This window comes from Campylobacter sp. MIT 97-5078, assembly GCF_006864455.1.
GTDB lineage: Bacteria > Campylobacterota > Campylobacteria > Campylobacterales > Campylobacteraceae > Campylobacter_D.
The window spans coordinates 1-108,758 of the sequence record NZ_QHLK01000006.1 but is presented as its reverse complement, the minus strand read 5'-3'; the positions used below and the strand labels follow the sequence as shown (position 1 = coordinate 108,758).

Here is a 108,758-nt window from a genome sequence, read left to right as displayed (position 1 = left end):
TTCTAAAAAGCTATGGGGTAAGTGCGAAAAAGTTGCTGTCATTCCATCTTGTGCTTCTACTGCTCTCACGCAAATGGTATTATCATAGGTGCGATTATCGCCCATTACCCCCACACTCCGCACATTTAGCAACACGCAAAACGCCTGCCACACTTGATTACTCATTTCTGTTAAATCTCTCAAAATACTCATCAATTTCTTCTCGCATTTCTTGCCCAACCTCTTCAAAAGCTGACAAAATTAGTTCATAGCTTCCTGTTCCACCTAAAAAATCCCAGAATTCCTCCGCCACCTTTAATTCAAAATCTAAATCAAGCATTCCCGCCATTGTCCATCGTTCATAGGGTTTTGGCTCATAGGGGTTATAAGGTATAGCAATGAGTGAGTTAATCTTTGCGTTTGGATTATTAAGCCCAAAGCAACCTACCCAAGTCAAAAGTGTACGTTTAAATTCTTTAAATCCACCCTTGTTTGGTTTAGCGGTTTTAATGTCAATTAAATACACATCATTATTCTTTTGCAAAAACAAATCCACCTTTGTAGGCTTAACCTTGCTTAACTCCCCACCCTGTAAGTTTAATATTCTAGCAATTTCCATAGTTTTATTAGGCTTAGAATTTCCACTTTCCAAAGAATCCATAATCTCTTGAATTTGAATTTGTGCGTGTTTTCTAATGTATTCTCCCGCTGATTTCTGACGCTCAATCTTATCAAAATGTGCCTTAGCTAATTCCTCTGCCACAGGCTCGAAAATACTTGTGCCAAAGTTGGTATTGAGACTTTGAATAAAGCTATAAAGCGCCATTCTATCTTTACCCAAAAGTCTTGTATGAAAGGGCATTGAGGAAGTTTCGGGCTTATAATTTTCAAATTTATTGCGTAATGCTTGAAAGAGGCGATTTTTAATATTGTTTTTAAGATTTTGCATTTTCTTCACTCCTCCCTTAAATGAAAGATACTCTCGCTATATCTATTTTTATCTTTTTCGCTACGATTTAGAACAGGTCTATTATATTGATTGATAATTTGCATATTTGCTAATTCCGCAATTTTTGGATAAAGATTAAATTTATCATTTGCTACCAAAAATACATTGTAATCCTCTTTTAAAAATCTTTTAGCATTATTCAGAGCAGTTGCGATGCCTTGAATGTATTTTTCTTGTGCGTTTTTGCTTTGTCCATTACTTAGTTTGCCAATCTCTAAATTATCTTTGCGAGGTAATCCAAAAATATCATAAGCATAAGCGTGTTGTTCGTGATAATCAATCAATCCCACATAAGGTGGGGAGCTAAAGATTCCAGCGATTTTTTGGGATTTGATAAGTTGTGCAAAAGCCTTATCTTGTTTTTGCACGAAGTTGATAATATCCACATTTGTAGAATCTGCATTGAGACATATTTGTGTGGTATCGCTTCGCAAAGCTCCAAATTCTTCTAATCGCTTTAAAGTATCTTTAGCATAGCTTTTCCACCATTTTGCAATACTAAAAAGGGGTTTGCAGATTCTGCCGTGCTTTTTGCAATAATAAGTTGTTGTAATGGGTTCTAAAAGTGTAGCCAAATCTGAATGTGTCGTAGCACGGCAGCTTCTTGCTGTGCGGCTTAGAATAACACATAAAATATCTTGTAAGCACTTAGGTGCTTTTAAAATCTCATTTTTAAGCAATAAAATTTCTTGTTTTATGGAATCCATATACCATTTTTCAAAAAAATTCTCCTGTATGTTCGTGCTAGTATTTATGTGATAAAGCTTCACTAAATCATTATAAATCTTTATAAACTCCTTCTCTTTTGTATCTCCATAAGCTTTTTCGTCAATTTGTTTTAAAGCAACTTGACGCTTAAAGGTTTTATTGGGAAAATATATTTGATTAAATTCACTCAAAACATTATTTAAAGCTGATTCAAAAGAGCTAATTTGTAGATTTTTTGAATATTTTTCTAGGAGATTTGTAAGTTTTATAAGCTCTATTTCAAGAGTATTTAAATCATATTTTGCAATTTTAGCATTACAAAGCATTGTATTAAAATATGAAATATCAATTCCAATGGCGTTCATTTCTAGCTCATTTGCTACACACAAAGTCGTGCCACTGCCTGCAAAAATATCTAGCACAATATCATTTGGTTTAAAGTAAGTTTCTAGCTTGATAGAATCTGTATGAGAATCTAAAAAATATTCGACAAGTTGGGGGATAAACTTGCCTTTATAAGGGTGGATTCTATGAATATGCTTAGTTGTTTCTGTTTCTTTATATTGCGCAAAAGAAAGGGGTGATTCTAAATGTTTTTGTGATTTAACAGTGCTATCATAGTAATCTTTTAATTCATTTTTATCAATCAAATTTTCTTTTGGATTCTTGCTATGATTTGCAATTTTGCCATAGTTTAAAAGATACATTACATTATTACTTGTTACTCTTTTTCCTAAATATTCACTTGCCCAAATACTAGCCTGTTTGGGTGTGAGCAATGGCGAAGGTTGTTTATCGGAAAAATCAAATAAGCTTTGTATCATTCCCTACTCCCACTCAATCGTTCCTGGGGGTTTGCTAGTAATATCATACACCACGCGGTTAATGCCTTTATTTTATTTCTATCCATCTTTGATAACCTTTAAAATTTCTAATACATCATAATTATGATTCTTGCTTAAGATTCCAAAAATCTTAAAACATTCAAGCACAAATGCCTTGTGGCTAGCATTTAATGATAAAAGCCCGCATTCTTTAGTTCTAGCAACTCTTCCAAGAAAAGTTATATCATTTTTAGATTCTAATTCTGTGATAGGAAAGCACACATAAAGCATAGGTTGCGCTCCTATGGCTCTTTGCTTTTCTTTGATTATGATTTCGACCAACACATCAAAATTGCCAAATTTATGAACCAAGAGCGGATATTTTACTTCGCTTACATAAAATTCCATATCTAAAATTTGCTTTTGCTTTGGATAGCTTCTAAAAATTTGTAAATCCTCTCTGCTATCTATGAAATCATCGTTTTTAAGTTTTTGTAAAAATGTGCAAAGATTTTCAATTTCTGTCTTATTGATAATCCCCCATTGCACGAAATAATATAAATACTCACTTAATTCATAAAGTGCTTTATTTTTCTTATTTGCTCCTACAAAATGTGTATTTTGCAGAGTGCTTAAAGCAAGTTTTTCTTTGTCGCCCTTATCCACATCATAGCCAATTTGCCATTCAATATAATGCTTTTGAGAGAATGGAATCTGCCTTGTTGCAGTTGGAATTCCATATTCATAAAAGCTATTTCTTATCTTTACTCTAATCTTACCGCTTTGTGTGGTTAATGGAATCTCTACATAAATTTTATTATTTCCTAACCTTTCAATCCTCATAATGTTCACCTAGTAAATCTTTAAAATACTGCATTATATCTTCACTTAGAATCTTGTTTTCACTTGCTTTGATAAATGCAGCTTCTAAGCATTGAAATTTCTTAAAATCTATCAAAATATCGCAATTCCCAAAATAATAAGGAATATGTTGCAAATAAAGTTTAAATACATCAACATAGCAATACAAACTATATTTTTCTCGTGTAACATACACCGCATTTGCAGTATTGTTACTTATAAATGTTTTAGAACGGCGCAAGGCATTAATATCACGCATAGTATAAAACATTGCTACCTTTTGAGATTCACATACTCGCTTTTTATTGGGATATTTATCAATAAATTTTGCGATAAAATCAAAATCATTGAGCCTAAAAGATTTGCCTTCATAAGTTTTAAAAGAAAAATTACAAATAAAGTTATAATCCATTCCTTGATTGTCTCTTTTATATAATGCGATGACAATCGGAAAAAATCCTAAAGATTTGGGACAAAAAATTTGCGAACTAATGATGATAGAATCTTTTAAATGATAATGTTTGATAAAGTCTTTTAAGGATTTAAAGTTTGATTGCTTAATCAAATAAGAAAGCGGATGAAGCACACAGATATAATCAGCTTTTAATATATCAAATGATCGTAAAAAGCTAATACCTAAATCTCGTGTCCTAAGACAAGAATCCATAGGGTTGGAATCGGTGCTTTTAAGGTGATTTTGCACAATAGAAGTTGTGTCATTATAAGGCGGATTACCAATGATGATGAGTTTATCAGATTCTAAAATATTAAATTTTTCTCTTGAGACATTTTGCAAGGAATTTGTATGGATAAATAAGGGATTCATATAAGAATCTTTAAAATATGCTTTTGCTTTTGATAGGGCAATACTATCAATATCTGCACCAATATTTTGTTTAAACCCATCTAGTTGCAAAAAGTTTCCATAGCCGCAAGAGCTATCAAGCAAAATATAATCTTTTATATCAATTTTAGAATCTAAGAGCATTTGATAGACAAGTCGCACAATAGAATCTGGCGTATAAAAACTCCCTTGATTAATCATTTGGATTTTATTTAAATGTGCTTGTATCGTCATTCCCTACTCCCACTCAATGGTTCCTGGGGGTTTGCTCGTAATATCATACACCACGCGATTAATGCCCTCAACCTCATTAATAATGCGATTAGAGACAGATTCTAAAAAGCTATGGGGTAAGTGCGAAAAAGTTGCTGTCATTCCATCTTGTGCTTCTACTGCTCTCACGCAAATGGTATTATCATAGGTGCGATTATCGCCCATTACCCCAACACTCCGCACATTCAGCAACACGCAAAACGCCTGCCAAGTTTTATCATACCAACCACTTGCTCTAAGCTCATCTTGCAAGATCACATCAGCCTTTCTTAAAAGCTCTAAACTCGGCTCATTCACCTCGCCCATGATGCGTATAGCAAGTCCGGGTCCAGGAAAAGGATGGCGATATACTATATCCTTGCTTAGCCCTAGCTCAAGTCCTAAGGCACGCACTTCATCTTTAAAAATTTCTTTTAAAGGTTCAATGAGTTTTAAATTCATTTTCTCGGGCAAGCCACCTACATTATGGTGAGATTTTATGGTTTTTGACGCTCCTATGACAGAGCTTTCTATGATATCAGTATAAAGTGTGCCTTGAGCGAGGTATTTTACATCTTTGTGCTTTAAAACTTCTGCTTCAAAGACTTCTATAAAGGTATTGCCTATGATCTTTCTTTTGACTTCTGGATCAACTACGCCTTTTAAACGTTCTAAAAAAAGCTTGCTTGCATCTATGCTGATAAGATCGATTCCAAGCCTTGCAAATATAGCCTCAACTTGTTCTTTTTCTCCGCTTCTTAAAAGCCCATTATCTACAAAAACAACGATGAGTTGATCCCTAATCGCATTTGCAAGCAAAGTAGCCACCACAGAGCTATCCACACCCCCACTTACCGCACAAAGCACCTTATCATTTTTGACTTCTTCTTTGATCTTTTGAGTTTGTGCTTTTGCAAAGCTTCCCATATTCCAGATACTTTCGCATTCACAAGCATATTTGGCGAAATTTTTGAGTATGCTTTTACCAAATTCGCTGTGTTGCACTTCAGGGTGAAACTGCAAAGCATAAAATCTTCTTTTTTCATCACCAAAAACACAAAATGGGCTGTTTTCACTAATAGCAAGCACCTCAAAGCCAGCAGGTAAGTTTTCTACCTTATCAGAATGACTCATCCAAACGATTTGTTTTTTAGGTAAGTTTTTAAATAAAGCATTATCTTTAATGATATCAATATGAGCCTTTCCATACTCTTTGTGCCCAGCAGGAGCAACGCTTGAGTTAAAATGATGTGCCATAAGTTGCATACCATAACAAATTCCAAGCACAGGCAAACCTAACTCAAACACACCTTTATCACAAAAATACGCATCATTTGCATACACACTTGCTGGTCCTCCGCTTAAAATAATGCCCTTTGGCTCTTTGGCTTTAATATCTTCTAAACCCACATTAAAGGGCAAAATTTCAGCATACACGCCTTGTTCTCTTAGTCTTCTTGCGATGAGCTGTGTGTATTGTGAGCCAAAATCAAGCACCAAAATGTCTGCTTTTTTCATCATTTCTCCTTTGTATTTTCAAGCTTAAAAACAAGCTCATTTTTTTCTAAAGTGTTTTTGCCAATTTCTTGCATACCAAGCTTTTTTGCAAGTTTGATCGAGGCGGTATTATCAGGGCTAATTAGGGCATAAATTTGCTTGAGATTAAGTCTATTAAAGGCATATTCACAGCATGCTTTTGTGCTTTCAAAGCCATAATTTTGCCCCCAAAATTGTGTGCTAAAGACATAACCAAGCTCTATTATACGCTCTTTAAAGGTATGTTCTAAGCGGATAAACTCATAATTTAAGCCCACACAGCCCATTAAAACCTGATTTATTTTGTTAAAAATTCCAAATTTACAAAAACCATCAAGCTTAAAACACTGCATTTGAAACAAAAGCCATTCTTTGCTTTCAGCTTCGCTAAAGGCATATCCCCACGAATACATCACCTTTTCATCGCTTAAAATTTCATACAAAGCCTCAAAATCACCTTCTGTTAAAAGCCTTGCATAAGTGCGATCGCTTTCAAAGATCGTATTTACTTTATCAGTATTTAAGCGTATTTTTTCGCACATGAGCTTACCAACGATTGAGGTTTTTATAAGGCTTTATTTCTTTTACTGAACCATTTTCATCAAATACGCTATAACTTGGATCGCCTTTGTATCCACAAGCTACAAAAAAGATTAAGCAAAAAAATGCTATAATGAGCTTATGAAAAAACTCAAGCCGGTAAGCTCTATCATCGCTTCTCTTTGTCAAGAACGACATTTTGCCCCTTTGAAAAGGAATTTTTATTGTAAAGATTTTTTAAGTCTTTTAAGCCCAATGCACCAGAATTTAATCTCAAGAATTTTCATCAAAAAACAGCTCCTTGTCATACTCACAAAAAGCAATGTTGGCTATCAAGAATTAAATCATGATAATACCAAAAAAAGTATTAAAAAGCTCATAAAAATTTACGCAAATGCAAATTCTTTAAGCGATTTTGATCAGATTAATGAGCTAAAAATCCTTACAGATAGAAATTTCAAGCTTCCCAAAAAAAGCGTTAAAAAAAAGAAATTTTTTCTTGAGCTTTCAAAGGGCGAGTTTAAAAATACCTGCAAAAACAAACTTTTATATCAAGGTTTTGAGGACTTAAGAGCAGTGATAAAAGGCACAAAATATGCTAGAAGCTGAACTTAAAAATCTTGAGGAAAAAAGCGGGGTATATCAGTTTTTCTCAAGTGAAGGCAAACTTTTGTATGTGGGTAAGGCTAAAAACCTTAAAAATCGCATAAGAAGTTATTTTACTTTCACCCCACAACTTACACCAAATCCTAAAAATTCCTTACGCATTCAAAAGATGATTAGCCAAACAACTCATCTTGAGTATATCACTACCAGTTCAGAAGCTGACGCACTCATACTTGAAAATTCCTTTATCAAACAACTTCGCCCAAAATACAATATCTTGCTAAGAGATGATAAAACTTATCCTTATATCTATATAGATTTAAACGAAAGCTTTGCTATGCCAAAGATCACAAGAAAGATCATAAAAAAGCCAAAAATCAAATACTTTGGACCATTTTTCAAAGGCGCAAGAGAGCTTTTAAATGCTTTGTATCTTAGCTTTAAACTCAAGCAAAAAAGCTCGTGTAAAAAGGCGTGTATTTTTTATCAAATTTCACGTTGTTACGCACCTTGTGAAGGTAAAATCACCCAAGCAGAATACGAAAAAATCCTAAAATCAGCCATAAACGCTCTTTTAAACCCACACCTACTTGTTAAAAAGCTAGAGCAAAAAATGCTTCTTTATGCACAAAATGAAAACTACGAAGAGGCAGCAAAATTAAGAGATAGCATACAAACCATAAAGGATTTAGAAGTTAAAATCGAACTTGACGTAGCTAAACTTGAGGATTTTGATATCTTTGCTTTAGCCTTTGAAGGCTCTTTACTAGCAACGCAACGTTTTGTCGTGCAAAATGGCAAGATCATCGCTTCAAAAAATAAAATCATCGCCCTAAAAAGCGATGAGTTGCTAGATATTAACGAAATTTACAAACAATTCATACTTGAAAATTTTAACATAGATACACCTTTAAGCTCATCAAACATTTATGTGGCTGATGAATTCGAAGATATGGCTTTGCTTGAAAACTTACTAAACTCAAGATTTGCTAGGAAAATTCATATCAAACACCCAAAAATAGGCGAAAAAAAGCGAATTTGTGATCTGGCTGTTAAAAACGCCTTGATTAATCTAAAAAATTCTCAAAAACAAAACGAGTTTGGCTTGCAAAAAGAGCTGAAAGACTTTTTTGACTTAGAGCATTTACCGCAGAATATAGAAGTGTTTGATAACTCTCATATGCAAGGCAGTGCAAGCGTTGGGGCGATGATTGCTTTTTGTCAAAATAATTTTGAAAAAAGCCACTACCGCCATTTTCATCTTAAACACAGCAATGATTATGAACAAATGCGTGAAGTGCTTACTAGAAGGGCTTTGGACTTTGATAAATTAAGCCCGCCTGATCTTTGGCTTATCGACGGGGGAAAAGCTTTGCTTGATCTAGCCCTTGAGATTCTACAAAGTAGCGGGGCAAATGTTGATGTCTTAGCTATATCAAAAGAAAAAATTGACGCAAAAGCTTATAGAGCAAAGGGCGGTGCAAGGGATAAAATTTATAGCAAAAGGCAGATTTTTACCTTAAGCACTGAAGATAAGAAATTGCAATTTTTACAAAAACTTCGCGATGAAGCCCACCGCTTTGCGATCTTATTTCATCAAAATACAAAGAGAAAAAGGGATTTACAAAGCTCAAAGCTTGAAAATTTAGGTTTAAGTAAAGCTGAAATTCAAAAAGCCTTAAATCATTTTGGGGATTTTGAAAGCATACATAAGGCAAGCTTTGAAGAGCTTGAAGAGCTTTGTGGCTTTAAAATAGCTCAAAAGCTTAAACCAAAGCCGAATTTTTAAAACAAATCAAGCCTAATAAAGCACCTGTATCAAAAAACCTTGTATGCTTGCAATAGCCATACCAATACTAATAAGCAAAAACACCGACCAAAGAGAGGCAGGCTTTGGGATAAGTCTTGCTTGTCATTGCAAACAAAGTAAAGCAAATCCATTGTGCTAAAAATGCAAATTTTTTATCAACAAAGTATAAACTTTTTTTCAAAGCTAACGATATAGCCTGTAACAACGAAAGGAATTCGTTGATTTTACTTTAAAAGGATTTAAAATGTCATTTCGTATTAACACTAATGTGTCAGCACTTAACGCAACTGCGAGTGTTACAGCTAACTCAAGAAGTTTAAGTACTTCTTTAGAAAGACTTTCTACAGGTCTTCGAATAAACTCCGCAAAAGATGATGCTTCGGGTCTAGCTATCGCTGATCAACTTCGCACTCAAGCTTCTACTTTGGGACAAGCTATCAACAACGGCAACGATGCAAATTCACTTTTGCAAACTGCTGATAAAGCGATGGACGAACAAACAAAAATTCTTGATGCGATCAAAACTAAAGCTACTCAAGCGGCTCAAGATGGACAAAGCACTAAAACAAGAAATATGCTTCAAGCAGACATTAACCGTCTTATGGAAGAACTTGACAATATCGCTAACACCACTTCTTTCAATGGCAAACAATTGCTTTCTGGTGGTTTTACTAATCAAGAGTTTCAAATCGGTTCTCAATCAAATCAAACTATCAAAGCAAGCATAGGTTCAACTCAAAGCTCAAAGATAGGTGTAACTCGCTTTGAAACAGGAGCGAATATAACCGCTGCAGGTGCGGCTAACCTTACTATACTTAACTACAATGGTGTAGATGACTTTGACTTTGCTGAAATTCAAATTTCATATAGCGTTGGCACAGGTGTTGGAGCTTTGGCTGAAGAGATCAACAGAGTTTCTGATAGAACAGGTGTTCGTGCAAGCTTCAATGTAACTACAACAGGGCTTTATGCAATTCAAGGTGGCACTACAAGCACTGATTTTGCGATCAATGGCACAACTATAGGTGCTGTGAAATATGAAGCTAATGATAAAAATGGCTCTTTAGTCCAAGCGATCAATGCTGTAAAGGATACAACAGGCGTTGAAGCAAGCCTTGATGAATTTGGCAAACTTGTGCTTAAGTCAAATGATGGTAGAGGTATCGTGGTCACAAGTGGTAATATGGGTGCTGGTTCTGGTATCGTAGGTGGTGCTATGTATAATAACTATGGCCGTCTTAGCCTTGTGAAAAACAATGGACAAGATATCGCTATATCAGGAACAGGCTTTGGTTTTTCTGCTGGATTTATCTCTCAAGCTTCTGTTTCTTTAAGAGAAAGCAAAGGCACTATAAATGCTGAAAATGCTGATGCTATGGGCTTTTATGCTGAAGGCAAAGGTAAAAGAGTAATCACTCAAAACCTTGCTGCTTTCATGAGTGCTGCTGGTTCAGGTTTTTCTGCTGGTTCAGGTTTTTCTTTAGGTAGCGGACATAATTATTCAGTTATCCTTGCAGATGGAGCTATTTTTATCACAGCATTTTCAGCTGCATACAATGTCTCTGCTGGTTCAGGTTTTTCTGCTGGTTCAGGACTTTCACAAAATGCAACTATTAAAGCTAGTATCTTTAATGTCGCTGATCAAACCGCAGGTGTAACCACACTTAAAGGAGCAATGGCTGTAATGGATATAGCAGAAACTGCTATCGCAAACCTTGATACCATTAGAGCAGATATCGGTTCGGTTCAACAACAAATAGAAAAAACGATCAACAATATCACTACAACACAAGTGAATTTAAAAGCTGCTGAATCAACCATAAGAGATGTGGATTTTGCAAGTGAATCTGCAAACTACTCTAAAGCAAACATACTTGCTCAAAGTGGTAGCTACGCTCTTGCTCAAGCAAATGCAGCACAACAAAATGTTTTAAGATTGCTTCAATAGTTTTTCTTAAACACACTCCTTGCAACTTTGCAAGGAGTTTAAAACGTTCTCTTGTTTTAGATTTTTCATTCAAACTTTAGTTTCTTTTTCTCGTTAATTTCTTTTCTTTGTAGTTTTTTATAGTTTCTTTTTCTTTTAAAAACGTAGTTTTTATTTTTACTTATTTCTTGCTTATGGATTGCTTCGTCGTTTTACTCCTCGCAATGACAAAAGTTCTAGTCATTACGAACAAAGCAATCTATAAATTTACTTCAAGATAATGTTTTAAATATAAATTCTACTCATCCACAAGCTCAAGATTAGTGATTCTTGCTTGAGCATTAAACACTTTAAGGCTAACAAGGGCTTTTTGTTTTGTTAGCTTTTTCTCTAAATCTTCAGCTTCTTTTTTAGGTAAAAAATACCGCTCTATGCCAAATTTTGAAGCATATATATCATCTGTTGCGTATTTAGAAATGATAAAAAGTTCGTTGTTTGTGGGTTTTTTATCACTAAGTGTGAGTGTAAAAATACCATCTTGATCCTCATCTTTTAAAAGAGCGTAAAAATGCTTTTTATTAGAACTTAAAGAAAAATCTTTTGTGATATTTTCATCTTTTTTAAACTCATATTCAAGAAAAACATAATTTCCAGTGAGTAAATCCCTTGGATCAATTCCCCTTGCAAACACCTTTACTTCAGTGCCAAAAAATACTACCATATAGGCATTTATAAACATTACGGCAATGAGGGCAAATTGTAAAATAAAAACAAAGATGATAGATTTACTTTTCATAAGTTTCTGCCTTTATTTTGTTTGAGTTTTTTCAAGCCAATAAAGGTAAAAATAGCAAGAGCAAAAAGCAAGAAAATCCCACTTGCACTTAGATAATCTCCTATCAAATTAACATAGCGGATAAATGCTAAAGCCAAAATGCCAAAAAGTCCAAGCCACAAATGCCCTTTTGTAAGCAAATACACACCTAAAATCAAGCTTATAAAGGAAGCAAAAAGTGTTATAAACGCACCTGACACAAGAATCAAGATTAATATAGCAAGAGCTAAAAAAGCTAAAAAATACCGCTTTAAAAGCAAATTGAAGATCAACAAAAAGCTAAGAAGCCAACAAAATGAGTTTTCTTTAAAGATAAGTATAAAAGTATGAAGATTAAAATCAATGCTTACAAACTCAAAATTATCCATACTTAAAACCAAAAACGCAAGCATAAGCGTAAAAAAGGCAAGATTTTCATGACTTTTAAGGCTTAAAAATACCAAAGCAAAACAAGCAAAATAAAGACAAGATGAACTAAAATGAGCATTAAAAGCATCAAATAAAAAAGGCGAAAAATACACATACGCACACAAGCTAAAAAAGTTGAAAAAAGCAAGAAATTGAGAATTTTTGAAAGCATTTACAGCCAAACTTATCAGCACAAAAATGATAAAAAATGAAGAGAATTCAAACTCATCAAAGCCCAAGCAAAAATACACCAAAGCAAAAGCAAGGCTTTGAGCAAACACCAAAAAGCTTTTTAGCACCCAAGCTTGCAGCAAAGTAAGCAAAGCAACACTTAAAAAAGCCAAAGGAGTATTATCGCCTAGATGATAAATTTGAGAAAGCAAGGCAAGATTAGCAAGCAAAACAAAGTTACTTAAGAACGCAAAAGCATTTAAAAAAGCCTTAGTTTTACTCAAATACACACCGAGTTGAGAACACAAAAGCAAGACTAAAAGTAGGCTTGTTTTTATCAAATTTGAAAGTTCTTGCCAATTATACGCCACGAGCAAAAGTAAAGCTAGTGCCACAAAAACAAAGCCAAGCACCAAAAACAAAGCTGTATTTTTGTCTTTTTTATCCTCATAAGCACTCAACAAAAGCTCGCTTTGAGCTTTGCTTAAAAGCCCTTTTGCTTGAAGTTTTTCAAATTCACTTTTTAAAAATGTAAATTTATTTAACGCAAAAATCATCGCAAAAGCTTCTTCACACCAAAATATCCAAAAAGGCTCGCAAGCCCAAAGCTAAAGATCATCAAAGCGATCATAAAGCCTATGGTAATGCCACCTATGTTTGGATGGATGATAAAGATGAGTGAGATGATGATATTAAGCAGTGCAAGCACAAGCAAGCCCAGCCAGCCAAGTCCTCGTTTTTTAAGCTCAAAAACATAGCTCAAGCTTAAAATTCCTCTAAACATACTCATAAATGCCACGATCATTACTATAGTTATGCTTGTCAATTCCAAACCCAAGCCGATAAAGATAATGGCAAACAAAAAACTCATTAAAGCATCAAAAAGTATGAAATTTGCTCCTGAAAAATCCTTAAACGAAAGATAATAGAAAAGCTTAGAAATTCCGCTTAAAATCAGCAAAAACGGCAAAAATACCACAAAACTTGCAAATACCCCAAGAGGCATAAATAGCCCCGCAAAGCCCACCAAAGTGATAATGCTTGAAAAAATAATCCAGCAAATACTCATAAAAATTTGCATTGCTTACCTTTCATTTTTAGCTTAAATTTTTTGTCTATGATTATGTGGTGTCCCCTGTTGGGATCGAACCAACGACCACCTGATTAAGAGTCAGATGCTCTACCAGCTGAGCTAAGGAGACAAAGTGGCGCAGCGGACGGGGCTCGAACCCGCGACCTCCGCCGTGACAGGGCGGCATTCTAACCAGCTGAACTACCGCTGCATACCAGATAGCTAAAAATGGTGGTCGCTATAAGACTCGAACTTATGACATCCACCTTGTAAGGGTGGCGCTCTACCAACTGAGCTAAGCGACCAAAATTTTGGCGACCCCTAGAGGATTTGAACCCCTGTTACCAAACAGAGAATTTGGTGTCCTGGACCGCTAGACGAAAGGGTCAAAGCCCTAAAAAATGGTGTCCCGTGTTGGATTCGAACCAACGGCCCCCTCCTTAAAAGGGAGATGCTCTACCGACTGAGCTAACGAGACAAAGTGGCGCAGCGGACGGGGCTCGAACCCGCGACCTCCGCCGTGACAGGGCGGCATTCTAACCAGCTGAACTACCGCTGCATACCAGATAGCTAAAAATGGTGGTCGCTATAAGACTCGAACTTATGACATCCACCTTGTAAGGGTGGCGCTCTACCAACTGAGCTAAGCGACCAAAAATGGTGTCCCGTGTTGGATTCGAACCAACGGCCCCCTCCTTAAAAGGGAGATGCTCTACCGACTGAGCTAACGAGACAAGATTAAAAAATAAATTGTGATTATGCCAAAATTACTCTATTTTTGTCAAGGGGTAAAGCAAGTAATAAAGAAAATCTTTTGCTTAGTGTTTTTATTTTATTTAAGCTTTTTATAAGGAAAATGAAGCTAAGATTTTGCAATTTATCTTCAAAAGAAAGGACTTAGGACTCTATGCGAAATTTAGTGCAATTTTTCATAATGTGCCAAATGTGCGTGATGCGTAGCTAAATAAGTCTTTGGTGGCAACGCTTCCTTAGGCTTAGGTGGATAAGGAAGCAAGAGAAGCCATAGTTTTCTTTCTTTAATAAATTTAACTTCACTTTTCACACTTTCTTATCCTTTGTTTGAGTTTTTTGCCTTTTTTGGCATTTCATTTTTTTCATCACAATAAAGGAAAAGCACATGAAAACTATAGATTTACCCAAAATCTCTTTACAAAACTTCAATACAAACAATACTCAAGCCTTTGAAACACTTCGCAAGCTTTTAAGGGAGATTAGCACTTTTTATGGTATTGATCTTTACAAGCGAGTTTTTGAGTTTTCAAGGCGGTTTTTTGCCCTCACTCAAGAACAAAAAGAAAAGATTTCTTTAGCTATACCAAACAATCCAACCAATGAATCAAGAGCCTTAGAAATCCTTGCAAATAATGGTGCTGTAATACCAACTTTTTAGATCATATCAAAGGAATAATAATGAGCAAAAATAAAAGACAAATCCATTTTAACGCCTTTGAAATGAATTGTATCACTCATTTAAGTGCTGGACTTTGGAGGTATCCAAATGATGAGGCTTTAAGATATAAGGATATTGAATATTGGCAAAATATAGCTAAAATTGCTGAAAAAGGGCTATTTGATGCTATTTTCATAGCCGATGTTTTAGGCGTTTATGATATTTATAATAATTCAGCTGATGCAGCTTTAAGAGGAGCGGTGCAAACTCCGGTAAATGATCCTATTCAACTTGCTGCCATAGGTGCAGGCGTTACGCAAAATTTAGGCTTTGGCATTACCGCTGGAGTTGCCTTTGAACAGCCTTTTCCTTTTGCTAGAAGACTTTCGACTTTAGATCATCTTACCAAAGGACGCGTAGGTTGGAACATCGTAGCAGGCTATTTACCAAGTGCAAATGCAAATTTAGGCGAAAAAGAACTACCTCATGATGAAAGATATGCTTTGGCTGATGAGTATATGGAAGTGATTTATAAACTACTGGAAGGCTCTTGGGAAGATGATGCGGTGATTTTAGATGAAAAAAATGGCATTTTTGCTGATCCAAGTAAGATTCATGCTATAAAGCACAAGGGCAAGTATTTTGAAGTGCCCGGATTTCATATTTGTGAGCCAAGCCTTCAAAGAACACCTGTGCTTTTTCAAGCAGGCAATAGCCCAAGAGGGCTTGAATTTGCTGCAAAACACGCTGAAGCTATTTTCATCGCTCCTATAGCTAAAGAATATACCAAAACAGCCGTTAAACAAGTGCGTGAAGCTCTTGTAAAAGCAGGACGCGATCCTTATAGTGCAAAAATTTATGTGCTAGCTACTATCATCACTGACAAAACAGACGCCTTAGCTCAAGCAAAGTATAAAGACTTACTAAGCTATGTCAGCGAGGAAGGCTCTTTGGTGCTAAATTCTGGTTGGCTTGGAGAAAATCTTGGCAAATACGCCCTTGATGATAAACTAAGTAGCATACAATCAAACGCGATTTTAGGCAAGGTAGAAGAATTTGCAAAAAGTAGAACCGATGAGGGTAAGGACTGGACCTTAAGAGAACTCATAAAAGTAGCAGGCATTGGAGCCTTAGGACAAAAAATCATAGGTGGGGCTAAAGAAGTCGCGACTGAACTTGAAAGACTTGTAGAATACAGCGACGCAGATGGCTTTAACCTAGCTTATGCAACCACGCCGGGAACTTTTGAAGATGTGGTTGAGTTCATTGTGCCTGAACTTCAAAAAAGAGGTTCTTATAAATTAGAATACCAAAGTGGAAGCCTTAGGAATAAACTCTTTGGCAAGGGCGATAGGCTTGATGAAAAGCACATCGCAAACTCATATAGAATAAAGGATAATTAATGCTTTATAATGATTTAAAAGAAGGAATTTATATCCTGCATGAAAATGAAGAGTGGCTCATTCCTCTTAGAGAGGCATTTAAAAGAGCTGGTGTTGAATTTGGCGAAATTCCTCTCACGCAAGGTAGCATTGATCTTAACAAAAAGCCACCAAAAGGGGTATTTTTTTCTCGTTTTAGTGCTTCAAGTCACACAAGAGATCATTTTTTTGCAAAAGAGTATGCAAGAGCTATATTAAGCTGGCTTAAACGCTACAACGCAAGGATAATCAACCCTATTCATGTGCTTGAACTTGAAGTAAGCAAAGTTGCTCAATACCTCGCCTTAGAGAAATTTGGCTTTAAAACGCCAAAAACTCAAGCAGTATTTGGAAAAGAAGATTTGCTTGAAGTTGCAAAAAACTTTCAAACACCTTTTATCACAAAACACAATCAAGGCGGAAAAGGGCTTGGGGTAAGGCGTTTTGAGAGTTTGAAAGATTTTGAGGCATATATACACTCAAGCGAATTTGAACCTGCGGTTGATGGTATCACTTTGATTCAAGAATATATTCAAAGCAAAGATTTTTCAATCACAAGGCTTGAATTCATAGGCTCGAGTTTTCATTATGCTTTAAGGGTTGATACAAGTGGAGGCAGTTTTAAGCTTTGTCCAGCTCAATCTTGCGAACTTGAAAATCAAAAACAATTACCCGAATTTGCAAACGCAACATGCGAACTAGGCTCAAATGAAAAATTCAGCCTTAGAAAAGATATATACGCCAATACGCCTCTTATCAAGGAACTTGAAGCTTTTTTAAAGCTCCACAGCATAGAAGTAGCTGGAGTTGAATTCATAGAAACACCGCAAAATGAATGCGTGGTATATGATATCAACACAAACACCAATTACAATGAAAAAATAGAGCAAGACTTGCGTCAAAAAGGAGAAAAAGGCGCACTTGATACTCTAGTGCAGTTTTTGCACAATGAACTTAAAAAGGAGTTAAAATGAAATTTGGATACTGGAGTCCAGTTTTTGGCTCATGGCTTAGAAATGTTGATGATGATACAACGCAGTGTTCTTGGGAGTATATTAAGGATTTGACCCTAAAGGCTGAAAAGCTAGGATATAGCCTTACTTTGGTGCCAGAGCTTTATTTAAATGATATTAAAGGACACAAAGCCCCTTGTCTTGATGCTTGGGCTGTAGCTACAGCTCTAGCTAGCATTACACAAAAGATTGAAATTCTAGTTGCACTTCGTCCGCAATACCACCAAGTAGCTATTACAGCAAAAGAACTTGCTACTTTAGCTCAAATTTCAAATCATCGCTTTAGTATAAACCTTGTTTCAGCGTGGTGGGAAGAAGAAGCAAGGCAATTTGGCATTGATTTTAAAGCTCATGATGATAGATATACCTTTTTAAGTGAATATGCTCAAATTTTAAAAGGCTTTTGGAGTCAAAGTCCTTTTAGTTTTAAGGGCAAGTATTTTGAATTTAAAGATTCTTATAATGAGCCAAAACCAAGCACAAAGCCTCTCATTTATGCAGGTGGAGAAAGTGAAACAGGACGCAATGCCATTACGCAATTTGCAGACTTTTATCTCATGCATGGAGGCACACCAAGTGAGATAAAAGCAAAAATAAAAGATATGAAAGCAAGGCGTGCTAAAGCAGGTTTGGGCGAATTTAAAGGCTTTGGCATGGCTGCTTATATCATCATCAAAAACACTCAAGAGGAGGCTTTAGCAGAACTTAAAAGGATTACAACAATTAAAAATGAGGATGTATATGCGAATTCATATCAGGATTTTACTTCAAATTCAAACTTAAATGTAGAGCTTTCAAAGGCAGAATACAGCGTTTCAAATCGCGGCTTGCGTGCAAATTTAATCGGCACAGCACAACAAGTAAGAGCAAAAATCAAAGAATTTGAAGAAGCGGGCGTTGATCTTTTGATTATTCAGTGTGCAAATATGAAAGAAGAGCTTAAAAAAATCGCTCATGAACTATTTTAAAGGATTTTAAAATAGCTGTTGTTTTTTATTTATCAAATAAAATTTAATTTTTTAAAGCTTTTGATAAATTCAAGAACAAAAATATGTCTTTAAGGCTTAAATTTAAGCCTTAATAGTTTATAATTTTATTTTTTGAAAGGAAAAATATGCAAAATTCGGTTATTTCTTACCCAAGAATAGGTGCTTTAAGAGAGCTTAAATTTGGAGTAGAAAAATACTTCAAAAAACAAAACTCAAAAGAAGAGCTAATAAGCCTTGCAAAAGAGTTGCGTAAAAGGCATTGGCAAAGCCAAAAAGACGCTGGGATAGATTTTATCTCATGTAATGATTTTTCATTTTATGATAATATCCTTGATACAGCCGTGCTTTTTAATGTCGTGGCAAAACGTTATAAGGCTTTGAATTTAGATACTTTAGATGAGTATTTTGCCCAAGCTCGTGGCTATCAAGGAGCAAATGGCGATACTACAGCTTTGGCAATGAAAAAATGGTTTAACACCAACTATCACTACCTCGTGCCAGAATGTGATGATGCTCAAAATATAGCCTTAGTAGGCGACAAGCCTTTTAAAGAATACGATGAAGCCAAAGAATTTGGCATAGAAGCTAAGGTTGTTATTAGTGGAATTTTTACCTTTTTCAAACTTATTAATTTTAGCAACAAAAATACTCAAGCTGAAGCTAAAGAAAAGCTTGTGCTAGCCTATGCTAAGTTTTTAAACAAACTGAATGAAAAAGAGGTTCAATGGGTGCAATTTGATGAACCTTATTTGGTGTATGATTTAACTAAGACTGATATTGCTTTATTTGAAGAGTTTTATAACACACTTTTAGCTAAAAAAGGCAGTGTAAAAGTGCTTGTGCAAACTTATTTTGGCGATGTAAGAGATGTCTATGATAGTCTTAATACGCTTAAATTTGATGCTATAGGACTTGATTTTATCGAGGGCAAAGAAAGCTTAAACCTCATCAAAAAAGGCTTTGATGAAAGCAAAATTCTTTTTGCTGGGCTGATAAATGGCAAAAATATCTACAAAAACAATTACGCAAAAACATTAGAAAAATTTAAAAACATCCAAAGTCTGGTGAAAAATGTCATCTTGAATACAAGCTGTTCTTTGCTTCACAGCCCTTATACCATCAAAAACGAAAGCAAATTAGAAGCTCGGTTTTTAGAGCATTTTGCCTTTGCTGAAGAAAAACTCACTGAACTTAAAGAACTTAAGGCTATCTTTGAAAGCCAAAACCCAGAGCAAAATGAGTTTTTCAAAACAAATGCTGCCCTTTTTGCTAAAGCAACAAATAAAGAAAACAAAGCTGTAAAAGAAAGGCTTGCTAAACTCTCACAAAATGATTATACAAGAAAGCCAGCCTTTAAAGAAAGGGAACAAATTCAAAAAGAAGCCCTAAAACTTCCACTTTTACCAACCACAACCATAGGTTCATTTCCTCAAACTCCTGATGTGCGTAAAAACCGCCTAGACTTTAAAAAAGCACAAATTTCAAGCACAACTTATACCGAGTTTAATCAAAGCAAAATCAAAGAATGTATCAAATTCCAAGAACAAATCGGACTTGATGTTTTAGTGCATGGCGAGTTTGAACGCAATGATATGGTGGAGTATTTTGGTGAGAGCTTAGAGGGCTTTTTATTTACCTCAAATGGCTGGGTGCAAAGCTATGGCACAAGATGTGTGAAACCTCCTGTTGTGTGGGGCGATGTCTCAAGGGCTAAGCCTATCACTGTAGCATGGAGTAAATTTGCTCAAGAGCAAAGCTCAAAATATGTTAAAGGTATGCTAACTGGACCTGTAACCATACTCAACTGGAGTTTTCCAAGAGAGGATATCAGCCTTAAAGAAAGCACCTTACAAATTGCTTTGGCAATTCGTGATGAAGTGCTTGATCTTGAAGCAGCTGGCATTAAAATCATACAAATTGATGAAGCTGCCTTGCGTGAAAAATTACCTTTAAGAAAAAGTGATTGGCATAGTGAGTATTTAGACTGGGCTATACCAGCTTTTAACCTCGTGCATAGCGGAGTAAGGGCTGAAACACAAATTCATACTCATATGTGTTATAGTGAATTTAGCGATATTATCAAAGAAATTGATGCAATGGATGCTGATGTGATCTCTTTTGAAGCAAGCAGAAGCAACTTAGAGCTTTTAGACACCTTAAAAACAGCAAATTTCCAAACTCAAGTTGGACCTGGAGTATATGATATACACAGCCCTAGAGTGCCTAGTGTAAGCGAGCTAGAAAACACGATCAAAAAAATTCTTGCAAAGCTTCCAAAAGAACAAATTTGGATCAATCCAGATTGTGGGCTTAAAACAAGAGGCGATAAAGAAGTGGTAGAAAGTCTTAAAAATATGGTTACAGCTACACTTAATATAAGAAAAAGCCTTTAAAAAGGAGTAAAGATGAATGCAAAAGCAAGCTTTTCCTTTGAGATTTTTCCACCAAGAAAAAGTGATAGTATAGATAAAATTTACACCACTTTAGAGCAACTCAAAGACTTAAAGCCAGACTTTATCAGCGTTACTTTTGGTGCAGGTGGAAGTATCAATTCACAAAACACGCTTGATATAGCAAGCTTAGTGCAAGACCGCTATAAAACTGCAAGCATAGTGCATTTGCCTTGCATTCATCAAAATAAAGCCCAAATTACAAGTATTTTAAATGAGTGCAAAAAACGAGGACTTCGAAAAATCCTTGCCCTAAGAGGCGATATAGTCGAGGGTAAGGAAAAAAGCGTAGATTTTGCGTATGCAAGTGATTTGGTGCGTTTTATCAAAGAACAAGGCGACTTTGAAATTTATGTAGCTTGTTATCCTGAAAAGCATAATGAGGCTTTAAATTTCACCGAAGACATTCATTACTTAAAAGAAAAGGTTGATGCGGGAGCAAACACGCTTTTAACCCAGCTTTTCTTTGACAATGAAGACTTTTACCGCTTCAAAGAATACTGCGATATAGCAAATATAAAAGCTGAGATTAAAGCAGGCATAATGCCCATAGCCAACAAACGTCAAGTGCTTAAAATCACAAGTATGTGCAAAGCAAAAATCCCGCCTAAATTTGCAAAAATACTCAATAAATACGAGCATAATGATAAAGCCATGATAGATGCTGGCATAGCTTATGCTATCGATCAAATCGTTGATTTGCTCACAAATGGAGTAAGTGGCATTCATCTTTATACTATGAATAATGCTTATGTGGCAAAAAAGGTTTTTGAAGCAACGCATAGCTTGTTTGAAGCATAAACACATATATGTGTTAAAATAGTTTTAGCCTTGCTTAGAATTCACTCAAAGAAACATTTTTTTGTTAAAAAAAATAAATAATATAAATAACTATTTAATAAAAAATATTATAATGGAACTACCTTAAAATTATTCAAAGGAGAAAAAATGATGAAAAAAATTCTTTTAGGTTCTGTGTTGGCAAGCTCTGTGCTTTTTGCTGCGAATACTGAGGTTTTTGATCCAAAATCAGTTAAGGATCATTTAGTGATTAAAATGCAAGTTTTAGATCAAAAAAAGAACAAAAACGCTGGAGAAGTCATCGCTGTGCAAACAGCTTATGGAGTGGCATTTTTTCCACAACTTAAAGGCTTAGAACCTGGAATTCACGGCTTTCATGTGCATGAAAACGCAGATTGTGGAGCAACTGATAAAGGCTTAGGTATGAAAGCTGGGGGACACTGGGATCCTGAAAAAACAGAAAGACATTCACTTCCTTGGGATGATAAAGGGCATAAAGGCGATTTGCCAGCACTTTATGTTGATAAAGATGGTAACGCAAACAATCCTGTTTTAGCACCGAAGATTAAAAACTTAAATGAGCTCAAAAAACATGCTTTAATGGTCCACTTTGGTGGAGACAATCACAGCGATCATCCAGCTGCGCTTGGCGGTGGCGGAGCTAGAATGGCTTGCGGTGTGATTAAATAATCCTAAAAATTTTAACTTCAAGTGGTTTAAAAGGCTACTTGAAGTTAGGCTTATTTTTAATTACAATTTTAAGATGATTTAAAAAATTAAAAAATATCTTCAAAAAAAATGTTTCTCTGTCTAAAAAATCATCATAAAAACATACAAAATATCTAATTTATCATATCAAATAAAAATGATTATCTAAAAAAATATTCTGTGCCTTTGTTAAAATTATTTTTAAACTTAAATCAAAAACCTAATTTTATCTCATTATATCTTACTCTTAAATTAAAATTTTATAAAAATAAACTCTACGCAATAGCACAAAAATATGCTCAAAATCAACGCTTTTAATACAAATTTTGATATGTGTTAGCTTTTTTTATCTACAATAGCACTTTACATTCTTACACTAAGGAAAAAAATGTTTTCAGCGTTTTTTGCTTCTAAAAAATGGACTTTGTGGGCTTATTTGGGCTTATTTTTTTTACTTTTTTGTCTGTATGTACAAACCAATCTTAATGTTGCCATAAATGAATGGTATAAAGATTTTTACAATGTCTTGCAAAAGCCACAAATCAAAGCTTTAAAACATTCAAACGATGAAAACAACGAAGTTACAACTTCTTCACAAAGTACTCAAGCCAAAAAAAACTCTACCCAAGATGAAGAAAATAAAAAACAAGAACACAATGCAAGCAATGTTAGCCTTGAAAAAGATACAAGCAAGCAAGATGAGCAAAAAACTAAGCAAAATGAAAATGATGATAACACCACCTTTTTAAATGCTTTAGCGATGAAGTATTACAAAAGCCTCACAAAAAGTCATTTTGGCGAAAATGGCTTAGATAAACAAAGCTATACTATAGAGGATTTTTATGCTTTGATTGTGATTTTTTTATTTATCGCTATACCTTATGTTTTGGTTGCTACGATTAATATCTATTTTGCAAGTGTATATGCTTTTAAATGGCGTGAAGCGATGACTTTTGAATACTTGCGTTTTTGGAAAAATAAAGATGATAATATCGAGGGCAGTTCTCAAAGAATTCAAGAAGATATTTATAATTTCTCAAAGATAGTTGAAAGCTTGGGACTTGCCTTTGTTCGAGCTGTGATGATACTCATCGCTTTTATCCCCATACTTTGGGCTTTAAGCAAGTCTGTGAATGTGCCTATTTTAAGGGATATTGAGGGTTCTTTGGTATATATAGCCTTTTTGTTATCTGTTGGAGGTTTAATTATATCGTGGTTTGTAGGTATAAAACTACCCGGACTTGAGTATAACAATCAAAAAGCAGAAGCAGCCTTTAGAAAAGAGCTTGTCTATGCAGAAGATGATCGTAAAAACTACGCTAAAAATGAAACTATGCTTGAGCTTTTCACTGGGCTTAAGTTTAACTATAGAAGGCTTTTTTTGCATTATGGGTATTTTAATATTTGGCTTATTTTGTTTGAACAAATGATCGTTATCGTGCCACTTTTAATCATGGCACCTTCGCTTTTTGTTGGTGCTATAGGGCTTGGCATAGTTATGCAGATGAATAATGCCTTTGATCAGGTGCGAAGTTCTTTTAGTGTCTTTATCACGAATTGGACAAAAATCACAGAACTTAGAAGTATATACAAACGTTTGAAAGAATTTGAAAAAAACATCGCCTATAAAAAGCGTTAGGCTTTATCTAAAAGCCTAACTATCATATCTTTGGCTAATTTGTTAAACCGAAACTTAAGTTTGTTATAGTTTTTAATCCATTTATTATTCAACAAAAGCATTTGACATTCATTGCCCCAGCTTCCTCCACCCCATTTAAGTCTTAAATTCGTTTTCATAGTTTGAAGTATGCTTACTTTAAATATATCAGCTATATGCACATTGCCCGTATCTGGACTTATAAGCATATCAAGCCTACTTGTAAGCTCGATAAGATGAAAAAACTCATTATCGCCTATAAAAATTTGGATATTTTTTTCTTCGAATTCTTTATATTCTATCAGATTTTTATCATAGCTCATCATTACAAAAAGCACTTGCGGAAACTCGCGTGCCAAATCCTTTGCTAAATACGCATAATCTTGAGGGACAAATTTATAAGCTGAATTTGCAAAAGCATTGATCCCTACGATAAACTTAAATTGTTCAGCCTGAAAGCTTTTAAAAAGTATGTCAATATATCTTTTATGCTTAGGCAGGGTTTTTAAAGCAAGGTGTTTAAAATCAATCTTTGAAATATTTTCATCAAAATGTTTTTTATCGATCCTTCTTACTAACTCAAGAGCTTTAAACACTTCTCTGTGAGGGCGAAGTTGATTGTAAAAAAATACCTCTACTCTCTTTGCAAAAAAAGTTTGAAAATAAGCTGGAGCAATGATTCTTTTTGCCTTGCTTGTTTGAGCTAGACTGATCATATCGCCGTATTTATACCCTGCAAGAAGCAAAATATCAAGTTCAAAATCACTTAACCCCCCCCCCCCCCACAAGCTCATCTATCGCTACAAACGCATCTACCACTTCAGAGTAAAAAAACATATCCATAAAATAACGACGCCCAAAAAAGATGATCTTGCTTTGTGGATAAAGCTTTCTTAAAGCGACCAAAGCCTTAAAACGCGTCGCATTATCCCCTATAGATTGTATATCATTTAAAAAACCTATATTTTGCACCACTACTCCTCAAATTTACTTAAAATATCTTGAGCGAGTTTATAAAACTCATCTTTATAAAATTCGTATTCATTGTGCCAGTCTTTTGGCAAGAAAAGTGCATCAAAATGTCCCCCATAGTTTCCACAAGGAAAAAGCATACTATCAGTTTGTGGATAAAAGCCTAAAGTGTCAATTTTAAGATTATCAGCTATGTGAATATTGCCTGTTGAAAGACTTATGCAAAGCTTTAATCTTCTTGTAAGCTCCACAAGATGAAGTAAATTTTCATCATTATTAAAAACTTTAATATTTTCTTCTTTAAAATCCTCAAATTCATAACCACTTTGTTTAAAATTCATAAAAATAAATAAAAAGTTTTTAAAACGCCCCGCTAGAGCCTTTACAAGCACTATCCAATCACTCATCTTAAGATTATAATAAGCCGAAGAAATTCCAAAACAACTCAAACCTATAATATACTTAAAGTCCTTTTGTATAGGCTTTAAAAAAGCACTGATATGTTCTATATTTTCCCTATCACTTTGAATTTGTATAGGCATAGTTTTAAGATCAAACTCTTTTATCTTTGCATCATAAAGCTTAGGATCAATCATCCTTACTAAATCCAAACAACGTTGAATTTCAAGTCTTTTTAAACGCTTGATATGCTTTGGGTGTTTGAAACGAGGTGAAAAAAGTGTGTGTAAATGCCACCAAGTGATGATATTTTTACATTTGCTTTGCTTGGCAAATTTGATATTTTTGCTCGTTCTATGAGCAAGAATAAGCGTATCGATATTATATTCATCGATGATTTGTGGCAAATTCTCATCATTTTGAGTCAATTCAAGCCCTTGTAAAAAAATTCGATCAATAAAATCAAAATTTTTACACAGATAAAAACCAACCTTGCTCGTAAAAAGCAAAAGCTTAGCCTTTGGATAAAGCTGCTTTATCACATATAAAGCAGGTAAAGATGAGATGATGTCCCCTACTCCTAATCTTCTATCAAAAGCAATAACCTTTGGCTCTTTCATTCAAGCACCACGCCTTCATTGATAACAACTTCGCCGATGATGAAAGCGTCTGTGTTTTCAAGTACTTTTGAAACATTTTCTGGCGAAACAACTAGAACAAGTCCTACGCCCATGTTAAAACTTCTATACATTTCACTTTCTTCCACTGCCTTACCTATAGTATAAAAAATTTCAGGGGTTTTAAGGTGGTGCTTTCTAATCACTGCTCCTAAGCCCTTAGGAAACACTCGTGGCAGATTTTCTACCAAACCTCCACCGGTGATATGAGCTAAAGCATTGATAAAAGGCTTAAGCTTTAAAAAGTCTTCAACATAAATTCGTGTCGGCTCAAGCAAAATATCAATAAGTTTTTTACCCTCGATCATATCATCAAATTTAAGCCCTAAAGCTTCAAAAAGCACCTTTCTAGCTAAAGAATACCCATTTGAATGAAGCCCAGAACTTGGCAGAGCTAAGAGCAAGTCACCATTTTTAACAAAACCGCGTCTATCAATTTCTTCTTTTTCAGCCATGCCTACAGCAAAACCAGCTAAATCAAAGTCCTTTGGTGCATACATAGAAGGCATTTCAGCTGTTTCACCGCCTATTAAAGCACACCCTGCCATCTCACAAGCCTTTGCAATACCACCAACCACACTTTTTGCCACAGCTAAATCAAGCTTAGCCGTAGCATAATAATCCAAAAAAAACAAAGGTGTAGCAAAATTGCAAATCAGATCATTCACACACATAGCCACTAAATCCTGCCCTATACTCTCGTATCTTTGTGCATCAATTGCCAAACGAAGCTTAGTGCCAACCCCATCAGTTGCAGCTAAAAGCACAGGCTTTTTATAGCCACTTGGTAGTTCATAAGCTCCAGAAAAAGAGCCTATGCCACCTAAAACCTGAGGCGAAAAAGTCTGCTTTACTAAAGGCTTGATGGCTTCTACAAAGGCATTGCCATTATCTATGCTTACTCCAGCTTGCTCATATGAAATTTTCATTTACATTTCCTTAAATTTAAAAGGTTATTGTAACTAAAAGCATTTTTAAAAGGGCTTAAATGAGCGAAGTTTTTTTTGTAACAGCAAGCATAGCTTGCGGTAAATCAACTTTTATTCAAATTGCCAAAAACAAAGGTTTTAAGGTGCTTAGTGCAGATATAATAGCTCATGAACTTTTAGATGAAAATGCTTTAAAAATCGCTGATTTATTTGATAATAAAAGCTTGATAAAAGAGCAAAAAATTGATAGAAAAGCCTTAGCAAATATAGTTTTTAACGATCATTTTGCCAAAGAAAAACTTGAAAATTTTCTACACCCTAAAATCAGAGCCAAAATCATCAAACAAATTAAGCTTTTAAAAAATTTTAGTCCCATTTTTGTGGAACTGCCTTTATTTTTTGAGACAAAAGCATATTTTGAACTTGGAAAAAGTATCTTAATCTACGCCCCTAAAGAACTCAGTTTAAAACGTTTAATACAAAGAGATACTTTGAGTGAAAAAGAAGCTTTACAAAGACTTGAAGCTCAAATGGATATTGAAAAAAAGCTTGAGCTTGCCGATTTTGTGATCAAAAACGAGGGAGATTTAGAGGAATTTAAACAAAACTGCGAGGAATTTTTTGATACAATCAAGCTTTTAAACAAGGGTAAAAATGAAATTTTATAAGTATTGTGCGAGCGGAAATGATTTTGTGCTTTTTTATAGTGATAAAAAAGGTAACTTTAAAGAGCTTGCTATCAAGCTTTGTAACCGATATAGTGGCATAGGAGCTGATGGACTTATAGTTATTTTACCGCATAAAAAATATGACTTTGAGTGGCAGTTTTATAATCGTGATGGAAGCGAACCTGCAATGTGTGGCAATGGCTCAAGAGCCGCTACTCACTTTGCCTGTCATATCTTAAAAATGAAGCCGAATTTAAGCTTTTTAACAAAGGCTGGGGTGATAAAAGCATATATTCAAGAAGATAATGTTCAAACTCAACTTACAAAAGCAAAAAATACACAACAAAGCTTTGAATTTAAAGGTAAAAAGTGGCAAATTTGTGATACTGGTGTGCCTCATTTAGTGTATTTTTGCGAGAATTTAAGCGAGTTTGATCTTAAAACTTGTCAGCTTTTGCGTGAAAAATACAATGCAAATGTAAATTATGCCAAGATAGAACATAAAAAGCTTTTACGCGTAAGAACCTTTGAACGAGGTGTTGAAAATGAAACCTTAGCTTGTGGCACGGGTATGGCAGCGTGCTTTTATCTTGGAGTTTTGGAAGGCAAGCTTGAAAAAAATATCAAAGTTTTACCGAAAAGCGAGGAAGAATTAAACCTTAAACTTGATGAAGAGGGAAATATATTTTTTCAAGGAAAGGTGAGGTATTGTTTTGAAGCTCAATATAATTTTTCTTAAGCTTTGCTTGCCTATCTTTGTTTTAGCCTTTGAAGCTGGTTTTGATAAAGAATATTATAAACTAAGCATTGATGAAAAAAGAAAGGTTTTTATCGAAAAAATCAACACCTTGCTTGATCATTCTTTTGAAAAAATCACGCAAGAACAAGTCTTTATAAAAAAATTCTTTGAAACACATGCTAAATCTGGCTTTAGAAATATCAGCAAAACAGAACTTCAAACACTCATCGCACTCAAAGAAAAATACAAAGTGAAAAATCTTTTTGATTTTAAAGAGTATCAAAAACGCATAGGCGTAGTGCCAAAATCCATGGGCATAGCTCAAGCTCTGGTTGAAAGTGGCACAGGCACAAGCCGTTTTGCAAGGGAAGCAAATAATCTTTTTGGCGAATGGACTTGGGGTGAAAAAGGCTTAGTGCCAAAGCACAGAAAAAGTGGTAAAACACACAAAATCAAGATCTTTGATAGTTTGCAAGAAAGCGTTGATTCATATCTTTTAAATCTCAACAGACATTTTGCATATGAGCAGTTTAGAATAAAACGTTTCAAAGCTTTGCAAGAAGGGCGTGAATTTAAGGGTTTAGAAGCAATTAAAACCTTACATAATTACTCAGAAATCAAAGGCGAATACGAAAAAATTCTCAAAAATGTGATCGAAAAATATAAGCTTTATTTATTGGACTAAAAGTATTTAAAAGAAATATTGCTTGCTTTTAAATGATTGTTATGAAAAAGATAGGAGATGGATGGACTTTAAAAAACTTCAAATTTATTTTAACTTCCCTTTAAAAATACTTTTCAAGCTTTTAAATTCATAACAATTTAAAAGCTCAAAGCCCAAGTTTCAAAAGGCACGATCTCAAATTTTACGCCTTGCTCAAAAAACTGATCTTGTGATGAAAGCGTAATAAAAACCACATGAAAAATTTCTTTTTCCAAAACCTTTGGTAAAATTTTTTGAGCTTTTAAACGCAATAAATCAATATCTTGCAAAGCACTACAAATAAAGCCTATCTTACTTTTTTCAAGATAAAAATCAAATTCTTTGGTGTAAAAAATGGGCTGTTTAAATTTAAAAAGCTCACACAATACAAGATTAGCAAAAAGCGTTGAAAAATCCCTTTGTATCAGTAAAGCATTTTTAAAAGCAAAGTCCGTAAAATACGTCCTTTTAAGTCGTTTTTGATGATGAGGAACAAAAAAAATCAAACCCCTTTGACAAAGCAAGTTAATACACTCATAAAGCTTATCTTTTGAAATTTTCATTTCTTTTTTAAGTTTGGTATAAAGAGCATTAACACTAAATTCAAGTCCTAAATGTAAGGCTATAAATTTAAAAATCTCAAGCTCAAGGGCAGTAAAATAGCTTTGCAGATAATCATTTAACTCTATGTTTTCGCTTAAATTTGCTCTTCCACTTTGCAAGTAATTGCCAAGTTGTGAGCTGGTGGCATCTTTGATGCTATTTTGGCTTAAAAACTCCTCAAAATCTAAAAAATCAAGCTCTATTTTTTCAAAATCCTTGAAATTTAAGCTTAAAAACTCGCTTGCTAAGATAAACTGATACCTTGATAAAAGTTTTGAAAAATCAAACTTAAAATTTACATCAATACCATAAAAAACGATGATTTTAATAGCCTTATCTTGCAAAAAAATTTCTAAATTTTCTAAAGCTTGTAAGCTAAACCTTAAATCCTTAAAATTTAAAAACAAAAACTCTTCAGTCTTAAAATCCCTCAAATAGTTTAAGATCAAAGCCTTTTTTCCACTTTTTAATGCCCCACATAGCAAAGTATGCTTGCTATTAAGGCGAATTTTTCGTTCAAAAAGCTCTTTAAATTCCGGTGGATTTTCATAAAAAAAATTTAAAATTTTCAAATTTTATCCTTTTAAAAAGGAAATTATAGCCAAAAATTAAAAATTTTGAATTGAGATCGAAAAAAAAATAAAGTAGTTGTGGTGAGTTTGCTTTAAATTAAGATAAGTGCAAGTTTTTTAGTTTTCAAAGCCTAACTCCCCCAAGCACCTTGCTTTAATAATGCTTGGGAAGTTTTTAATTTTTAATTAACGTTTAATCCAGCTCATCATTTTTCTAAGCTCTAAGCCTACTTTTTCAAGTTGATGTTCGCTTTCTAGACGTTTTGTAGCATTAAACTTAACCTTTCTTCCAGATCTAAATTCAGTGCTAAATTCGCTTGCAAAAGTGCCATTTTGTATTTCTTCAAGCACTTTTTTCATCGTCTTTTTTGTTTCATCTGTGATGATTTTTTTACCTGTTCTATAATCCCCATACTCAGCAGTGTTTGAGATCGAATTTCTCATCGCTGTAAAGCCACCTGCATAGATAAGATCAACGATAAGCTTCATCTCATGAATACACTCAAAATACGCCATTTCAGGTTCATATCCAGCCTCAACAAGAATTTCAAAACCAGCCTTCATGAGTTCAGTTACCCCGCCACACAAAACAGCTTGCTCACCAAACAAATCAGTTTCCGTCTCTTCTTTAAATGAAGTCTCTAGGATACCAGCTCGTGCTGATCCTATGCCACTTGCATACGCTAGGGCATATTGTTTGGCTTTGCCACTAAAATCTTGATAGATAGCGATTAAGCTTGGCACACCTTTGCCCGCTTGATATTCGCTTCTTACGGTGTGTCCGGGTCCTTTTGGTGCTATCATCACTACATCGATATTTTTTGCTGGCTCTATGAGAGCATAGTGGATATTAAAACCATGTGCAAAAGCAAGTATATCGCCTTCCTTTAAAAAAGGCGCAACCTCAGCCTTATAAAGATCAGCACACAACTCATCAGGCACAAGTATCATCACAAGATCAGCTTTTTTCACAGCCTCACTCACGCTTAAAACCTCTAGTCCTGCCTCTTTAGCCTTAACCGCACTTAAGCTTGTATCTCTTAAGCCCACAACAACTTTTACACCGCTTTCTTTGAGGTTTAAAGCGTGAGCGTGTCCTTGAGAACCATAGCCTATAATGGCGATCGTTTTTGATTTAAGCAAGCTTAAATCACAATCCTTGTCATAGTATTTTTGTATCATTTTTTCTCCTTTTAAAATGTGAAATTTGACCTTTATACAATCTTTTCTTTATCGTTCTTTCCTCCTTATCGTAGTGTTACTCTTTTTGTATGAGCGAGTTTTTCAAGCTGTTTAAGCAAGAAATCGTCACATTCTTTAAGCGTTAAAAACAAATCAAGCTCATTAAATTCAAGCTTGATTAATGCAACTTGATTTTGGCTTAACACAAGCATAATCCTTGCAAGATAGCTTACATCGTTTTTTGCAAGCTGTATGTGTAAATTTTTCATTGTTTTTCCTTTATTTTGTGATGATTTCATCAGCACTTTTTCCACTTGGTATCATTGGTAAAACTTTTAAGTCTTTATCGATGATACACTCTATCCATACCGGTTTTTTCTCTTTTAAAGCAAGTTTAAAGGCTTCTTTAAACTCTTTTATGCTCTTGCAGCTAAAGCCCTTAGCATTAAAGCCTTCAGCTACTTTTACATAGTCTATTTTTTTGCGAATATCCGTGCTTGAATATCGCTTTTCATAAAATGCACTTTGCCACTGACGCACCATTCCAAGCGTAGAATTGTTAAATATCACTGAAATGATAGGTAGCTTATATTCTACGGCTGTGCTAACTTCATTTAAATTCATTAAAAACGAGCCATCTCCGCTTAAATGAATGACTTGTTTATGAGGATAGGCTTGCTTTGCTCCTATAGCACAACCATAACCAAAGCCCATAGTTCCAAGTCCAGCACTTGTTAAAAAATTTCTTGGGTTTTTATGTGTGAGGTATTGAGCTGCCCACATTTGGTGCTGTCCCACATCGGTTGTAAAAATAGCATCTGCCTCACAACTTTGACTGATAAACTCAATCACTTCTTTTGGGCTTATCAAGCCGGCAAGTTCTTGATGCTCAAAGGCGTCAAATTCAGCCTTTTCTTTTGCCTTTGTTCTGTGAATCTGTTTTAGCCAAGCTTCATGCTTGTTTTCATACTTTAAAGCACAAAGTTCTTCTAAGATATGTTTTAAATCCCCTATCACAGCACAATCTAAAGCCACATTCTTGCCAAGTTCGGTTTTGTCAATATCAATTTGAGCCTTTTTAGCTTTCACGCCAAAATGACTCGGTTTCAAAGCCACGCGATCAGAAAATCTTGCTCCTACAGCGATTATTAAATCAGCTTCGTTGATGAGTGTATTTGCACTGATATTACCATGCATACCTATCCAACCTATATTTAAGCTCTCATCATCAAGCACACCAGCACCCATGATCGTATGCACAAAAGGCAAATTCGCAAGCTTTACAAATTTCCTTAAAGTCTTATACGCATCTTTTGCACCACCACCTACATAAAGCAAGGGCTTTTTTGCCTTATCTATGAGGCTTTTTAACTTTAAAAGCTCGTTCTTGTCATATTGCAAAAAGGGTTTTTTAAAGGGTTTTTGTGGCTCAAACTCAGCCAAAGCTTGAAACACATCTTTAGTGATATCCACAAGCACAGGACCTTTTCTGCCCTCATTCGCAAGATCAAACGCCTGCCTTAGTATAGAAGCAAGTTCATTTACATCGCACACCATAAAGCTTTGCTTGGTAATTGGCATGGCTATACCTTGTATATACACTTCTTGGAAACTATCTTTACCGATAAGCTTACTTGGGACATTTCCGGTGATTGCAACCAAAGGTGTGCTATCCATATAAGCTGTGGCTAAAGGTGTAATGAGATTTGTCGCACCTGGACCACTTGTAGCGATAAACACACCGGTTTTTCCACTTGCTCTAGCATAGCCATCAGCTGCATATCCAGCACCTTGCTCATCAACTGGCATAATATGCTTGATTTTATCTTGATATGAAAAAAGCGTATCATACACATCAAGCACAGCACCACCCGGATAACCAAAAATCGTATCCACCCCTGCTTCTAGCAATATTTCCATAAGAATTTGTGAACCTTGCAATTTCATTGCTTTCCTTAAAAAATAAACTTAAATTTAAAATATAAAATCATCAAAAAAAGATGAAAAACGCAACCAGCTAAAAAACTGATAATAAAAAAAATAATTAAAAAAAGGGAATTATTTGACGACAATAATGTCAATCAGAAGAAGGTGAAGGATAATTGAAGAAAATTTTTGACTTTTGAAATTTGGTAAATGTTGTTGATGCTTAGAAAAGCATTGCTTAAATGCACTCATTGCTTTCTCCTTTTAAAGATATTAAGATTAAATTATAGCACTTTTTTTACACTTTAAGCTTAAAATTATATTTTTTTTATGCTTGTGTTACATTTTTGTTTTTAGGCTTTTAATTTTTGATAAAAATTAAAAGAGCGGTTTAAAACCACTCTTTTTTTAAAATTTCTTTCCGGCTAATTTAGCAAAGGCATAAAACACAGCCGCAATAACTAAGCCTCCAAGCCCTATGATAAGCTGTTCGCCATTTGCATTTATAAGTAGCCAAAAAGAAATGATAATTGCTACAATAGGCACGAAGCCAGGCACTTTTATGCTACTTTGTGGCAAGTCTTTTCTTTTGCGAAGCACTAAAACAGCAAGACAAGTAGGCACATACTGGATAAATCTTGAGATCACACTAATTGCAGCAAGCACAGCAAAGCTTCCTATAAGAGTGCCATAAAGGACTAAAGCTAGGGTTAAAATTCCGGTGATAATAATAGCAATAACAGGAGTTTGAGCCTTGTTTTTATATGCGATAATCTTTGGTATTAAACCATCACTTGCTAGAGCATGTCCTACTCTTGGTGTAAGAATTGATGAGGCTGTGGCTATGCCTCCTATAGAAATAAGCGTTCCTATACCAACTATACTCACTCCATATCCTGAAAAAATCCTATCAAAAGCAGCAGCAATAGGAGCATTTTCTCCAGCCAAATCAAGCCCTAAAATTCCAATAGCCACGCCAATAATAAGTAAATAAAAAACACACACTATAATCATCACCCAAGTTATAGCTCGTGGCAGGTCCTTCTTAGGATTTTTATAATCTTCAGCTGCAATAGCTAAAGACTCAAAACCCGTAAATGCGTAAAAAATAACCAAAGCAGCCGATGAAAATGCAGCTGAAAAACTTAGCATCTCGCCAGTGCTTGAATGTCCAAGCACTAAAAAAGGCTGAAAATTCTCGGCTTTCACAAACCATAAGCACAGGAAAATGAAGATTAAAAGTGGAGTAAGTTTGGCTAGTGTAATGAGATTATTAAAGAATTTTGACAAGCCAATACCAGCTAAGTTCATCAAGGTTAAAGCTAAAACCAAGCTTGAAGCCACTATAGCCTTAAAAATTACTGGGAGCTCTAAGTTACCATACACCCAAGCTCCTAAAGCCTCGCTAAAACCCGTTGCCATAGTCGCCCAAGCGATAATAGCAATCGCCCATTTCATAAAACCAATCTCAAAGCCCACAAATTCGCCAAAAGCCTCCTTAGCATACACATAAGCTCCGCCATTTCTTTCAAATTTAGCAGAAACTTCAGCAAAACAAAGGGCTATACTAATGGTAAGCAAAGCTACAAAAATCACTACCACAAGAGCAAAAGGACCGACTAAAGCCACAGCTTTATTAGGAAGTAAAAATATCCCAGAGCCTACTATAGCATTAAAACCTAATAGCACAACACTTAAAAATCCTAATTTTGAATTCATTTTTCTCCTTTCTTGCATTCATTCACAAAGGCTTGAAATATAGCCTTTGAATGTTTATCTTTCATCACTTCAGGATGCCACTGCACACCAAAGACTAAATTTTTACTTTTTTGATATTCTATAGCTTCGATAACTAAGCCACTTTTTGCACTGACTTTAAAATCCTTTGCAAGCGTATCAATGCCTTGATGATGAAAGGAATTAACTTTGATTTTGCTTGGTAAAAAATTTGATAAAAAGCTATTTTCAAGTATATCTACACGATGTGTCGCAAGGCTTGGTTTTTGCTTTTGCCTGTGTTTTAAAACATTCAATTTTGCATAGCTTAAGTCTTGATAAAGCGTGCCACCAAAAAAGACATTTAAAATTTGCATTCCTCTACAAATCCCAAAGATAGGGAGCTCTTTTTTCATGGCTTCTTCGATGAGCTTAAACTCAAATTCATCTCTTTTTTTACACAGCTGTTCAAGCAAGGGCTTTGGACTTTGTTTGTAAAATTTTGGATGAATATCAAAGCCTCCGCTTAAAATCACTCCACTTGTATTTGCAAGCAAAGATTGTATGGCTTCTTTTTCGCAAAAGGGTATGATAAAAGCAGCTAAATCTTTTTCCTCGCACTCTAAAAGCTTATTAACATAGCCTACATTAAGATAGTATTTTTTCTTAAAAATTTCTTTTGTTAGTTTTAAAATACTTGCAGAAATCCCTATAATCATCGTTTTTATACCCTCTAAGATAAATGAAGTAAAAGAGAAGTTTTAAACTTAAGCATAAAAGTCCTTTTTTAGACTATAAAATTTATCAAAGTTTCAAACTAAACTTTGATAAGCACAATGTAGCATAATTAAGTTTAAATTTATCTTAATATTTTTCTAAGACTAAATTTTGTTTTTATTTTGATAAAAATTTATTTTGATTGATTTTGAATTCTTTTTAAATGCAGTAAATATGCCTTTGCATCTTCATCGATTGAGAACTCAAGTGCAGTGAATTTCATCGATGAAAATCAAGTGTTTGTAAAGGCTATTTTCATATTTTGCAAAAAGTTTTCTTAGCTCTTCAAGCTTAAAACTTCCTCCATCAAATTCATAAAAATCAAGTCCAAATTCAAAAGCCAAAGCCCTTGCTTGAACAGCTGTGTAAAAAAAGAGATGAATTTGAGTTTAAGCTCATCGAAGAAGCCATGAAAAAAGAGCTCCCTATCTTTGGGATTTGTAGAGGAATGCAAATTTTAAATGTCTTTTTTGGTGGCACGCTTTATCAAGACTTAAGCTATGCAAAATTGAATGTTTTAAAACACAGGCAAAAGCAAAAACCAAGCCTTGCGACACATCGTGTAGATATACTTGAAAATAGCTTTTTATCAAATTTTTTACCAAGTAAATGAAGAATCATACTTAATAAATGCTGATCGAATTCATATTATTGTCTAATGACAAAATTAACTATAAAAACTTCATAAATTCCTCTAATTCAAAAAATGTTACGATAATAAACAATTAAACTTAATTTTATTTAAGTAAATACTGATTTTTAAGTCAAAAACATAAGCATAGAGATACAATTTAAGATAAAAAAGCTTTTATTGCAAACAAATAAAAAATGAAAAAAACGATGAAAGAAATTAAGTGCAGCATTTATGGAGAGGAATGAGCAGGAGTTTGCTTTTTAGAACAAAATTTGCCTAAAAAAGAGTTTTGGATTGATTTTTGTGTGAGATTATGGGTGGAAAAACGAAGCAAAATATAGCTATTGTGGCAACAGGCACGGTTTACATAGGAATGGCAAGCTTGATAGAAAATAGTTTAGTTCAAAAACATTTGCAAAATTTTAATGCAAGTATTCTTAAAATATCACACCCTAGAGGGATTATAGAATGCGAAGTGGGGATAGTTTTGCTTAAATTACAAGAACAGCAAGAAGAATTTTAAAGGCTTTATATTTACAAAACAAGAGTTTTAAGCCCTTTGTAAAGCTACATAGTTTAAGATATATTTATTTTATATTTAAGGAGGTTAAAATGTTTGATTTTTTTAAACCAAAACAAAAGGCTGTAAAATTTCCTAAAGAGCAAATTTTACCGACTTATTTTAGAATGAGAACTTGGAGTTTAAGCGGTGTTTTTGTAGGGTATATGGGCTATTACCTAGTGCGTAATAATATCACTCTTTCAACCCCATTCATACAAAGCCAACTCGAGCTTACAAAATCTGAAATTGGCACAATTACAGGTTCTATGCTCGTAGCTTATGGCATTAGCAAAGGAGTGATGAGCGTTATAAGCGATAAAGCAGACCCTAAAAAATATATGGCTTTAGGGCTTATCTTGTGTGCTCTTATTAATATTTTACTCGGTTTTTTTAATTCTTTTTATGCTTATGTGGGCTTTGTAATTGCTCTTGGAGTATTTCAAGGTATGGGTGTGGGACCATCTTTTATCACTCTTGCAAACTGGTATCCTAAGAAAGAGCGTGGAATTTACACAGCTGTATGGAATATCTCGCATAATGTAGGGGGGGGGTAATCGCTCCTATAATTTCAATTTCTGGCTTTGTTCTAACGGCTTTTTTAGGCGTAAGTACAGCAGAATTTAATGAAAAATATTGGCATATAAACCATTTTTACATTCCTGCTGTTTGTGCTTGTTTAATCAGTCTTTATGTGCTTTATGCAGTCAAAGGAAGTCCTAAAAATGAGGGTTTGGTTGATATTAGTGAAATTAATTTAATGCGTGGGATTAAAGATGAGGAAGTTAAAGCTGTTAAAAGTCCAAATTTAAGCAGTTTTCAAATCTTTTATCAATATGTACTTAAAAATAAAAACGCTTGGTATGTAGCTTTTATGGATACTTTTGTTTATATGGTGCGTTTTGGACTCATATCTTGGCTTCCTATATATTTAACAGATGCTAAAAATTTTACTAAAGACCAAATGGGTGTTGCATTTTTATTTTTTGAATGGGCAGCTATACCTTCTACTTTGCTTGCAGGATACATTTCAGACAAGTTTTTTAAAGGTTATAGAATGCCCCCTGCTATCGCTGCTATGGTAATAATATTTTTTATGATTATAGGGTATTTTACTTCAAATAATCTTCACCTAGTCATCTTTTTTGCAGCTATGGCGGGTTGTTTAGTGTATATACCACAATTTTTAGCGAGTGTTCAAACTATGGAAGTTGTGCCTGCTTTTGCTGTGGGTTCTTGTGTGGGACTTCGTGGTTTTATGAGCTATGTAGTTGGTGCTTCACTTGGAACTAAGGCTATAGGTTTAGCTGTGGATTATTTTGATAGCTGGAATGCCGGACTTATAATGCTTCTTAGTGCTTGTGTGCTTTGTATGCTTTGCTCAACTTTATGCCATTTTAGTGCTAAGAAAAAATACCTTTAGTTTGATAAGAATTTGCAGAGTTTATTGCAAATTCTTTTTTTAAACCTTTTGGAAATTTTTAGTAATGATACACAAAAAGATGTATTTGACTTAGAATTTAGAAGAATTGTTTAACAAATTTTGAAGATTCCTTAATATATTTTTTAAGATTAAATCTTTTGATTTTTTCATAAAATATAAAGCAAAGACAAGCTAAAATTCCACATCAAACGAGGAGTAATAATGGATCACAGACAAGCGTTTTTTTCAAAGCTAGAGGATTGCTATTTAAGATAGTATTTTTTCTTAAAAATTTCTTTTTTTAGTTTTAAAATACTTGCAGAAATCCCTATAATCATCGTTTTTATACCCTCTAAGATAAATGAAGTAAAAGAGAAGTTTTAAACTTAAGCATAAAAGTCCTTTTTTAGACTATAAAATTTATCAAAGTTTCAAACTAAACTTTGATAAGCACAATGTAGCATAATTAAGTTTAAATTTATCTTAATATTTTTCTAAGACTAAATTTTGTTTTTATTTTGACAAAAATTTATTTTGATTGATTTTGAATTCTTTTTAAATTATGTAACAGTCTTGCCTCATCGCCAATGCCACTACTCTCATAAAATTTCAAGTCTTTTACAAGGTATTTTTGCTTGACATAGCCACCAAAATCATGCGGATAAAGATAATTTTTAGAAGCTGGATTGTTATTGTCTAAATAAGGTAATATGGGCAAAGGCTCGTTTTCATCAAGCCAAGCAAGAGCTTTGTTTATAGCTTTGTAAGATGAATTTGACTTCAATGCACTTGCAAGATACACCACGCATTGTGCAAGCATAATGCGAGCTTCTGGATAGCCTATATTTTTTACTGCAATGAGTGTAGAAGTAGCTAGCACAAGGGCATTACAATCAGCATTTCCTATATCTTCGCTTGCAAAGATTACCAAACGCCTTGCGATAAAATCCGCACTTTCTCCACCCTGAATCAAAGCTGCTAGATAATAAAGTGCTGCATCTACATCACTACCTCTTAGGCTTTTTATCAAAGAACTTGTCAAGCGATAATGCGTATCTTTTGAGCTTGTGCCGTCTTTTAAGGCATTTGCTCTTAGGCTTTTAAGCGTTTTAAAGCTGATATGTTTTTCATCAAGAACTAAGGCATATTCAAGCAAATTTAAAAGCGAGCGAGCATCTCCACTTGAGCTATGCAGTAAATACGCCTTTGCATCTTCATCGATTGAGAACTCAAGCTTTGATTTTACCCTTTGAAAAAGAGCTTCTAAATCCTCTTGTTTTAAAGCTTTAAACTCAAAAAGCATACTTCTGCTTCGTATGCCTGAACTAAGTACAAAATAAGGATTTTCAGTGCTTGCTCCGATTAAGATACACTGGGCATTCTCTAAAGGCACTAAAAGCATTTCTTGCTGAATTTTTGAAAGGCGGTGAATTTCATCGATGAAAATCAAGGGTTTGTAAAGACTATTTTCATATTTTGCAAAAAGTTTTCTTAGCTCTTCAAGCTTAAAACTTCCTCCATCAAATTCATAAAAATCAAGTCCAAATTCAAAAGCCAAAGCCCTTGCAAAGCTTGTTTTCCCACACCCTGCTGGTCCAAAAAATATGCTATGGGGCAGTTTTTGTTTAGCCAAAAAGCTTTGAAATATCCTTTTAAGCTCATCTTGTCCGTAAAGCTCATGAAGTTTTTTTGGGCGAAAATAAAGAGCAAGGTTTTGCATTTTATCTTATAATTTTTATTTTATTCTTCATAAAGCTCAAAAGCCCTATCTTCACTAAGGTTTCTATCCTCAACAAGCACTTCGTCATTAAGCTTAATTTGAGTGATGTTCTCATCCTTACCCTCAAGCTCATATTTCATCGTATAAGCGTTGCCTTTTTGCACAAAAAACTCGTCCATATCAAACCAAGCAAGCACTGGAAAAATAACACTTGGCAAAATTTCACTATGAGCGTTTAAAAGCACACTAAAATTGCTTGAATCGCTTTTTGCCGAGCCATTAAGCTTGAATTTTTTACCCTTAGAACTTGCTGAAAAGTCATTCAGCACAATTTCGGCTTTCGAGCGAGTAAAAAGCTTAAATAGTTCTTCATTATCAAACAAACTTTCATAATCAGCCCAAGGAGTGCTTGAAATTAAAAGCTCTTTAGGCAAGTCTTTAGCATTTGTATCAAGGTTAATCGCATGTAGGTTAAGCTGCATTTGCTTTGATTTAAAATCCTCAATCTTAAGCTTTATACTCAAATCATCTAGCTTTTCACCCACTTTCCCCATACTTTCCATCATAACTTTTGAGATATTAATATCATCATAAAGCTCTATATTTTCAGCACTAAAATGTGATTTTGAAGTAACAATACCTTGAGCATCAATATAATCTTGCAAAAATACAGGCTGTGAAAATCGCTCTTCGTATGCAAGATTTGTAAATTTAAAATGCGAATATTTCATAAATAAAAAGTCAAATTCTTTAGTCTTTAAAGCAAAAGAATTTAAGCTTGAGTTCTTATTGACATTTGCTTTTAACACAAAATCATTAAGCTTAAGCTTAAGAATACCCTCTTTTAAATTTATATTTGTGGGCTTAAATTCAAGATCTAGGCTCTGATTAAATTTGATTTTTCCACTTAATGTCAGAAAAATTTCTTCTTGTATGCTTTGTTTGAGAGAAGCTGGACTAAAAAAGCTCGCAACAAAAGTATTTGGAGCAAAAAAGCTGTTATGAAAAGTAATTTCAACTCTTGTAGGCTCTGCAAAAGGTATCAAACTTTTATCATCGATCATAAAATTCGCAGAAGAACTAAAAAATCCCTTTTTTAACTCAACATCTGTCAGCGTATATTGGCTTGAAACTTGCTCAAAAAATTCCAAGTTAAGTCCCCTTACAAATGCAACTTGAGCTAAATATAAAACAAACAAAATGATAATTATACTCAAAAAAATAACACTTTTTTTCATTGATTATGCCTTTTGTGAAATGCTAAAACTATATTTTAATATATTTTTTTAAAAAAACTTCTTAAAGAATACTTTGTTCTAAGAAAACGATACTTTTAAGCTTGTATTTTGATTAATGAAATTTGGTTAAAATACACTTTTAGCTTCAAACTAAGGATAGATCATGAAAATTCTTATCAGCGGCGGGGCTGGTTATATAGGCTCTCACACCTTAAGGCAGTTTTTAGACACTAAACATGAGCTTTGCGTTTTAGACAATCTCTCTAAGGGTTCAAAAATCAATCTTGATGCCTTGCAAACTTTAAGAAAATTCAGCTTTTTTGAGCAAGATTTGGCTGATTTTAAGGCGGTAAAAAAGCTTTTTAAGGAGCAAAAATTTGACGCTGTGGTGCATTTTGCAGCTAGTATTGAGGTGTTTGAGAGCATGAATAATCCTTTAAAATACTATCTTAACAATACCGCAAATACTTCAAACCTTATCCAAACTTGCCTTGAAGAAGGAGTAAATAAATTCATCTTTTCAAGCACAGCAGCGACTTATGGTGAGCCAAGCACTCCTGTGGTTAGTGAAACAAGCCCATTATATCCTATAAATCCTTATGGACGCTCTAAACTTATGAGCGAAGAAGTTTTACGCGATGCAAGCATGGCAAAGCCTGAATTTAAACACTGTATTTTAAGGTATTTTAATGTCGCTGGAGCTTGCATGGACTTTGATATAGGGCAACGTTATCCAAAAGCAACTTTGCTTATCAAGGTTGCAGCTGAATGTGCAGCTGGTAAGAGGGACAAGCTTTTTGTGTATGGAGATGATTATGAGACTAAAGATGGCACTTGTGTGAGGGATTTTATCCATGTTGATGATATAGCAAGTGCACATTTAGCAGCTCTTGATTATCTTGAAAATAATCAAAGCAATGTCTTTAATGTTGGCTATGGGCATGGTTTTTCAGTTAAAGAAGTAATTCTAGCAATGAAAGAAGTAAGTGGGGTTGATTTTAAGGTAGAACTTGCACCTCGCAGGGCTGGTGATCCTAGCGTTTTAATCTCAAATGCTGATAAGATTAAAAGTCTTACTACTTGGAAGCCAAAATTTGATGATTTAAAGCTCATTTGTAAAAGTGCTTATGAATGGGAAAAGAAGTGCTAAGAGCCTCACAAAAGATAAGAATAATCTTGCCTTTAAGAACATAAATTCAGGTTAAATTTGGCATTCACAAAGGAAAAATATGCTTAAAAAACTTTTCGCTGTTTTATCTAAGCAAGATAAGCGTTTTTTGCTTGCTTTACTTGCTTTTTCTGTGTTTATTTCTTTTATAGAAAGCTTTGCTATAAGTCTTATCATGCCTTTTGTGAGTTTGGCTAGCGATTTTTCTTATTTTAAAACGAATGCAATTTTAAAGAGTTTTTTTAGCAAATTTAGCCTTAGTGAATATGAATTTGTAGCTCTTTTTGGGCTTTTTTTAATCATTTTTTATCTTTTTAGAGCCTTTTTAAATGCCCTTTATTTTCATTTGTTAGCACGCTTTTCTAAGGGCAGGTTTCATCTTTTTGCTTTAAGGATTTTTAAACGAGTTTTGTTTTTAAATTATGAAAGTTTTACTCAAAAAAAACCTAGTGAAATTGTCAAAACCATTTCTAATGAAACTTATAATCTTAGCACCATGATCGCTTCTTTTATGCTCTTTTTAAGTGAAAGTTTTGTGCTGCTTTTAATTTATATTATAATGCTTTTGATTGATTATAAAATCACTTTATTTTTATCAGCTTTTTTGCTTTTAAATGCCTTGATTTTAGTGCGTATTTTAAGTCCAGCTATAAAACAAGCTAGCATAAAAAGAGAAAAGGCAATGAGTGGCTTTTTTGAGAGCTTAAATACAAATTTAAATAATTTCAAGCTCATTAAACTTAAAGGCGAAGAACAAAGCGTTGCGAGGCTTTTTAGCGAGCAAAGCAAGCTTTTTTCAAAGGCAAATATCACCAGTGAGAGCATTAATGCTCTGCCAAGAATTTATCTTGAAGCGGTTGGTTTTTGTGTGCTCATTTTCATCGTGATGTTTTTACTTTGGCAAAACAAAGGCGATGTAAGAAGCTCTTTAGCCATGATTTCTATCTTTGTGCTAGCCCTTTACCGCCTTATGCCTTGTGCGAACCGTATTATCACAAGTTATCATGATTTATTATATTATAAAAATTCACTTGATATTATCTACAAAAGCCTTCATGAGTCTTATGAAAAGCTTGAAGATGAAAAAATCAGCTTTGAAAAAGAAATACAAGTTAAGAATTTAAGCTTTCATTATGAGGGCAAAAAAGACTTGTTTCATGGGCTTAATTTCACTCTTAAAAAGGGCGAAAAAATAGCCTTTGTAGGACAAAGTGGCAGTGGAAAAAGTAGCTTTGTAGATATACTCTGCGGGCTTTTAAAGCCAAAAGTTGGGCAAATTTTAGTTGATAATGCCTTGCTAAGTGAAAAAAATCTTAAAGCTTATCGCCAAAAAATAGGCTATATCCCCCAAGAAATCCATCTTTATAATGATACTTTAGCCTTTAATATAAGCTTTGAACAAAATTTTGATGAAAAAAAACTTCATAAAGTCATAGAACAATCCAATCTTAAAAAATTTGTCTTAAATTTAAAAGAAGGCATACATACTCAAATTTCAGACTCCACCCTAAGTGGAGGACAAAGACAACGTATAGGCATAGCAAGAGCACTTTACTCAGAGCCTGAAATTCTCGTGCTTGATGAAGCCACTTCAGCCCTTGATAATGAAAGCGAAGCAAAAATCATGAATGAAATTTATGATTTAAGTAAAGATAAAACCCTCATCATCATCGCTCACCGACTAAGCACAATAAAGGGCTGTGACAAAGTATATAGAGTAAAAAATGGGGCAATTTGTTTGCAAGAGTAAGTATTTTTTCCAAATCCTGTGTTAAATATTTTTTTAAAAAATCCTTAACATCCACTTCTAAAATATCAGCTATCTCAAACAAATGCGAAAGATTAAAATGTGTCCCACGATAAAATCTCTTGGCACTTGCTACTATAAAAACGCTTTTATGACCCATTCTTAAAGAAAGTTCAAGTTAAGAAAGTCCTTTTTTTAGGAATTTTTACGATATTTTGCCCTATTTTTCAAAGAAAACTTTAGCTTTTCCTGACGGATCATTTCAAAATATTGATAAACTTGAAGATATTTATATTTTTAATATCTTTGTAGAGGCTTATATTTGATATAAAAAATTTAGCTTGGTATTGCAAGGATTTAGAAGATAAGCAAAATATAAAGGACAAGTAAAAATAAATAATGAAAAACTCAAATAAACTTTTAAAAGAAATTAAAAAATAGAAAAAGGACACGACAATGTATAAGCTCAAACAAGAAAGAACAATCTATGCTTTATTTGTTTTAATAAGCTTAGCCATGATTGTTCAAACCATTAGCATTCACAATGAAAATCCTATAAATTTAGTTGCTGGAGTAAGTATGTTTATTATCTTTCTTCTCATAGGAATTTTAGGATTAAAGCTCAAAAATGATGAAATAAAATGGTTTAAAGCATATCATCAAAAACTTTATGAGGAACTTGCTAAGCAAGAAGAAAGTCTCAAAAAAGAAAAAGAAAAACAAGATGAATAACATACTTCAACACAAAGATCAAATTTTTATTGCCTTCAATACTCTTATTGTTCTTATACTCGTATATTTGTTCCTCACTTCAAGTATAGCTTTTGTATATTATCCTCATTTTGTGGCGTTGATATTGCCAAATTTTCTTTTAATGTTCTATGTTCAAACTTATATGACTTTGCAAATTCCTTTTTTTCTTGTTTGTTTTTTACTCATAGCTGCTCTAAGCCCTAGAAAATCAAAAATAAATCAAATTGTGCTTATTTTGCTTGGCATTTTAGTTATTTTTGCAATGATTTTTGCAACTTTAAAAGCTAAACTTTTAAAAGATCATCTTAATACAGCTACACAATCTTATTTTATCGATGAGATCATCGATAGAAGAATAAACAAAAACCAACAAAAAATCTTAAATGATAATTTAAGCTTGAAAGAAAAAGAAAATTTGAAAATAAATCAAAAATTTGTTTATTTGATTTGCGAGTATGATTTATACCAAGAAGTATGCAAAAAAAGCATTGATTCTCTAAGCCATTTTTATCAAAACAAAGCCTTGAAATTCGCACAAGAAAAACAAATCAACAGTTATGAACAACAAATGAAAGTTTATAATCAAGAGCTTAAGCGTCAAGCTCAAGAAAACTTTTTAAGAAATTTTGACTAAAACTTATTCTAAACCAAAAAGCTTGATTAAGATATAATTTGACATAGGCAAATTCGCTTTTTTGGCTTTGGACCTTAAGAGTTCTTTTTGTTCTTCAGTAAGGTATATATAAATACCAGTGTTTTTATTGTTCTTTTTGTTTGTTTTTTTAGCAAGTTTTGATCGACTATCTTTTATCAGTTCATCTAAGCTTTGAGGCACTTTGTTTGTATCCATACTCTTATCTTCAACAAAGGCAAAACTTTTTTTGGCTTTTGCATTGTCTTTAGGTTCAACACTCATTTTATTCTCCTTCAATGTTTAAGTTTTATGTGCGAGTAAAATCATAGCATAGTATTATTGATTTGACAATAAATTAATAGTATATTGTTATGAATTTAATATTAATTTGAAAATAATTTTATATCAAATGAATACTAAAATGCTGATAATTCATACCCCTTTTTGAGTAAAAAGAAGAGCTTTATAATGCAACGCTCATCTTCTCTTTGTCTATACAATCAATAAGCTCCTCAAAAAAGCCTTCAAAATCCTGATACGCTTTATCTGTTTTCTTGCAGTATTCAAATATACTCAAGCCATTTGAAAATGAAGACCTATAAGCCTCTCTTTCATACAGCACACTTGAGCTTAAAATACAATCTTCAATATTCTTTTCGTTGATATATTCTTGTAAATCTCTTAGTTTTGCATGTAAAAAAGGATTAGGTGAAGCCTTAGAGATGACAACAAAGGCTTTAAGCTTGGTATTAAAAAGCTTTGTATGGGTAAAAAGCCTAAGCATTTTATTCAAAACAGCAATATCCAAATCACTTGGAATCGTAGGTATGATTAAGATATCACTTAAGCTAATAGCAAGTCTTGTATCCTCACTATCTCTTCCTCCTGTATCAACAATAAGATAATCATATTTTTCACTCAAGCTTTTGATTTGCGAGGCAAGAGAATTTCCTAGAATACTTGCAGAAGGAAAAGAAAGAGGAATTTCTTTACATGCTCTTATATCATTAAAAACTCTAGTGCTGTTTTGAGGATCAGCATCAATGAGTAGCAAATCCTTATCTAAAGAATGAAGTTTGGCTGATAAATTTAAAGCTATACTTGTTTTACCACTGCCACCTTTTTCATTGACTACACTTATAATCATCATAGACTCCTTGTTGGGTTTAAAAATATGGATTAAAGTTATTTAATCACAAAGGTATTCTATATTAATTATGCTTTATTTTACATTAATTTATTAATTATTTTATATTAAATAAATGCTATTTTAATATAAAATAATTAATAAAATATGTGTTAGTTATAATTAATTTAAGATTAAACTTTTTATGTTATAATACTTCATCTTTTTAGAAAGGATTTGATATAAGAAAAAAAGGAATATCGTATGAAGAATTTGATAAACTGATTAAAGAATTTGGTTTTAAAAGTAAAACTGAATTTGCAAAAAGTTTAAACTATTCTATACAAATGATCTCATCACAGTGGAAAAAAAATAATTCTTGTCCTCCATACATTAATCAAATAACTTTAGAGTGGGCGAATTTAGCAAAGAAATATGATGAATTAGTCAAAGGTGAAAATTTAAAGCTCTAATATAATCTTAAGAGGCAAAATATTTTTGCCTCTTGTCTTTTATTTATTCACAAGTTTTTGGATCGATATATGTTATTAAAAATTCTTCATTTCGCAATGAAAGCTTATTATAATCCATAACTTTAAAATAATCTTTTGTTTCACCCTCTTTTGCATAAAAAATAGGGATATAAATTGTATCATACTTGCCAGACTTTAAAAAATTTTCATAATCTTCTTCACTATCAGCAAATACTATGTTAAATATATAGATAGGAATTTTATATATCGCTTTACAAATTTTAGCATTTGCTGGGATATTATATTTTGCTTTTACTTCTTCATAGCTTAAGGTTTTGTTTTTTTGAGCTTTATCCATTTCTCCGGTTATATACAACTTAAGAGCCTTTTCTTGATATTCATTCTTTGCTTTAAAATTTCCAGATGCTGAATCAGAAGAACAAGCTGCAAGAACAGCACCTAAAATGAGAGTTGAAGTTAAAAGTTTAAAACTTTTCATGAAAATCCTTTATAAAAAATTGCAGTAATTATATTGCAATTATATTAAAAAATACTTAAATAATAAACTTGTTTTTGTTCTTTGTAAATTATATTAAAAATGCTTAAATAATAAGTTTATATTTGTGAAATAAATTTGTTTAAATTTATTCTTGTGAAAAGTGTTTTTTCTATGGCAAATAAAGCCAAACCGCCTTATCAGTCGTTTGTCTTTATTTGGAAGCTTTAAGCCTCTTTACTTATAGTCTTAAAGCTAAGAAAAGCGGGGGAAATCCCCCGCAACGCCCCCTTAAAAAAGGGGAAAGGATTTTAAGGTTAGTGAAATGCTTTTAGATAGTTTTTTGAGGGGTATTTTTTAAGTAAAAAAAAGAGAAAAAAAATTGAATAAAAATTATTTTATTATTTTAAATATTAAGCATATTTTAAGCAAAAAAAGGGTATAATTTATTAAAGAAAAAAAGGAGTTTGAGAGATGACAAGACGGAGGAAAGAGGAGTTGAGAAATTATCTTGTGAATGAGTTTCTTGGTATGGTTGAGGATAAGGAAAATATTATTTATAAAGGAGTTGCTAAGACTAAGGAGTTTAAACGTTTTGTGATTGAGAAGGCTGGGAATGAGAACATACCCTCTCTTTTTGAAGAGGAAGAATTGAAGCCTTTATCGGTTTATGATGAGGCAGAATTTCAAAGGGTATATTTTGAGAAAAGGGGGTTAAACAATGGGGACAAAGTCGAAAATTGTTTGTTGTTGAAATATGAAATAAGCCCGACATTCACAATTCCTAATTACGCATAATATTTTTTTGATTTTATTTTTGTATTGAGTGAGATGACTTTATAAATATCCTCATCAAAAAACTCTAAGGTCCAAAGCACACAAAACAAAACTGCAACGATAGGAATTGCCCAAAGAACTAAAAGAAACCAAGATAATACTCCTGTAAATCCAAGTATGCTCCAAGAAATTAAGGATAATCCTTTCATTTTAGGATTTTTTGTCAGCTCTCTATAACAATTTGTCTCTATCATTTGTGCTTCTTTTCACGACATATAACTTGCAGATATGCTATAGACTATACCTATAATGGCAATGCCACCCATTGCAAGTTTTGAATGCTCTTTGAGTCTTTCTAAAGAGAAGACAGCCATTAAAATCATCACGATGATCCAAACAATACCAATCGTTAGTGTGATCGTATTAATAATGCCAGCGATTGAACCAGTGATTGATTCTAATCCTTTCTCTGCTTCACTACGAATTTTTTCAGCCACATTACCTGAGTTTGCAGCAAAAAGAAAATTGACACAGCTAATAGAAAAAACAAGAAAGAGCTTTTTCAACTGAGAAAAATAATTTTTCATTGGGACTCCTTTTCAAAAAATTTCTTAATCGTATTCTTTTTTGAAGTTGTTTATCAAGGGGGGATTTTTGTATATTTTTGTCAAAAATAATTTTGTGTTTCAAGCTTATTGATTTAGGAATTTGAATGCAATATTTATAAAAACACTTTGGCTGATTTTTAGGCAGGATTAAGTTTTACTCATTAACCAAAATTAAAGTAAAAATGGGGTTTTAAAATACATTTATTCATTCATGCTTTAGACAAAAAAGTCCTTTTTTAATTTTTTTAAAAAGATTAGTGTTTTTTCAATTTTGCTCTTGGGTTTAAACGATTTGTAATTGTTTAAAGTGATTTTACCGCAAGATAATTTTATTGAGCTCAATTTTGAGCCCGTTAAATATAAAGACAAAAAGGAGAAATGCTTTTAATTTGACTTAAGTTTTAAAATAGTTTGCCTAAATTTTTAAAAAAATATGCTTGGAATTTTAAGCAAATCTTACTCTAGGTTTTAATTCAATTTTGCTTTTTGAGTTTAAAATAATTTTGCCCTTGCTTTTAAGAAAAATTTGCTTAACTTTCAAGTTTATTTTACAAAATATTTTAAAGCAAATTTGCCTTACACTCGAGCGAAAAAACTGAAAAAATTTGCCCATTATTCATCCATATCTTTTCAAAAAAGTGCAATTTTAGGCGTTTTCGCCTCTCAAAGCTCTGCTTTGACTTGCTTTGGTGCAAAAAACGGCACACTTTTTTGCGTATCCTGCTCTTTTTTTCTAGTCTTAAATTTTACCTATTTTTTTCTTAGACTTCACAAGAAAAAATCCTGCTTAGAAAAAAAATTTTTGTATAGTGGTGTCAAATGAATTGTAAAGCCTTAAATGAAAGAAAATTTTCTGTTAAGTCTCATTAAGATTATAAGCCAAAATGTATAATAATTTTCACATCCACACAGCAAGCAAAATCAGTTCAAACTCGCTCTTACTTTTTCAAATCTTTGACATAATTTTTATTTTGTGCTAAGATAGCTTATAAATTTTTTATTTTTCAACCTCAAGGCTTTTCTTTTTACTTAACGAGCTTTGTAATTTTTTTGATAAATCATTGATTACGAATGAAATGAAAAGAGAAAAAAGTGAAAATATACTTATCCCTGCAATAAGATTTGTTTCACTATCTCTATGAAATAAAACAATTGCTATTATAATGATAAATGCAAGGCTTACAAAGATAAGTTTTTGTAAGCATTTCTGGATATAAGCTTTTATGCTGATATTATGATCAAGATCTTTAAATTGAATTGTTTTCATTGTTGTTCCTTGTTAAATTTTTGCCATTTCACTTTTAACTCCTTATTTCATAATTAACTTTTAAAATATTAGCCCCAATATAAGCCATAGCAATTATCAACTAAATCTAAAAACCTTAGAGAAGCCTCGTTTAAATTATCTAAAATATCCTTTCTTTTAAAATATAAAATTTTATTTACCTTTTGGCATTACAATATCACGCTTTAAAATACACTAAAGGAGTAAGGGTGCAAGCGTATAAAAAAGCGATATTTGCTTTAGCTTTGAGTGCTTTTTGTTTAGGCGTTACTGAATTTGTAATGGCTGGAGTTTTAGTCGATGTACAAAAGTATTTTAATGTCGATGCAAAAACAGCTGGCTGGCTTACGACTTTGTATGCGATCGGTGTTGTTATCGGTGCACCTTTAATCACCATACCTTTAAGCCGTTTTAACCGCCACATACAGCTTCTTATTAATTTGAGTATTTTTACAGTGGCAAATTTCATCATCTTTTTAAGCCCAAATTTCTATCTTACTGCTTTTGCAAGGTTTATAGCTGGAACACAACATGGCGTGTTTTTTGTTATCGCAACGCTTGCAGTTACTGCCATAGCTCCAGCACATGAACGTTCAAGAGCTTTAGCTGTAATGGTTACAGGACTAACTGTAGCTTTGGTTACGGGCGTGCCATTAGGAACCTTTGTAGGGCATTTTTTCGGCTTTAAATTTATCTTTTTGCTGATTTTTGTTATCACTTTGCTTGCTATTTTTGGAATTTTTCATATGATGCCAAAAGATATTAGCCCGAGTGCAATGAGTTTAAAAAGCCTTATACCAGCGTTTTCGCACAAAAATTTGCTTAAAACTTATGTGATTACGACTTGCACTTGTGGGGCGCAATTTGTGCTTTATACTTATATACAAAAACTTTTAGTTGATATAAGTGGCTTTGAAGTGGCAAGCACAGCATATATCTTGCTTGTTTATGGGCTATGTGCCATACTTGGCAATCTTTACGGGGGCAAGCTTGTTGATAAAATAGGAGCTGTAATGAGCCTTAGAATCATACTTATCTTGCAAGTGGCGGTGTTTTTAAGCGTGAGTTTTACTATGTATTCACAAATTCTTGTTGTGATTAATATCGCTTTGATAGGAGTTTTGAGCTTTTCAACTATACCAGCTTTAAAAATGATGGGCTTAAGCAAGGCAAAAAGACATGCAAATTCCTTTATCGATAGTGCAGTAAGCATAAATGAAGCAGCCTTTAATGTCGGCATCGCCCTTGCTTCTTGGCTTGGTGGCTTTGTGCTTGCTCATTTAGGTATTGAGTTTAATGCTGTTTTTTCGGCGTTATTTGTGCTGCCGGCTTTACTTTTTAGCGTGCTTTTTGCAAAGGATAAGGTAGATTTTAACAAACTTAAGAGAAAAAAGAGAACTTAAAAACTAGAGCTGGGTAGGATTGTAAGTTAAAAAAGCAAAAATTTGGCTTGGGTTAGAGGATTTTGAGCTTTTCAACTTGGAACAAAATTTGCTTTGCTTTAAATGTAAAATTCACAAAATGAAGGAGTGCAAGATGCTTAATTCTATCCAACAAGAAAGCATAAATTCGAACTTTTATTCAAAAGTTAAAACGCAAAAAACAAGTGCAGATGAGTTTCAAGCAACGATAAATAAGATCAAAAAAGAAGAGGTTGCAAAAAGCACAAGTTCAAAATTTGAAAATATCGATCTTGATCTGAGTAAAACAATGAGTAATTTTATCGCTTATGCTCAAAATAAAAGCTATGAGGATGGCTTAAAAAAGATAGAAGAAGATCAGCTTAACAAACTTTTCAAAACTATCGATAGGAACACAAAAAACCGCTAAAAATGCTTTAAACTAAAAGAAGTTTAAGCACAAATTTGCTAGAATTAAAGCCTAAAACTTACTTAAAGAAAGCGTTTTATGGCTTATACAAGATTTAAAACAAAACAAATCAATGTGGGTGGCGTGCTTGTAGGAGGGGATGCACCCATTTCTACTCAATCCATGCTTTTTAGTAAAACAAGAGATATAAAGGGCTGTTTAGATCAGCTTAACAGGCTTTATTTCGCTGGAGCTGATATAGTGCGTTTAGCTTGTCTTGATATGGCTGACGCGAGGGCTTTAAAGGAGATTAAGGCTCAAAGTCCTTTGCCTCTCATCGTAGATATACACTTTAATTATAAGCTTGCTGTATTTTGTGCTGAATTTATCGATGGTGTGCGGATAAATCCTGGAAATATAGGCTCGAAAGATAATATCAAAGAAGTTGTAAAAGCCTGTAAAGAACGCAAAATCCCTATCCGCATAGGCATAAATCATGGTTCTATAGAAAAGCAGTTTGCAGATCGCTATGGATACGGCATTGAAGCTATGCTTGCAAGTGCGCAGTATAATATCAAGCTTTTAGAAGACTTTGATTTTACAGATATAAAAATTTCGATGAAAACTTCAGATACACAAAAAACCATAGAAGCATATGAAAGACTGCGTCCTTTGGTAAGCTATCCTTTTCACTTAGGTGTAACTGAAGCTGGCACGAAATTTCACAGCACTATAAAATCCTCGATCGCCCTTGGTAATTTACTCTTAAAGGGTATAGGCGATACGATGAGAGTTTCAATGACAGGTGAACTTGAAGAAGAAATTCGCGTCGCAAAGGCGATCTTACAAGATAGTGGAGTGCAAAAAAGCGGAATCAATATCATCTCTTGCCCAACCTGCGGACGAATACAAAGCGATCTTGTTAAAGCTATAAAAATAGTCGAAGAAAAGGTAAAACATATCAAAGAGCCTTTAAATATCAGCGTTATGGGTTGTGTTGTAAATGCTTTAGGAGAAGCTAAAGGAGCTGATGTAGCCATAGCTTTTGGCAAAGGGCAAGGACTTGTAATAAGACATGGCGAAGTAGTCGCTAAGCTTAAAGAAAATGAACTTGTGGATCGCTTTTTGCAAGAAGTTGAGGACGAAGTAAGGGTGCGAAAAGAAGCTTGAAGCTTCTTTTTTACTGGCTAAATACAATGAAATCTCAATTCATCATCACGCTTGGCTGAGTATTTAGCTTTTTATACTCTTCACAAGAATTAAGATGCGTAAGATCGCAAGCTTTGCCGAAGTATTTTTTTGCATCTGCTTGATTTTTCTTCTCAAGAGCAATTTTACCTAAAGCATAACATGCTGGGGCGTAGTTAAGCTCACAAGAACTCGTAAAAGCTCTTGAAGCAAGTTGAGCGTTTTGACGCACTAAAATACCATCTTCATAAAGCAAACCTTGCTTAAAGCAAGCGGCTGCGTCCTTGAGCTTGCACGCTCTTTGAAAAAAATCAAGTGCTAAACTTCCATCTTCTTGTGCTTCATATCTTAGCCCCAAATTTACGCACGAATCCTTATGTCCTAAAACGCAAGCTTGATAAAAGCTTAAATCAGCTTGCTTATTTTGTCTATTTTTATCTAAAAGCAAGGCAAGATTAAAGCAGGCATTGGCTTGCTTAAGTTGGCACGCTTTTTCATAATAGCTTTTTGCTTTAGTCTCATCTTTATCTACACCCTGTGCGCTTTCATACATAAAACCAAGAAAAAAGCATGCTTTGGCATTATTGCTCTGCTGGCATAAATCATAAAAAATCGTCGCTGCTTGAGTGTAGTTTTGTGCCTCATAACGTCCTAAACCTTCATCTAAGCTCGCTGAAAAAGCAAAACTTAAGCATATGCTGATACATAAAAATAGTTTTTTCATCACAAATCCTTAATCAAAACTTCTGTTTCTAAAACCCATTGTTTTTGTTTCATAATTTGGCTTTTGTATTTGTTAATGATAGCAAATTTTTGTAAAATTAAAGCCTTAAAAGCTGAATTTAAATCCTCATATTTTTTAATGATAAAAGGCTTATCAAGCAGTAGATTTTCAAATTCATAAAAATTGAGTTCAGTGAGCATTCTTTCATAAATTTCATGATACTCTGGGTGATATAAGTGAAATTCAGTGCTATCAAGTTCGAAAAATTCGCGACTTTCATTGACCTTGCGACTAAAAAAACTTAAAGTAAGCTTACTTGCACTTTCATAATTTGTCAAAGCTTTAATGCTAAGCTTTTCAAAAAATAAATCAAGTTTTAAACTCTCTTCAAACAAGGCTTGTTTAAAGTCCTTTAAAAAAAGCTCATCACTTGCTCCCACAAAGGCTCTTAGTTCTGAAAAATCCACTTCGCTTTGTAAAAGCTCGTCTTTTTGGATATGCAAAAACTCGGATTTAAACAAAATAATCCTTTGCTCTAAGTGTGAAAAAATGCCCTCCAAATCAAGCTTTAAACCTTCAAATTCTTTAAAAATTTGAGTTTTCATTTTTTTAAATTCTTTGCTGAATTTATCGCTGTGATAAAACAGATTTAAAAACACCTCATCGCTTGCTATAACTGGAGCTTTGTATTCGTGTTTTTGATATAAATTTTTGTGTAAAAAGTTTGTGCTTGGAGTGTAAAAATAAGCTTGCTTTTCTTTAATATTTGCCTCTATTTCTTGGGCTATTTTTTCACCTAAAGCCTTAAGATGAGTAAGCACTTCTAAGCTAAGCAAATCAATCTTTTGTTTGATCATACTTTCATTTTGTGTTAAAAAATCCTCATAAGTCTTAAAAATAGTAGTAAGTTTTTCGAGTATGTTTTCAAAAAGCAGGTATTGAGAAAATAAAACTTCACAAAGCTTTAAAAGTCTTGTTTTAATGAAATTTTTATGCAGTTTTTGTGTATCTAAGCTTTGTAAATGTTTAAGCAAGGCATTGAAATTTGAACGCTCATAACTTTGTTTAGACTTAGCTTCTTTACAAGATAAAGCTATGATTGGGTTGTTAAAATACTTCCCAAAGACTTCTGTAGCGTAGTTTAAAACCCTTTCAAGCTCAACTTGATCGAGTTTATCTTTTTGATTAAGCACGCAAAGGCTTTGGGTATCTTTTAAAAGTTCTAAATGCGATATGATAGCGTCTTCCTCGCTTTTTTTACCTGCATTATCAATCAAAGAAAGCCAAATTACGCTATGTATGTTTTCAAGTTCGCTAAAAGCACTTTTATCATCTGTTACATTTGCGTTTAAGCCTGGCATATCTACCAAAGTGAGCTTTTCAAGCAAGGGTATGGGAGCAAAAAGTGTGAGATTTTTTACTGCTTGAAGCTCTTTTCTTTGATCTGTATAAAAACCAAGTTCGCTTAGCTCGCAAAGCTTTTCAAAGCCATTTTCAAACTCAACTTTAAGCAAATATTCCTTTGCATAACGCAAAAAAGTAGGCTTAAAGGTAACCGGCACAGCTCCTGTTGGAAGAATTTCTTTTTGCAAGATAAGATTTAAAAGGCTTGATTTGCCACTTGAAAACTGCCCCAAAATAGCTACATTTATAGGTTTTTCTAGGCTTGCAATGATAGAATTTAAACGAGTTAAAAAAGGCGTGCTAGCATGCAAAAAAGGCTCATAAAAACGCATTTTAATACGTTTTAGCTCGCCTTTAAAATCATTTTGAAATTCTTGTTTGTATTCTTTTTCATAGGCATTGATAAAATCTTTAATGAGCTTAATGTGCATGGTTTAAACTTTCTTTGATTTGTATAAACTTTGCTTTTTTTGCTTCATTTTGCTCTAAAATAAAGCTTAAATTTTGAGTATCAAGCTTTTCAAGCCTTTGTTTAAACTCAAGCTCTTTTTCTTTATGAGTAAAAACAAGCTCATTAACTTTGTCTTGTAAAAAGCTAAACATTTCATTTTCTAAACTTAACTTTCCAACAAATTCAGCACAATCAAAAGTATATAAAAAGTTCTCAAACAAGGAATTAAGCTTTGTTTTAAAGTCTTTTGCTTCATTTTTAACCATAATCAAGCTTGAAAACTCACGCGATAAATTTTGCAAAAGTTCAAGTGCTAAAAATTGCGTAAAGGCTGTTGAAGCAAGTTTTCTAAAAGCTTGAATATCGTTTAAAAACTCAGTGCCTTTTGCTTTGTATTTAAGGCTAAGCTTTTCGTTAAATGCTTTAGTTATTTTAAGGTTTTGAAAATAAATTTGACGCAAAATATCATTAAAACCATCCTCTAAGTTTTGCAAGAAAATTCTTTCTAAAACCTCAAGTGTCCTAGAGTTTGCTTTAGCATAGTTAAATTCGTCATTAAGCTTGTTTTCAAGTCTTTTAAATAAGGCTTTAAGACTAGGATTTGCATTAAGATTATTTGCTTTTAATTCAAGCTTGCATTCATTAAGATCAGTTTTTAAGCTCTCAAGCTTTTTAGCTTCAGTCTCAAATTCGCTTAAAAGTTTTGCGTTTTCATTACTTAAGCCTAAATTCTTACTTTGCAAGGCTTTATTTTCACGTTCTAATTTTTCTATAAGCTCGTCTGTAATGAGCTTAAGTTCGTTTTTAAAGCTTTCAAGCACAAGTTTTGACTTTGTAGAACTAAAAATTTGCTGGTATAAATAAGTCTCAAGACATGGAATTTGGCTTTGAATAAGAGCGTTTTCATCAGCCTTATTTTCATAAAATTCTAAAGCTTGTTTTGAACTTATGCTTAAAAAGTCGATCTTTTCAAGTAAAAACTCGTCTAAACCTTGTTCTTTTAACCTTTGTTTAAGGCTTTTTTGTGTGTAAGCAATCACTTCATCAAGCTCATCTTGAGTGAGTAAATCAGCCTTTGAAATGATGATTAAAAAACGACTTATGCGAGAATTATTAAGGCAAGCAAGCAAAAACTCACTATCTTTTTGGCTTAAACTCTGGCTTGCATTCATAAGATATATTAAAAAATCACAATTGTTCAAATAATCCTTGCTTAACTGCTCTCTTTGCACAAACACATCATCAAGCCCGGGCGTGTCAATGATGGTAATATTATCTTTTAAGAAATCAAGCTCACTGAAAAGTTCTATTTTTTGGATTAAAACTGAAAGTGGATTTTTAGCACTGCTATAAAAACTTAGCTCATTTAGTTTAATGTCCTTACTTAGGTTTTCATCACTTATAAACTCTTTAATTTGGAGTTTAAGCCCGTTTAACACTTCAGCTAAGTTTTCATCATACAAAGCATTTTTTTGCAGGCTTTCAAACTCGGCTTTATTCCAAAAATACAACCTTGCTTTTGGAGTAGGAGCATATTTTAAAAGGGTTAAATTAGCAGTTTCAGGTATATTTGAAACGCCTAAAATTTGTGTTTTTAAAAGGGCGTTTAAAAGACTTGATTTGCCAGCATTCATTATGCCAGCAACAACGATGCTAAATTCAGTGTTTTTAAAACGCATTAAAGCATTACTTAGCCTTTGATTTAAATTTGGTGTATCGCTTAAACTTAAAAGCTCATTGCAAAGGCTTTCAAGTTCTTTGAATTCGGTAAAAAAATCTTGTTTTTTATCTTGCACCTCACATTTAAAATGCTCTAAAAATACACTCACACACTCAGTATCAGCTATGCTTTTTAAAAGCTTTAAGGCTCTTAAAAGTTGATCTTTTTCAAAAAAACCAAGTTTTAGGGTATTTAAAATTTGAAGCTGGGCAAGTTGAATACTGAAAATATCAGCCCTTAAATGAAACTTTTTTAAAATTTGAGTGAAAAGCTCAAGCTTTAAAAATCTTTCGTAATTTTCTTCATTCGCACTTAAAATGATAGCACATTCAGCCTCGTTTATACTAAGATAATCATTAAGCTTACTTGTTGTATCAAGATAAAGTAAATGCTGTTTCCATAGCCTTTTAAGCAAGTCAAGTCCCTCAAAATGAGGGACATTTTCATTTGTTCCTTTGGGCAACAAGCTGTCTTCTCATGTAGGCGATTTTGCTTTGCAAAGGAAGCTCTTTAGGACAATTATCCTCACAAGCAAGCAAGCTCATACAACCAAAAACACCATCATCATCGCCAACCAGCTCGTAAAAATCCTCTACACTTCTATGATCGTGCGGATCTTGCAAATATCTTGCTGTTCTTAAAAGTCCTGTAGCACCGATGAAATTTGGACGCATAAGCTTAGTGGCACAACTTGCAAGACAAATGCCACATTCAATGCAACGATCAAGCTCAAAGGTTTCATCAGCTACTTCAGGCTCTACCTTTTCTTCTATCTTGCTAATATCAGTTTCTTTTTCATTATGCACCCAACTTTCAACGCGTTTGCACATACCCTCAAACCATTCGCCAGTATTTACACTTAAATCTTTAATGTGCCTAAAAGCTGGCATAGGCATAAGCTCGATAATGCCGTCCTTATAGTCTTTAGTAAGGGTTTTACAAGCGAGTTTTGGCACTCCATTGATCATCATGGCACAACTTCCACAAATTCCAGCCCTACACACAAAATCAAAGCTTAAATCCGCATCAAATTTTTCGCGGATCAAAGTAAGACATACAAAAATCGTCATAAAAGGCGTTTCTTCAAGCTCATAACTTACAAATTGTGGTTTTGAAATTTTGCTGAGCGGATTGTATTTTAAGGCTCTAATTGTCAGCTTTCTACTCATAATCTACTCCTATTCTTTGATTTTTGGCTTTGTATTTGGCTTGAAGTTCATAAGGCATAAGTGCTTCTTGGATTTCATAACGTCCCTTGCCTTCATTTTCCATTTTTTCTCTTATGCTATCAACTTCTTCTTGACGTTTGGCTGAAAGTGGATTTTCTATGATGTTACCTTTGGCGCCGTATCCTCTAAAGGCTGGTGGCATTTCCATTTTCATAATATCAAGTTCATCATACTCAACACGAGGCATATTTTCTCCCTCTACCCAATAAGTAAGCGTTCTTTTCATCCAGTTTAAATCATCTCTTTTTGGATAATCCTCTCTATAATGCGCCCCACGACTTTCAGTTCTTAAAAGTGCTCCATACGCTACGCATAAAGCAACTTTAAGCATTCTTGGCACTCTATAAGCTTCTTCTAGCTCTGGATTAGCACAATCAAGCTCTTTGTTATGCACCTTTACATCAAGACTTTGCAAATAGAGCTTTTCTAGCTCATCAACAGCTTCTTTTAAGCCCTCACCTGTGCGGAAAATCGCTACTTTTTCCCACATAATCTCTTTCATCTTGTTTTTGATCTCAAAAACATCGTTTTTGCCATCTTTATTTGCAAGGCTTTTGAGATATTCATACTCTTTAGTTAAAAAGTCTTTAACTATGTTTGTATCAATTACTTCGCCATTTTTCTTGCAATAATCAGCAAAATAATCACCCACTATCATACCCGCAACAACAGTTTCTGCACATGAGTTTCCACCTAAGCGGTTAAAGCCATGCATATCCCAGCATGCTGCTTCTCCACACGCAAAAAGTCCATCAAGCCATTGACTTTCCCCTGTTGGTTTGGTGCGAATTCCGCCCATTGAATAATGTTGCATAGGTAAAACCGGTGCCCAGCCCTTAGGTCCTTCATCAGCTGGATCAATACCATTAAAGGTTTTGCAAATATCTTGCACATCTCTTAAGTTTTTCTCAATATGAGCACGCCCTAAGATAGAAATATCAAGCCATAAATGATCCCCATAAGGACTTTTCACACCTTTACCCTTGCGAATATGCTCCATCATTCGACGGCTCACAACATCACGACTTGCAAGCTCTTTTTTCTCTGGCTCATAATCAGGCATAAAGCGATATCCATCAACATCTCTTAACACACCTCCATCGCCTCTACAACCTTCAGTAAGCAAAATTCCACTTGGCACTATAGGCGTTGGATGAAATTGCACAGCTTCCATATTGCTTAGTCTGCAAAGCCCTGTTTCAAGAGCTATAGCTGCACCTGTGCCCTCACAAATGACCGCATTTGTCGTTTGTTTATAAATTCTACCATAACCTCCTGTTGCTATCATAGTTCCTCTCGCAACAAAGGCTGTAAGCTCGCCATTTGTCAAATCCCTTGCTATAACGCCAAGACATTTTTTACCATCATGTATAATACGAACGGCTTCCATTCTGTCTATGATTTTTACTTGATTTTTAATAGCTTCATTTGCTACCCCATATAGCATACAATGTCCTGTAGCATCGGCTATAAAACAGGTTCGCCATTTTTTAGTGCCACCAAAATCCCTTGCATTGATAAGCCCATGAGCAACTTCTTTTTCTTCGATGACGGTTTTTTGAGCATTAATCACCACTGTTCTAGGTCCTTTTGTAACTCTAGTCCAAGGCACGCCCCAAGAAGCAAGTTCGCGCACAGCCTTTGGTGCAGTTTGAGCAAACATTCTAGCCACTTCTTGATCACAGCCCCAATCAGAGCCCTTAACTGTATCTGCAAAGTGCAAGTCTTCATTATCGCCCTCGCCCTTAGCACCATTTCCAAGACTAGCTTGCATACCACCTTGAACTGCTGCTGAATGCGAACGCTTTACCGGACATATACTTAAAAGGGTTACGCTTTGTCCTGTTTTTGCCACTTCAATAGCAGCTCTAAGCCCAGCTAAACCGCCACCTATTACGAGTGCGTCACTATATTGAATATTCATCTTCTTTACTCCTTATCTTTGCATATATGTAGGCACATAACGATCGCCTACTTTATGGTCACCACTTAAGCCAACTTTTACATAAGCTGCCATAGTTAAAAGTCCTAGAGCGATAAAAAATACACTGATAAGCCATTTAAGTTTTTTAAGTGTTTTACGACTTGCTTTAGCGTCTTTACCTTCAAACCAACCCCATTTTACGCAAAGCCTGTAAAGTCCTATACCACCATGAAGCTCAACAGCAAAAAGCAAGATAAGATAAAAAGGCCACATTTGAAGCATTCTATCTCCACTACCATAAGGATCGATAGTGTGAGCTTGAAAAAACATAAGCCCTAGATGAAGAGAAGCAAAGAAAAACATGATAAAACCAGTGATAGCTTGGATAAACCATAAATCAGTGTCGCCGTGTTTAATCACTTTTACATGTGTGCGTAAAAGTTGCCATTGTCTAAAATTAATAGGAAATTTACGCATAGCAAGCCCAGCATGCACCACAAACACCACAAACACCACAAACACGATACAGGATACTACCCAAGGTTGCGGTGTGCCAAAGATAAAATCGCCCTCAAACATTTTGGAGATTTTATACATAAAATCGCTACTAATAAGAATACTAGAAACGAAAAACATATGCCCCCACATAAATAGCCCTAAAAAAAGCCCAGAAGCACTTTGGATAAAATCGAGCTTAGCAGGCACTTTACTTTTTTTGCTTTCAGCACTTTTTCCTAAGTAGCCTTCAATGATTTTTTGCATTTTTACTCCTTCTTTTGTAAATTCGCATTATCATTTTGTATTATATTTACGAATTTATTTAAAAGAGCTTAAAGAATAATTTTTATTAAATCTAAAATAAATATATATTAAAAAAGTAACACCAAACATCACAAGACTTAAAAGCTGTCCCATACTCAAATCAAGCACTATAAAACCCAAATTTGAATCAGGCTCTCTAAAGAATTCACACACAAAACGCATAAAGGAATAGCTCATCGCATAAATTAAAATCAACTCACCTTGAAATTTCTGCTTTGTGCGTAAAAAGTGAATGAGTAAAAAGATAACAAAACCTTCTAAAAATGCTTCGTAAAGCTGGCTAGGATGGCGTAAAACACCATTTACATAAATACCCCAAGGCACATCAGTTACTCGCCCAAATAATTCTTGATTTAAAAAATTTCCAATCCTACCAAAAGTATAAGCTAAAGGCACGCTTAGAGCAACAAGATCAAGGTATTTAAACAAATTTGAAAAATACATTTTTTTAAAACGACGACAAAATAGCAAAGTCGCAATAAACGCTCCTAAAACAGCCCCATGAAAGCTCATACCGCGAATTCCTACAAATTCGCCATTTTGATCAAAAGGATTAAAAATCTGCCAAGGGTGAGTAAGATAAAACAAGGTATAATCATCATAAATGAGAATATATCCAAATCTAGCACCCAAAATGACGCCAAGTTCTACCCATACAAAATAGCTATCAAGGAGTTTATCACTGATAGGAATTTTATCTTTTTTTACATAATGTTTTGCCAAGACAAGAGCAAACAAAAGTGCAAAAATGTAACACAAGCTATACCAATACACTTTAAATCCAAAGAACTCAAACGCTATAACATCAAAATGAGAATAAATATCTTGCCAAAATTGCACTCTTTGTCCTTTTGCTTTTCAATTTAGAAAATAAAAATATAGCAAATTAGACTTAATCTTGCTATAATATCTTTTTAAATTTCTTAAAGCGAGAAAAAAATGAAAAAAATTGCTCTTATTTTATCTATAGTTTTGTTTTCAGCTTGTGCAAAAAATTCAATTCTTACCATGCCTTTGCCGAGTTTTCAAGCCGAATTTAAAGAAAAATCATATAGCATAGATCAAGCAGCATACAATTATAATTTGCTTCAAATGCAAACAAAAAATGAGTATTCAAGCTATTTTGAAGGCTCTATCCTTAAAATAAGACTTGATAAGGAATTAAAGCTTTTAGCACAAAAGTTAGAAGAAGCAAGCGTGAAACTCCTCCTTGCAAAGGGATATGATCTTAGCAAAACGAAGCAATATAAGTTAAAAGAAAACATTATTGTTCTTATCAAAGAAGAATTTGATCGAGAAAAAACGGATTTCTTAAAAGGAAAGCAAGTGAGTTCAAATTTAAGCCTAGAACTTGAATTCCAAGCATCTTTTAACAGAGCCAATGATGAAAACAAGATACAAACACAAGCAGGTGTAAAAACAAAACTTGAACCAATCGCCATAAACTACCCCATCAAAAGCGATGAGGGTATAAGCACCTTTAAAGAGAGTATAAGCAGTATCCCAACACAAGTAAATGCAAATTTAAAAGAAGCTGTGTTTGATATTGATGAGGTGCTTCGAACCTTTTATTATGAAGCGTTAAACTCTCTTAATGAAAATATTAAAGCTAAAGATTCACAAGCTGAAGCAATAAGAATGCAAACTCAAGAAGGCATTATCATTTTTGAGTAGAAGCTGAAGTGTAAATTTGAGTGATAAAGCTGATATCTACAATATCACCTTGTGCCTTGAAATCAACAGGTGTTTCAAGCTTGATGATATTTTTATACCCATTTAAAGCATCAACAAATTCATAAAACTCAGCCATACTTTTAAGCGTAGCACTTATGTTAAACTCGGCAAATAAGTATTGATTTGTATTTGCATCTTCAAGCTTTTTAAGTTTTACATTTGTAAAATAGGTATTTAAAAATTGTATAAAATCTTCTTCATCAAAACTTGAATCAAATTGAGCAAAAATTTTCTCATTTTCGTTTCGTAAGGCATTAAGTCTGCTTTCACTAACTTGAAATTTATCGTTAAGATGAGCATTAACAGAGTTTTGTGAGTATAATCTCAAGCTTACATTTTTATAATTTTTCACCATAGGCAAAACCAAAATCAAAACAAGCAAACCACAAATAAGCACAAAAATCATAGCATAAATAACAAGCTTAACAAGATTGATTTCTTCAAGACTTTTATCATTTTTCATTGCATGCTCCCATAATTTAAGCTTTTATTTGTGCTTACAAATTTAAACCAACCGGTATTAAGCGGATAAAAACTTGTCTTACTCTCATCAAAAATACTTTTTAGTGGCGTTTGCACAAGCAAAGAAAACATTTCTTTCGTCGGCGTAACGCCTCTTAGTTCAAGTGTGTTTTTATTTAATTGCATACTTTCAAGGCGAATTCCTCCTGATTTAAGCACAAAATCAAAAAGATTATGAATGACTTTTTTGATCTTTATGTTGCTACCATCTTGTGAAATGCTTTCATCGCTATTGCTTGAAGCAACGATTTGCAAGGCAAGCTCTTTTCTTTGGGTGAGTAATTCAAATAAAGCATTATTTTGGGTTGTTTTTTCTTGTAAAGACACCGCTTCTTGCCTTTTACTTTCAAGCTCTGAGCTTAAAAGTAAAAATCTTGCAACGATGAAAAAATATACAGCAAGAATGATAGCTACGCTGAACACAAAAAAAGTGATCCAAATCTTTGCAAATAGACTAAAAACAGGCTTTATCTTCGGCTTGATGAAACTATAAGTCATATTTTTAACTCCTTGCAAGCAAGCTTGTGCATAAGATCAAGCGTATCAATTTGTATAACTTGTGGTCTGATAAAAATTTCACCTTCTATGTAATCAAGCACTACTGCTGAAATATTTTCATTATCAAAAATCACAAATTCATCGATAAAATTGCCTTTATAGAGTGGATTATTATAGAATTCTTGTATGCTTGAAAAGATATATGAATACATATTCATATCGCTTGAAAAATGACTTAAATCCTCTTTTGTAATGGCAGAGTATTTTAAATCATCAAGCTTCTCATCAAGCAAATTATCCAAATTTCCAAAATCATAATTTTCTATATCTATATCTTCTTCGGGATTATTTTCTTCGCTTTTTTCTTGTGAAGAAAGAGTGGTAGCATCATCTTGAAAATTAATGTCAAAAAAACTTCCAAATAAAATTTCTTTTTCTTTACACACCATCATAGCCACGCTTTCAGTTTGCCTATACGCATAAAGCACGATGCCTTTTCTAGGAGCTTGCTGTTTGATACAATAATATAATAAACTCAAAGGCGAAAAGATAAAATCAAGCCCACCATAATCCTTAAAACTCTCTTTGCATTCTTTAATATTTGCTAAAGAAGTATAAATTTGAGCATTTGCCAGACTTAAGCAAGAAATATTTTCTGCATTGACACCAAAACGAGCAAATTCTTTAGTATCGTTTGTCGGGATTAAACCTTGAGTAGGTGCGTTGAAAAATACTGCTATGTAATGAAGTTGGTATTCTTTAACAAGATTTTTAAGATAATCAAAAAGTTTTTCCTTGTCCTCAAACTGCTTCTCATAAGTATTGATGATCTTTTTGTTTTTAATGCTATGGGCACGAATGATATGTGTTTTGCTTTCAAAAACCACACAAACAATCAACTGCAACATATAACGCCTGAGCGAAAAAAACATTTTTCTTATCCTTTAAAAACTATCTTCTTTTGTAATGATAGCAAATTTTTCGCTTATTATTTGCTTCGCTTCGCTTAATTCTAAATTTTTTATATCGATAGGATCAGAAATTCTGTATCTAATCCTTGAAAAAGGCTTAGGTAAAATCATCTTATCCCAGCTCTTAAATTCCCAATACCTACTTGCCTCATAGTTTAAAAGCACTATGGGAAGATTTTTTTTTTGAGCGATTAAAACAGAGCCATCAGAAATACTCCTAAAAGGACCCCTTGGTCCATCAGGCGTAATCACTACATCGTCTTTTTGCTCTAAAACTTTAAAAGCTTTTCTAAGGACATTTACACCACCTTTTGAAGAGCTTCCACGAATGGTATTGATACCAAAAAGCTCTATATTTTGAGCGATAAGCTCGCCGTCTTTATGCTGAGAAATCACGACAAAAGCCTTTTTTTGTTTATGCTCAAAATGCCTAAACGCAAAGGGCATTAACGCCAAACGTCCATGCCAAAATAAGATCACAAAAGGTTTATGTTCAAGCCTTTGTCCTATATAGCTTTTTTTGCAAGTAAAAAATAAAAGCCATTGCAAGTAAAAAAGCATTCTTGCCAAAAAAGCTGTTTTAAACCGCTTCCCCATACAGCACCATACGCTTTGCATTCGTGATCTTCACACGTTTTATCTGCCCTAAAAGCTCTTCACTTCCTTGAATTTGCACTAAGAAATTATTATTTGTTCGCCCAGCTACGGCTGAATTTGCACGAAGTTCTTCAAAAAGCACATCAAATTCAGCTCCATTATGTTTGGCTACAATCTCATCTAAAATTTCATTATGTCTAGTTTGCAACTGAGTTAAACGTCTTGAAGCTGTGGCTTCATCAACTTGTTGAGGCATATTTGCAGCTGGGGTTAAAGGACGTTTTGAATACTTAAAAGAAAAGATTTGCTCAAAACGTATTTTTTCGATCACTTGCATAGTTTCTTCAAAATCTTTTTCACTTTCTCCGGGAAATGCCACGATAATATCAGTTGAAATGCTTGCTGTAGGGCAAAGCTCTCTTAACTTAAAGGCTCTGTTTAAATACCATTCTTTAGTATAACCTCGCTTCATCGCCTTTAAAATTTCACTCGAACCGCTTTGTAAAGGCATATGCATGGCTTTGCATACTTTTTCATTGTTTGCAAACACCTTTAAAAATTTATCGTCCATATGCAAAGGATGAGGGCTAGTAAAGCGGATTCGCTCTAAATTTTCAATCTCACTTAAACGTTCAAGCAAATCAGGAAAATCCATTTTTTCATGGGTATTTGAAAAACGTTTGCCGTAATTATTGACATTTTGTCCAAGTAAGAAAATCTCTTTTGCTCCCCTTTCAACAGCCTTTTGAGCCTCTTTAAAAATGATTGAAAAAGGGATAGACACCTCATCACCTCTAGTATGTGGTACTATACAGTAAGTGCAGTGCTTATCACAACCTATGCTGATATTGATAAAACTTTTATAAAGACTATTTCGAAAGTCTGCAAAAGCAAATTCGCTCTCATCAAAGTTTATATCCGTGCCTAGAAATTTAGGGGTTTTTATAGCTTGGGTAATCTTAGAAATATTTCTTGCTCCTAAGACAAAATCCACATAAGGTGCACGTTTAAAAATCTCACCACCTAAATGAGAAGCCGTGCAACCACAAACGCCTATCTTTGCACCTTTTTTCTTTACCTTTTCAAAGCCGCCTACTTCACTAAAGAGCTTATGCACCGGCTTTTCACGCACTGAACAAGTATTGATAAGTATAAGATCAGCTTCTTTAATATCCTCAGTTAGGCTATAATCTTCTTTTTGAGTGAGTTCGGCGATGATATGTTCGCTGTCTCTAACATTCATCGCACAGCCTAAGGTTTGAATAAATAACTTCTTCGCACTCAAAGAATATGCACCTCATACATATAATCCTCATCATCAAGCCCATAACGCACCACTCGATGATATACGCTTAAACCTTTTTTTTCAAAATGAGCCACAAAAGCAAGCAAATCTTTATGTGAGTTTTCTTTATCAAAATAAAAAAAGCTCTGCCCTTCTTGATCAACAGTCTCTTCGATCTTTTTCAAAGCTATAGTTTTTGGCTTTTCGTGAGGTAATTCTCTTGCTAATTTTAAATCCATTTTCACTTCCTTGTAATTTAAATTTGTAATTCTAGCAAATTTTACTTTTAATTAAGCTTATTTTTATACAATTTTATTCTAGCTTTTCTTTACAAATCTACAGAAAATTAAATCATCAAAAAAATAAAGGAGCACAACATGGAAAAAATCAGTGATATTATAGAATCTATTGCAAATGAAAAAAATTTAAAACTTGAAGCAGTTAAAGAAAAAGTCATCAAAGCTTTAACCAACACCGCAAAAAAAGTCTATGGCGAGCAGTATGAGTTCTTTGTCGATCCTAAAAATCTACAACTTTATCAAAAAATTCTCATCGTTGCTGATAGTGATGAAAGGTTGCAAGATGATAACGAGCATTTTATCTCTATTTCAAAAGCAAAAAAAGAAGCTCCAGAAGTCGAAATAGGCGATGAGCTTACTTATGAATGCTCTTTAGAAAATTTGGGTAGAACAGCTGTTAATATCTTGCACAAAGAGTTAGAATACCACATACAAAAGCTTTTAGAAGAGACCATCTATGAAAAATACCAAAATATGATAGGACAGATGGTATTTGGAAATGTAGTGCGAGTAGATAGTGAGGAAAACACTTTTATAGAAATCGATGAGCTTAGAGCCTTTTTACCAAGAAAAAACCGCATAAAGGGTGAAAAATTTAAAGTCGGCGATGTGATTAAAGCAGTCATTCGCAGAGTTTTTGCGGATAAAAATGGAATTCGTATCGAGCTTTCAAGAACAAGTCCGAAATTCCTTGAAGCCTTACTTGAAGCTGAGGTGCCAGAGATCAAAGATGGTTTGGTTAAAGTGTATGCAAGTGCGAGAATTCCAGGCGAAAGAGCAAAAATCATCTTGCAAAGCTTGAGTGCAAGTGTCGATGCTATCGGTGCAACCGTAGGACAAAAAGGCGTAAGGATCAATGCAGTAAGCAAAGAACTTCATAATGAAAATATTGATTGTATCGAATACAGCAATGAAGTAGCCATACTTATCATGCGTGCCTTAGCTCCAGCGATCATCAGTTCAGTAAATTTAGAAGAACCCAAAAACGAAGATGATCCTAAAATCGCTCTTGTCTCGCTTAATGGCGAACAAAAAAGCAAAGCCATAGGCAAAAGTGGCATTAATATACGCCTTGCTTCTATGCTTACAGGCTATGAAATCAAGCTTGTCGAACTTGGCACAGCAAGCACCACAAACAACGAAGAGGCAATGAAAAACCTTGAAAATCTCTTCAAAAATGTATAAATCAAAAGCAAGAATTTGTTTGATTTGTTTTTTTGTTGCTTGTGCAAACCTTAATGAACTCAATGCTACAAATAATGGTTTTTTAATACAAAAAGTTAAAACGCAAATTTTCTCAAGACCTTGCCCCAAATTTACATCTTTATGATTGTTCTTCACTCGTGTTTATAAACTTAAAAAAGTATGAAACCTAAAAGAAAATAAATCAAATTTAGACTACTTTACTTACAATGATACAAAAACTTGCAAATTAGCCTCTTATTTATTCTAGCGATAAAAGTAGCACAAAACACACGCCTAATCTATCTTAAGCACACTCAAAAAAGCCTCTTGAGGTAAATTGACCTTGCCTATGGCTTTCATTCTTTTTTTGCCTTCTTTTTGCTTTTCAAGCAATTTTCTTTTTCTTGTAATATCGCCTCCATAGCATTTTGCGGTTACATTTTTACCCATGGATTTTATAGTTTCTCTGGCTATGATTTTTGAGCCTATGCTAGCTTGAATGGCTACTTCAAAAAGCTGTCTTGGCACTATTTCTTTCATGGCTTTTACAAGCTCTTTGCCCTTTGTTTGTGCCTTTTGGTTTGGCACTATAATGCTTAAAGCATCAACATTTTCCCCAGCAACCTTAATATCAAGCTTAACCAAATCCCCTACCCTAAACTCAATAGGCTCATAATCAAAGCTTGCATAGCCCCTTGTAAGACTTTTAAGCTTGTCATAAAAATCCATAACAATCTCATTTAAAGGCAAATCATACTCAAGCAAAACCCGCACCGGCGTGATATAATCCATCTTAACTTGCGTGCCTCTTTTATTATTAAGCAAGGTGATAAGATTGCCTAAAAACTCACTTGGGGTGATGATAGTTGCACGCACAAAAGGCTCTTTGATATAATCGATTTTATTAACCATAGGCAGTTCACTTGGGTTTTGAATTTGTATCATAGAGCCATCTGTAAGATAGACTTCATAAGTTACGGTTGGTGCAGTAGCGATTAAATCAAGATTAAACTCTCTTTCTAAACGTTCTTTGATCACTTCCATATGCAAAAGCCCCAAAAAGCCCACCCTAAAACCAAAGCCCAAAGCCAAAGAAGTTTCTGGCTCATAAGTAATAGAGCTATCATTAAGTTTTAATTTCTCTAAAGCATCTCTTAAATCTTCAAATTTATCCGTTTCTATAGGATAAAGTCCAGCAAAGACAAAAGCCTTTGCCTTTTCAAAGCCCTCAATTGGCTTGCTTGCCTTGTTTTTACTTAAGCTTATAGTATCGCCAACTTGCACATCACCTAAGGTCTTAAGCCCTAAAACCACTATGCCAACCTCACCTGAACTTATCTGCTTAGTCTTTATAGGTGCTAGGGGGTGAGGATATAAAAGCCCTTGCACAAGGTGTTTTTTAGCTGTGCTCATAATAAAAACTTCATCATTTAAGGCAATTTGCCCCTCATACACACGCACTAAGGCTAAGGCTCCAAGATAATTATCAAACCAACTATCATAGATTAAAGCTTTGCAAGGTGAATTATCATCATCTTTTGGGGCTGGAATCTTTTTAATGATGGCTTCAATGAGTTCTTTAATACCCTGCCCAGTTTTTGCACTCACGCAAATGGCTTCATCACAACTTATGCCGATGATATGTTCGATCTCGTGTTTGACTTTATCAATGTCAGCTGAAGGCAGATCGATTTTGTTGATTACTGGTATGATCTCAAGATTATTTTCTAAGGCTAGATAAACATTTGCGATGGTTTGAGCTTCAACGCCTTGACTTGCATCAACCACAAGCAAAGCCCCTTCACAGCTTGCTAAAGAGCGACTTACCTCATAAGAAAAATCCACATGTCCGGGAGTATCTATAAGATTAAGCACAAAGTTTTCATTTTCAAGTTCGTATTCAAGCCTCACACTTTGAGCTTTTATGGTAATGCCTCTTTCCTTTTCTATATCCATAGTATCCATAACTTGAGCTGACATTTGCCTATCAGTTATAGCCCCACATTCACTGATAATGCGATCGGCTAAGGTGCTTTTTCCATGATCAATATGAGCGATAATGCAAAAATTTCTTATGTTTTTCATCGATGATAAAGCCTAAATTTGAAGTTTTTAAAAAGTGCATTGTAGCAAAAGATGAATTAATTTTCTTTGAAATTTCATACTAAAACTAAGTGGATTAAAAGTGAAAATGCTTTATACTTTAGCTTAAAATTAGCCCACTAAGGAAAATATTAAGTGAAAAAATGGCTCTTTGTTAGCATTTTGCCTTTATTTTTAAGCGCTTCAAATTTAAACGAGCTCATCGAACTGAGCTTAAAAAATGAAATGTATTTAACTAAAGAATTACAAAGTCAAAAAGCTTATGAAGAAAAGCAGGCTGCATTTAAAGCTTATCTGCCGAGCTTGAGTATGCAAGGAGCGTATGTTGCGAATAATAAAGATCGTTTCATCATCGATCCTAAAGAGAGCTTATATACAAAGCTTTCTTTGAATGTCTTGCTGTATGATGCAGGAGGAAGGGAGGCGAAGCTAAAAAGCCTTGAAAGCTTACATAAGCTTGCCAAACTCAATGAAGAATACAGCAAAAACTATCTCTTTTTTCAAGCAAGCACCTTGTTTTTAAACTATCAAAGTGTGCAGGCGTTGATTAAAGCGAGCGAGCAAAAAGAGCTTTTTTTAAATGAAAATCTCAAACGCCTTGAAGCCTTTTATAAAACTGGCTTAAGCTCAAAAGAAGAGCTTGAAAGCATAAGAGCAAAAGTTGCTCTTGTCAAACTTGAGCTGGCTAAAAATAAGCTTCAATTACTTGAAATTTCAAAAAATATCCAAGAGCTTTGCGGACAAAACTTTATCCCGCAAGGCAATGCAAGCCTTAAAGAACCGGGTTATCAAAGCTCAAATTCGCTTGAAATCACTATCGCACAAGAACAAAGCATGCTTGCAAAACACCAACTTCAAAGCGTAAGGGCTGAATATTTTCCGCGTTTTTTCGTGCAGAATAATCTTGGTTTTTATCAAAATAACTTTGATATTGATATACCAAATTCGCCCATCTTGCCTTTACAAGACTTTGCAAACAAATACTTGCAAAAACACTCAATAAGCAATCAATTCATACTTGGCTTTGAATGGAAAATTTTTGATTTTGGTGCAACAAAGGCTAAAGTTGAAGCTGCACGACTTGAAGTGCAAATGATGAGCTTAAACGCTACTTATACGCAAAGAAAAAACAGACTTGAATTAAACTATCTTATCGATGAACTTAAAGTTTTAAAAGAACAAATCAATGCCCTTGAACTAAGCTTAAATGCAAGCAAGCTCGCTTTTGAAAGTGTGGATAAAAAATATAAAGCTGGTTTGAAATCTTATACTGAATACCTTCAAAGCTTAGAAAATCTTTTTCAAACAAGGGCAAATTTAGAACTTGTGAAAAATGAATTTGAAATCGCTAAGGCAAGGTATTATTTTAATGCTGGCATAAACATAAAAGAAAGGATAGCTTCATGAAAAAAGTTTTATGTTTATTTTTTGCTGTTTTAAACTTAAAGGCTGAGGAAATTTATGCAAGCTTTGATGTATATGCCCTTCATCAAAGCAAGCTTGCCTTTGAAAGTAATGGCATAGTCAAGGAAATCAAAGTAGAGCCTTCAAGTGTGGTAAAAAAGGGCGATATTTTAATCATACTTGAAAACTCAAGTGAGCTCATAGGCTTACAAAACGCACAAAATAGACTTGCACTTGCGGAAATAGCCTTTAAAAATGCACAAAGTAAGATGGATAAATTTAAAGAGGTGCAAAGTATGATCGATACACAAAGCTTTGAGGATATGGAAGCAAGCTTTAAACGTGCAGGTTTAGAGCTTGAGAGTGCGAAGATCAATGTTAAATATTATGAAAACTTACTTGATAAAAAAAACTTAAAAGCTCCATTTGATGGCATTATAGCGGCTAAATTTGTTGAACTTGGACAAGGGGTCGCTGCGATTTCTCAAGCTGTACTTGAGATTTATTCTTATCCAGAAGTAAAACTTGTAATCAGTTTTGATGAGAAATATAAAGATAGGGTTAAAGTGGGACAAAATTATCGTTTTAAACTTAAAGGGCAAGATAAAGAGCAAAATGCCAAAATCAGCCTTATATATCCTAGTATAGATATAAAAACAAGGAAAATTTTTGCAGAAGTAAAAAGCTCTCATCTTACACCCGGACTTTTTGGAGAAGGCGTTATTATCGCCGAGTAAGACATGTATAAGCTAGCCATTAACCGCCCTATCGCGACCTTGATGTTTTTTGTTGCTTTAATTATCTTTGGACTCATTTCAGCCTTTTCTATGCCTATAAATTTATATCCAAGAGTAAATATCCCTTTGATTAAGATCACAGCAGCTACGAGTGGAGATTTAAGTTTTATAGAAAGTAAGATCACTAAAGAGATTGAAAATGCTATCAGCGATATTGATGGCATTAAAAATATAAGCTCAGCAAGTTATGATAATTTTAGTATAAGTGTGGTTGAATTTGAGCTTAGCAAAGACCTTGAAATCGCAGCAAATGATGTGCGTGATAAGATAGGTGCTTTAAGTCTTAGCGTAAAGCCAAAGATAGAAAAAATTTCATCAGATGCAGGAAGTATTATCAGTCTTTTTATCTCCTCAAAAAGCAAAGATAGCCTTCATTTAATGAGAAGCGTTGATGAGAAATTAAAGCCTTTCTTACAACGCATTTTGGGCATTGGCAAGATCGAAACCATAGGCTTTTTAAAACCTCAAATTCGCATAAAACTTGATCCAGAAAAACTTAGCAAATACCACCTTAACGCCTTTGATATCGCACAAATCATTCAAAGTCAAAACTTCAAACAAGCCTTAGGCGAGCTAGAAAATGAGAAAGAAAATTTCATTATCAAGGGCTATTTTGAAGCGACAAGTCTTAAAGAATTAGGGCAAATCAGACTTATGCCGGGTGTTTTTTTAAACGATGTTGCAAACATAGAGCAAGGCTATGAAGATGCTAAGCAAGAAGCTTTTTTTGAAGGACAAAATGGAGTTTTGCTTGAGATAAACAAGATCAGTGGTTATAATGCTCTTGAAGCGATTAGAAATGTCAAGGCAAAGCTAGGCGAGTTTGAAAGGCTTGCTGGAGCTGATTTGAGCGTAAAAGTGGTGTATGATAAAAGCGAAAATATCAGCAAGCACCTTATGCAAGTGATCTTTGATCTTATTTTAGGCGTCATTTTAACGATGGTTATTGTGTTTTTGTTTTTGCGAAATTTAAGTGCAACTATCATCGCAAGCATTGCTATACCTTGTTCTATTATCGCGACTTTTTTTCTTATCGATAAACTTGGCTTTGATCTAAACCGCCTGACTTTCATTGCTTTAACGCTTAGTATTGGCATTTTTGTTGATGATGCTATAGTGGTGATTGAACATATTTCAAAAAAAATCACTACTTTAAGCCCATTGCAAGCTGCTTTTGAGGGCATTAGCGAGATAGGTTTTAGCGTGCTTAGCATTAGCGTGGTGCTTTTATGCGTTTTTATCCCTATTTCTTTTATGGACTCTGTGCCTGGCTTATTTTTTAATGCTCTTGGCATAAGTGTTGCGTGCGGGGTTGTGGTAAGCTTCTTGGTAGCAGTATTTTTAATCCCTAGCCTTTGTGCTCGCTTTTTAAACCCAGCCCAAAGCAAGTTTTATCAAAAAAGTGAAAAATTCTTTGAAAATATAGAACAAAGTTATCAAAGCCTACTTAGCAAAATCCTTAAAAACAAAGGAAAATTCATACTTTCAAGCTTTGCTATCATCGCTGTGTGTTTTTTCTTAGCAAGCAGGCTTGGACTTGATTTTTTACCAGAAGAAGATGACGCAGAGTTTCAAATTCAACTTGAACATAAGCAAAGTGCAAGCTTGGAAGCTATGCAAAATATCGCTCAAGAAATACTAAGAATGGTAAAAAGCGATAAAAGAGTAGAATACGCGTATTTGCTTTTAGGGTATAATGACGCCAAAGAAAGTAAAAAAGCTAAAATTTATGTCAAACTTAAGCCACTTGGTGATAGGGATAAAAGACAACCAGCCATTATCAATGAATACCGCCAAAAACTACACAATGAAAACTTAAAGATCAAAGTCCTATCCTTGCCTAAATTTGAAGGGGCTGGAATTGATGAGCCGGTGCAATTTGTCTTGCTAGGTGATGATATAAACGAGCTTTTAAGGGCGAGCGAGCGAGCAAAAGCTGTGCTAGCAAGCAATAAATTCATCAGCGATATAGATGATAATGCAAATTCTAAAAAGGGTGAGGTAGCTGTAAGTATTAACAAAGAGCTTGCTAAAAAGCTTAATGTCAATCCTGAGTATGCTGCTGGCGTGCTTGGTTACTCTTTTGGGCAGCTTAGTGTTGCAAGTATGAGTGTTGGGGATTTTAAAGATGAAGTGGTGCTTTCTTTTGATGAAAAATTTAAACAAGATATAAAAGCTCTTGAAAAAATAGAGATTAAGAACAATGATGGACTTGTTTTAAGCCTTGCGAGTATAGCTGATTTTGTATATAAAGAGGATTTGGGCACGATAAATCGCTATAACAAAAACCGCAGTGTTAAGATCACTGCAAGCAATGGAGAGTTGTCCTTAGGTAGCGTGCAAAACCTGCTTATATCAAATATAGATGAAATTCTAGGCCAAAACTCAAATTTAAACTATACTTTTTCTGGTTTTATTAGAATGCTTGGCGAAACCATTCATGGCTTTATCATTGTTGTAGCTTTAGCTTTGGTGTTGATTTATCTTGTTTTAGCAGCTTTATATGAAAGCTTGATCTTGCCTTTTATCATTATGCTTACGATGCCTTTAGCCTTTGCTGGGGCGTGTTTGGGGCTGTTTATCACAGGAAATTCTTTCTCGCTTTTCGTGCTAATAGCGATCATCTTGCTTTTTGGTATGGTAGGTAAAAATGCTATCTTGCTTGTTGATGTGGCAAATCAAAAGTGCCATGAGGGCTTAAAAGCTGATGATGCTCTTATAGAGGCTGGAAAACAAAGACTTAGAGCAATTTTAATGACAACTTTAGCGATGATTTTTGCTATGCTTCCACTTGCCTTAAGTAGAGGTTCAGGCTATGAGGGAAACTCACCTATGGCTATAGCTGTGATCTTTGGGCTTATTAGCTCAACCATACTCACCTTGCTCGTGGTGCCGGCTTTATTTTCCTTTGCATACAAGCTTGATGTGCGTTTAAGAAGGATTTATGAAAGAAAAAAGGTTTAAGCAAAATTTGAAATTTCACTTTTTTTGGTATAATCACTTTTGATTTTTAAATTTTTTAAGGATAAAAAAAATGAAAAAGAATGTTATCTTGCTTGGTGGAAGCAATTCCATAATGGTAAATGGCTTGCAAAAGGGATTAAAAGAAGGTATTGATATCTTAAATTCTAGTGATACTGGGGGGGGGGGGCTTAGAGTTTTATAATCTTGCCCTTGGTGGAAGCACAGCTCTACAAAATCTATACGAAATTATCCGTCACAAAGAACTCCTCAAAAATACTGAACTTATCATTACAGAGTCAAATGTCAATGAACTTCATGAAGTTTTTGTTCATTGTGATCTTTCTATAAGCAATATCTATAGAGATATATGCTGGCTTTACAAACATCTTGCTTCACTGAACAAAAAAATTCTAGTTTTATATTTAGCTGAGTATTTTATAAAAGACAATAGCCCACACAATACAATCAATTATATTCATAAAAAACTTTGTCTTGAATATGGCTTAAATTTTGTAGATATGCGTAAATACTTTGAAAAACACCATTTGGAAGAATTTGGTAGAAGATTTGATGGAGGAATTCATCAATTTGAGTTCATCATGCGGGAATTAGGTAAAAATATCATACAATCAATTCAAAATTTTAAGCTCCCCAAAACAGATTTTTGCAACGATAATCCCTCATTTAAAATATGCACACCTAAAGATATGAAAATTATTTGCGGAGAACTTATCAAAACAAATATGAAAAATTCAATGTATGATGAAGATATCTATAGAATAAATTCAAACACACGGCTTAAATTTACTCAACAATTTAACAACTGCACACTTTTAGGTATTCATAGTTGGAACAATGCAAGCCAATGGAAAGAAAAATTTAATCCACCAGCAAATTGGAACGAGTGTTTATATATCTATTCTAGTTTAGCTTTCTATAACAAGATTCAAACCATTACAAAGGAAGCATCGTTTCTGAAACAATTTATTAATTTAAATTTAAATTTTAAGATTGATTATCCAACTTTTATAGGAATCAATAAAAATAATTCATCTTTTAAAGAAAAGAATGTTCACGTTATTACATGGAGTGATAAATCTAAGCAAATCAACTTCTGTGATATAATAGCTTTTTTTCTTGCCAAAAATGATGGAAATTTCCACCAAGAACAAATTGATTTTAATGCTTTGGCTGAAAAAGATACACAAATCCCCAAAGAATACAACTTCGATCATCTCATACCGCCTATTGAGTTATACAAAGAAATCATCGATGAGTATTGTATCCGAACAGATCCAATAAAGCTTACTCCATTGCAAAACCAAATCAACGAGCTTAAAAGATTTAATGAAAATTTAAACTTAGCCAAAGCAAGAGTGCATAAACATTTAGCCTACAAACTAGGACTTGCTTTGATTATCAGCTCAAAGTCTTTGCTTGGATATCTTAGAATGCCTTTTATCTTAAGCTATACAAAAGCACAGCATAGTTTTGAACTTAAGAAATATCAAAATGCTATTGCTAAAAATCCAAATTTAAAACTTCCTCCCTTAGAAAACTATCCGGACTATAAAGAAGCTTTACAAGAAAAGCAATGCCTTACTTATAAGCTTGGACTTGCTTTAATGCAGGCTGATAAAACTTGGTATAAAGGTGGGTATGTGAAGTTTTATTTTGAAAGTAAAAGGTTAAAAAGAGAATTTAAGAATAAAGTTTAGACATTGTTTTTACAAATTTTACGATCGAAGATAAGGTTTAAACTTAGCAAAATCATAAGTTTTTTTTGCACGCTTAAGTAGCTTTTTACTTTGACTGCGTTAGAATTTAGATTTTGAATGAATTGGAGTTTATATGGAAATCTTTGGTTTTGATCTTGCATATGTCTTTATCGGCATTATTTCAGGCATAGCTTCCGGGCTTTTTGGTATAGGTGGGGGTATGATTATCGTGCCTTTTACTTTGATTTTAGGACTTAGCTCTCATCATGCTATTGCTATGTCTGTGGTGCAAATGATCTTTGCTTCGGTTTTTGGCTCATATATCAACTACAAAAAAAAGAATTTAAATCTCAAAGACGGACTTTTTGTCGGACTTGGCGGTATTATTGGGGCAAGTTTTAGTGGGGTTGTAGTGAATTTTTTCACAGACATTACCCTAACAGCTGTATTTTTGTGCATCAATATAGTCTTTTTTCTCAAATACGCCTTTAGCATACAAAATCCTATAAACTCGGAACAAAAAGGGAAGTTCTTAAAGAATTTCATACTTGTGTGTGCTGGGATTTTCACAGGCGTTTTTGCCATATCTTTGGGTATAGGTGGTGGGCTTTTAATCGCTTCTATTTTAGGGTATTTTTTGGGCTATGATAGTAAAAGAGTAGTCTCTTTATCGCTTTTTTTTGTAATTTTTGCAAGCGTTTCAGGCACAATAAGCTTTGTTACTCAAGGCGTTATTGATGAAAGTGTGGTAAAAAATGGTATCATCATAGGCTTAGGCTCTATGTTAGGCGTTTATTTAGGTATTAAAATAGTCCAAAATATGAAACTTGACGCACACAAAAAAGCACTTTTAGCCATTTACATCCTTTCTATAAGCCTGACTGGAATTTCTTTACTTCGCAAGCTTGGTATCATCTCTTTTTCGCTTTAAAGAAAGGATTTTATGCTACAATAGCAGCTTTGAAATTAAGGATTATAAAATGAACGATAGCATAAAAATCATCGGTGCAAGGGAAAATAATCTTAAAAATATCAATCTTGAACTTCCAAAAAATAAGCTTGTCGTTTTTACCGGACTTTCAGGATCAGGTAAATCAACGCTTGCCTTTGCTACTCTTTATGCAGAAGGACAAAGACGTTATATAGAAAGCTTAAGTGCATATGCAAGGCAGTTTTTAGATAAAGTTGGCAAGCCAGATGTTGATAAGATAGAGGGCTTAACCCCAGCCATAGCCATAGATCAAAAAACCACTTCTAAAAATCCTCGCTCCACAGTTGGGACAATCACAGAAATTTATGATTATTTGCGTTTATTATATGCTAGAATAGGCACTCAACACTGCCACAAATGCGGTAAAACCATTTCTAGCATGAGTATACAGGACATTAGTAATGAAATTTTAAAGCTTCCACATGGAGCTAAAATCATCATTTACGCTCCACTTATACGTGAGAAAAAAGGCACTTTTAACGATTTACTTGAAAGCCTTGTAGCAAAAGGCTATGTAAGGGCTTTAATAGATGGAGTTTTAGTTAGACTTGATGAAGAAATAGAGCTTTCAAAGACAAAAAAACACAGCATCAAGCTCGTCATTGATCGCTTAGAAATTCAAGATGATTTGCTTGCTCGCTTAAGTTCTGATATAGAAAAAGGCTTGCAAGAAAGTTATGGTGAGCTTGAAGTTGAGGTTTTAAATGCTGATGAACTAGGCATTAGTAAGCATTATCATTATAGTGAGCATAATGCTTGTTTTGATTGTAAAATTTCTTTTAATGAGCTTGAACCTTTAAGCTTTTCTTTTAATTCCCCAAAAGGAGCATGTGAAACTTGTGATGGGCTTGGAATTCGCTATACTCTTGATATGAAAAAGCTTATTGATGAGAATTTGAGTATTGAAAATGGAGCGATTAAAACCATGTATGGTTTTAATAAAAGCTATTATTATAAGTTTTTGCTTGCCTTTTGTGAACAAAATGAAATCAACACAAAAAAGTCTTTTGGCGAGCTTAGTGAAGATGAAAAACGTTTGGTGCTTTATGGTAATGCTAAAGAAATTAACTTTTTGTGGAAAAAACACCGCCTAAAACGCACTTTTGAAGGGGTTGTAAAAATCGCTTATGATATGCTTAAAGATGAAAGAGATTTAGAAGACTTTATGAGCGAAAAAATTTGTAAGGATTGTGGCGGACATAGACTTAAGCCTGAAAGTTTGGCTGTAAGGGTTGCAAATAAGGGCTTGGGCGAAATTTTAGATATGAGTGTGGAAGATTGTGTGAGTTTTTTTTCAAATGAAAAGCATTTTAAGGCTTTAAATACACAAGCAAAACTCATCGCAAGTCCTATTTTAAAAGAGATTAATGAAAGGCTTTTTTTTCTTTTTGATGTGGGCTTAGGCTATCTTTCTTTAGGACGCGATGCAAGAACCATTAGCGGAGGCGAGGCTCAACGCATACGCATAGCCTCTCAAATTGGCTCTGGGCTAAGTGGAGTGATGTACGTTTTAGATGAGCCTAGCATAGGACTTCATGAAAGAGATACGCAAAAGCTCATTAAAACACTACGAAATTTACAAGCTAAGGGCAATACCTTAATCGTAGTTGAGCATGATAAAATGACTATAAAAGAGGCTGATTTTATCGTTGATATTGGTCCTAAGGCTGGTAAATTTGGTGGAGAGGTTGTTTTTGCTGGCACTTATAAAGAGCTTTTAAAAAGCAAGAGTGAAACAGCTTTATATATGAATGGTAAAAAAAACATAGAGCATTTTAAAAACCGCCCTCAAAAAGACTGGCTTGAGCTTAAAAATGTAAATATCAATAATATCAAAAATTTAAATGCTCGATTTCCTTTGCAAAATTTAGTTGCCATTACAGGTGTTTCAGGCTCTGGTAAAAGTTCACTCATACTTCAAACCTTACTTCCTTTTGCTCAAGAAGAACTAAATCGCGCAAGAAAGGTAAAAACCTTAAGCGGAGTGCAAATTGAAGGACTTGATAAGCTTGATAAGGTGATTTATCTTGATCAAAGCCCAATAGGACGCACTCCAAGATCAAATCCAGCCACTTATACAGGAGCGATGGATGAGATAAGAAATCTTTTTGCCAGCACCAAAGAAGCAAAGATGAGAGGCTATAAGGCTGGACGTTTTAGCTTTAATGTCAAAGGCGGACGCTGTGAAAAGTGTAGCGGGGACGGCGAGATTAAAATAGAAATGCATTTTTTACCAGATGTTATGGTCGTTTGTGATGTGTGCAAGGGTAAAAGATATAATGAAGCAACCCTAGAAATCAAATACAAAGGCAAGAGCATAGCTGATATTTTAGCCATGAGCATAATCGAAGCCAATGAATTTTTTGCTTCTGTGCCTCGTATCAAACAAAAGCTTGATACTCTTGTGAAAGTGGGGCTTGACTATCTTACCTTAGGGCAAAATGCCACGACTTTAAGCGGAGGAGAAGCTCAACGTATAAAGCTTGCAAAAGAACTGAGCCGAAGCGACACAGGAAAAACCCTTTATATCTTAGATGAGCCAACAACGGGGCTGCATTTTGAAGATGTCAATAAACTCATCTTAGTTTTGCAACACTTAGTTGATCTTAAAAATTCAGTTTTTGTCATAGAACATAATTTAGATGTGATTAAAAACGCTGATTATCTCATAGATATGGGACCAGAAGGCGGGGTAAAGGGCGGAAAAATCATCGCTCATGGCAGCGTAGAAAAAGTGGCTAAAGAATATAAAAAAAGCGGCTCTTATACAGGAAAATTTCTTGCTCTTGAACTTAAAAATGAGAAGTAAAAGGCAGGTAAATGAGAGCTTATTTAATCGATGCTGAAAATATAAATTTTGATAGCTTTATCAAACAAAAAAGCTTTAAGAAAAAAGATTATTTTTATATCATCGGCAATTCAACCTTGAAATTTTCTCTTTTTACCTTACGTTTCTTGCAAAATAAAAAGCTTAAAATTTATGATTTTAATGAGTGTAGTAAGGATTATGCAGATAAGATTATTTTAAGCTTACTTGGCTTTTTACTGGCTAAAAAGAAAATTAAAAAATGTTTTATAGTAAGCAATGATAAGATTTTTTCAAGGCTTGATTTTACAAAAGAGCTTTACAAAAAACGCGTAAAAATACTTTCACCAAGTAATGATAAGATCAAAAAAATACAAGAATCAGCCTATCATATAGAGCTTTTTGAGAAAAATGAAAGACTTATTAAGAATTTAAGAGAAGAAAGTGTGGATTTAGGCGAGTTTCACCGCCTTTTACAAAAGCATTTTAAAATTCACGGAACATTGATTTATAAGTATCTCAAGCAAGAAAAGAATGAGGAATTTTTCACACTGAAAAAAACCAAGCTTTTGCTTGAAAAGCCAAATTCTTCAAAAGGGCTTCAAAGCTCTTCAAAAAATGATGAACAGGTGCTTGAGCTTATACCAAATATAAAGCTACTAAGTCATGATAACAAAGTTTCACAAGAAGATAGAAGTTTTAATGAAGCTCAAGAAGAAAATTTAAAAAAAGAACAAGAAGCAAACACCCAAAATTTCACTCAAAAAAAACAAATACACACTCAAAACAAACACAAAAAAAGTTTAAAAAACATTCAAGCTTTAAATTCAAACGAGGATAAAACCCTGTCTTTAAAAACTACACACCCACAAACGCAAGAAAATAATCTCAAAGAAAAGCTTTTTAAACAGCTTTTTAATCCGCTTAAACTCTTTAAAAAATAGTTTTATTTAAATTTGAAATTAAATTTGCTTATGTTAAAATGAAGTCCAAAAAAGCTTAATAAAAATACACGATGCAAATTTCAAATCAATACGCCCTTACACAGAGCTTAACAAGGCATTAAATGAAGCTTATAGATGAACTTGATAAATAAGGTAAAGTAAAGTTTTTCTGTGTGGTTTTCAGCTACCATTCTTAGCTTTCAAAGAAACACTTTTGCATAAATTCAAAATAAACTCAATACTCAAAATCCAGCTTTATTTTCTTTTCAAGATGAGTTCAGTCAAAACACGAAAGCACTTTATGCCACCAAAAATACTGATATATCAAAATCAAACGATGATTATATTGCAAAAGCAAAGATCCAAACCTTTATAAAAAATAAAAACAAAGTAAATCACAAAGACTAACTTCGCTTTGCATAATCTGTATTTTGCGGAATAAAACCACTTTTAAACCTCCTCAAAACTTCGATCAAGTAAGGCTATAAGCTCGGTATTATCGTTTGTTCTAGCATAATCAAGAGCAGTTTTACCCTGTGCGTCTTTGATATCTATGTTTGCTCCAGCCTTAATGAGCTTGCTTGCCTTTTGTGTTAAATTTGCCTTAACAGCTACAAGCAAGGGCGTATCGCCTTCTTGATCGATAAAATCAGTGCCGATTTTACAAAGCCTTTTAAATATCGTATCATCAGTGCTATCAAACCATAGATAATAACACAAGCACACTTCCTCAGCCTTTATTTTATAGCCATTTTTAAGCATATATTCAAGTATTGCCTCGCTTGCCTCGCTCACAGCTAAAAAAAGCTTGCCAGCAAAACTAAAGCCAGACTTTTCAATAAGATATTTAAAGCTTGCAAGGCTTTGAAATTTCATCGTCCTATCAAGCAAGCTTAAATCCTCTTCATCTCTAAGCTCCTTTAAATAAGGTTTTGTTTGAAGTAAAAACTCAAGACTTTTAAGCTTACCAAAACTCGCAGCAAGGAAAATTGGATGTTTGCACATATCTTTTATGCTTTGATCTTGATATTTTTCAAGCCTTGTTATATCATCATCTAAAACAGCCAAAGAAAGCCTATCAAAACGCTCATCATCACTTAAAATTTGAAAATCAATCTTATCAAAATGTTCGTTCAGCCACTCAAAGGCTATAAACTCAGCATTCAAAAGAGCAAAATGCCCCGCATGCAAAGGCAGTTTAAAGCCCTTTATCTGCACACTTTCATCTTTTAAACCCTGCTTGTGTAAAAAATCAAGCATAAACAAATCCCCGCACAAAGCACTAAAACTTAAAAGCCCCACTTTATCAAGGCTTAAGTTTAAAGTTTTTGTCCCACTAAAAGCCCTAAATTTCGCTTTCTTTCCGCACTTCACATTTAAAGCATGATGTAAAAGTTCAGCACTCAAACAAGGCTTTAAAGCCTGCTCTTTTTGAGTTTTTCTCAAAATATCAGCAAAAGAATCTTCATCATAAGCGTTAAATTTAAGCTCTTGTCCTAAGATAGCTTTAAACACATTTGCTTCTAGCTTATACATAAGCGCATAATGAAGCAAAGCAAATCCCCTAAAATCCCTTGCTTCATACCATTTATCAAAGCCAAGTAAAATAAGATAAAAGGCAAGATAATCTTTTTGCTGTAAATAACTTAAAGCCTTATAAAAAGGTGAGTTTAAAGCCCTTAAAAGCCAAATAACAAAAGCCAAACAAATAATATCTAAAACCAAGCTTAAAAATTTAGCTTGATATAGGCTTAAGCATATATCTACAAATACAAATAAAACAAATGCTAAACAAAGCTTTTTATATAAAGCTATACTACCAGCTTTTGATCTTAAAAGCTCTATAATAGCCACCAAAATCAAAGTGATCATTAAAACTGAATTTGCAAGGTAAAAATAAGTCATCATGATAGTCCTTTGCAAGAAATTTTAACCTAAATTTGTCAAAAAATTTAAATTTCAGCTTTAAATTTGTTATAATCTTAGTCTTTAAGGTAAAAATTAAAGCAACAAAATACTTTCAAACAACATAAAAAGGCAAACAAAATGAACTTTGATGAACTCATCAACAGAAAAAACACCAATTCACTTAAGTATGGTAATAATAATTTGCCTATGTGGGTGGCAGATATGGACTTCAAAGTTGCTCCTTGCATACAAGAGGCTATGCAAAAAAGGCTAGATCATGGCATATTTGGCTATACTTGCTTAGATGAAATTTTTTTTAAGCATATCATAGCATGGTGGGATAAAAAGCATAACGCAAAAATCAAACGCGAAAGTCTTGTCTTTAGCAATGGCATAGTGCCAACTTTAGGTGCTTTGCTAAGAATTTTAAGCGATAAAGGCGATAGGATTTTACTTCAAAGCCCTGTTTATCATGCTTTTTTTCATGTTATCAAGCAAAATGAAAGAGTAGTTTTAGAAAATAAAATGCTTTATAAAAATAGACTTTATAGTATCGATTTTAAGGATTTAGAGCAAAAACTTGTTAAAGATAAGCCAAAAATCATGATAGTTTGCAATCCGCACAATCCTATAGGTAAAATTTTTAGCGAAGAAGAACTAAGGCTTATCAGCAAGCTTTGTAGGGCTCATAACACCATACTTATCAGCGATGAAATTCATTGTGATATAGTCGAAAAAGGCTTTGCTTATACAAGCATGGCAAAAATCGATGAAAATGCCATCATCATGCTTTCAAGCACAAAGGCTTTTAATCTTGCGGCCTTAGCTGGCTCTTATAGTGTGATTAATGACAAAAGTGTGCGTTTAAAGCTTCAAAAAGAGCTTATAAAATCTGGCTTAAGTATGCCAAATCCTTTTTTCATCGTCGCAAACAACGCGGCTCTTAGCAAAGGACAAGCTTGGCTAGAACAAATGAATGCTTATATTAAGCAAAACAAAAGATTTGCAACTGAATTTATCGAAGCAAAAACACCTTGCAAAGTCGTGCGTGGGGAGGCTTTATATCTGATCTGGGTAGATTGTTCAACATTTTGCAAAGATACAAGCAAGCTCTATGAGTTTTTAAAGTCAAATTTTAAGCTACAAGTTTCTAATGGCAAGGATTTTGGAGGCAATGGCAAGTTTTTTTTAAGGATAAATATAGCCTGTCCTGAGACTACGCTTAAAAAAGGCTTAAAACTCTTTGAGGCTGGCGTAAAAGCCTTTATCAAGCGTTGATTTTGCTTTACTTGAGCTTATCATTAAGCAAATTTAAAAAAAGCTACAATCATGCTTGAAAGCTTTTCTTATCTTGGGCTTTTTGCGATCAGTTTTATCTCAGCAAGTCTTTACCCTTTAGCTTCTGAAGCCTTTGTGATGGGCTTTTTATTTCAAGGCTTTTCACCTTTTTGGGTATTTTTCATCGCCACACTTGGTAACACACTTGGGGCTTTAAGCACCTATTTACTAGGCTTTTTAGGCAAAAGTTTTATACTTGAAAAATACTTTCGCAAAAGTCTTTTAAGGCTTGAAAAGATGAATTTAAATTTCAAGTGCTTTGGCTATGCTTTTGCCTTTTTTACCTTTTTGCCTTTAATAGGCGATCTTTTTGCCCTCGCTCTTGGACTTGCTCGTTATAATATACTCAAAACCATATTTTTTATCGCACTTGGCAAAGCTTTTAGGTATGGGGTTTTAATTGTTTTTGCATTATATTTTAAGGGGTAAAATTTGAATATTTTTCAAAGCATAGGCTTTTTCTTTTTAGCATGCTTATTTGAAGTGGGTGGTGCATATTTGGTGTGGCTTTGGGCTATGGTATTTGATAAATTTAAGCCTGATTTTTTGATATTTTGGGTTCAGCTTTAGCCTTGCTTGGAGTAGCACTTATAGCTTTTGCACCAAGATAAAGAGTTTTTTACAAACAAAACTTATGGGGTTAAATAAAAATTTTATGGAAAATTAATATAATTTCAAAAAATTAACTCAAAAAGGAACATTTTATGCTAAAAATCTTTAAAAAACTAAGAAAAAGGCTTAGGGTGTGGGACTTATATATTGATAAATTGCAATACAAGCTCGAGGATATAGAGCAAAGGCTTATTGAGGGAAATAAGCAATTTATAAATTTGCAATGCGATATAAAGCAAGAATTTACCAAACAAGATGAGCGACTTATTAATTTAGAGTGCAATACAAACATTATTTACAGCATACGCAACGAACTTACTTTCATAAAAATACTTTTACAGGAAAATTCAAACTCAAATTCTGTCTTTAATAGCATTTACAAAAATAACTATTGGGGACAAGGCTCAGGACCTGGCTCAAATGAGCAATTTTGTGCAGGATATGTTGAATTTTTGCAGGATTTTTTCAAAAAATATTATATTAAAAGCATAGTTGATTGTGGGTGTGGGGATTGGCAATTTTCTAAAAATATAAACTTTAATGGCATTGATTATAAAGGTTTTGATGTGGCAAGTTTTGTAGTGGAAAACAATAGCAAAAATTATCATAAAGAAAATATTCAATTTTTTCTTTATGATGGAGATTTTTCTACCTTGCCAAGCGCTGATCTTATCATCTGCAAGGATGTTTTGCAGCACTTACCAAATGCTAAAATCAAAGAATTTATAGCCAATTTACATAAATATAAATTTGCTCTTATTACTAATGATATAGCTGAAAATGTAAATGGCGATATAAGTCTTGGGGGTTATAGATGCCTTGATTTAAGGAAAGAGCCTTTTAATCTTAATATGCAAATTCTTTATACTTTACATAGAATGCCAAAAGCTCCAGATATGCCTGTTATGCTTTGGGAAAATAAAGATTTAAAAGCTTAAATTTGCTTTATCTTAGCTCTTTTTGCTATAATACCCCAAGACTTCAGCAAAAAGAGTAAAATCATGAAAACTTTAACAATTATTGACACTTTTGGCTTTTTTTTTAGATTATTTTATGCTCTAAAGGGTTTTAGAAATTCTAAGGGCAAACCAAGTGGTATGGTCGCTGGTTTTGCAAATTTTATTTATAGCTTAAAAAACGAACACAAAAGTGATTATATCATCTTTGCACTTGATAGCAAGGGTAAAACTTTTCGTTCTCAAATCGATCCAAACTACAAGATCAACCGCACCCCGCCCCCAACTGAACTTTTAGAACAAATCCCAATTTGCATTGAAATGATTGAAAAAATGGGCTTTTTAAGTGTTTCTCGTGAAGGGTATGAGGCTGATGACATCATCGCTTCTATGGTAAAAGAATGCGAAAATAAAGATATTTTTATACGTATCATCACACAGGATAAAGACTTATATCAACTTATCAAAGATGATAAAGTTAGCATTTATAGCCCTATTTCAAAAAATGATTATGGTGAAGCCGCTTGCGTTGAAAAATACGGCGTCAAACCTTCTCAAATCAAAGATTTTCTTGCCCTTTGTGGAGACACTTCAGATAATATACCCGGTGTTAAAGGCATAGGCACAAAGGGTGCAAAAACATTACTTAATGAGTTTAACTCTTTAGAAGGAATTTATGAAAATCTCATGCTCATTCGCAACGAAAGGAGCAAAAAACTGCTTTTAGAAGGCAAAGAAAATGCCTTTTTGAGCAAAAAACTTGCATCTTTGTATGAAAATTTAGAAGTTGGAAATTTGCTTGAAAATGCTTTGTATCCAGATGATGAGCCACTCTTAAAAGTTTTTGATATACTTGAAGAATATGAGCTTAATGTTTTGCTAAAAAAACTTCGCCAAAGTCCAGAAAATAAAGACAAAAATTTAGGCTTTAAAGCTCGTTTGATCCTTGATGAAAATGAATTGTTTGAAATTTTACAAAGCCTTGATGAAGAAAGTATTATTGCTTTTGATACCGAAACAACAGGACTTGACACAAAAAGTGCAAAGATCGTAGGCTTTAGTTTTTGCATGAACGAGCAAGTGGCATTTTATATACCTTTAGCCCATTCTTATCTTGGTGTGCCAGCTCAAATTTCGCTCTTAAGTGCAAAAAAGGCTATAGAAAAGATTTTCACACATTTTGTGGTAGGGCATAATCTTAAATTTGACTTTAAGATTATCAAGCAAAACTTTAATCTCTTACCCCCAGCAAAATATGCTGATACTATGATCTTAGCATGGCTTTTTAATCCAAGCTTAAGAGTGAATATGGACGATTTAGCCCAAAGGCTATTTGATTATGAAACCTTGCAGTTTGAAAGTCTTGTTAAAAAAGGCGAAAGCTTTGCAAGTGTAGAACTTGAAAAGGCGTGTTTGTATGCTGCTGAAGACGCATATGTTACACTAAGATTTTATTTATATTTTTTGCAGAATTTAGAACCAAAACTTTTAGATTTAGCTTTTAAGAGCGAATTTGAGTTTATCAAAGTCATTATGATGATGGAAGAAAATGGTATCAAACTTGATACGCAAAGCCTTGAAGTATTGATGAGTCGTTTTGAAAAAGACATTAAAGTGTTGAGCGAAGAAATTTACACGCTTTGCGAGGATAGATTTAACCTTAACTCGCCAAAACAAGTTGGTGATATACTCTTTGAAAAGCTCAAATTACCAAGTGGCAAAAAGGGCAAAACAGGGTATTCAACCGATGAAAAAGTGCTTAATGAGCTTATCGATAAGCACCCTTGCATCAGCAAAATCCTTGCTTATAGAGAACTAGCCAAGCTTTACTCGACGTATTGTGAGCCACTTTTAAAACTTGCTTTAAAAGATGAAAAATCAAGAATTTACTCAAGTTTTTTACAAACCGGCACCGCTACAGGACGTCTTTCTTCAAAAGAGCCAAATTTACAAAACATACCAGCACACGGACAATACGCAAAAGATTATAAAACTTGCTTTGTGGCTAAGGAAGGTTTTAGCTTTTTAAGCATAGATTATTCGCAAATCGAGCTAAGAATGCTGGCTCATTTTAGCGAAGATCAAAAGCTTTTAGAAGCTTTTAAAAATGATGAAGATATACATGCAAAAACAGCTACTATGATCTTTGGCGAGAGTAATTATGAAACAAGAAGTATCGCAAAAAGTATTAACTTTGGACTGATTTATGGCATGGGTTATAAAACCTTAAGTCAAAATTTAAACATTAAAGCTGAACTCGCTAAAAGCTATATAGAACGATATTTTGAGAATTTCACAAGCATAAAAAGCTATTTTGAAAAGGTAAAAAGCGAAGCAAAAAAAGTTGGATTTATCAGCACATTAAGTGGTAGGAAGCGGTATTTTAATTTCACCGATGCTAAACCTATGCAAGTAGCTATGTTTGAAAGAGAAAGCGTAAATTCCATACTTCAAGGCTCAGCAGCTGATATTATCAAGCTTGCCATGCTTGAGATCGCTAAAGTCTTAGATGATGAAAAAAAGCTCATTTTGCAAATTCATGATGAGCTTATTTTTGAGGTAAAAGATGAATTTATAAAAAAATTTAGCGATTTTGCTCAAAATATTATGCAAAATATAGTAAAATTAAAAGTTAATTTAAAAACCTCAGCTAGCATTGCGAAAAATTGGGGTGATTTAAAATAAAATAAGGAGCATTTAAAATATGGATTTAACAACTATACTAGGTATGATACTCGCTACAGCAAGTATTTCTGTGGGCGATATTTTAGAGGGTGGAAACCCTTTGCATGTTATACATCTTAGCTCCCTTCTTATTGTGATCCCAACAGCTGCTTTTTGTGCAATGACAGCAACACATAAAAAGATTGTCAAAGCTGCTTTTAGCGAACTTAAAATCGTCTTTACCGGTGCAAAGGTTAATCTTGGTGAAAGGATAGCCCAACTCATTGAGTTTTCAATCATCGCAAGAAGAGACGGCTTACTCGCACTTGAATCAAAAACAAACGATATAGAAAATGAATTTTTAAGAAATGCCTTGATGATGCTTGTTGATGGCAAAAGTTTTGATGAGATCAGAGAAGCAATGGAAATTCAAACTGAAGAGCTTGAAGAACATTATAAAGAGTGTGGTGAGTATTGGTTGCGTTTTGGCGAAACTTGTCCTACTATGGGACTTGTTGGAGCGGTTATGGGGCTTATGCTGGCTCTACAAAAACTTGATAATCCTCAAGAAATGGCACTTGGTATCGCAGGAGCTTTTACAGCAACGGTTACGGGTATATTTGGTTGTTATGCACTTTTTGCACCTTGGGGCAATAAAATGAGAGCTAATGGTATGGATTTAGTTAAAGAACAAAGAGTGATTACCGAAGCTATCAAAGGTATAGCAGAAGGAGCTAACCCAAGAGACTTAGAAGCTAAACTTTTTAATTTCTTAAGTCATGGCGATGTGCGAATTTCACAATTTGAAAAATAATAAAGGGTAAAAATGGCTAAAAAACATAAATGTCCAGAATGTCCAGCAGGTGAAAAATGGGCTGTGCCGTATGCGGATTTTTTATCTTTACTCTTAGCTCTTTTTATCGCACTTTGGGCGATCAGCGAAAGTAACCCAGCCAAAGTAGAAGCTTTAAAAACTGAATTTATCAAAATCTTTGACTTCACGCCAAGTCATACCATAGAACAAGAAAGCCAAAATCAACAAAGATTTCAAGGTGCTTCAAAACAGCCTCAAGATCAAATCGAAGCCCTAAAAGCCCTTACTATGACACAGCAAGAAACTATACAAAAACTTAAAGCTGCTCTTGATCAAAGCGAAAATCAAGTCGCCCTTCATCTACCAGCTCGTGTGCAGTTTGAAAGAGGAAGCGCACAAATCACTTCAGCTGACATTCAAGACTTTTTAAAATACATGATCGAATTTTCTTTGCAGCAACCACCTCAAGTCAAGATCGAAATTCAAGGCTACACAGATAATAGCGACACAGCTCAAAGAAGCTTTGCTTTAGCATATGAAAGAGCTCAAAGTGTGGCGGAGTTTTTTATAAATGGTGGAGTGAATGTAAAAAATATCAGCCTGAAAAGCTTTGGTTTAAACAACCCTTTAAACAACGATGCAAGCTCACTTGAAAATAATAGAGTTGAAATTTATTACAAAATCGACACGAGTGATGAGCAAACCCAAAAATCAGTGCTTGAAAATCTTAAAAACTTTCAAGGTAATTAAAAACAAAAGAATATAAGGTGCTTTGCGTGTAGATTACAAAAGATGGATTGTAAAGAATATTAAAAAAGTGAATTTTGTGCTTTTTGTGTGCCTCGTATTTATTTTTTAATTCTAACAAGAGAATTTGTCATTTCAAATATAAATCCACACTCAACCTTTCAAACGATCGCCATATTTTTGCTTGTTTGAGGTATAAACAAAGCTTAAAACCTCAGCCACAGCCCTAAAAAGCTCTTTTGGGATAAGATCATTTACATCACAAACCTTATAAAGTTCTCTTGCAAGAGGTGGGTTTTCATAGACTAAGACCTTATGTTCATAAGCGATTTCTTTGATCTTTAACGCTAAAAAATCTACTCCCTTAGCTACTATCCTAGGAGCTGGTTCTTTGCTATTATCATATCTTAAAGCTACAGCATAGTGGGTAGGGTTGGTAATCACCACATCAGCCCCAGCCACATCTTGCACCATTCGTCTGCGAGCTGCTTCCATTTGCAAACGGCGAATGCGTCCTTTAACCTGCGGATCTCCTTCCATTTGCTTGTATTCGTCTTTAACTTCTTGTTTAGACATTCTCAAACCCTTAAAATACTGAAAACGCACCAAAAGAATATCTAAAATTCCTATCAAAAAAAAGGCGATGATCACCACAGCAGCTAAGACTATAGCCTTTTCTCGTAACCAATAAAGTTGAGAAACTATATCATAAAGTTCGACGCGAGGAAGTTCTGTCATAAACTGAAGCAAAAATACAAAAGCTATGCTAAAAACTATACTGACTTTAAGCACTATTTTAACAGACTCTACAGCTTTTTTTAAGGAAAATAAATTCGCAAGTCCTTTGATAGGATTGATTTTGTTAAGATTTGGTGTTATAGGCTTTGTAGTAAAAATGAAACCAAACTGCATTAAATTTCCCAAAACCCCGGCGATCATAATACTTAAAACTATAGGCAAAAGCATAATCACAGCTTCAAAAATCGTTTTAATAGCAATGGCTTGTAAAATTTTAATATCAATTTCTACACCGATAAAGCTTTGATAATAACGATATAGGTTCATAATTCTTTCACCTAAAAAGCTCACCAAAAACAGCACTACAACAACGCCGACGATCAAGGTTACCACTGCAGCGGCATCTTGAGACTTTGGGACATTGCCATCTTTTCTGGCATCTTCTATCTTCTTGCTCGTCGCTTCTTCTGTCTTTTCTTGATCATCAGCTGCCATTTTTTGCCTTTATGAAAAGTATAAAGTGGATTTTAACATAATTTAAGTAGCTTTATAAAGAATTTACTTTTAAATGTAGATTTTGTGAGTTTAAAAGAACAAAAGCCTCCTTTTACAGAGGCTTAAAAAGAATTTATAAATCTTTTTCGTGTTTGCCTAGATAATCAGCCACGCCCTTAGGATCAGCCTTCATACCTTCATCACCTTTATTCCAGCCAGCTGGACAAACTTCGCCGTGTTCATTTGTGAAAAGCATAGTATCAACCATTCTTATCATTTCATCAATGTTTCTACCAAGCGGTAAGTCATTGATAACTGCATGTCGGACAGTGCCATCTTTATCAAGTAAAAATGAACCACGAAGAGCCACAGCTTCGTTAAAAAGCACATCAAAACTTCTGGCAATTTCTCTTGTTAAATCAGCTACAAGAGGAAATTGCACTTGTCCTATGCCACCTTCATTCACTGGAGTATTTTTCCAAGCAAAATGCGAAAATTCGTTATCGCCTGAAATACCGATTACTTCAATGCCTCTTGCCTTAAAATCCTTATATCTTTTATCAAAAGCGATGATTTCAGACGGACATACAAAGGTAAAATCTTTTGGGTAAAAGAAAACTACGGCACCTTTTTCACCGATATTTTTGTAAAGATTAAAATCTTCAACGATTTGGTTATCGCCTAAAACTGCAGCAGCTACAAAATCTGGTGCTTTTTTGGTTACGATCATTGTTATTCTCCTTAGATAATAAATTTTATTAGCAATGAAATTATATCATTTAATGTTTAAAATAAACTAAAAACTCATTTTTCACTTCTTTACAGCTTGTTTTAAATCTTTTTTAAAAAAAAATTGCTATAATTTTAGCACTAAAGCTAGAAATTAATAAATTTTTCAAGGGGAACACTTTGCAACGCACACTTTCTATTATCAAACCAGACGCTGTTAAAAAAGGCGTTATAGGCGAAATTCTTGCTCGTTTTGAAAAAAATGGCTTAAGAATAGCCGCCCTTAAAAAGCTTAAACTCAGCAAAGAACAGGCTGCTGAATTTTATGCTATTCATAAAGAGAGACCTTTTTTTAAAGATTTGGTTGAATTTATGACAAGTGGTGCTGTTGTTGTTTCGGTTTTAGAAGGCGAAAATGCTGTCTTAAAAAACAGAGAATTGATGGGAGCAACCAACCCAAAAGAAGCTGCAAAAGGCACTATAAGAGCTGATTTTGCCCAGAGTATAGATGCAAACGCTGTTCATGGTAGTGATAGCTTGGAAAATGCTCAAAATGAGATCAAATTCTTTTTCAAAGAAGATGAAATTCTTTAATGAAAATCGCTTTTTCTAGGCTCAATCACACCGCTTACCCTTTTAAGCTCAACCTTGAGAATATGTTCTTTGAAGGAGAGCTTACGAAGACAAAGCCAAATTTAGCTGAGCTTAAGATGAATATGCAAGGCTTTGTATATAGACCTTGCGATTCGTGCGGGGAGGAAATTGAGCTTCACATTAATGAAAATTTAAAGCTTTTTTTAAGTGATGGAATTTTCAAGGACAAAGATAATAAGCTTAGCGACACGCTTGAGTTTTTTGACGGACAAATTGATTTACTTGAACTTGCTATAAGCGAGCTTGAGAGTTATTTGAGTGATTATTTTTATTGCCAAGAATGCAAAAATAAATTTTAAAAAGGAGAAAAAGACAATGGCAGTTCCTAAAAGAAGAATGAGCAAAACCAGAGCTGCAAAACGCAGAACTCATTATAAAATAGAGCTTGCAAAGCCTATCAAAGACAAAGATGGCAGTTTTAAAATGCCTCATAGAGTCAATCCTATAACCAAGGAATACTAATTGATAAGCGTTGCTGTTGATACAATGGGTGGAGATTATGGCGAAAAGCCTATTATGCAGGGTTTAGTGCAAGCCTTGCGTGAAAAAGCTTTTAAGGCTATCTTAGTCGGTAATGAAAAACGTTTAAAACCTCTTATCCCAAACGATCTTATGCAATACATTAGCTTTGAACAAGCTGATGAAATTTTTCCTATGGAAGAAAGTGCAACCGAAGCTTTAAAACATAAGCAAAGCACTATTTATAAGGCTGTTGAACTTGTGCGAGAAAAAAAAGCTCAAGCCGTCGTTTCAGCAGGGCATAGTGGAGCGACTATGTCTTTAGCAACCTTGCGTATAGGACGCGTAAAAAATGTAGTGCGTCCAGCCATAGCCACACTTATGCCAAACACACATTCTAAGACACTTTTTTTAGATGTTGGAGCAAATGTAGATTGTAAAAGCGAGCATTTGTTTCAATTTGGCGTTATGGGTGAAGCCTATGCTAAGGTGCTAATGAATATAGCCAAGCCTAGAATCGCCCTACTTTCAAATGGCGAAGAAGAAACAAAGGGAAATGAACTTACTAAAGAAAGCCATTTGCTCTTAAAGCAGCTTGAAAGTTTTGTTGGCAATGCTGAGGGTAGAGATATTTTCAATGGTAGTATTGATGTGCTAGTATGTGATGGTTTTAGCGGCAATGTGATTTTAAAAGCCTGCGAAGGCACAGCAACGGCTATTTTTAAAATTTTAAAAAGCGAAGTCAAGCAATCCTTGCTCGCAAGCCTTGGAGCTATGCTAATGAGAGGCGTTTTTTCAAAACTTAAAAAGCATATTGATTGGCAAGAATACGGCGGAGCTCCTTTACTTGGTATAAATGGTTGCGTGATCATTTCACACGGAAAAAGCGATGCAAGAGCAATTAAAAACGCTATGCTTCAAGCCCTACTTTTTAGCGAATCAAATATCAATAAAGTCATAGAAGATGAACTTGCAAAATATGACAAATAAAGCCAGCCTTAAAAGCATCGCCGCGTATATACCTGAGCAAATTTTAAGCAATAAAGACTTAGAAAAACTCATCGATACCTCAGATGAATGGATACAAAAACGAACCGGTATCAAAGAACGACATATCGCTCAAGATGATGAAAAGTCTAGCGATCTTGGCACTAAAGCTGCAATCTTAGCCGTTCAAAGAGCAAATTTAAAGCCTGAAGATATCGATGCTATAGTCGTTGCAAGCTTAAGTCCGGATTATTTTACCATGCCTTCAACAGCGTGTATTGTCGCTTCAAATTTAGGTTTGAAAAACATTACAGCCTTTGATATAAGTGCAGGCTGTGCGGGTTTTATATACTTGCTTGAAGTAGCTCGCTCGCTCATTGAAAGTGGGGCAAAGAAAAATGTGCTTATCGTGGGAGCTGAAAAAACAAGCTCGGTAATGGACTATGAAGATAGAAGTGTTTGCATTTTATTTGGCGATGGAGCTGGTGCAGCAGTAATTAGCAAAGATGAAGGCTATCCTATACTTGATGTGCATACGGCAAGTGATGGTAGATACAGCGAGCTTTTAAAGATAGACAGAGCCAAAAAATCAAGCTTTTGCTCGCCTTTAGCTATGAAAATGAAAGGCAATGAGGTCTTTAAAGTCGCTGTGCAAATGCTACAAAATGATGTTGTTGAAATTCTTGCCAAAAACAAAATCAGTCCCGATAAAATAGACCTTTTCATACCTCATCAAGCCAATCTAAGAATCATCAAAGCCGTGCAAGAAAGGCTTAATTTTAGCGATGATAAATGTGTCTTAACCGTGCAAAAATACGGCAATACCTCAGCAGCATCCATACCAATGGCGATGAATGAAGCTTACGAGCAAGGCAGGCTTAAACAAGGTGATCTAATCTTACTTGATGCCTTTGGTGGTGGCTTTGTGTGGGGTTCTGCCCTGCTTTATTTTGGTGGAAAAAATTTTTCTTGATATAGAAAATTGGATGGGGCAGACTGCTACTCTTACAACTTTACTCATAAAACTCAAGTTCTTAAAGTAAAATCACAAAGCCCTCACAAGTTCCTTAAATACCTCACCTCTTTGAGCATAAGAACTAAACTGATCAAGACTGGCACAAGCTGGACTAAGCAAGGCTACTTCATCTTTTAAAAGTTGTTTTGAAATTTTTTCTACTGCTGTTTTTAGCTCGTAGCATTTTTCTAACTCAAGCTCAAACTCACTTGCTTTTGCGACTAGCTTTTGAGTGCTTAAGCCTATAATATAAAGCTTGATTTTTTGCTTTTTGCACTCTTTAAAAAGCTCGCTTAAATCCACACCCTTATCATCACCTCCTATAATAAGATGAATTTTTTTTCCTTTAAAATGTTTTAAAGCCATTAAGCAAGCGTCTAAATTTGTAGCTTTTGTATCATTGACCCAAAGTCTGTTTTGGCTGTCTTTAAGTTCTTCTAGTTTGTGTGCTTCTATCTTAAAGACATTGATTTTTTCATAACTTATACGATCAAGCAGGATTTTTTCTATACTTAAAGCCATAATTGCATCAAGTAAAAAAGGGCTTTTAAAATTGACTTTTTGAATGTCTATATCAAATTTGTTTGCTAGATCAAATTCATCTTTATAGCTGATGATATAAGCTTTGCTTGGTGTTTTTGCATAAATTTCAGGAAGCAAAGCCACATCGCCTTCATTCATACGCTCTAGCACGCTTAATTTTGCTTTTTCATAGGCTTTAAAAGAACCATGCCAAGAAAGATGATCTTCAGTGATAGGTAAAAGTGCGTAAATTTCAGGCTTAGCTGTGTGTGTGTAGTGCAAAGTAAAAGATGAAGTTTCAAGTATCCAAAGCTTAGCATAAGGATTAAGCTTAGCTAGCGGTATGCCTACATTGCCTCCCATTTGTGCTTTTATATCACTTAAAAGATGTTGAGTCATCTGCGTAGTAGTGGTTTTGCCGTTTGTTCCGCTGATCCACACACTTTTTGGCATGGCATCATAAAAAAAATCATACTCACTTGTTAAATGCTTAGCCTTTAAAACAAGCTCGTGATTTGGTAAGAAGCCCGGTGTTACGATCTCAAGCTCGCTTTTTAAAGGATCAAAAAGGCTATTTTCAAGCAAGGAATTTCCAAACTCATCTTTACCCTCACCCTTAAAATGATCATCATAAATATCAAATGCTCCAAAACGATCAAAAAGCTCTTGTGCTATGGCTTTGTTTGTTTTGCCGTATCCAAAAAGTGAAATTTTCATTTTAAATCCTTAGCGAAGTTTAATCGTCGCAAGAGCAAGTAGATTTACAAGCAAGGCTATAGTCCAAAAACGCACGATGATTTTATTTTCCACCCAGCCTATTTTTTCAAAATGATGATGAATGGGTGCCATTTTAAATACTCTTTTATGAAAAATTTTAAAGCTTCCTACTTGTAAGATCACAGAAATAGTTTCAAGCACAAAGACAAAGCCTATAAGCAAGAGTAAAAACTCATTTTTTGAGATGGTAGCTAGATACCCCAAAAACCCTCCCAAAGCTAGACTGCCACTATCGCCCATAAATACTTGTGCTGGATAGCAATTATACCACAAAAAGCCAATTAAAGCTCCTATTAAAGCACAACACACAATGACAACTTCGCCCAAATTTACAATCTTAGGCAAAAAGAGGTATTCACTATATAAAGCATTACCACTTAGATACATAAAAATACCCAAAGTCGCCAAAGAAAAGATAGAAGGCACGGTTGCAAGTCCATCAAGTCCATCTGTTAAATTCACAGCATTTGAGCTTGAAATGATGACTAAAACCCAAAAAACAAGAGCAAAAATCTCCATATCAAAAAGTGGATATTTGTAAAAAGGCACAAAAAGCTCAGTAGATAAGGCTGAACTTAAATACAAAGGCAAAACACAGACAAAAGCTGCTAAGATCAAAAAACACATCTTTGCTCTTACGCTTAAACCTGAGTGATTATCCTTTTTAAGCACCTTACCCAGATCATCAACAAGCCCAATCGCACAAAAAAGAAACAGCACAAGCAAAGCCATCATCACAAGCAAGTTATCAAGCTTAGCACACAACAAGCTTGCTACTAAAGTCGCAAAAATAAAAATCAAACCGCCCATGGTTGGCGTTTCACATTTGCTTTTGTGAGAGCTTGGAGCATGCTCATAGATTGGTTGTTTAGCATTTTTAACCTTTGCCCATTTGATAAATTTTGGCATTAAAAACAAAGACAAGCACAAGGCGATAAAAAACGCAAAGCCTGAACGAACGCTGATATAAGTAAAGAAAGCATAATCACTGAAATAAGAAAGATAATACAAAATTTTTGCCTTTTTGCTTTTTGAAAGCAAAATTATAGTAAAATCTGCCCTAAAATTTCCTTATAAAAGAGTAAAAATGAAACAAAAATGTATTTTAGTCATTACAGATGGCATAGGACATAATGAAAGCTCGTATTATAATGCTTTTGCAAAGGCAAAAAAACCAAATTATGACAAACTTTTTCAAGAAGTGCCTCACACGCTTATTAAAACAAGTGGCTTAGCTGTAGGCTTACCAGAAGGACAAATGGGCAATAGCGAAGTAGGACATATGTGTATAGGAAGCGGACGCATTATCTATCAAAATCTTGTGCGTATTAATAAAGCCATAGAAGAAGATACTTTAAAGCATTCAAAAGAACTTGAAAAACTTTTAAACACTTGTGAAAAAGTGCATATTATAGGACTTTACAGCGATGGAGGAGTGCATTCGCATTTAAACCATTTCAACGCTGTGGCTGAAATTTGCAAAGATCAAGGTAAAGAGGTGATTTTACACGCCATTACTGATGGACGTGATGTTTTACCTACAAGTGGGCTTGAATTTATCAAGAAGCTAGAGCGTTTTGCAAAAAATAAAGAAATGAAGCTTGGCACGCTTGGGGGCAGGTTTTTTGCCATGGATAGAGACAAACGTTATGAAAGAGTGAAAAAATACTACGATACACTTTTTGGACACTCTTTAAAGGTGCAAAGCTTAAGTGCTTATGTGGCAAATTCCTATGAAAATGGCGTTACTGATGAGTTTATCGAGCCTGTAAGCACGCTTGATTTTAAGGGCATAGAAGCTGATGATAGCGTGATTTTGATCAATTTTAGAAACGATAGAATGAAACAGCTTGTATTTGCCTTAAATAGCGATGATTTTAAAGAATTTAATCGCTCTTGTATCATCAAAAAAATGCTAAGTATGACGGTGTATGATGATGATTTTAATCTACCTGTGCTCTTTGAAAAAGAAAAGATAGAAAATACCCTAGCCGCAACGATTGCAAAGGAAAATTTAAGCCAGCTTCACACCGCAGAAACTGAAAAATACGCTCATGTAACCTTCTTTTTTAATGGTGGTAAAGAAGAATTGGTGCTTAATGAAAGCCGTATTTTAGTGCCAAGTCCAAAGGTGAAAACCTATGATGAAAAGCCACAGATGAGTGCTTATGAGGTGCTTGATGGGGTGTTAAAGGGCATTGAAAAGGGCGAGGACTTCATCGTGGTAAATTTCGCAAATGGCGATATGGTAGGACATACGGGTAATTTTGAAGCCTGCGTAAAAGCTGTAGAGACTATAGATGAATGCTTAGGAAAGCTCATAGAAAAGGCAAGAGAGCATAAATACGCTTTCATTATCACAAGTGATCATGGAAATTGTGAAGCTATGCAAGATGAAATGGGTAACAAACTTACCAATCACACAACTTTTGATGTATTTTGTTTTGTGGAAGCTTTAGGAGTGCATAAGCTCAAAGAGGATATGGGCTTAAGCAATCTTGCAGCTAGTGTGCTTAAAATAATGGATATAACAAAGCCAGATGAGATGAATGAGGCTTTGTTTTGATTAACTAATGACAAGTATAATTGTGAAAACTTTCAAAAAGGAAAAATAATGAAATTTAGCGGAAAAAATGTTTTAATCACTGGAGCGAGCAAAGGCATAGGAGCAAGCATTGCAAAGGTTTTGGCTGGTTTTGGTTTAAAGGTATGGATTAACTACCGCTCAAAGCCAGAACTTGCTGATGCTTTAAAAAATGAGCTTGTGAAAAATGGAACAAATGCAGCCGTGATTTGCTTTGATGCAAGCAATGAGCTTGAATTTAGTGCTGGTATAAAAGCTATCATTGAAAGCGATGGAGAATTAAGCTATCTTGTCAATAACGCCGGCATAACAAATGATAATCTTGCTTTAAGAATGAGCTTAGATGATTTTAACAAAGTTGTCAATACTAATCTTGATTCAGCTTTTCTAGGTTCAAAAGAAGCCTTTAAAGTGATGAGCAAAAAACGCTTTGGAGCAGTGGTTAATATCGCTTCTATAGTCGGTGAAATGGGAAATGCCGGACAGGTAAATTACTCTGCAAGCAAAGGCGGAATGATCGCTATGACAAAAAGCTTTGCCAAAGAAGCAGCAAGCAGAAATATACGCTACAACTGCGTTGCACCGGGCTTTATCAAAAGCGATATGACAGAAGGCTTAAGCGAAGAAGTGAAAAAAAGCTATGAAGAAAATATCCCTTTAAAACGTTTTGCTGAACCTGAAGAAGTAGCAAATGTCGTAGCGTTTTTACTTAGTGATTATGCAAGTTATATTACAGGTGATACTATAAAAATCAACGGTGGATTATATATGTAAGCAATTTTAAAGTAAAGCTACTTTAAATTTCGCCCTTAAAAACTCACAAATATCCGCTTTTAAATCTTAGCGATTTTATACAAATGCTCTAAATTAAAGTGGATATTCTTATATCCAGCTTCAGCACCAATATCTTATAGCTCCCTAAATTTGCATTTGCAAAATCAAAGCGTGTTGCCAAAAGGCTGTTTCAAGACGCGTTGTAGTATTAAAAATTTCGCTAAGTTTTTTGAATTTATCTTCATCAACGGCGTTTGTATAGCTATTTACAAAGTCTTCAAAGTCCTTTACTTCAGCTTGAAATTCCTTGCTTGCATAGGTTAAAATCCACTCTTTATAAGGGTGATTGACAAGCCCTTGATTGCCTAAACGCCCATAAATTTCCCTGCCTATATAGCCATATCCTGTCGCACAAGCACTTAAAGCCACAAGCATATCTAAAAAATCTCCACTATCACCAACGCTTAGCACATATCTTGTATAAGCAATATTCGTAAAGCTTTCATCTTTAACACCTAATTTATCAGCTTCTATGCCAAGAGCAAGTATCTTTTTGTGTAGCTCAAGCTCACCATCTACGATATAGTTTTGAAATTTCATCGCAAAACGAAGCTCTTTGGCTGTATTGGCATTTAAAGCAAGTCTTGCAAAAGCTTTAGCATAATTAATCAAAAAGATATAATCTTGCTTGAGGTAAAACAAAAAATTTTCTTGCTTAAGCGTGCCATTTTCTAGCTCTTTAACAAAGTTATGATGTAAGTAAGCGTCCCATTCTTTAGCATTTTGTTCGAGTAGTTTTTGAAAAAGCATATTTTTCCTTTTAAATTGAAGATAAAACAAGTGTTTTAAAATAAAAAACCAAAAATAAACTAAATTTACTCATTTAGTTTATAACCTTTTGTAAAAATCCACCAGCTTAACGCCTTAGCTCTTTGAAGCTGTTTAAAAAGCCTTTTTGCCTCATTTTCATCATCATCTAAAGCCTTTTTACCTTGAAAATACTCAAGCTTAAAACCATCATAAATAAAACGATCATTGCTCACAGCAAAATACCCTAAATTCTCTTTTTGTCCTGCCTTTGTTTCCTTATCGTTGCTTAATAAACTTTGCCCGAAACTTGCGAATTTATAGCCCTTTGGCGCAACAAGTTCTATTATAGTAGGTGTAATATCAAGATGAGAGCCAACATTAAAAAGCACTTTTGGCTGCAATTTTGGCGAATACACGATAAAAGGGATAGAATTGCTTGTTTTTATAGAAGCGATCATATAAGGGTATTTCATATCATAATGATCGCCAGTGATGATAAAAAGGCTATCAGGTAGGATTTTTGAGGTTTCATTAATAAATTTTGCAATCATTTGATCTTGATAATAAATGTGTGAAAACACCTTTCTTGCAAGTTCTTTATTGGTAATTTCTTTATGTGTATTAACAAAAGCGTCAATTCTTTGCCAAGGAATATCAAACTCGTCCAAAGGCAGATCATAGGGCGGATGATATGAAGTTGTAAGTATCATAGAAAAACTTTTTTCGTCTTTATTTTTAAGCGTATAATCTTTGATAAAATCATAAGTATAATGATCAAACGCTCCCCAAGCATTAGCATAAGGAGCTTTAGCCCCTTTTTCTTTGGCATTTTGAATGATTTGAGTATTATATAAAATTTCATCAAAGCCTTGTGAAGCTGTATAAACATCGATCTTTTGCCAAGTGCCAGAACCTGCATAATAAAAACGTGTTTTATAACCTAAATCTTTAAAAATAAAACCGGGCGAGGTTTTAAAAATCGGACTTTTGCCAACACTAAGATTAAAAGGAATTTCAATTTGCAAAAGCCCACTAATTTGCACATCAAGGCTTTTGATCGTTCCGAGTGCATTTTGGATAAAAATATCAGCTTTAAAGGCCTTTTTATCATTGATGAGTGCGTTAAGATTATGCATCAAATCAAGCTCTTTAAATTCCTCATCAAAATGCCACTCACTCAAGCTTTCAGCAATGATATAAAAGATATGATTGATTTTTACTTGATTATTGCCATGTACTTCTTTTTCTAAAAGTTTGCTTAGATCAAATTGCGTTTCATTGCTATCAAGCTTAAAGAAATTTTTCGTTGTTTCAAGCACACTTTCATCATTATAATCACTAAATTTAGAATTAAAAATTTTCACATAGCCCTTATACACATACAAAAGATCTCTAAAACTTCCTACACTAAGCTTTCTTAAAAAGGTATTTTCCACAGGCACAAGCTCTTTTCCTAAAGAAATGCCTTTAAAGCCAAAATGTCCATTGATAGCAAATAAAACACAAAAGAAAAAGAGTAGAAAAAGCATACCATTTTTTAGGAATTTAAAGCTTGCAAAAGAAATTTTACAATGTCTTTGCAAAATCTTAAAACAAAGTCTTAGTAAAAGATAAAATGCAAGGCTTAAGATAAGCCAAAGTAGGATTTTAAAACTTAAATTAAAATCCCCTGTTTGAGCTGTCTTAAAAATCGCACTTCTATCATCAAAGATAAGCCCTAGCAAAGTCGCATTAAACATATCTGCATAAATTTCATAAAAGCCTATATTTGCTATCACCACAAAAACGCTGATTACAATCACTAATAAAGTATAAATTTCAAGCACAAAAAAGCGGTTTTTAAACAGTAAAGCCAGCACAAAATAAAGCACACTAAGCACACCAATAATCTGCCCATCATACCAAAAGGCATTATGAAAAGCCAGCACAAACTCATTAAAACTCGCTTCTTTTACAGCAGCAAAATAAAAGCTTATAAAAAGCACTCTTAAAGATAAAAACACAGCATATAAAAAAATCATAAAGATCAAAGAGCGAAGCACGAGGATTTTCAAGCTAAAAATGTATTTCATTGTCTAAGTCTTTTATAAAGAATTTGTAAAGAAAAAACGAACAAAAATGCAAAACTATATAAAAAAAGATAAATATCAACAAAACTTTCAAACAACCCACTAAAGCCAAATGCAAAACTACAAAGTGAAACTAAAGCTAAAAAAGCATAGATTTGATCACATAAAAACAAAAGCACTAAAAAAAGTAAAACAAAGCCAGCTTGCACAAAATAAGAACTATGATACAGATCAAAAGGGATTAAATTTAACTCTCCTAAAAAGACAATAAGAAAGGCAAAAAAGATCAAAACAAAGCTTAAAACTTGTTTTAAAGAGTGCCACTTAAATGCTTTTTTTGTGTCGGCTTTAAATATATCAAAATTGAATGAAAAATCCTTGTTTAAACCCCTAAGCACAAACAACAAACACAAAAGCACACAAAATAAACTTGGAGTGTCAAAAAAAGAATACAAAAGCGTGATAAAAGAGTATCGCCCCTCATAAAAAGGCAAACAAGCAAGGACAAAAAATACCAGCACAAGAATACTTTTAAGTCTTTTGTTTAAAGAAAAAAAACCAAACAGCCAAAACAAACTTGTAAAAACTAAAAACGCGCTCATTAAAACATTCATTCTTTGCCCTTAAACTCAAGCAGATTTTGCAAATAAGATAAATCAAGCTTTTGAATTTTAATCTTTTGACGATTAAAAGTATAACTGATATATAAATTTTCATCTTTTATTATCGCGGCTGGATAGCTTATCTCCTCGCCCTCATCAAGACTAAGCAAACGCACAAATTCGCCTTTGCTAGTGTCTTTAAGATAATATAAAGAAAGCCTTGAACGCACGTTTTTCTCACCATCATTATGCAAAAGCAAGATCTGTGTTTTGCCGTTATGATCTTTAAAAACACTTAAAACACTTGAGCTATCATAGTTTTTAAGTGAACTTTGAAAAGGCTTTTGCCACTCTTTTGCGCCCAAAGAACAAATTTGTACAAAGGCTGTGTTTTCATAACTTTTATAGTTGCGAAAAAAGACTAGGCACTGAGATTTATTTAAAGCGATGATGCTTGGCTGAAGCTGCCCTTTAAGTGAATTTAAACGCTTGGTATGAGAAAATCTTCCTTCTTGATCAAAAAAGGCGATTAAAGGATATTTGTCAATAAGCTCGTGATACAAAGGCAGAGCAAATGCTCCATTTTCATAGATTAACGCAGGTGTTCTTATAAGGTGAGAAAAATTTGCAAAGGTTGAGAGCTGTAATTCTTGCTTAAATTCAAGCTTTTCAAGACTCTCATCAAAAACAAATTGATAAATTTTGCTCGTCGCCCAGCCACCAAGACTTACGCCTACGACAAAAAAATGCACACGATTTTGACTATCCTTAAAAACGACAGGATTGCCAAGCTTTTTGATGAATTTGTGATTAAGACGTGAGAGCTCTTCTGCACTTAAAATAACTCTTGGCTCACTCCATTCTTGTTTTATAGTATCAAAAAAGCTTTGATAAATTTTTACATCTTTATGCCCTTCTTTTAAGCCAGCAAAAAAGACAAGCATAAGCCCTTTTTTTGTATCCACAAGCGAGCTTGAATGTGCGCTTTTTTCAGGTGGATTGATAAAAAAACTTTGCTTTGTTTTTTTTGTTTTTACACTTTGTGTTTTATTTGCTTCAGACACGCTTATGAATACATTTTCTATGCTTGTTGTATGCCTTAGATAAAAACCAAGCAAAAGCAAAAAAATACCAAGCAAAATAAAACTAATAAAACGAAATAAAACACTCTTTTTCATCATTAAATTTAATTTTTCCATTTCTTTGTATTTCAAGTTTTGAAGTATAGCAAAAAAGAACTTAAATTTATGTCATATTTGGCTTAAATCTATCCTTAAATGCCCATCATTACACTTTCATAAAAGTCTAAATCAAGCATATAAATAGACTTTAAATGTAAAAAATAGCAAAAAAAATATCAATATTTGGCAATTTTAAGCAAAGTTATTATAAAATACGCTTTATTTTATTAATTTTTACAAAGGAGAAAAAATGGCAACTTTTGATGATGTAAAGAGTGTCGTTGTAGAACAATTAAGTGTAGATGGTGATTCTGTAAAATTAGAATCTAAAATCATTGAAGATCTAGGGGCTGATTCTTTAGATGTAGTTGAGCTTATCATGGCTTTAGAAGAAAAATTTGGTGTTGAAATTCCAGATAGCGATGCTGAAAAACTCATCAAAATCGAAGATGTAGTAAAATATATAGACGAACATTTGTCAAAATAATTTAATTTTATCTTAAAAATTTTAAGATTATAAATTAAAAGGAGTAAAATTTGGCAAGGGTTGTAGTTACGGGCATTGGAATGATCAATGCTTTAGGCTTAAACAAAGAGAGTTCTTTTAAGGCAATTTGCGAAGGCAAAAGTGGCGTAGATAAGATCACGCTTTTTGATGCAAGCGAATTTCCCGTGCAAATTGCAGCTGAAGTAAAGGATTTTGATCCTTTAGAGGTGATCGATCCTAAGGAAGTAAAAAAGCTTGATCGCTTTATACAGCTTGGCATAAAAGCTGCCAAAGAAGCAATGAATGATGCGAATTTTGATGAGAATTTAGATAAAGAAAGCTTTGGCGTCGTCTCTGGTGCTGGTATAGGTGGTTTGCCAAATATAGAAAAAAATTCCGTTACCTGCTTTGAAAGGGGTGCAAGAAAAATTTCACCTTTTTTTGTGCCATCAGCACTTGTAAATATGCTGGGTGGAGTTATCTCGATAGAACACGGCTTAAAAGGACCTAATATAGCCTGCGTTACAGCTTGTGCGGCTTCAACTCACGCCATTGCTGAAGCTTATAAAAGCATAGCTTTGGGTGATGCTGAAAAAATGCTTGTTATCGGTGCTGAAGCAACAATCTCCCCTGTAGGTATAGGTGGCTTTGCAGCAATGAAAGCTCTTTCTACGAGAAATGATGATCCACAACATGCCTCGCGTCCTTTTGATAAAGAAAGAGATGGCTTTGTGATGGGCGAAGGTGCTGCGGCTTTAGTTTTTGAAGAATACGAAGCAGCCAAAAAAAGAGGGGCAAAAATTTATGCTGAACTTGTGGGATATGGCGAAAGTGGCGATGCTCATCATATCACTTCTCCAAGCCTTGATGGACCGCTTCGTGCTATGCAAAAAGCCTTGAAAATGGCTGGGAACATAAAGATAGACTATATCAATGCACATGGCACTTCAACTCCAGCAAATGATAAAAATGAAACAGCAGCGATTAAAGAACTTTTTGGTGCAAATACACCACTGATTAGCTCGACAAAAGGACAGCTTGGACACTGCTTAGGTGCAGCTGGAGCTTTGGAGGCTGTGATTTCTTTGATGGCTTTAAATACTGGCATAGTTCCACCAACCATTAATCAATTTGTCAAAGATGAGGATTGTGATTTAGACTATGTACCAAATGTAGCTAAGAAAGCTGAACTTAGAGCTGTGATGAGTAATTCTTTTGGCTTTGGTGGCACAAATGGCTCGATAATCTTTAAAAAGTTGGATTAAATGGCTGCGTATTTGGATTTTGAAAAGAGTATTCAGCAAATTGACGATGATATTGTTAATGCTCAGATTAAAGGCGATATCGACGCTGTAAATATACTTAAGAAAAATTTAGAAAAAGAAATTGCTAAGGTATATAAAAATTTAAGTGACTTTCAACGCCTTCAACTTGCTCGTCATCCTGATCGCCCTTATGCACTTGATTATATCGAGCTTTTATTAAGCGATGCTTATGAAATTCACGGCGATAGAACCTTTAGAGATGATCCAAGTATAGTGTGTTTTATAGGCTATCTTGGTGGAAAAAAGCTTATGGTTATCGGCGAGCAAAAAGGGCGAGGTACAAAAGATAAAATTTCTAGAAACTTTGGTATGCCTCACCCTGAAGGCTATAGAAAGGCTTTAAGAGTAGCAAGATTAGCTGAAAAATTTGGCTTACCTATACTCTTTCTTATCGATACCCCGGGAGCATATCCGGGCATCGGAGCTGAAGAAAGGGGACAGAGCGAAGCCATAGCTAGAAATTTATATGAGCTGAGTGCCTTAGAGACTATCACGCTTGCTGTAGTTATAGGCGAAGGTGGAAGCGGCGGGGCTTTAGCCATAGGCGTGGCTGATCGTTTGGCGATGATGAAAAACTCTGTATTTTCTGTCATCTCTCCTGAGGGTTGTGCAGCTATACTTTGGAACGATCCAACTAAAAGCGAACAAGCTGCAAAAGCCCTTAAAATAACGGCTGATGATCTTAAATCTCAAGGTTTAATTGATGCAGTGATTGATGAGAGTATCAATGGAGCCCACAGAAACAAAGAAATTGCTGCAAAAAATATTGCTACTTATGTAAGCAAAGCCTTAGAAGAACTTGAAAATATAAATAAAAAAGAACTCGTTGCACACAGAATACAAAAGATTTTTTCTCTAGGTGCCTTTGAAGAGGCTTGATGCTTTTAATTCTATCCTTCATAGCATCAAGCTTAAATTCAAAACTTTTTCAAATTTATTTATCTTTTCCCAAACTTTTTCAAAAAACTTCCTTTCGTTTTTTTTTTTTTTTGATATAATACCCTTTCATTTTTAAAAACCAATTTAAAAACCAACAACTGCTTTGTCACTAAAAATATATTAAAAAACTACAAATAAGGAGAAAAA

At 34.0% G+C, this 108,758-nt stretch carries 104 protein-coding genes, 8 tRNA genes and 3 pseudogenes; 53 read left to right on the top strand and 62 right to left on the bottom strand.

Translation table 11 applies throughout. From position 1 onward, the window contains the following. The 8 genes and pseudogenes from DMB91_RS04815 to DMB91_RS04780 form a co-directional block, all read right to left on the bottom strand. Positions 1–153: pseudogene (locus tag DMB91_RS04815) on the bottom strand (GMP synthase (glutamine-hydrolyzing)); the annotation flags it as partial. A gap of 4 nt (positions 154–157) precedes the next feature. Beyond that, positions 158–928 (bottom strand): TdeIII family type II restriction endonuclease, encoded by a 771-nt coding sequence (locus DMB91_RS04810; RefSeq protein WP_143116844.1) that lies wholly within the window; start codon positions 926–928, stop codon positions 158–160. A 5-nt stretch (positions 929–933) separates the two neighbouring features. Then, a complete protein-coding gene (locus DMB91_RS04805) occupies positions 934–2,520 on the bottom strand; it encodes a DNA methyltransferase (RefSeq protein WP_052043263.1) in 1,587 nt (528 codons plus the stop codon). Between the two features lie 3 nt (positions 2,521–2,523). Then, positions 2,524–2,586 (bottom strand): annotated as a pseudogene (locus DMB91_RS04800) (hypothetical protein); the annotation flags it as partial. 12 nt (positions 2,587–2,598) lie between these two features. Then, positions 2,599–3,363 carry a R.Pab1 family restriction endonuclease gene (locus DMB91_RS04795; protein ID WP_034906845.1) on the bottom strand — a complete coding sequence of 255 codons (765 nt, stop codon included), beginning with the start codon at positions 3,361–3,363 and terminating at the stop codon, positions 2,599–2,601. Beyond that, positions 3,353–4,459 carry an Eco57I restriction-modification methylase domain-containing protein gene (locus tag DMB91_RS04790; RefSeq protein ID WP_034906848.1) on the bottom strand — a complete coding sequence of 369 codons (1,107 nt, stop codon included), beginning with the start codon at positions 4,457–4,459 and terminating at the stop codon, positions 3,353–3,355. Before DMB91_RS04790 ends, DMB91_RS04795 begins: the two co-directional genes overlap by 11 nt. 3 nt (positions 4,460–4,462) lie before the next feature. Then, positions 4,463–5,995 (bottom strand): glutamine-hydrolyzing GMP synthase, encoded by a 1,533-nt coding sequence (gene guaA, locus DMB91_RS04785; protein ID WP_143116843.1) that lies wholly within the window; start codon positions 5,993–5,995, stop codon positions 4,463–4,465. Continuing rightward, on the bottom strand, positions 5,995–6,555 hold the full coding sequence (locus DMB91_RS04780; RefSeq protein WP_034906798.1) for a GNAT family N-acetyltransferase: 561 nt from the start codon (positions 6,553–6,555) through the stop codon (positions 5,995–5,997). The genes guaA and DMB91_RS04780 overlap by 1 nt, the downstream gene beginning before the upstream one ends. Positions 6,556–6,694: 139 nt before the next feature. On the opposite strand from DMB91_RS04780, the gene DMB91_RS04770 reads away from it, so the two are divergent. The 3 genes from DMB91_RS04770 to DMB91_RS04760 all read left to right on the top strand — a co-directional run bounded on the left by DMB91_RS04770 (position 6,695) and on the right by DMB91_RS04760 (position 10,917). Next, positions 6,695–7,162, top strand: coding sequence for a hypothetical protein (locus DMB91_RS04770; protein WP_034906795.1), 468 nt, complete (start codon positions 6,695–6,697; stop codon positions 7,160–7,162). Beyond that, complete coding sequence (gene uvrC, locus DMB91_RS04765; RefSeq protein ID WP_034906792.1) at positions 7,149–8,948, top strand: excinuclease ABC subunit UvrC; 1,800 nt, start codon at positions 7,149–7,151, stop codon at positions 8,946–8,948. Before DMB91_RS04770 ends, uvrC begins: the two co-directional genes overlap by 14 nt. 265 nt (positions 8,949–9,213) lie before the next feature. Further along, positions 9,214–10,917 carry a flagellin gene (locus DMB91_RS04760; protein WP_143116841.1) on the top strand — a complete coding sequence of 568 codons (1,704 nt, stop codon included), beginning with the start codon at positions 9,214–9,216 and terminating at the stop codon, positions 10,915–10,917. Between the two features lie 277 nt (positions 10,918–11,194). On the opposite strand, the gene DMB91_RS04755 is transcribed toward DMB91_RS04760, so the two are convergent. The 12 genes from DMB91_RS04755 to DMB91_RS08855 all read right to left on the bottom strand — a co-directional run bounded on the left by DMB91_RS04755 (position 11,195) and on the right by DMB91_RS08855 (position 14,445). Further along, positions 11,195–11,692, bottom strand: a complete 498-nt coding sequence (locus DMB91_RS04755) for a GDYXXLXY domain-containing protein (RefSeq protein WP_034904297.1) — start codon at positions 11,690–11,692, stop codon at positions 11,195–11,197. After that, entirely contained in the window at positions 11,689–12,867 is a 1,179-nt protein-coding gene (locus DMB91_RS04750) for a DUF2157 domain-containing protein (RefSeq protein ID WP_034904300.1), read from the bottom strand. The genes DMB91_RS04755 and DMB91_RS04750 overlap by 4 nt, the downstream gene beginning before the upstream one ends. Continuing rightward, entirely contained in the window at positions 12,864–13,391 is a 528-nt protein-coding gene (locus tag DMB91_RS04745) for a DUF308 domain-containing protein (RefSeq protein ID WP_034904303.1), read from the bottom strand. The genes DMB91_RS04750 and DMB91_RS04745 overlap by 4 nt, the downstream gene beginning before the upstream one ends. Before the next feature lie 45 nt (positions 13,392–13,436). Continuing rightward, positions 13,437–13,512: transfer RNA gene (locus DMB91_RS04740), tRNA-Lys, on the bottom strand. A 4-nt stretch (positions 13,513–13,516) separates the two neighbouring features. Then, positions 13,517–13,593 (bottom strand) — tRNA-Asp (locus tag DMB91_RS04735). An 18-nt stretch (positions 13,594–13,611) separates the two neighbouring features. Beyond that, positions 13,612–13,687 (bottom strand) — tRNA-Val (locus DMB91_RS04730). Between the two features lie 7 nt (positions 13,688–13,694). After that, positions 13,695–13,770 (bottom strand) — tRNA-Glu (locus DMB91_RS04725). Positions 13,771–13,784: 14 nt separating this feature from the next. Next, a tRNA-Lys gene (locus DMB91_RS04720) sits at positions 13,785–13,860 on the bottom strand. A gap of 4 nt (positions 13,861–13,864) precedes the next feature. Continuing rightward, positions 13,865–13,941: transfer RNA gene (locus tag DMB91_RS04715), tRNA-Asp, on the bottom strand. 18 nt (positions 13,942–13,959) lie between these two features. After that, positions 13,960–14,035 (bottom strand) — tRNA-Val (locus DMB91_RS04710). A 5-nt stretch (positions 14,036–14,040) separates the two neighbouring features. Further along, positions 14,041–14,116, bottom strand: a tRNA-Lys gene (locus DMB91_RS04705). Between the two features lie 182 nt (positions 14,117–14,298). Next, positions 14,299–14,445, bottom strand: a complete 147-nt coding sequence (locus DMB91_RS08855; RefSeq protein WP_156104142.1) for a hypothetical protein — start codon at positions 14,443–14,445, stop codon at positions 14,299–14,301. 75 nt (positions 14,446–14,520) lie between these two features. On the opposite strand from DMB91_RS08855, the gene DMB91_RS04700 reads away from it, so the two are divergent. The 8 genes from DMB91_RS04700 (at position 14,521) to DMB91_RS04665 (ending at position 23,814) form a co-directional block, all read left to right on the top strand. Continuing rightward, positions 14,521–14,793, top strand: a complete 273-nt coding sequence (locus DMB91_RS04700; protein ID WP_034906343.1) for a hypothetical protein — start codon at positions 14,521–14,523, stop codon at positions 14,791–14,793. Between the two features lie 20 nt (positions 14,794–14,813). After that, positions 14,814–16,196 carry an LLM class flavin-dependent oxidoreductase gene (locus tag DMB91_RS04695; protein ID WP_034906346.1) on the top strand — a complete coding sequence of 461 codons (1,383 nt, stop codon included), beginning with the start codon at positions 14,814–14,816 and terminating at the stop codon, positions 16,194–16,196. Further along, positions 16,196–17,188 carry a RimK family alpha-L-glutamate ligase gene (locus tag DMB91_RS04690; protein ID WP_034906350.1) on the top strand — a complete coding sequence of 331 codons (993 nt, stop codon included), beginning with the start codon at positions 16,196–16,198 and terminating at the stop codon, positions 17,186–17,188. The genes DMB91_RS04695 and DMB91_RS04690 overlap by 1 nt, the downstream gene beginning before the upstream one ends. After that, complete coding sequence (locus tag DMB91_RS04685; protein ID WP_034906353.1) at positions 17,185–18,195, top strand: LLM class flavin-dependent oxidoreductase; 1,011 nt, start codon at positions 17,185–17,187, stop codon at positions 18,193–18,195. Before DMB91_RS04690 ends, DMB91_RS04685 begins: the two co-directional genes overlap by 4 nt. A 146-nt stretch (positions 18,196–18,341) precedes the next feature. Beyond that, positions 18,342–20,609: a 5-methyltetrahydropteroyltriglutamate--homocysteine S-methyltransferase gene (metE, locus tag DMB91_RS04680; protein ID WP_034906356.1), complete on the top strand. Its 2,268-nt coding sequence runs from the start codon at positions 18,342–18,344 to the stop codon at positions 20,607–20,609. Positions 20,610–20,621: 12 nt separating this feature from the next. Beyond that, positions 20,622–21,467: a methylenetetrahydrofolate reductase [NAD(P)H] gene (gene metF / locus DMB91_RS04675; RefSeq protein ID WP_034906358.1), complete on the top strand. Its 846-nt coding sequence runs from the start codon at positions 20,622–20,624 to the stop codon at positions 21,465–21,467. Between the two features lie 150 nt (positions 21,468–21,617). Next, positions 21,618–22,157, top strand: a complete 540-nt coding sequence (locus DMB91_RS04670) for a superoxide dismutase family protein (protein WP_034906363.1) — start codon at positions 21,618–21,620, stop codon at positions 22,155–22,157. A 406-nt stretch (positions 22,158–22,563) separates the two neighbouring features. After that, positions 22,564–23,814, top strand: coding sequence for a putative transporter (locus DMB91_RS04665; protein WP_034906360.1), 1,251 nt, complete (start codon positions 22,564–22,566; stop codon positions 23,812–23,814). Here DMB91_RS04665 and DMB91_RS04660 read toward each other — a convergent pair. From DMB91_RS04660 to purM, 4 genes are read right to left on the bottom strand one after another with little or no spacing between them, the layout of a single operon-like run. After that, positions 23,811–24,626, bottom strand: coding sequence for a glycosyltransferase family 9 protein (locus DMB91_RS04660; RefSeq protein ID WP_143116840.1), 816 nt, complete (start codon positions 24,624–24,626; stop codon positions 23,811–23,813). The two genes, DMB91_RS04665 and DMB91_RS04660, sit on opposite strands and share 4 nt — an antisense overlap. Then, entirely contained in the window at positions 24,595–24,804 is a 210-nt protein-coding gene (locus DMB91_RS04655; RefSeq protein ID WP_143116839.1) for a hypothetical protein, read from the bottom strand. Before DMB91_RS04655 ends, DMB91_RS04660 begins: the two co-directional genes overlap by 32 nt. Positions 24,805–24,806: 2 nt before the next feature. Then, a complete protein-coding gene (locus DMB91_RS04650; RefSeq protein WP_034906296.1) occupies positions 24,807–25,823 on the bottom strand; it encodes a glycosyltransferase family 9 protein in 1,017 nt (338 codons plus the stop codon). After that, the gene (gene purM, locus DMB91_RS04645) at positions 25,820–26,809 is read right to left on the bottom strand and encodes a phosphoribosylformylglycinamidine cyclo-ligase (protein ID WP_034906293.1); all 990 of its coding nucleotides are present in this window, start codon (positions 26,807–26,809) and stop codon (positions 25,820–25,822) included. The genes DMB91_RS04650 and purM overlap by 4 nt, the downstream gene beginning before the upstream one ends. Before the next feature lie 59 nt (positions 26,810–26,868). Between purM and coaE the strand changes: the two genes are divergently transcribed. The 3 genes from coaE to DMB91_RS04630 are packed head-to-tail and all read left to right on the top strand — an operon-like array spanning position 26,869 to position 28,901. Beyond that, positions 26,869–27,477 carry a dephospho-CoA kinase gene (coaE, locus tag DMB91_RS04640; protein ID WP_034906291.1) on the top strand — a complete coding sequence of 203 codons (609 nt, stop codon included), beginning with the start codon at positions 26,869–26,871 and terminating at the stop codon, positions 27,475–27,477. Further along, positions 27,464–28,216 (top strand): diaminopimelate epimerase, encoded by a 753-nt coding sequence (dapF, locus tag DMB91_RS04635; protein ID WP_034906287.1) that lies wholly within the window; start codon positions 27,464–27,466, stop codon positions 28,214–28,216. The genes coaE and dapF overlap by 14 nt, the downstream gene beginning before the upstream one ends. Further along, positions 28,191–28,901, top strand: coding sequence for a glucosaminidase domain-containing protein (locus tag DMB91_RS04630; RefSeq protein WP_034906284.1), 711 nt, complete (start codon positions 28,191–28,193; stop codon positions 28,899–28,901). The genes dapF and DMB91_RS04630 overlap by 26 nt, the downstream gene beginning before the upstream one ends. A 137-nt stretch (positions 28,902–29,038) precedes the next feature. Here DMB91_RS04630 and DMB91_RS04625 read toward each other — a convergent pair whose 3' ends face one another. From DMB91_RS04625 to DMB91_RS04595, 7 genes and pseudogenes are all read right to left on the bottom strand, one after another. Continuing rightward, the gene (locus DMB91_RS04625; RefSeq protein WP_034906281.1) at positions 29,039–30,094 is read right to left on the bottom strand and encodes an ATP-binding protein; all 1,056 of its coding nucleotides are present in this window, start codon (positions 30,092–30,094) and stop codon (positions 29,039–29,041) included. Positions 30,095–30,280: 186 nt separating this feature from the next. Continuing rightward, on the bottom strand, positions 30,281–31,276 hold the full coding sequence (gene ilvC / locus DMB91_RS04620; RefSeq protein ID WP_143116838.1) for a ketol-acid reductoisomerase: 996 nt from the start codon (positions 31,274–31,276) through the stop codon (positions 30,281–30,283). Positions 31,277–31,341: 65 nt separating this feature from the next. Continuing rightward, entirely contained in the window at positions 31,342–31,545 is a 204-nt protein-coding gene (locus DMB91_RS04615; protein WP_034906276.1) for a hypothetical protein, read from the bottom strand. Positions 31,546–31,555: 10 nt separating this feature from the next. Further along, positions 31,556–33,223: a biosynthetic-type acetolactate synthase large subunit gene (gene ilvB / locus DMB91_RS04610; protein ID WP_034906273.1), complete on the bottom strand. Its 1,668-nt coding sequence runs from the start codon at positions 33,221–33,223 to the stop codon at positions 31,556–31,558. Between the two features lie 387 nt (positions 33,224–33,610). Continuing rightward, positions 33,611–34,921 (bottom strand): APC family permease, encoded by a 1,311-nt coding sequence (locus DMB91_RS04605; RefSeq protein ID WP_034906271.1) that lies wholly within the window; start codon positions 34,919–34,921, stop codon positions 33,611–33,613. Then, a complete protein-coding gene (locus tag DMB91_RS04600; RefSeq protein WP_143116837.1) occupies positions 34,918–35,637 on the bottom strand; it encodes a gamma-glutamyl-gamma-aminobutyrate hydrolase family protein in 720 nt (239 codons plus the stop codon). The genes DMB91_RS04605 and DMB91_RS04600 overlap by 4 nt, the downstream gene beginning before the upstream one ends. A gap of 270 nt (positions 35,638–35,907) precedes the next feature. Next, positions 35,908–36,072 (bottom strand): annotated as a pseudogene (locus tag DMB91_RS04595) (AAA family ATPase); the annotation flags it as partial. Between DMB91_RS04595 and DMB91_RS04590 the strand changes: the two are divergent. The 4 genes from DMB91_RS04590 (at position 36,045) to DMB91_RS08985 (ending at position 38,311) form a co-directional block, all read left to right on the top strand. Continuing rightward, entirely contained in the window at positions 36,045–36,308 is a 264-nt protein-coding gene (locus DMB91_RS04590) for a gamma-glutamyl-gamma-aminobutyrate hydrolase family protein (RefSeq protein WP_185900260.1), read from the top strand. The pseudogene DMB91_RS04595 and the gene DMB91_RS04590 sit on opposite strands and share 28 nt — an antisense overlap. Positions 36,309–36,630: 322 nt before the next feature. Next, on the top strand, positions 36,631–36,852 hold the full coding sequence (locus DMB91_RS04585) for a hypothetical protein (RefSeq protein ID WP_143116835.1): 222 nt from the start codon (positions 36,631–36,633) through the stop codon (positions 36,850–36,852). Positions 36,853–36,941: 89 nt separating this feature from the next. Beyond that, entirely contained in the window at positions 36,942–37,445 is a 504-nt protein-coding gene (locus tag DMB91_RS09090) for an MFS transporter (RefSeq protein WP_197051030.1), read from the top strand. Next, positions 37,445–38,311 carry an MFS transporter gene (locus DMB91_RS08985; RefSeq protein ID WP_197051035.1) on the top strand — a complete coding sequence of 289 codons (867 nt, stop codon included), beginning with the start codon at positions 37,445–37,447 and terminating at the stop codon, positions 38,309–38,311. Before DMB91_RS09090 ends, DMB91_RS08985 begins: the two co-directional genes overlap by 1 nt. 529 nt (positions 38,312–38,840) lie before the next feature. Here DMB91_RS08985 and DMB91_RS04575 read toward each other — a convergent pair. Together DMB91_RS04575 and DMB91_RS04570 are read right to left on the bottom strand one after the other, a co-directional pair. Beyond that, positions 38,841–40,031, bottom strand: coding sequence for a replication-associated recombination protein A (locus DMB91_RS04575; RefSeq protein WP_143116834.1), 1,191 nt, complete (start codon positions 40,029–40,031; stop codon positions 38,841–38,843). 20 nt (positions 40,032–40,051) lie between these two features. Beyond that, positions 40,052–41,269 carry a hypothetical protein gene (locus tag DMB91_RS04570; protein ID WP_034906906.1) on the bottom strand — a complete coding sequence of 406 codons (1,218 nt, stop codon included), beginning with the start codon at positions 41,267–41,269 and terminating at the stop codon, positions 40,052–40,054. A gap of 163 nt (positions 41,270–41,432) precedes the next feature. Between DMB91_RS04570 and galE the strand changes: the two genes are divergently transcribed. The 4 genes from galE to DMB91_RS04550 all read left to right on the top strand — a co-directional run bounded on the left by galE (position 41,433) and on the right by DMB91_RS04550 (position 45,571). After that, on the top strand, positions 41,433–42,419 hold the full coding sequence (gene galE / locus DMB91_RS04565; RefSeq protein ID WP_034906910.1) for a UDP-glucose 4-epimerase GalE: 987 nt from the start codon (positions 41,433–41,435) through the stop codon (positions 42,417–42,419). Positions 42,420–42,498: 79 nt separating this feature from the next. Continuing rightward, positions 42,499–44,187, top strand: coding sequence for an ABC transporter ATP-binding protein (locus tag DMB91_RS04560; protein ID WP_143116833.1), 1,689 nt, complete (start codon positions 42,499–42,501; stop codon positions 44,185–44,187). A 453-nt stretch (positions 44,188–44,640) separates the two neighbouring features. Then, positions 44,641–44,916: a hypothetical protein gene (locus DMB91_RS04555; RefSeq protein WP_034907008.1), complete on the top strand. Its 276-nt coding sequence runs from the start codon at positions 44,641–44,643 to the stop codon at positions 44,914–44,916. Beyond that, positions 44,909–45,571, top strand: a complete 663-nt coding sequence (locus DMB91_RS04550; RefSeq protein WP_034907006.1) for a hypothetical protein — start codon at positions 44,909–44,911, stop codon at positions 45,569–45,571. Before DMB91_RS04555 ends, DMB91_RS04550 begins: the two co-directional genes overlap by 8 nt. A 3-nt stretch (positions 45,572–45,574) precedes the next feature. On the opposite strand, the gene DMB91_RS04545 is transcribed toward DMB91_RS04550, so the two are convergent. The 3 genes from DMB91_RS04545 to DMB91_RS04535 all read right to left on the bottom strand — a co-directional run bounded on the left by DMB91_RS04545 (position 45,575) and on the right by DMB91_RS04535 (position 47,669). Next, positions 45,575–45,853 (bottom strand): plasmid mobilization protein, encoded by a 279-nt coding sequence (locus DMB91_RS04545; RefSeq protein ID WP_034907005.1) that lies wholly within the window; start codon positions 45,851–45,853, stop codon positions 45,575–45,577. A gap of 181 nt (positions 45,854–46,034) precedes the next feature. Beyond that, positions 46,035–46,721, bottom strand: coding sequence for an AAA family ATPase (locus DMB91_RS04540; RefSeq protein WP_231549691.1), 687 nt, complete (start codon positions 46,719–46,721; stop codon positions 46,035–46,037). 492 nt (positions 46,722–47,213) lie between these two features. Next, positions 47,214–47,669: a hypothetical protein gene (locus DMB91_RS04535; RefSeq protein ID WP_143116832.1), complete on the bottom strand. Its 456-nt coding sequence runs from the start codon at positions 47,667–47,669 to the stop codon at positions 47,214–47,216. Positions 47,670–48,140: 471 nt separating this feature from the next. Between DMB91_RS04535 and DMB91_RS04530 the strand changes: the two genes are divergently transcribed. Further along, positions 48,141–48,464: a hypothetical protein gene (locus DMB91_RS04530; protein ID WP_034904310.1), complete on the top strand. Its 324-nt coding sequence runs from the start codon at positions 48,141–48,143 to the stop codon at positions 48,462–48,464. Here DMB91_RS04530 and DMB91_RS04525 read toward each other — a convergent pair. The 3 genes from DMB91_RS04525 to DMB91_RS04515 form a co-directional block, all read right to left on the bottom strand. Beyond that, positions 48,455–48,697, bottom strand: coding sequence for a hypothetical protein (locus DMB91_RS04525; RefSeq protein ID WP_034904313.1), 243 nt, complete (start codon positions 48,695–48,697; stop codon positions 48,455–48,457). The two genes, DMB91_RS04530 and DMB91_RS04525, sit on opposite strands and share 10 nt — an antisense overlap. 12 nt (positions 48,698–48,709) lie before the next feature. After that, positions 48,710–49,030, bottom strand: a complete 321-nt coding sequence (locus tag DMB91_RS04520; RefSeq protein ID WP_034904315.1) for a hypothetical protein — start codon at positions 49,028–49,030, stop codon at positions 48,710–48,712. A 1,018-nt stretch (positions 49,031–50,048) separates the two neighbouring features. After that, on the bottom strand, positions 50,049–50,318 hold the full coding sequence (locus tag DMB91_RS04515) for a hypothetical protein (RefSeq protein ID WP_143116831.1): 270 nt from the start codon (positions 50,316–50,318) through the stop codon (positions 50,049–50,051). Between the two features lie 227 nt (positions 50,319–50,545). Between DMB91_RS04515 and DMB91_RS04510 the strand changes: the two genes are divergently transcribed. The 3 genes from DMB91_RS04510 to ispG all read left to right on the top strand — a co-directional run bounded on the left by DMB91_RS04510 (position 50,546) and on the right by ispG (position 53,315). Next, positions 50,546–51,739, top strand: a complete 1,194-nt coding sequence (locus DMB91_RS04510) for an MFS transporter (protein WP_034902522.1) — start codon at positions 50,546–50,548, stop codon at positions 51,737–51,739. Positions 51,740–51,872: 133 nt separating this feature from the next. After that, positions 51,873–52,166, top strand: coding sequence for a hypothetical protein (locus tag DMB91_RS04505; protein ID WP_034902519.1), 294 nt, complete (start codon positions 51,873–51,875; stop codon positions 52,164–52,166). A gap of 78 nt (positions 52,167–52,244) precedes the next feature. After that, positions 52,245–53,315, top strand: a complete 1,071-nt coding sequence (ispG, locus tag DMB91_RS04500) for a flavodoxin-dependent (E)-4-hydroxy-3-methylbut-2-enyl-diphosphate synthase (RefSeq protein ID WP_034902516.1) — start codon at positions 52,245–52,247, stop codon at positions 53,313–53,315. Positions 53,316–53,349: 34 nt separating this feature from the next. Here ispG and DMB91_RS04495 read toward each other — a convergent pair whose 3' ends face one another. From DMB91_RS04495 to lgt, 7 genes are read right to left on the bottom strand one after another with little or no spacing between them, the layout of a single operon-like run. Then, entirely contained in the window at positions 53,350–54,057 is a 708-nt protein-coding gene (locus DMB91_RS04495) for a tetratricopeptide repeat protein (protein ID WP_034902513.1), read from the bottom strand. Then, a complete protein-coding gene (locus tag DMB91_RS04490; RefSeq protein ID WP_143116830.1) occupies positions 54,057–55,892 on the bottom strand; it encodes a dynamin family protein in 1,836 nt (611 codons plus the stop codon). The genes DMB91_RS04495 and DMB91_RS04490 overlap by 1 nt, the downstream gene beginning before the upstream one ends. Further along, positions 55,882–58,095: a dynamin family protein gene (locus DMB91_RS04485; protein WP_052043217.1), complete on the bottom strand. Its 2,214-nt coding sequence runs from the start codon at positions 58,093–58,095 to the stop codon at positions 55,882–55,884. The genes DMB91_RS04490 and DMB91_RS04485 overlap by 11 nt, the downstream gene beginning before the upstream one ends. Beyond that, the gene (locus tag DMB91_RS04480; protein WP_034905378.1) at positions 58,076–58,801 is read right to left on the bottom strand and encodes a fumarate reductase iron-sulfur subunit; all 726 of its coding nucleotides are present in this window, start codon (positions 58,799–58,801) and stop codon (positions 58,076–58,078) included. The genes DMB91_RS04485 and DMB91_RS04480 overlap by 20 nt, the downstream gene beginning before the upstream one ends. Further along, complete coding sequence (locus DMB91_RS04475) at positions 58,794–60,785, bottom strand: fumarate reductase flavoprotein subunit (RefSeq protein WP_034905380.1); 1,992 nt, start codon at positions 60,783–60,785, stop codon at positions 58,794–58,796. The genes DMB91_RS04480 and DMB91_RS04475 overlap by 8 nt, the downstream gene beginning before the upstream one ends. A gap of 12 nt (positions 60,786–60,797) precedes the next feature. Further along, positions 60,798–61,547: a fumarate reductase cytochrome b subunit gene (locus DMB91_RS04470; protein ID WP_034905382.1), complete on the bottom strand. Its 750-nt coding sequence runs from the start codon at positions 61,545–61,547 to the stop codon at positions 60,798–60,800. A gap of 54 nt (positions 61,548–61,601) precedes the next feature. Beyond that, entirely contained in the window at positions 61,602–62,447 is an 846-nt protein-coding gene (gene lgt / locus DMB91_RS04465) for a prolipoprotein diacylglyceryl transferase (protein WP_034905384.1), read from the bottom strand. Positions 62,448–62,546: 99 nt separating this feature from the next. On the opposite strand from lgt, the gene DMB91_RS04460 reads away from it, so the two are divergent. Then, positions 62,547–63,281: a hypothetical protein gene (locus DMB91_RS04460; protein WP_034905386.1), complete on the top strand. Its 735-nt coding sequence runs from the start codon at positions 62,547–62,549 to the stop codon at positions 63,279–63,281. Here the strand turns inward: DMB91_RS04460 and DMB91_RS04455 are convergent. Genes DMB91_RS04455 through DMB91_RS04430 form a run of 6 tightly spaced genes read right to left on the bottom strand, consistent with a single transcriptional unit; the run spans position 63,268 to position 67,453 of the window. After that, positions 63,268–63,804, bottom strand: coding sequence for a hypothetical protein (locus DMB91_RS04455; RefSeq protein WP_034905388.1), 537 nt, complete (start codon positions 63,802–63,804; stop codon positions 63,268–63,270). The genes DMB91_RS04460 and DMB91_RS04455 overlap by 14 nt on opposite strands. Then, positions 63,801–64,361: a hypothetical protein gene (locus DMB91_RS04450; RefSeq protein WP_034905390.1), complete on the bottom strand. Its 561-nt coding sequence runs from the start codon at positions 64,359–64,361 to the stop codon at positions 63,801–63,803. Before DMB91_RS04450 ends, DMB91_RS04455 begins: the two co-directional genes overlap by 4 nt. Next, positions 64,358–65,293 carry a hypothetical protein gene (locus DMB91_RS04445; protein WP_034905392.1) on the bottom strand — a complete coding sequence of 312 codons (936 nt, stop codon included), beginning with the start codon at positions 65,291–65,293 and terminating at the stop codon, positions 64,358–64,360. Before DMB91_RS04445 ends, DMB91_RS04450 begins: the two co-directional genes overlap by 4 nt. A 12-nt stretch (positions 65,294–65,305) precedes the next feature. Next, positions 65,306–65,929, bottom strand: a complete 624-nt coding sequence (locus tag DMB91_RS04440; RefSeq protein WP_034905394.1) for a lysophospholipid acyltransferase family protein — start codon at positions 65,927–65,929, stop codon at positions 65,306–65,308. Continuing rightward, the gene (gene miaB / locus DMB91_RS04435) at positions 65,913–67,214 is read right to left on the bottom strand and encodes a tRNA (N6-isopentenyl adenosine(37)-C2)-methylthiotransferase MiaB (protein WP_034905397.1); all 1,302 of its coding nucleotides are present in this window, start codon (positions 67,212–67,214) and stop codon (positions 65,913–65,915) included. The genes DMB91_RS04440 and miaB overlap by 17 nt, the downstream gene beginning before the upstream one ends. Then, positions 67,211–67,453 (bottom strand): HP0268 family nuclease, encoded by a 243-nt coding sequence (locus DMB91_RS04430; protein ID WP_034905399.1) that lies wholly within the window; start codon positions 67,451–67,453, stop codon positions 67,211–67,213. The genes miaB and DMB91_RS04430 overlap by 4 nt, the downstream gene beginning before the upstream one ends. Positions 67,454–67,591: 138 nt before the next feature. Here DMB91_RS04430 and nusA point away from each other — a divergent pair, with 138 nt between their 5' ends. Then, entirely contained in the window at positions 67,592–68,698 is a 1,107-nt protein-coding gene (gene nusA, locus DMB91_RS04425) for a transcription termination factor NusA (RefSeq protein ID WP_034905403.1), read from the top strand. A gap of 294 nt (positions 68,699–68,992) precedes the next feature. On the opposite strand, the gene lepA is transcribed toward nusA, so the two are convergent. Beyond that, entirely contained in the window at positions 68,993–70,783 is a 1,791-nt protein-coding gene (lepA, locus tag DMB91_RS04420; RefSeq protein WP_034905405.1) for a translation elongation factor 4, read from the bottom strand. A gap of 153 nt (positions 70,784–70,936) precedes the next feature. Between lepA and DMB91_RS04415 the strand changes: the two genes are divergently transcribed. The 8 genes from DMB91_RS04415 (at position 70,937) to DMB91_RS04385 (ending at position 82,425) form a co-directional block, all read left to right on the top strand. Then, complete coding sequence (locus tag DMB91_RS04415; protein WP_034905408.1) at positions 70,937–72,208, top strand: TolC family protein; 1,272 nt, start codon at positions 70,937–70,939, stop codon at positions 72,206–72,208. Further along, positions 72,205–72,942: an efflux RND transporter periplasmic adaptor subunit gene (locus tag DMB91_RS04410; RefSeq protein WP_034905410.1), complete on the top strand. Its 738-nt coding sequence runs from the start codon at positions 72,205–72,207 to the stop codon at positions 72,940–72,942. The genes DMB91_RS04415 and DMB91_RS04410 overlap by 4 nt, the downstream gene beginning before the upstream one ends. Before the next feature lie 3 nt (positions 72,943–72,945). Continuing rightward, on the top strand, positions 72,946–75,966 hold the full coding sequence (locus DMB91_RS04405; RefSeq protein ID WP_034905412.1) for an efflux RND transporter permease subunit: 3,021 nt from the start codon (positions 72,946–72,948) through the stop codon (positions 75,964–75,966). Between the two features lie 70 nt (positions 75,967–76,036). Beyond that, a complete protein-coding gene (locus DMB91_RS09085; protein ID WP_260604875.1) occupies positions 76,037–76,168 on the top strand; it encodes a hypothetical protein in 132 nt (43 codons plus the stop codon). Next, positions 76,134–77,684, top strand: coding sequence for an SGNH/GDSL hydrolase family protein (locus DMB91_RS04400; protein ID WP_143116829.1), 1,551 nt, complete (start codon positions 76,134–76,136; stop codon positions 77,682–77,684). The genes DMB91_RS09085 and DMB91_RS04400 overlap by 35 nt, the downstream gene beginning before the upstream one ends. Before the next feature lie 133 nt (positions 77,685–77,817). Further along, on the top strand, positions 77,818–78,615 hold the full coding sequence (locus DMB91_RS04395; protein WP_034905416.1) for a sulfite exporter TauE/SafE family protein: 798 nt from the start codon (positions 77,818–77,820) through the stop codon (positions 78,613–78,615). 49 nt (positions 78,616–78,664) lie between these two features. Then, positions 78,665–81,484: an excinuclease ABC subunit UvrA gene (gene uvrA / locus DMB91_RS04390; protein ID WP_034905418.1), complete on the top strand. Its 2,820-nt coding sequence runs from the start codon at positions 78,665–78,667 to the stop codon at positions 81,482–81,484. An 11-nt stretch (positions 81,485–81,495) separates the two neighbouring features. Further along, positions 81,496–82,425: a hypothetical protein gene (locus DMB91_RS04385; protein WP_052043218.1), complete on the top strand. Its 930-nt coding sequence runs from the start codon at positions 81,496–81,498 to the stop codon at positions 82,423–82,425. A gap of 450 nt (positions 82,426–82,875) precedes the next feature. Here DMB91_RS04385 and DMB91_RS04380 read toward each other — a convergent pair whose 3' ends face one another. Continuing rightward, positions 82,876–84,333, bottom strand: coding sequence for an ankyrin repeat domain-containing protein (locus DMB91_RS04380; protein WP_052043219.1), 1,458 nt, complete (start codon positions 84,331–84,333; stop codon positions 82,876–82,878). Positions 84,334–84,471: 138 nt separating this feature from the next. Between DMB91_RS04380 and DMB91_RS04375 the strand changes: the two genes are divergently transcribed. The 7 genes from DMB91_RS04375 (at position 84,472) to motB (ending at position 91,467) form a co-directional block, all read left to right on the top strand. After that, a complete protein-coding gene (locus DMB91_RS04375; RefSeq protein WP_034905422.1) occupies positions 84,472–85,611 on the top strand; it encodes a MalY/PatB family protein in 1,140 nt (379 codons plus the stop codon). Between the two features lie 51 nt (positions 85,612–85,662). Continuing rightward, positions 85,663–86,100: a YqaA family protein gene (locus DMB91_RS04370; protein WP_034905424.1), complete on the top strand. Its 438-nt coding sequence runs from the start codon at positions 85,663–85,665 to the stop codon at positions 86,098–86,100. Between the two features lie 3 nt (positions 86,101–86,103). After that, the gene (locus DMB91_RS04365) at positions 86,104–86,241 is read left to right on the top strand and encodes a hypothetical protein (RefSeq protein ID WP_185900261.1); all 138 of its coding nucleotides are present in this window, start codon (positions 86,104–86,106) and stop codon (positions 86,239–86,241) included. A gap of 134 nt (positions 86,242–86,375) precedes the next feature. Next, the gene (locus DMB91_RS04360) at positions 86,376–87,221 is read left to right on the top strand and encodes a class I SAM-dependent methyltransferase (RefSeq protein WP_052043220.1); all 846 of its coding nucleotides are present in this window, start codon (positions 86,376–86,378) and stop codon (positions 87,219–87,221) included. A 63-nt stretch (positions 87,222–87,284) separates the two neighbouring features. After that, the gene (gene polA / locus DMB91_RS04355) at positions 87,285–89,924 is read left to right on the top strand and encodes a DNA polymerase I (protein WP_034905426.1); all 2,640 of its coding nucleotides are present in this window, start codon (positions 87,285–87,287) and stop codon (positions 89,922–89,924) included. 19 nt (positions 89,925–89,943) lie between these two features. Then, positions 89,944–90,717: a flagellar motor stator protein MotA gene (motA, locus tag DMB91_RS04350; protein ID WP_143116828.1), complete on the top strand. Its 774-nt coding sequence runs from the start codon at positions 89,944–89,946 to the stop codon at positions 90,715–90,717. Between the two features lie 12 nt (positions 90,718–90,729). Next, positions 90,730–91,467, top strand: coding sequence for a flagellar motor protein MotB (motB, locus tag DMB91_RS04345; protein WP_143116827.1), 738 nt, complete (start codon positions 90,730–90,732; stop codon positions 91,465–91,467). 150 nt (positions 91,468–91,617) lie between these two features. Here motB and flhB read toward each other — a convergent pair whose 3' ends face one another. Together flhB and DMB91_RS04335 are read right to left on the bottom strand one after the other, a co-directional pair. Then, positions 91,618–92,697 carry a flagellar biosynthesis protein FlhB gene (gene flhB, locus DMB91_RS04340; RefSeq protein ID WP_034905856.1) on the bottom strand — a complete coding sequence of 360 codons (1,080 nt, stop codon included), beginning with the start codon at positions 92,695–92,697 and terminating at the stop codon, positions 91,618–91,620. A gap of 133 nt (positions 92,698–92,830) precedes the next feature. Continuing rightward, positions 92,831–93,427, bottom strand: a complete 597-nt coding sequence (locus DMB91_RS04335; protein WP_034905853.1) for a peroxiredoxin — start codon at positions 93,425–93,427, stop codon at positions 92,831–92,833. A 179-nt stretch (positions 93,428–93,606) separates the two neighbouring features. Here DMB91_RS04335 and ndk point away from each other — a divergent pair, with 179 nt between their 5' ends. From ndk to DMB91_RS04310, 5 genes are read left to right on the top strand one after another with little or no spacing between them, the layout of a single operon-like run. Beyond that, the gene (gene ndk / locus DMB91_RS04330; RefSeq protein ID WP_034905851.1) at positions 93,607–94,020 is read left to right on the top strand and encodes a nucleoside-diphosphate kinase; all 414 of its coding nucleotides are present in this window, start codon (positions 93,607–93,609) and stop codon (positions 94,018–94,020) included. Next, positions 94,020–94,379: a hypothetical protein gene (locus tag DMB91_RS04325; RefSeq protein WP_034905849.1), complete on the top strand. Its 360-nt coding sequence runs from the start codon at positions 94,020–94,022 to the stop codon at positions 94,377–94,379. Before ndk ends, DMB91_RS04325 begins: the two co-directional genes overlap by 1 nt. A 16-nt stretch (positions 94,380–94,395) precedes the next feature. After that, a complete protein-coding gene (gene rpmF / locus DMB91_RS04320) occupies positions 94,396–94,542 on the top strand; it encodes a 50S ribosomal protein L32 (protein ID WP_034905847.1) in 147 nt (48 codons plus the stop codon). Beyond that, positions 94,543–95,529, top strand: a complete 987-nt coding sequence (plsX, locus tag DMB91_RS04315) for a phosphate acyltransferase PlsX (RefSeq protein ID WP_034905845.1) — start codon at positions 94,543–94,545, stop codon at positions 95,527–95,529. Beyond that, a complete protein-coding gene (locus tag DMB91_RS04310) occupies positions 95,519–96,499 on the top strand; it encodes a beta-ketoacyl-ACP synthase III (RefSeq protein ID WP_231549680.1) in 981 nt (326 codons plus the stop codon). The genes plsX and DMB91_RS04310 overlap by 11 nt, the downstream gene beginning before the upstream one ends. 72 nt (positions 96,500–96,571) lie before the next feature. On the opposite strand, the gene murD is transcribed toward DMB91_RS04310, so the two are convergent. Further along, positions 96,572–97,780 carry a UDP-N-acetylmuramoyl-L-alanine--D-glutamate ligase gene (gene murD, locus DMB91_RS04305; RefSeq protein WP_034905841.1) on the bottom strand — a complete coding sequence of 403 codons (1,209 nt, stop codon included), beginning with the start codon at positions 97,778–97,780 and terminating at the stop codon, positions 96,572–96,574. Positions 97,781–97,789: 9 nt separating this feature from the next. Further along, positions 97,790–98,851 (bottom strand): phospho-N-acetylmuramoyl-pentapeptide-transferase, encoded by a 1,062-nt coding sequence (gene mraY / locus DMB91_RS04300; protein WP_034905861.1) that lies wholly within the window; start codon positions 98,849–98,851, stop codon positions 97,790–97,792. A 76-nt stretch (positions 98,852–98,927) separates the two neighbouring features. Between mraY and gpmI the strand changes: the two genes are divergently transcribed. Both gpmI and fabG read left to right on the top strand, forming a co-directional pair. Further along, positions 98,928–100,406: a 2,3-bisphosphoglycerate-independent phosphoglycerate mutase gene (gene gpmI / locus DMB91_RS04295; protein WP_034905839.1), complete on the top strand. Its 1,479-nt coding sequence runs from the start codon at positions 98,928–98,930 to the stop codon at positions 100,404–100,406. A 48-nt stretch (positions 100,407–100,454) separates the two neighbouring features. Next, positions 100,455–101,198: a 3-oxoacyl-ACP reductase FabG gene (gene fabG / locus DMB91_RS04290; RefSeq protein WP_034905837.1), complete on the top strand. Its 744-nt coding sequence runs from the start codon at positions 100,455–100,457 to the stop codon at positions 101,196–101,198. 144 nt (positions 101,199–101,342) lie between these two features. Here fabG and DMB91_RS04285 read toward each other — a convergent pair whose 3' ends face one another. The 4 genes from DMB91_RS04285 to DMB91_RS04270 all read right to left on the bottom strand — a co-directional run bounded on the left by DMB91_RS04285 (position 101,343) and on the right by DMB91_RS04270 (position 105,860). Next, entirely contained in the window at positions 101,343–102,008 is a 666-nt protein-coding gene (locus DMB91_RS04285; RefSeq protein ID WP_034905835.1) for a TenA family protein, read from the bottom strand. Between the two features lie 65 nt (positions 102,009–102,073). Next, positions 102,074–104,080 (bottom strand): LTA synthase family protein, encoded by a 2,007-nt coding sequence (locus DMB91_RS04280; RefSeq protein ID WP_052043229.1) that lies wholly within the window; start codon positions 104,078–104,080, stop codon positions 102,074–102,076. Then, positions 104,077–104,691, bottom strand: coding sequence for a hypothetical protein (locus DMB91_RS04275; RefSeq protein ID WP_034905833.1), 615 nt, complete (start codon positions 104,689–104,691; stop codon positions 104,077–104,079). Before DMB91_RS04275 ends, DMB91_RS04280 begins: the two co-directional genes overlap by 4 nt. Further along, complete coding sequence (locus tag DMB91_RS04270) at positions 104,688–105,860, bottom strand: sialidase family protein (protein WP_185900259.1); 1,173 nt, start codon at positions 105,858–105,860, stop codon at positions 104,688–104,690. The genes DMB91_RS04275 and DMB91_RS04270 overlap by 4 nt, the downstream gene beginning before the upstream one ends. Before the next feature lie 250 nt (positions 105,861–106,110). Between DMB91_RS04270 and acpP the strand changes: the two genes are divergently transcribed. The 3 genes from acpP to DMB91_RS04255 are packed head-to-tail and all read left to right on the top strand — an operon-like array spanning position 106,111 to position 108,551. Beyond that, complete coding sequence (gene acpP / locus DMB91_RS04265) at positions 106,111–106,347, top strand: acyl carrier protein (protein WP_034905831.1); 237 nt, start codon at positions 106,111–106,113, stop codon at positions 106,345–106,347. Positions 106,348–106,397: 50 nt separating this feature from the next. Then, positions 106,398–107,612: a beta-ketoacyl-ACP synthase II gene (locus DMB91_RS04260; protein WP_034905829.1), complete on the top strand. Its 1,215-nt coding sequence runs from the start codon at positions 106,398–106,400 to the stop codon at positions 107,610–107,612. Further along, positions 107,613–108,551, top strand: coding sequence for an acetyl-CoA carboxylase carboxyltransferase subunit alpha (locus DMB91_RS04255; protein ID WP_034905827.1), 939 nt, complete (start codon positions 107,613–107,615; stop codon positions 108,549–108,551). Positions 108,552–108,758 lie beyond the last annotated feature (207 nt).

What these genes read in the sequence shown, in the direction of transcription:
- DMB91_RS04810 (WP_143116844.1), bottom strand. Translation starts at nt 928, where the DNA reads ATGCAAAATCTTAAAAACAATATTAAAAATCGCCTCTTTCAAGCATTA.
- DMB91_RS04805 (WP_052043263.1), bottom strand. Translation starts at nt 2,520, where the DNA reads ATGATACAAAGCTTATTTGATTTTTCCGATAAACAACCTTCGCCATTG.
- DMB91_RS04795 (WP_034906845.1), bottom strand. Translation starts at nt 3,363, where the DNA reads ATGAGGATTGAAAGGTTAGGAAATAATAAAATTTATGTAGAGATTCCA.
- DMB91_RS04790 (WP_034906848.1), bottom strand. Translation starts at nt 4,459, where the DNA reads ATGACGATACAAGCACATTTAAATAAAATCCAAATGATTAATCAAGGG.
- guaA (WP_143116843.1), bottom strand. Translation starts at nt 5,995, where the DNA reads ATGAAAAAAGCAGACATTTTGGTGCTTGATTTTGGCTCACAATACACA.
- DMB91_RS04780 (WP_034906798.1), bottom strand. Translation starts at nt 6,555, where the DNA reads ATGTGCGAAAAAATACGCTTAAATACTGATAAAGTAAATACGATCTTT.
- DMB91_RS04770 (WP_034906795.1), top strand. Translation starts at nt 6,695, where the DNA reads ATGAAAAAACTCAAGCCGGTAAGCTCTATCATCGCTTCTCTTTGTCAA.
- uvrC (WP_034906792.1), top strand. Translation starts at nt 7,149, where the DNA reads ATGCTAGAAGCTGAACTTAAAAATCTTGAGGAAAAAAGCGGGGTATAT.
- DMB91_RS04760 (WP_143116841.1), top strand. Translation starts at nt 9,214, where the DNA reads ATGTCATTTCGTATTAACACTAATGTGTCAGCACTTAACGCAACTGCG.
- DMB91_RS04755 (WP_034904297.1), bottom strand. Translation starts at nt 11,692, where the DNA reads ATGAAAAGTAAATCTATCATCTTTGTTTTTATTTTACAATTTGCCCTC.
- DMB91_RS04750 (WP_034904300.1), bottom strand. Translation starts at nt 12,867, where the DNA reads ATGATTTTTGCGTTAAATAAATTTACATTTTTAAAAAGTGAATTTGAA.
- DMB91_RS04745 (WP_034904303.1), bottom strand. Translation starts at nt 13,391, where the DNA reads ATGCAAATTTTTATGAGTATTTGCTGGATTATTTTTTCAAGCATTATC.
- DMB91_RS04700 (WP_034906343.1), top strand. Translation starts at nt 14,521, where the DNA reads ATGAAAACTATAGATTTACCCAAAATCTCTTTACAAAACTTCAATACA.
- DMB91_RS04695 (WP_034906346.1), top strand. Translation starts at nt 14,814, where the DNA reads ATGAGCAAAAATAAAAGACAAATCCATTTTAACGCCTTTGAAATGAAT.
- DMB91_RS04690 (WP_034906350.1), top strand. Translation starts at nt 16,196, where the DNA reads ATGCTTTATAATGATTTAAAAGAAGGAATTTATATCCTGCATGAAAAT.
- DMB91_RS04685 (WP_034906353.1), top strand. Translation starts at nt 17,185, where the DNA reads ATGAAATTTGGATACTGGAGTCCAGTTTTTGGCTCATGGCTTAGAAAT.
- metE (WP_034906356.1), top strand. Translation starts at nt 18,342, where the DNA reads ATGCAAAATTCGGTTATTTCTTACCCAAGAATAGGTGCTTTAAGAGAG.
- metF (WP_034906358.1), top strand. Translation starts at nt 20,622, where the DNA reads ATGAATGCAAAAGCAAGCTTTTCCTTTGAGATTTTTCCACCAAGAAAA.
- DMB91_RS04670 (WP_034906363.1), top strand. Translation starts at nt 21,618, where the DNA reads ATGAAAAAAATTCTTTTAGGTTCTGTGTTGGCAAGCTCTGTGCTTTTT.
- DMB91_RS04665 (WP_034906360.1), top strand. Translation starts at nt 22,564, where the DNA reads ATGTTTTCAGCGTTTTTTGCTTCTAAAAAATGGACTTTGTGGGCTTAT.
- DMB91_RS04660 (WP_143116840.1), bottom strand. Translation starts at nt 24,626, where the DNA reads ATGAGCTTGTGGGGGGGGGGGGGGTTAAGTGATTTTGAACTTGATATT.
- DMB91_RS04650 (WP_034906296.1), bottom strand. Translation starts at nt 25,823, where the DNA reads ATGAAAGAGCCAAAGGTTATTGCTTTTGATAGAAGATTAGGAGTAGGG.
- purM (WP_034906293.1), bottom strand. Translation starts at nt 26,809, where the DNA reads ATGAAAATTTCATATGAGCAAGCTGGAGTAAGCATAGATAATGGCAAT.
- coaE (WP_034906291.1), top strand. Translation starts at nt 26,869, where the DNA reads ATGAGCGAAGTTTTTTTTGTAACAGCAAGCATAGCTTGCGGTAAATCA.
- dapF (WP_034906287.1), top strand. Translation starts at nt 27,464, where the DNA reads ATGAAATTTTATAAGTATTGTGCGAGCGGAAATGATTTTGTGCTTTTT.
- ilvC (WP_143116838.1), bottom strand. Translation starts at nt 31,276, where the DNA reads ATGATACAAAAATACTATGACAAGGATTGTGATTTAAGCTTGCTTAAA.
- DMB91_RS04615 (WP_034906276.1), bottom strand. Translation starts at nt 31,545, where the DNA reads ATGAAAAATTTACACATACAGCTTGCAAAAAACGATGTAAGCTATCTT.
- ilvB (WP_034906273.1), bottom strand. Translation starts at nt 33,223, where the DNA reads ATGAAATTGCAAGGTTCACAAATTCTTATGGAAATATTGCTAGAAGCA.
- DMB91_RS04605 (WP_034906271.1), bottom strand. Translation starts at nt 34,921, where the DNA reads ATGAATTCAAAATTAGGATTTTTAAGTGTTGTGCTATTAGGTTTTAAT.
- DMB91_RS04600 (WP_143116837.1), bottom strand. Translation starts at nt 35,637, where the DNA reads ATGATTATAGGGATTTCTGCAAGTATTTTAAAACTAACAAAAGAAATT.
- DMB91_RS09090 (WP_197051030.1), top strand. Translation starts at nt 36,942, where the DNA reads ATGTTTGATTTTTTTAAACCAAAACAAAAGGCTGTAAAATTTCCTAAA.
- DMB91_RS04575 (WP_143116834.1), bottom strand. Translation starts at nt 40,031, where the DNA reads ATGCAAAACCTTGCTCTTTATTTTCGCCCAAAAAAACTTCATGAGCTT.
- DMB91_RS04570 (WP_034906906.1), bottom strand. Translation starts at nt 41,269, where the DNA reads ATGAAAAAAAGTGTTATTTTTTTGAGTATAATTATCATTTTGTTTGTT.
- galE (WP_034906910.1), top strand. Translation starts at nt 41,433, where the DNA reads ATGAAAATTCTTATCAGCGGCGGGGCTGGTTATATAGGCTCTCACACC.
- DMB91_RS04560 (WP_143116833.1), top strand. Translation starts at nt 42,499, where the DNA reads ATGCTTAAAAAACTTTTCGCTGTTTTATCTAAGCAAGATAAGCGTTTT.
- DMB91_RS04555 (WP_034907008.1), top strand. Translation starts at nt 44,641, where the DNA reads ATGTATAAGCTCAAACAAGAAAGAACAATCTATGCTTTATTTGTTTTA.
- DMB91_RS04550 (WP_034907006.1), top strand. Translation starts at nt 44,909, where the DNA reads ATGAATAACATACTTCAACACAAAGATCAAATTTTTATTGCCTTCAAT.
- DMB91_RS04545 (WP_034907005.1), bottom strand. Translation starts at nt 45,853, where the DNA reads ATGAGTGTTGAACCTAAAGACAATGCAAAAGCCAAAAAAAGTTTTGCC.
- DMB91_RS04540 (WP_231549691.1), bottom strand. Translation starts at nt 46,721, where the DNA reads ATGATGATTATAAGTGTAGTCAATGAAAAAGGTGGCAGTGGTAAAACA.
- DMB91_RS04535 (WP_143116832.1), bottom strand. Translation starts at nt 47,669, where the DNA reads ATGAAAAGTTTTAAACTTTTAACTTCAACTCTCATTTTAGGTGCTGTT.
- DMB91_RS04530 (WP_034904310.1), top strand. Translation starts at nt 48,141, where the DNA reads ATGACAAGACGGAGGAAAGAGGAGTTGAGAAATTATCTTGTGAATGAG.
- DMB91_RS04525 (WP_034904313.1), bottom strand. Translation starts at nt 48,697, where the DNA reads ATGATAGAGACAAATTGTTATAGAGAGCTGACAAAAAATCCTAAAATG.
- DMB91_RS04520 (WP_034904315.1), bottom strand. Translation starts at nt 49,030, where the DNA reads ATGAAAAATTATTTTTCTCAGTTGAAAAAGCTCTTTCTTGTTTTTTCT.
- DMB91_RS04515 (WP_143116831.1), bottom strand. Translation starts at nt 50,318, where the DNA reads ATGAAAACAATTCAATTTAAAGATCTTGATCATAATATCAGCATAAAA.
- DMB91_RS04505 (WP_034902519.1), top strand. Translation starts at nt 51,873, where the DNA reads ATGCTTAATTCTATCCAACAAGAAAGCATAAATTCGAACTTTTATTCA.
- ispG (WP_034902516.1), top strand. Translation starts at nt 52,245, where the DNA reads ATGGCTTATACAAGATTTAAAACAAAACAAATCAATGTGGGTGGCGTG.
- DMB91_RS04495 (WP_034902513.1), bottom strand. Translation starts at nt 54,057, where the DNA reads ATGAAAAAACTATTTTTATGTATCAGCATATGCTTAAGTTTTGCTTTT.
- DMB91_RS04490 (WP_143116830.1), bottom strand. Translation starts at nt 55,892, where the DNA reads ATGCACATTAAGCTCATTAAAGATTTTATCAATGCCTATGAAAAAGAA.
- DMB91_RS04480 (WP_034905378.1), bottom strand. Translation starts at nt 58,801, where the DNA reads ATGAGTAGAAAGCTGACAATTAGAGCCTTAAAATACAATCCGCTCAGC.
- DMB91_RS04475 (WP_034905380.1), bottom strand. Translation starts at nt 60,785, where the DNA reads ATGAATATTCAATATAGTGACGCACTCGTAATAGGTGGCGGTTTAGCT.
- DMB91_RS04470 (WP_034905382.1), bottom strand. Translation starts at nt 61,547, where the DNA reads ATGCAAAAAATCATTGAAGGCTACTTAGGAAAAAGTGCTGAAAGCAAA.
- DMB91_RS04460 (WP_034905386.1), top strand. Translation starts at nt 62,547, where the DNA reads ATGAAAAAAATTGCTCTTATTTTATCTATAGTTTTGTTTTCAGCTTGT.
- DMB91_RS04455 (WP_034905388.1), bottom strand. Translation starts at nt 63,804, where the DNA reads ATGAAAAATGATAAAAGTCTTGAAGAAATCAATCTTGTTAAGCTTGTT.
- DMB91_RS04450 (WP_034905390.1), bottom strand. Translation starts at nt 64,361, where the DNA reads ATGACTTATAGTTTCATCAAGCCGAAGATAAAGCCTGTTTTTAGTCTA.
- DMB91_RS04445 (WP_034905392.1), bottom strand. Translation starts at nt 65,293, where the DNA reads ATGTTTTTTTCGCTCAGGCGTTATATGTTGCAGTTGATTGTTTGTGTG.
- DMB91_RS04440 (WP_034905394.1), bottom strand. Translation starts at nt 65,929, where the DNA reads ATGGGGAAGCGGTTTAAAACAGCTTTTTTGGCAAGAATGCTTTTTTAC.
- DMB91_RS04430 (WP_034905399.1), bottom strand. Translation starts at nt 67,453, where the DNA reads ATGGATTTAAAATTAGCAAGAGAATTACCTCACGAAAAGCCAAAAACT.
- nusA (WP_034905403.1), top strand. Translation starts at nt 67,592, where the DNA reads ATGGAAAAAATCAGTGATATTATAGAATCTATTGCAAATGAAAAAAAT.
- lepA (WP_034905405.1), bottom strand. Translation starts at nt 70,783, where the DNA reads ATGAAAAACATAAGAAATTTTTGCATTATCGCTCATATTGATCATGGA.
- DMB91_RS04410 (WP_034905410.1), top strand. Translation starts at nt 72,205, where the DNA reads ATGAAAAAAGTTTTATGTTTATTTTTTGCTGTTTTAAACTTAAAGGCT.
- DMB91_RS04405 (WP_034905412.1), top strand. Translation starts at nt 72,946, where the DNA reads ATGTATAAGCTAGCCATTAACCGCCCTATCGCGACCTTGATGTTTTTT.
- DMB91_RS09085 (WP_260604875.1), top strand. Translation starts at nt 76,037, where the DNA reads ATGAAAAAGAATGTTATCTTGCTTGGTGGAAGCAATTCCATAATGGTA.
- DMB91_RS04395 (WP_034905416.1), top strand. Translation starts at nt 77,818, where the DNA reads ATGGAAATCTTTGGTTTTGATCTTGCATATGTCTTTATCGGCATTATT.
- uvrA (WP_034905418.1), top strand. Translation starts at nt 78,665, where the DNA reads ATGAACGATAGCATAAAAATCATCGGTGCAAGGGAAAATAATCTTAAA.
- DMB91_RS04385 (WP_052043218.1), top strand. Translation starts at nt 81,496, where the DNA reads ATGAGAGCTTATTTAATCGATGCTGAAAATATAAATTTTGATAGCTTT.
- DMB91_RS04380 (WP_052043219.1), bottom strand. Translation starts at nt 84,333, where the DNA reads ATGATGACTTATTTTTACCTTGCAAATTCAGTTTTAATGATCACTTTG.
- DMB91_RS04375 (WP_034905422.1), top strand. Translation starts at nt 84,472, where the DNA reads ATGAACTTTGATGAACTCATCAACAGAAAAAACACCAATTCACTTAAG.
- DMB91_RS04370 (WP_034905424.1), top strand. Translation starts at nt 85,663, where the DNA reads ATGCTTGAAAGCTTTTCTTATCTTGGGCTTTTTGCGATCAGTTTTATC.
- DMB91_RS04360 (WP_052043220.1), top strand. Translation starts at nt 86,376, where the DNA reads ATGCTAAAAATCTTTAAAAAACTAAGAAAAAGGCTTAGGGTGTGGGAC.
- polA (WP_034905426.1), top strand. Translation starts at nt 87,285, where the DNA reads ATGAAAACTTTAACAATTATTGACACTTTTGGCTTTTTTTTTAGATTA.
- motA (WP_143116828.1), top strand. Translation starts at nt 89,944, where the DNA reads ATGGATTTAACAACTATACTAGGTATGATACTCGCTACAGCAAGTATT.
- motB (WP_143116827.1), top strand. Translation starts at nt 90,730, where the DNA reads ATGGCTAAAAAACATAAATGTCCAGAATGTCCAGCAGGTGAAAAATGG.
- flhB (WP_034905856.1), bottom strand. Translation starts at nt 92,697, where the DNA reads ATGGCAGCTGATGATCAAGAAAAGACAGAAGAAGCGACGAGCAAGAAG.
- DMB91_RS04335 (WP_034905853.1), bottom strand. Translation starts at nt 93,427, where the DNA reads ATGATCGTAACCAAAAAAGCACCAGATTTTGTAGCTGCTGCAGTTTTA.
- DMB91_RS04325 (WP_034905849.1), top strand. Translation starts at nt 94,020, where the DNA reads ATGAAAATCGCTTTTTCTAGGCTCAATCACACCGCTTACCCTTTTAAG.
- rpmF (WP_034905847.1), top strand. Translation starts at nt 94,396, where the DNA reads ATGGCAGTTCCTAAAAGAAGAATGAGCAAAACCAGAGCTGCAAAACGC.
- DMB91_RS04310 (WP_231549680.1), top strand. Translation starts at nt 95,519, where the DNA reads ATGACAAATAAAGCCAGCCTTAAAAGCATCGCCGCGTATATACCTGAG.
- murD (WP_034905841.1), bottom strand. Translation starts at nt 97,780, where the DNA reads ATGAAAATTTCACTTTTTGGATACGGCAAAACAAACAAAGCCATAGCA.
- gpmI (WP_034905839.1), top strand. Translation starts at nt 98,928, where the DNA reads ATGAAACAAAAATGTATTTTAGTCATTACAGATGGCATAGGACATAAT.
- fabG (WP_034905837.1), top strand. Translation starts at nt 100,455, where the DNA reads ATGAAATTTAGCGGAAAAAATGTTTTAATCACTGGAGCGAGCAAAGGC.
- DMB91_RS04285 (WP_034905835.1), bottom strand. Translation starts at nt 102,008, where the DNA reads ATGCTTTTTCAAAAACTACTCGAACAAAATGCTAAAGAATGGGACGCT.
- DMB91_RS04280 (WP_052043229.1), bottom strand. Translation starts at nt 104,080, where the DNA reads ATGAAATACATTTTTAGCTTGAAAATCCTCGTGCTTCGCTCTTTGATC.
- DMB91_RS04275 (WP_034905833.1), bottom strand. Translation starts at nt 104,691, where the DNA reads ATGAATGTTTTAATGAGCGCGTTTTTAGTTTTTACAAGTTTGTTTTGG.
- DMB91_RS04270 (WP_185900259.1), bottom strand. Translation starts at nt 105,860, where the DNA reads ATGATGAAAAAGAGTGTTTTATTTCGTTTTATTAGTTTTATTTTGCTT.
- acpP (WP_034905831.1), top strand. Translation starts at nt 106,111, where the DNA reads ATGGCAACTTTTGATGATGTAAAGAGTGTCGTTGTAGAACAATTAAGT.
- DMB91_RS04255 (WP_034905827.1), top strand. Translation starts at nt 107,613, where the DNA reads ATGGCTGCGTATTTGGATTTTGAAAAGAGTATTCAGCAAATTGACGAT.